Origin of the sequence: Pseudomonas sp. PMCC200344, from assembly GCF_030053095.1 — a bacterium.
GTDB lineage: Bacteria > Pseudomonadota > Gammaproteobacteria > Pseudomonadales > Pseudomonadaceae > Aquipseudomonas > Aquipseudomonas svalbardensis.
The window spans coordinates 6,296,020-6,411,362 of sequence record NZ_CP125618.1; the positions used below are offsets into that span (position 1 = coordinate 6,296,020).

Consider the following 115,343-nt stretch of genomic DNA (forward strand, 5'->3'; position numbering starts at 1 on the left):
GGGTTTTGCAGCTTAACTTTCCAAGTCCTAGCGTAGCTTTGAGATTGCGCAGATCCAACTCGACATGCCATCGACCCTTGTACAGCGATTTGAGAGCTGTTTTGGGTGTCTGCTTCGGGCAATGCAACGTGGTGACCAAAGTCTTTCCACCCGCCTTCAGCTCTCGCACTGTCAGTCTTTCAGGCGCCTGTTCGTAATGCGTTTGACTCATCCACGGCGGTCTTCTTGCAGGCTTTTTCAATTCGATCAGGTGATCTTCCGAACCCAGACTTTGCCCTAGGCGAAAGTCCGTGCTGCGCCGTCGAGCACCGTATTGTTCGAACACGCCATCGACACCTCTTCGTTGCAACTCACACAGCAAGAAGTAGGTAGCGTAGTAAGCGTCGCCCAATAAAATGTCGCCTGTTTTCAGCGTGTCGAGCATTGATCTGAGCAGCGTTTGCTCATCGCCGCCTTTGCCTCGGAAGCGCCCAAGGGCGGCATCCAAGACGGCGCCGCTGGAAAGGCAAACGATGCCAACCACGCGACACAGGGGAAAACCAAGACCGACTTTCTGGCCGCGTGACTGCGGATAGGCACCCTGATTGGCCGCAGTGTCGGGCATGCTGACCGTCGTGCCGTCCACCAACCGTACAGGCCGTCCCATCCAGCGCCACGACGAGGGTGCGTTATCACTTATCGAAGCACCGGTGTGCCTGACCAGCGTAGAAACCATTTCCACAGGTAGGCGTTTTCTGGCTTTGCAGTAGGCGCCCGTGCGAGTGCTACTGGGCTTCATGCCGCCACATGACCGTTTAATCGACAAGTCGTTGACGGCGTTCTGGCAGGAACGGTCGGCACTCATTGCTTGAGCCAGAAACATGGACAGCGTTTCAGTCGGCGGAAACAGACGCTCCCGATATTCCGGCAGTGCAGACTCGACGCGCTGTAAGAGCTCGGGAGACGTGAGGAGATTGAAAAACGCATAGGCATCACAGTCCGAAGCGTGTCGATGAAAACGTTGCTGTTGATGCTGGAGAATTTCACGTCTACGATTCATTTGGGGCTGTGTCCTTGGTTCGTCGGGGTGTGTTCGCAACTATCACCGTAGACCAAGACCAGCCCTTCTTCATTTTTTGCTTTCAGCTCAAGTGGTTAGCAGCTAAGTAAGTGCCATTCAAATCTGTCCCCTTTTCCCGCAGTTCCCTTTTCTCGGTCCTTGCTCTCTTTTGCTCCTGTTATTTCCCGTCCCCTTTGATACTCCTAATACAATTTATTTATCATCATAGTCAACATGATAAGTTTTTGAGCCTTTGAGCAACAACAGCATACGCTTTCTCAGCACTTTAATATCTTCTTCGTCGCCACATGTATCTATCATGAACACATGATCGCTACCAGCCTCAAGCACCGCAGTAAAACAGTATGCGTTGGAATAATATATTCCTTCCCAACCAGACCAATTGGCCCCAGAAACACGACTGGCCTTAGATAGCGGGTGCATTCCTGTACCAATTTTTAATCCGTCAGCTTCCTGCACAAAACCGCTAGCTACCGCGTCTGCAAAACTCATAGCTGCGCAGCTCATTTGTATATTTTGTGTTCTACCATCTTTATATTTGTACTTAACAAAGGAAATATCATCATCTGTCTTAAAAAATGATACGTCAGAAGAATTATTCACGTCCATTACACAGCCTTTGCTTTGGACAACTAGACTCTCACTAGCATGTACGAAAGAAAGCGAACTTAACAGATACAAAAAAGCCAACCTAGTCATTTTTTCTGCCTCTGTACAAATAATGGCATTGGCAATAGTTCTTCTCCAGCATTTGCATTCTCATACAATAGGCTCATAACAACAGCCTGAACATTACTAAAAACGTCTCGCCTTGCGGGAAGTCCGTTCATCTTTTTTGTTGATGTAGGACTTCCGGCATTTATATGAAGCCCAACCCTGTCTAACGTGGGATTGCTAAAGCGGCTTTCAGAGCTGAGCGCACCATTACACTTCTTTGCTTTCCAGTCATAATCATTGCAAACTTCCAATTGCAATTTCTTATTATCCGTAACTGGATCACTTGTTCTATTAGCACCATTATCCGCCCACCAAAAACCGGCGCTTTCGGCCCGATCATACGACTCCACCTCAACTTTATCTCTCCAAACGATATTCTGAGCCTCGTTGTTTATCTGCCGACCTCGATGTTTGAAATACTTGACGTAATTGTCTCGATGAGTGATCTGAATAATTCCCCTTCCATACCAATCACCATACGGTTTTCCTTTCCCCGCCCCACCCTCTGCAAATTTGGAAAAGTAACCGGACTCTGCTAACCCGTTCGCTACAAACTGACTTACACGCTGAGCAGTAACAATTAAATACTTCCGCATAACTCTATTTAGTGAAACCTTGATAAGTGACGCCCTTTCAAAAGCATTCGCATAAGCAATAGTTGATCGAGCCAAGACTTTAGTTTTATGATCCTCTTCAATGAAAGAGCGAGGGATACATTGCACCAACTCATTTTCACTTAACCACAGGCACTTACCGAAAGCTTCCACAAATTCCTTAGGCGGAAAATGCCAATGCTTTGATCCGATCCCAGTCAAGCCCGCTTCTTCCCAGAAAGCCATGGACTCTTGGTGAGCCTTAAGTTTCTCGTAATCACCTTTCGGCATCGGCGGACCCAATTCCGACTCTTGGAGCAACCACCCGTAACGAGTTTCGAAATCACTCTTGCCCCATTCGCTTGGAAACTTGAATATGCATCTCTTAAGCTTTTGCTTGGAACTATCCTTTTCAATAATCTCTTGATTATGCTTCTTTATACGGTAGCTCTTGCTTAAAACATGCTCCTCCTCAGGTTTAGCAGGCGCGTGTTTGAAATCAGGAGACTTTGATGCTTCGGCAATGCCTTTGGACGGAGGAAACAATGGATCCTCATCCAGCTTCAATAACGTGCGTAAATACGGCGACTGGCAATGACTGTCTTCATCAGCGTCATCGTCGATTAGTTTCCACCCTTGCCATTGAGGAAAATCGGCATCACTAAAACAAGTAACAGTACTGCTATTTAAATTAAACCAACCCGTCCCATCAGGAAATGCAACCTTACGCCAATGAGCCGCGTTCGCCGGCACTAGTTGATCAGGCCCAAGAACACGACCAAAACGAAGTAGTTCATAGCCTGCACTTGGGCAACCAGCAAAACGAGCCGTTGCTTTTTGATAGAGATCGTACTCAAAATCTTTTTCTTCTTTTTGCTCGCCGATACACTCACCATCGAGCGTGTAAGTTCTCAGCACGCATTGCCCTTGGCTATAACTCATGCGCACAAACAGATCTTCCGCCGGACGACGCACACAACTCGATGTATTATTCGTATCAACCCACGAGTTAGGTCGATCTGCATACCCTATGACCTCTGGAGGCAAATAAAAATACATGTCGCCCCAGCAGCTATCTTTCCTTCCAGGCTTGGTTTGATAGGACAGCTCCCGCTCAGCGCGGCCTATAAGGTTTTTGACTTGGCTATCATCCGCGATAATTTCAAAGTGAATTTTATTTCCAGCGCCGTAGATTTGCCCAGCCTCACCCATCGCCTCCTTGCGATATATCTGCATTCCTTTCTTCGGAGCTTTTATCGTTATTTTTGAAAGATGCATATAGATGGAGAAGAAGACCACTTTCGAATTTGCACCCTCACCAATCTCGGTTTCGTGCCGAAGAACAATGCAGCCATTGTCCGTCCAACCGCTGTAATTCAGAGGAGCATCTTCACTCGTGTCCACGGGTGCTGGCTCGCGGAAGTAGGCCAGCGTTCCATCCGCAATCGCGCGTACCGGAAGTGCACGCCCGGCCTCTTTAGGGGCCTTCAGGTGAGTACCACCATGCCAGTTCAAATCAAAGCTAATCGGGAAAAAGCCATCACCCGGCTCACCGCAAAGCATCGCTCGATTCAAATACGCTTCGTCACTCTCTCCAGCAGTCGGAGCAGGAAGAAATGGAGGGCTAATCAACATAGGTGTGATCCATATTTAATAAATTCTTCAAATCCATTGAGCGCTTGCGTCACAGCGATAACAGGTACTTTGTTTTTGGTTTCGGCTCTTCCGGCGCATTCATCAACGCCTGATCCATCAAACTCCCCGCCTTATCCTTATCCGCAGCCCCCGGCAGCACCGGCGGTTTAATCCCAATCCCCGTCCCACTCCCAGCAGACCCACCGGCATTAATCTTCACCACCGGCCCAACAACCGTAATCCCGCCAGCATCGAGTTTGATAAAGCTCCCACCCGCCTTCACGGTGAGCTCCATACCAGCCTCAATAACAATCTTGTCCCCAGCCTTCAGATGAATCTCTTTCCCAACGCTAGTCAGCTGCGCAGTCCCCAGCTTCACATGCTGGTTCTGCCCAATCGTCAGGTGATCATCCATCCGCGCTTCAGTCTTGCGATCCGCAATCGTGGTGCGATGCTCTTCCGCCTTCAGCTCGGTGTAGGTGTTCTTCTCCACGGTGTCGTGCCGCTCATTGCCGACCCGAATCTTCTGATCATGCTCAACGTTTTCATCCCAATCCCGCTGGGCATGAATGAATATCTGCTCCGCCCCTTTCTTGTCCTCAATCCGCAGTTCATTGAACCCACCGCCCCCCGGTGAGCTGAGGGTTTTGAATACGGTGCGGGTCTTGTTCGCCGGCAGGTCGTAGGGGACGAGGTTTTCCTTGTGGTACAGGCAACCGGTTACCAACGGCTGATCAGGATCGCCTTCGAGGAAGGTCACCAACACTTCCATGCCGATCCGCGGAATGGCGATGGCGCCATAGCGGTCGCCGGCCCAGCTGCTCGATACACGCATCCAGCAGCTGGTTTTATCATCAGCCAACCCTTCACGGTCCCAGTGGAATTGCACTTTGATTCGGCCGTACTGGTCGCAGTGGATTTCTTCGCCTTTGGGGCCGGTGACCATGGCGGTCTGACTGCCGAGGACGCGGGGCTTTGGGTGTTCCAGCGCGGGGCGGTAGAAGACGTCCCACGGGGTGGCGAGGAAGCGGTTGCGGTAGCCCTGGTGGAAGTCGTCCTTGTGGTCGGTGGTGTCGCTGGTCACGGACTCTTCGAGGACTTGCGGCTGTTTGCCTTCGTGGAAGATTTCGGTGAGCAGCCAGAGGTCGTTCCACTCGGTGCGCGGGTGGTCGGACATTTCCAGGAAGTGGCCGCTGACCAGGGTGGTCTGATCGCTTTTGCCTTCGGCCTGGCGGTAGTCGGCGCGGTGGCGTTCGAGGGCGCGTTGGCTGAGGAATTTACCGCGCGCACGGTCGATGAAGCGGCCGGGGTAGTCGTAGTCTTCGAGGTCCGGCGCGTCGCTTTGCGCCTCGGGTTTGTAGGCGGACTCGAGTTGCAGGCGTGGTTTTTCGAAGTCGTAGTCGCGGCGGGTGACGCGGCCGGTGCGGGTTTCCAGGCGCAGCTTGAAGCCTTTGATCACCGGCTCATCGGCGACCATGCCGCTGCCTTGCACGTACGCCGTTGGCTGGCCGAGTTTGGGGAACACGGTCTGGTCGTCGCCGAACACCAGCAGGTGGGCTTTTTCGCTGTGCTGGAAGTGGTAGTGAATGCCTTCTTCTTCGCACAGGCGCTGGACGAAATGCAGGTCGGTTTCGTCGTACTGCACGCAGTAGTCGCGGTCCGGGCAGGGTTGGCTTAACTGGAATTTGTAGGCGTTGCCCTTGATCCCGTGTTCATCGAGGATCAGCGCGATGATTTTCGGCGCGGACATCTGCTGGTAGATGCGCTGGTTGGTGCGGTGGTGCAGGTATTGCAGGTGCGGCACCAGCGAGATTTTGTAGCGGGTCAGGCGTTTGCCGGCATCGCCTTGGGCGACGCGGTAGATCTGGCCGTGGATGCCGGAACCCTGTGGATCGAACGCCAGGAACGCCTGTTTGTGCAGAAGCTTTTCCAGGTCCAGATCGGGGTTTTCGCTGACCAGTTCCAGGTCGAAGCGATACGGCTGGCTAATGCCTTCGGTGCCGGTGAACGACAGCACTTGCAGGTCGCCGACGTAGTCTTCAACGGTCAGGCTGAAGTGGGTTTCGTTAGCTGGGTTGAACATTGCTTGCTCCCTGTTCGGTAGTCATCCGTTACGCCCGCAGTCGCAGGCGCTGCAGCAAAGACGAAGTGGCGCCCAAGGCGTCACGCAGTTGTGCGGCGGTGATGGTGCGTTTGGCCGCATCGAAAGCCAGCGCCGTTCGCAGGGCTGGCCAGCAGTGTTTCGGTAAATTCCTGGGGGCGTGCAGCTCGCGTTCGAGGTGGCCGTCGCGGGCTTCGGTCGAGGGCAAGCGGCGGAACGGGTGTTTGCCGCCCGCCAATTCGTAGAGCACGCAGGCCACGCCGTAGACATCCGCACTGGCCGACAGCGGTTGGCCTTCGAGCAGTTCGGGGGCGGCGTAGCCGGGGGTCCAGGCGTTGAAGCGGTTGCGGCTCAGGTGTGGCAGGCCGGGCAAGATGCCCTCCTCGGCCTGGCCCAGACCGAAGTCGTACAGGCGCACGCCTTCTTCGCTGAGCATGACGTTGCTCGGTTTCATGTCACCGTGCAGCACGCCGCGAGCGTGGGCGAAGGCCAGCGCGTCGAGCAGCGGCAGCGCGATGTCGCGCAGTTCTTTCCACGGCAGGCCCAGTGGCCGCTCGCAGAGTAATTTGTCCAGGGTCAGCCCACGCATGAGTTCCATGGTGATGAAGGCGCGCTGGCAATCGGTGTCCACTTCAAAGCTGTGCAAACGCAGCACGTTGTCGTGGCGCAGGCGTCGGGTCAGGGCGAACTCGCTGTAGAGCAAGGCACTGGCGTCCGGCGATTCGGCAAATTCTTCGCTGAGGATTTTCAGCGCGATGTAAGGGTCGGGGTCGCCGAACTGCTCGCTCAGCAGATCCCGTGCGCGGTAAACCGCGCCCATGCCGCCGGCACCGAGCAGGCGCTCGATGCGGTAACGGCCTGCGAGTACGTCGGGCATTTCGCCGACGCTGGCCTTGGTCGGCGCCAGCGCGGGTTCAGCCTTGTGTGATTTGGCGAACGCGAAGTAAGTCAGGTTATTGGCTTCCTCGTCAGTCACCAGCAGGTCGTCGAGCGGCGGCATGAGTTCAGTCATTTTCGGATCACCACGGCAGTCAGATTGTCCCGGGCCGAGCCACGCAGAGCGCCGTCGAACAGACGCTCCAGCGCAACGTGCGGCGCGGTCAGGCTCAGGGCGTTGCCCAAGGCATCGGTGCTCAGCCCCTGGTACAAGCCATCGCTGCACAACAGAAACGTATCGCCGGGGTAAACCTCGAGTTCGAGCACGTCCAGCGTCAGCACATCGGCTGCCCCAACCGCACGGGTCAGGGCATGGGCCGAAGGATGCGCACGAGCGTCCTCGATGCTCATCTGTTGCTCGTCGATGAGTTGCTGTTGCAGCGAATGGTCCTTGGACAGCTGATACAAACGCTGGCCACGCCACAGGTAGCAACGGCTGTCGCCGGCCCAGATGCAGGCCGCGCGATTACCTTCTACGAGCAGCGCCACCACGGTGCTGCCCATGATGCTGTCGTGGCGCCCGGCCGTGACGGTCAACTCCTGACCCAAGCGGCGGTTGAGCCAGTGCAGGCACTGGCGTATGCCTTTGAGTCGCTCGTCGAAGTCGTCCTGCACCGGCAATTCCGCCAGGCTGGCGACGATCAACTGGCTGGCGATGTCGCCACCCTGATGACCGCCCATGCCATCCGCGACCACCCACAGCCCCTGCTGTGGGCAGTCGAGGAAAGCATCTTCGTTACGCGCCCGAACCTTGCCCGGATCGGTACGCGCAGCGCTGCGCCAGGGACTGGCAACCAGCATCAGAGCTGCACCGGCATACGGAAGGTACGCAGCACACCCATGTCGAACGGGTTCGGTGTGCGCTGGCTGCTAAGCAGGTAGTTGGCGCGCAGGCCTCCTACGTCAGCTTTGAGCACCAGCACATCGCGACCGCTCAGGTACTCGGTCTGCATCAGGTCGAACAGACGGAACAGCGACCATGGGCCGGTGTTTTTCTCGATGCCGATCGGGCGGCCGGCCATTTTGTCGAGGACCAGGCTGGTGCGACCGTCTTCAGCATCGGTCGGCCATTTGAACGACACCGGCACGATCGGGCCGTGGCGGTATTCGATGGTCTTGTCGCCAAACTTGAACTCGGAACGGCTGACGGCCGGGTCGAGGGTGTACGGCTCCAGTTTGAACTGCACTTGTGGCTCGGCCGGGTTGATCGAGAAGAAGCTCTGGCGAATCACTTGTGCCGCGGCCATCTGGTCGAGGTAGACCTTGGAGATCGGCATGCTGTGACCGTCGATACTGCGCAGACGGTAGTTGCCTGGATCGCCACTCACGAACGGACGCATGTAGGTTTCAAAGAAGCGATCGTTGATGCCCTGCGCCTTGAAGAACTCGCGGAAGTCGCTGATCGCAACGTCGCTGGTGCTGTGGGCGCTGAACGGGTAACGCTTGTTGATCGCCTTGCCGTAGAAGCTGTACAGCTCGGTCTGATAACGCTGGTTCAGGTACTGGTAGGAATCGTTCAGCACCAGACGCCAGGTGTCTTCAGCCAGTACGTTGAACCACACGCTGACCGGACGCGGCAGACGGTTCGAGGCATTGCGCAAGTTGCTCAGCGCATCACGCTGGCCGCTCATGCGGGTCTTGGCCATTTCGAACGCAGCCTGTTCCGGCGCACTGGCACGAGCGAGGCTCGCCAGTTGCAGTTGCAGGTCGTTGAGCGCCGTCAGGGCCGGGGTCAAATCAGCGGCCGGGCCGTTGTTGTCATCCAGCAAACGGTGCAGCGGTTCGAAGCGCCGTTGCAGGGATTTCTTCGCGGTGTCGGGCAGGTTCTTGGCCATGTCCGACGCCTTGTCCGCTGCAGCAGCGGCCAGTTTGCCGAGCTTGCCGCCCTTCTCGCCCAGTTTTTCAGCCGCCTCGGCAGCTTCATCCGCGGTGTCCGCGATCACCGGGAAACGGGTGTTTTCGCGCACTTCCACCAGCAATTGCAGCACAGGCGAATTAGCGGACGTCAGGCCTGCCAATTGCTCGGCGCCTTCACCAGCGTCGTTGATCGGTGGCAAGGCAACCTGGCCGACCGCTTCGCTCCAGAAGTTGGCGTAGTCGCGGAAGTACAGTTGCTCCAGTTCGACCATCAGGCGACGCAAGTCCATGCCGCTGATGCCCGAGCCTTCGCCCAGCACCCAGTTGTCGCGCAGGATATCGGTGACCAGCGCAGAGCCCTGAACCGAGAAGTACTGCTGATAACCCTGTTGGGTGTAGAAACCCGGGATCACGTATTCGGTGCCGACAAACAGCGCACCTTGTGGGCCCAAGTGTTGGCTGAGGCGATATTCGGGCAGGTTGCGGGCCTGCTCGCGCAGCATCCGGTAAACCACGTTGGCCAGCGACTCGCTGCGCAACACCTGACGTGCCTGGGCCACCAGTTGATCGTTCAGCGGGTAGTTAAACGGCTGCTTCAGCAAACGCTCGAAGTGCGTGTTCAAACCGTTCTGCACCGACGTGTTGCCGGCGTAACGCTGGGACCATTCGGTGGCAACCCAATCCTTGAGCCACGGGCCGTCGCGACGGTCTTTCATGTTCAGCATCAGGTACGCACGCAGGCTGTTGAGCAGGCGTTCGCGGTCCTTCATGTTGGCGCGGATCTGCCCTTCCAGCAGGGTCGCAACCTTCGGCAGCAGTTGCGCTTCAAGCTCCCGCTCGTAGGCCTCCTTGACCACCGGATTGACCTCTTCGCCTTGGTACAGGCCGCCACGTTCGTGGTACGACACGTCACCTTTTTTCGGGAAGACCTGAGTCGCCGCGTAGCGGGTGTCGAGGGTCTTGAGCACCGCCATGGAATCATCACGCGCGGTCAGGGCCGAGCGCTGCTGGGTCCAGTTGGTAGCCAGGTTACGCAGGTTTTCCAGACGCTCGTAGTTGGCCGAGAATCCGCCCGCCCACAGCATACCGAACAGTGCCAGCGCCGCCAAAGCGCCCACGTACAGGGCACGTTGGCCCCAATGGATGCGGCTGCGTTCGCGTTTGTCCAGACCGGCCAGATCGGCCTCGGGGAAAATAACCCGGCTGAGCAAGTGGTGAATGAAGCGCGAACGGCCGCTGCGCAAGGTTGGCAGCACGCCAGCGTTCAGACCCAGATTGGCGCCGATGCCGGCGGTGGTCTGGTCCATTTCTTGAGTCAGGTGCGGTGCGCTGGTCAGGTAGAAACCGCGCAACTGGCTGACACGCTGGTAGCGGTTGCCGGTGAACGCCATGTCGACGAACAGGCACAGGCGCTCGCCGATCTGCCCCAGTTGATGCGGGAAGTCGAGGATGCGGCCACGGCGCTGGGTGTCGCGCTCCTGGTGCATGCGCATGATCACTTGGCTGTTCAGGCGACGCAGCAGCTCTTCAAACTCGGCGCGCAGCACGGCGACGTCAGTACCGCTCTGCTCTTTGCGGAAGCTGGTACCGAGCACCTGATCGCTTTCTTCGCGGGTCAGTTGATCGAAGAACTCGTCGAAACCGAGCAGCTTGTCAGCCTTGCTCAACACCAGATAAATCGGCACGTCGACGTGCAGTTTCTGATGCACGTCTTGCAGACGCGCACGCACCTGGCGAGCCAGGGTGTCGAGCTCCTGCTCGCTGCCGCCCAGCAGTGTTTCTACTGGGATGGTCACCAGCACGCCGTTCAACGGACGGTTGCGGCGACGTTTGCGCAGCAGGTCGAGCAAGGTGCTCCAGGCGCTGCCATCGACTTCGGCATCCGGCTGGGTCAGGTAACGCCCGGCAGTGTCGATCAGCACACCGTGGTCGGCGAAATACCAGTCGCAATGACGGGTGCCGAGGGTGTCGCGGGTCAGTTTGCGGTCGATCTTGTTGATCGGAAACTCAAGGCCCGAGAAGTCCAGCAGACTCGTCTTGCCGCTGCCCTGCGGGCCGATCAGCAAGTACCACGGCAAATCGCTGCGCCAGCGTTCGCTGCGACCGCGATAGAGGCTCGAGGTCTTCAGAGTTTTCAACGCATCCTTGAAGCGTACGCGAAGCTCTTTCTGCTCTTCGTCGATCAACTCTTCACGGCGGATTCGATCCTGGCCGTCTTCGGTGTCTTCGATGGCTTTCTTGCGTACGCCAGCGCGCCAGCTGACGAAGACCATGGTCAGGCCCCAGATCAGGAACAGCACACTGATGGTCAGCAGGCGGGACGTCGAACCTTCCCAGAACTTGTAGTCATTGACCGCCAGCAGCGGCCCGACGAACCACACCAGCAGCGCGACGAACAGCACCAGCAGCAAGGTCCAGACCCAGGTCTGGCGCAAGAATGCGCCGACTTTCTTGAAAAACTTTTTCATCACACGTCCCTGTTTACGGCTGCGACTGCGGCTGGACCGCGGCCGGATCTAGCTGCTGATAAGGTTGCAGAACGGTTTCGCGTTGCTCGCCCAGTACCCAGGCGAAGCCCGAATACATCACCACCAGGCAAACCACGGTGAACAACACCACCATCCACGCTGGCACGATGCGCACCAGGCTGCGGCGCTGATCATTCAAGCCTTCCCAATGCGGCGACAGTTCGCGCGGCACGTCGCCGCGAAGTTGGCGAATCTGGCGATACAAGGCGTCGCGGATGCCTTCGAGCTCGAGCATGCCGCGGGCTTGCACCCGGTACTTGCCTTCGAAGCCCAGCGACAGGCACAGGTACATCAGCTCCAGCATCGGCAGGTGCTTGACCGGGTTTTTCGACAGGCGATCCAGCAGTTGGAAGAACTTCTCGCCGCCGAAGGTTTCGTTGTGGAAGCTGCTGAGCAGGCTCATCTGCGACCACTCGCTTTCGTTGCCCCACGGCGTGGTCACGACGGCTTCGTCGACCACGGTGCAGAGCACGTAACGCGCGGCCATCACCTGGCTGCTTTCGGCGCCGTTGTGCAGCGCACGCACTTCAAACAGTTTCAGCCCGGCGGTCAGTCGCTCGTTGAGCGCGTACATGTCTTCGCGGGTGTCGCTGTGCTTGAGTCGCACCACTTCCGACAACAGGTCGGAGGCGGCTGCGACCAGCGAATTGAGGCTGATGTTGAACGCTTCAGCCGGGCGCAAGCGTGCGGCGTAGATCATCCGTTCTTCGAGCTGTTCGAAACGCGGCGGTGCGGCGAAATCTGTCAGCGGGCTCGAAGCAGGGCCGTGGCCCTGGCGGTCGAGCAGGACGGTTTTATCGTCCTGGGTATGTTCCATGTCCTTGATCATGTCGGTCAGTTCCTGATGGCCCAGAATTTCAGTTCAAGCTCGGCGAATTCGCCGGACACGTGGAACGCGAAGCCGCCGGAGCGCTCGAGTTGTGCCAGGTCTTCGGAACTGAGTTCGAGAATGAAATAGGTTTTGTTGGAGTGGAACGCGATCTGCCGCGGGGCCACCGGCAACGGTTTGACCTTGATGCCAGGCAGATGCAGGTTGACCAGTTGGCGAATACGCTCCACCGGGCCGACCTTGAGGTGCGAGGGCAAGCGATGGCGCAGTTCTTCGGAGTCGCAGTTGGCACTGGCGGCGAGCACGAACGAGGCCGAGCCCAGCAGTTTGTGGTCGTGCAACGGCGAGACGATGATCCCGTACTGGCGCGCTTGCAGGACCAGTTCGATGGCGTGCTGTTCGAGCACCATCGACAGCACCTGACGAATCGCTTCCATCAATTTTCGGAAACTCGCGCCCTGGTCGCTGTGCTGGTAACGGCTGTCCAGGCGCGGGCGTTTGCTGTCGCTGGAGAAGGTCGCCAGATCGCCGAGCATGGTCAGTAGCGTGCGGTACAACTCTTCCGGGTGAACCTGCTCCAGGCCGAGGTAGTGGCGCAGCAGCAGTTCGGTGCGGTTGATCAGTTGCAGCATCATGAAGTCGCCGACTTCCGCACCGCCTACTTTGCCGTTGGAGCGGATCCGCTCGGCGATGGTGTCGCCCCGGTGGCCGAGCATGCTGATCACTTCTTTCAGGCACGACAGCAGGTAGCTGGACGAATGCGCCTGAATGTAGGTCGGCACGAAGTCCGGGTCGAGGCTGATCACGCCGTCGGGCGTGGTGTCGAGCACTTCGCAGATCTTCAGTTTCACGTAGGCCTGGTCGCTCTGCTGCTCGCCGAGCAACAGTTTGAAGTCCGGGCGGCCGCAGCTGACCTGGCTGGCGGAATCGTCGCCGGCGTTGGAGTCGGCGACTTCCGCTTCGTACGCGGTGTAGCGCGCCAGCACGTCGGATTGCTCCGGACGACGCGACTCGATGTGGTTACCGGTGACCAGCGGCAGCGCCAGGTAGATCGGCGTGTTACCGGTGTTCGGTGGCACGTCGAGGGCCAACGGTTCGGTGTTGCCGCCGAGTTCGAACAGGCTGCCGTCCGGCAGAATCCCCGAGGCCTGGCTGATCACCAGTTTGCCCATGTTGAGGAACTGCAAGTCGATGTCCAGGTTCAGGAAGCCCCAGGTGTAACTGCCCAGCAACTGCGTGCGGGTCTTCATCTGGTGGTCGTAGTAGCGATCGTTGTGCTGGAAGTGCTGCGGGCGCAGCAGCATGCCTTCCTGCCAAATCACTTTATGGGAATTCATGATCAGTCATCCGCCTTGGCGAGCGTTTCGTTGCTGTTGCGAATACCGGCCTGGTCGAGGGTCAGATCAGCGTCGGTGACTTCCACCGGGGTGACTTGCACCGTGTAGCGCCATTTGGTTTCCGGCAGATCGCGGTAGGCGGCGAGGATGCCGACGTAACGACTGCCCTCCTCCACGCTGAGTTTCATCTCCACGGTTTCACCTGGACGCAGTTCAATTTCTTCGCTTGCCACCAGGTCCGGGGCCAGGGATTCCTTGGCGCGCTCGTACAGGCTGAAGAAATCAGCGTTCTCGAACGTCACCGGATGCTTAAGCTCGAACAGACGGACAACGATCGGCGACGGACGCCCGTTGAGGTCCGGGTTCAGCTGATCGCTGGCGGTCAGCTTCAGGTTGAGTTTGGTGACGTGGGAATACGGCGACAGCGACGAGCAGCCGGCCAGCAGCACCAGGGCCGCGAACGCCGTCAGCGTCTTGAAAAAAGCGGTCGAGCAGCGAGACATGCGCATCATCCTTGGTGGTCGGTGTGAAGGGTGGAAATCAGGCGGATCTGTTCTTCGTAGGCCTGAGCGAAGTCGCGGGCCAGCAGGCGCTCGCTCCAGTCATCGTCCTGACGCAGGGCCTGGTGATAACGACCGTAAGCTCTCCAGCGACTGCCGGACGTGGCGAGCAACGGCTTGTTGTCGCGCTCGAAACGCAGGGTCAATTGCTGGGGCGAGAAGTGTTCCAGCGTGCTGCGAACGGCGGCGCGGCTGGCGGTCAGCAAGGCCACCTGATGCGCCTGCAAATCGCGGAACGCACGGGAGATCGCCTGCTCGGCCGGCAACTGACCCGGCTTGTTCGGCTGCAACAAAATGCCCAGCGCTTCGCCGGCATCGACGGCAAATTTCAGCGGGTTCTTTTGGGTGCCTTGCACGGTGGTCTGGGCCAGACGCAGTTCGTTTTTCAGTTCGCTGCGAGTGCGCAGGCTCTGCTGCAAACCGCCGACGCTTTGCTTGAGCAGGCGTGCAGCGTTCAGCGCCAGGGCTTCTCGGGCGTCGTGGTCGAGGCCTTTGAGGTCCACGCCCAACGCAGCACCGAAGTGCTCCCAGAAACCTTCGCTCTGACGCTCGACCGCTTTGGGCGGTGGTGCGGGGGCTGGCTCTGCCGGGGCGTTGATCAGCTCCGGCACCATCAGGCTTTCCATGTCGATACGCGCATAGTCGGCGCGCTGACGGGAGTCCTCGATAGTCGTGCTCGGCGAGATCAGTTCGTCGATTTCCGAATACACGCGCTCTTGCTGATCGAGGGCGTTGAGCGGGTCGAGATCGAGAAACGCATCGTCCGGAATGATGCTGCCTGCCGCTTGCGGACGGCCGACTTCAACGTCGAAGGTCGCCGGGTCGCGCACCAGCCGCGCACGGATCTCGAAGTCACCCAGCACGTAGACACTGCCGTGCTCGATGCGCATCGCTTCGCCCTTGCGCAGGCGCGCGCCGCTTTCGCTGTCCTGGATACCGTTGCTGCTGGTATCGGTCAGGAAAAACGTGCCTTCGCGGTAGCTGATCAACGCGTGGTGGTTGGACAGGTGACGCTTGCGGTCCGGGATGATCCAGTCGCAATCCTCGCCCCGACCGATCACGCCACCGGCCTGTTTGAAGGTCTTCTGGCACAAATCCGTGGGCACGAACTGCTTGGTGTTCAGCATTTCGAAAACCAGTTCCATGGTGATACTCCTTGCGGTCACTTGCCGCGATTGACCGCCTGCGGATCACCCAATGGGCGATAGGTGTTGTCGTTGTATTTGTAATTGCCGCTACAGCCGCCGAGGCCGCATAGAACGACGAGGGTCAGCAGGACGGCTTGCCAGTGACGAACAGACATCAGAGGGTCTCCAGGGGTAGACAAAGGACAAAGCGCCGACCCGTTTGGGCGGCGCTATTGGAAGCGGATGAGGTGAAGTCGACGGTTGTTTGCCTAGCCATCGAAATCACCCAGGTTGATATTCAGGCGCCCGAGGCGATACAGCAGCGTGCGGCGCGGCAGCCCAAGTTCGCGGGCCGCAAGGGTTTGGTTGCCGTCGTTTTTGCGCAGGCAATCGAGCAACAGACTGCGCTCGACCTGCTCCAGGCGTTCGCGCAGGTTCAGGCCACTGCTGTCTTCCGGCATGGCTTCCATGCGCAGGGAAAAATGTTCGGCCAGTAACTCACCGCCCTCGCACAACAGCACCGCGCGTTCGACCAGGCCTTTGAGTTCACGCACGTTGCCGGGGAAGGTGTAACCGGACAGGTGATCCAGCGCCGCATCGGACCAGCACACCGCATCACGCTGCAAGAACGAGCACGCCTTGTCGGCGAAGTGCCGGGCCAGGTCGAGGATGTCGCCTTCGCGCTGACGCAGGGCCGGCAACTCGATCGGGAACTGCGCGAGGCGGTAGTACAAGTCCTCGCGGAATTTGCCTTCGCTGACCAGCACCGACAAATCCCGGTGAGTCGCGGCGATGATGCGCACGTCGATCTTGTGGGTGTCGTTGGAACCCAATGGGCGAATCTCGCCCTCCTGCAGAACCCGCAACAGCTTGGCCTGCAGGGACAACGGCATGTCGCCGATTTCATCGAGCAGCAAGGTGCCGCCGTTGGCCGCATCGAACAGCCCGGCACGGTCGCGATCAGCACCGGTGAACGCACCTTTGCGGTAGCCGAACAGTTCGCTTTCCAGCAGGTTCTCGGGGAACGCCGCGCAGTTCTGCACGATGAACGCCTGAGAACGGCGCGGCCCGCAATCGTGAATCGCCCGCGCCACCACTTCCTTGCCGGTGCCGGTTTCACCGCGCAGCAGCACGGTATATGGGCTGTGCAGGACTTTGCTGATCAGCGAATAGGTCTGGCGCATGGCCGAACTCTTGCCGATCAAACCGTAGCCGCTGGCGCTCGGGACGCTGGCCTTCACTGGCCGCGCATCAACGGTTGGCTGACGCAGACGTTGCAGCAAATGCAATTGGCCGAGCACGAACGAACCGAGTTGACCAAGGGAATCGGCAAAGCCTTGCAGGTCGATGTGCCGGCGACTGGCGCACAGCAGCAAGCCTTCGACGGCTTTCTGCTGATTGACCAGCGGCACACACAACAGCGACTGCCAAGGCATGGCCTGAGGCGGCAGGAAACTGGTTTCGTGCAGGCTGCCGCTCAGCTCGCTGAGGCACACCACGCGGTTCTGGCACAGGGCGAATTGCAGCAGTTGTTCACCGTTGTAATCCGCCGGCAGGCTCGCCGATTCCCGGGGTTGCAGGATGCCGTTGAGGCATTCGGCGTTCATCCCCAGGCACGTGTGAGTCGCGTCCAGCAGGTACAGCTGCGTCAACTCACAACCGCTGAGCTCGGCCAAGCCGCGCACGAAGTCACCCAGCAGCGCAGCACCGTCCGCCGCGCGCGACAAGCTGGCGAACTGCGCCAGCAAGGCTTCGGCATAGACCAGCGGTTGCGGCACTTGGGTGAACATCACACCCACCTCAGGCGAACTCGCACATCACGCTGGCGTTGCCGTCGAGCGTCGCATGGACACGCTTGAGGCTTTCGCCGGTGGCCATCGCATCGAGCAAACGGTCGGCCACCAGCGGCAGCACGTGCAGGTCGAGCAAATGGTCGATCAGGCGCGCGCCGCTGTCGCTTTGGGTGCAGCGTTCGGCCAAGTGATCGACGAGGTCTTGCGAGTAAGTGAAATCCAGTTGACGACGGTTCAGGCGCTCGCCCAAACGACCGAGTTTGATTTCGATCAGTTCGCGCAGCACCGGGCCGCCCACCGGGTAGTAAGGCACCACGCGCATGCGCGCCAGCAGCGCCGGTTTGAAGTGTTTGCTCAGCACCGGGCGGATGGTTTCTTCGAGTACTTCGGCCGACGGCCGCGCGCCGTTTTCACAGAGCTCGGCGATGCGGTCGCTGCCCAGGTTTGAGGTCATCAGGATCAACGTGTTGCGGAAGTCGATCTCGCGCCCTTCGCCGTCGTTGGCCACGCCTTTGTCGAAGATTTGGTAGAACAGGTTGAGCACGTCCGGGTCGGCTTTCTCGACTTCATCGAGCAGCACCACCGAGTACGGTTTCTGGCGCACGGCTTCGGTGAGCATGCCGCCCTCGCCATAACCGACGTAGCCCGGCGGCGCACCGATCAGGCGCGAGACGGTGTGTTTCTCCTGGAACTCGGACATGTTGATGGTGGTGATGAAACGATCACCGCCGTACAGCAAGTCCGCCAGGGCCAGCGCAGTTTCGGTCTTGCCGACGCCGCTCGGGCCGACCAGCAGGAACACGCCGACCGGCGCATCAGGTTTGTTCAGGCCGGCAGCGGTGGCGCGCATCGAGCGGTCCAGTGCGTGAACGGCTTGTTCCTGACCACGGATGCGCGTGCGCAAGTCGGTGGCGAAGCTCGCGACCTTGGCGTTGTGCTCACGGGCCAGTTGCGCCAGCGGCACGCCGGTCCAGGCGCTGATGACTTCGGCGACCAGACGTGGGCAGACTTCGAAGCTCACCAGACGCTCTTTGACCTGAAGCTCGGTCAGGGCTTTGTGAGTTTCGTTGAGTGCGCTTTCCAGCGTTTCGACGCTTTGCGCTTCGTCCACCGGCAGCGTTTCGATCACGGTGCCTTCGGCATCTTCTTCAACCGTAACAGTAGGCTCGACGGCGGCGGCTTCGCGCGCCTTGGCCAATTGCTGACGCAGGTCCAGCAGGCGCTCTGCCAGTTCTTTCTGTTCGGTCCACAGCGCTTCGAGGGCGACCATTTCATCTTCGGCTTCGGCCAGACGACCTTCCAAAGCGTCCAGCGCTTCATGATCGATCAGCAGACCGGCCTCGGCATCACGGCGCAGGGCCTGGCGCTGACGGCCACCTTCAGCCAGTTCGCCACGCAGGCGCTCGAGGCTTTCCGGGGCAGCGGCGAGGCTGATGCGCACACGGGCGCACGCGGTATCGAGTACATCGACGGCTTTGTCCGGTAGCTGACGGCCCGCGAGATAGCGAGCGGACAACTCGGCCGCCGCAACCACCGCGTCATCGCGCAGGTAGATGCCGTGGCTCTTCTCGTAGACCTGAGCCAGGCCACGGAGGATGGTCACCGCTTCGTTGACGGTCGGTTCGTGCAGTTGCACCGGTTGGAAACGACGGGCCAGCGCCGGGTCTTTTTCGAAGTATTTTTTGTACTCCGCCCAGGTGGTCGCAGCGATGGTGCGTAACTCGCCACGGGCCAGGGCTGGCTTGAGCAGGTTGGCCGCGTCGGAACCGCCGGCATTACCGCCCGCGCCGATCAGTGTGTGAGCTTCGTCGATGAACAGGATGATCGGTTTCGGCGAGGCTTTGACTTCGTCGATCACGCCTTTGAGGCGGCGTTCGAACTCACCTTTGACGCTGGCGCCCGCCTGCAACAGGCCCATGTCCAGCGACAGCAGCTCGACGCCTTTCAAGACTTGCGGCACTTCACCAGCCGCGATGCGCGAGGCCAGGCCTTCGACGATGGCGGTTTTACCGACGCCGGCTTCACCGACCACAATCGGGTTGTTCTTGCGGCGACGGGCGAGGATGTCGACCATCTGACGGATCGCGCCATCGCGGCACAACACCGGGTCGAGTTTGCCGTCGCGGGCCTGTTGAGTCAGGTTGTGGGTGAAGCGCTGCAGCAGCGATTCGCCGGGTACAGCGGGTTTGCCCGTCGCCGGTTGTTCTTTCTGCGACAGGGCGAATTCTTTCAGGCGTTCGATGTTCAGCTTGGCCAGCAATGACTGGTAGCGGCTGCCGGCGTAGCGCATCGGGTTGCGCAACAGCGCGAGGATCAACGCGGCTTGTTCGACCTGGCTTTGGCCCAGTTCAAGGTTGGCCACCAGCAACGCGTCTTGCAGCCACTGCACCAGTTCCGGGGCGAATACCGGGTTGCGCGAAGCGCTGTGCTCGACCCGCGATTGCAACGCGGCGCTGAGCTCACCGGCATCCACTTCGGCGTCTTGCAGCGCGCGTGCGAGCAAGCCTTGCGGGCGCTCCAGCAAGCCCAGCAGCAAGTCTTCGACGAGGATCTTGCTGCCGCCACGGGCGACGCAGCGTTCGGCCGAACTTTCCAGGTCACGACGGGTTTCGGCGTCCAGCGCCTGGATAAGTTGTTGCAGGTCTACGTTGATCATAGGTCATCTGTCCTTAATGAATTTTGCTGCCCAGGGTCACCACGCCGTCCGCTTTTTCGCGGCCGAGCCAACTGGTCCATCCCAGGCGACAGGCGTTCTGCTCACCGATGCGCAGTTCGCGGATTTCTTCCTGGCGCAGCACCAGGCGAATGTCGTAATCGAGCGGGTCACGCAGGGTGAACCGCACCAACGCGCAGAGCGGTTGGTAGCCGAAACCGATCGGCAGGAATTCGTGGAAGCGTTGCCAGTCGAGTTCGCGGATGTGAATGCGAAATTTGCCGCTGCGGTCACGCACGTGTTCGCCCAGCACCAGGTCTTCGCCGAGCAGGCTGTTGGCGCGGCCCAAGCGATTGCGCTGCTCGTCGAGGATTTCGACGCGGCGCTCGATGCACTGCTCGATGGTCAGCTCGGCGTGCTTGAAGTAGTAACGCAGCACCGCTTCGATCAGCGCCGCCGAGTGCGCCCGCAAGCTGAGCAAACCGAGGTACGGCAGCAGGCGTTTCCAGTTCAGTTCCTGGGCCCGGCGGATCTCTTCGCCACCGAGGCCGATCAACGCAAACAACTGCGACGAAAACGGGTCGAGGGCGCCGCTCTGGAAGCTTGCGCGGTAGCGGTATTTTTTCCAGATAGGCAACATCAGCCGTTGCAGGCGATGGTGGAAAAGGTCGAGGAAGTTGCGGGTCGGGTTACCGTCTTCGCTATCGCCCAAGGCCTGTTCGCCGTAGAACGCCGGCAGCGGCGAACCGGAACCGACCAGGCCGATCAGGTTGAAACGCAGACGCGCACGCATCTGCCCGTGCTCTTCGAAAAACTCCACGCGATCGACGTCACTGCCGGGGAAACCCAGGCTCGGGTTGGCCTGGAATTCCAGCTGGTCATACAGATCGTCTTCGCTCAGGTACGGGTGCGCCTCGCGCAGCCGGTCAACCACCAGCAGCACGGCCTGAAACAGCGAGTACTCGCGTATTACCCGGGTCAGCCCGCTTAAAGCAGGGGTTGCAGACCCATACGTGGTGTCCATTGGTACACCTCTCCCTGTGTGCTTTTTACCCGCAGCTCGTGGTACGAATTGAGACTGGCGTAAAGCGCGAAAAACTCGTTAAGAACTGAAGCGAAAACGAACAGGTCGCCCTCACCGATATACCCTTCCGGGTCGATGGTCAGCTCGGTGCGCAACCCGCGTACCGGCAACCCTCGGTGCAAGCGGTCGACGTGTTGGTGTTTGATCGACTTGAGCCCACCCAGTAGGCGCTTGCTGACTTTTTCAGCGTGTTGGTCGTAGTAGCGCGGCAAGTCGTAGGTTTCGAGAATTACCTTCAACGCATTGACGTCCGCCAGCGACAGATAGTTAAGCGACATGTTGCTGATCAGCTTCCAGAGGAAGTCACGGTTCAGCGGCGGCGCATAACTGGGCGTAGCCGGGGTGATGTTGCGGAAACTGAGAAACTCCGGCGTCTCTTCGCAGGCCATGCAGATGTCGCCGAGCTTGAGCTTGCGCGGCAGGTTCTGGTTGGTGCACATCAGCTCGATCGACAGGGTTTCATGGGCTTCGGTGTGGCGAATGCCGAAGCTCAGGTAAGTGTCGAGACCGTCGTGCAACGAGGACGAACGCTGGCGGATGCTGTAGTGCGGACGGCTGTTGGGCACGTCGAAACTTGGATCGTGCTCGAACGATTCGAACGGCACGTACTCCTGATAACCGAGGCCGCCGGGCTTCCAGCCGGTGACGGTTTCCACCGAAAACACACCGCAGTTTTCCAGGTCGTATTCGGCTGGCAGCAGCAGGTATTCGTCCTGTTTTCCATCGAGGCGGATCGGCAACGCATCGTGCTTGAACAGGTTGACGATGGGCGTGCAGTAGAGCTTCACGTTGTCCAGCGTCGGACGCATCCGCATGATGCCGCTCTTGCGAATATCGAAGCGCAACTCGAGGCCGCGCATCTGCTTCAGCGTGTCTTCCGGCAGGGCTTTGAGCAGGTCCAGACCGTTGACATCGACGAACAGGAATTTGTCCTGGAAGGCGAAATATTCCTGCAAGTAGCGGTAGCCACGGAAGGTGTTCAGCGGATACGGGATCAACGCCTCTTCTTCGGCAAAACCCACCGGCTGCACGCGGTCGCCGGGCATCTTGAAGGCCATTGGCGTGCCGTTGACGCCGTTGATGGGCTTGCCGGCGCCGTCCAGCGGGATCAGCTCGATGCCTTCCAGGTTGCGCAACAGGCTCAGGTAAAGCATCTGGCTGATGTAGCGCTCACCGGCGAAGTGCAGACGCAGACGACTCAGCTCCAGTTCACCGAGGTGACCGTCAGCGCTCATCTCCAGACGCAGGCTCAACAGCGAACCGTCGCCTTTCACCGAATACGTCAGTGCAGCCAGATCCAGCGGCAAAACTTCGGTCGGGTAGCAGGTACGGAAACGGCAACGCACGTCATCGATCGGCACACTCTCAACCGGCGTGTCGCGCTCGACCATCAACGCAGGTCCCGAGCGCTTCAACGGATCGAACTGCAAAATACTGAACGCCGGCAGCGGGCGCATGTAGTTGGGCCACAGCAGGTGCATCAGCGAATGGCTGAGCTCGGGCAACTCGTCGTCGAGCTTCTGACGCAAGCGGCCGGTAAGGAACGCAAAGCCCTCCAACAACCGCTCCACGTCAGGATCTCGCCCGGCTTGCCCGAGGAAAGGCGCCAACGCCGGGCTACGCTCGGCGAATCGACGACCTAACTGGCGAAGTGCGGTGAGTTCGCTTTGGTAGTAGTGGTTAAAGGACATGGGTTACCTGCCTGGTGTTGAATCTCATTAAAAAACTGTCCTGTAAAGCGCGACGGTCAGACCTGACACTACGTAGCCCACGACGAGAAGAGTCGGAACATACGCCACCCACTCGAATATCATCGCCCCGCCGCTCGGGTGACCGCTGAACCACTTCGCCACGCGGAAAAGCATCCATGGCGCTGCATAAAACGGAATGAACACCAATGGTCCAAGCCAGATTCGATTGAGGATCTGCTGCTCGTTCTTGCCACGCATAAGCCGCATTTCCGACAGGGCAAAAATGATGTAAGCCGGAATGCCGAAAACCAGCCCAAATGTTTCGAACGACATGACAGTTGTGGAGTTTTCGCTCACCCGATCACCCAACACCATCAGCAGGAGAACGACCAGCGGAATCCACAACGCTGTGACGAGCAGTCGGCGGCGGCCTGCGCTGATCATGCAACCGCCCCTTGGATAGGCTTCACAGGCATCATTTGCCGAATCAGAGCGCGTCTTTCCCAACGCAACTCAATGACCTGCGTTACCAGAATCGCCAACAATGTCACGCCGCCCTGAGCCACGGTGTAGAAGAGCGCACGCAGCGGGTTGTCCGGCACCATGGTGAACAGAATCCAACTGACCATCGCCGCCAGGATGGCCAGCTTGCCCCAAAGGTTCGGGAACAGCGCGACCACCAGGTTCACCCCGAAAAAAATATAAATGAACATGTAATGAGCGATACCGATACCCACGCCACGTGTGGTAAATCCGCCGTTGAACGCTTTATAGGCAACGACAACAGCGTCGTTCAGGAACACGTAGGCGATGCATCCAGCGGCATGGAAGGCCAGGCACATGGCAAAGCGGACGTAGATATTCATGACTACCGACCTCTCGCTTTTTCAGGCGCAATCGTCGTGCTGGTGTGTAGATAAAGTTGTTCGCCATCAAACCCTGTAATACCGGCGGCACTCAGAGGAAAACCCTCTTTCGTGCCGTAGCGAATCCAACCCTCCGACCAAATCTCGCCATTCTCATGACGAACCTGCACGTAATAATTCGGCGCCTCGGACTTCGCTATTTCGACAAACACCCCACCATCCTCGCCACCCACCCAAAGCGCATTGGGATGAGCAATCAAGGTTGGGGCGACGGACCGTTCCATACGCAACAGCACTGCAAACAAAACCAAAATCGCCAGCAGCCCAATGGAGCTCAGAAATACGACGAGCAAAGTTAGGGACAGGCGTTTTCTATCTGTGCACATGCACAGAGCATCGCCGTTCCTTAGACCAAGCATTAGTTTTCCAATACATTGTATTGGGTATTACTGATGAATATATTCAGCCAGCTTTCTTCCCATTGCGGCATGGAAATGGTGAACGTCTTGTTTTTTCGATCGAAGTATATCCAAGTAATACCGACTTCTGCCTCATCTTCGAATGCGCGCATATCTAGCGACTGAGTATCATACAGTGGGGTTCGGTAGGTTTTTTCTGGCTCCTGTGTATCAATCACCCTTAAATACGCCATGCCACCCAACATAAAGATTTTCCCGACACGCACATTTTCCATTACATAGCGGCCAGAAGGACTAACTTGAGTTGTGCTTGCGGGATACCCTAGCATTGCGTTAACACAATAAATAAGCAACGCAAGTGACGCCAACAAAAAAAAGCCGATCCACCAAACCAACTTTCTCTTAAATATACGCATTTTTAGTACCAAAACAAATAAAAAGTCCAACGAAGCTATGGCTGCCCATCACTTATTCCAAACATTTATAATTGTGAGCGGAACAGACTCATACTGCACATCAGAAAGCACCTGAAAATCACCGCCCTTGCCAAACTCAGCCCGGTACTTCACAAAATGAGAGTTAGATATGTAAAAATATCGTGATTCATCTAATTCTTTGAACATTTTCTGAACATCTTGCGGATCTAAAAACGGATTCGATGCCATATCCGACGTCATCTGCGCCTTACCTGCATTCGCCGCCGTTGCGTAGGCAGGGTTGGCTATACCATCGAAATTCCAGTAACCCAGTGGCTGACTAAAATTGTCATCCGGTGCGTCATTGAAGTCGTAAGCATCTTCAACGTAAAACCCAATACGATCAGCGAAGAGCTGAATACTATCAACAGAAATGATTACCTTACCCTCCGGAAACACACGGACGTTAAAGTTTGCTAGCGCTGCTCTAAGCTCATCGGTTTTTTCTATCAGCCCAAACTTAACTGCCCGATTGTTGCTGTACCCGAACTCCTCTACCTTTCTCGCACTGCCATCAAACTTGAACGGATAAACTCCAGGAGCTTTCCCAAGGTATTTCGACTTAATTTTATCGCTTATGTTTTTCTGTGCAGCAGGATTATTCCAAACAGACTTCAACTCTTTAATAACGGCTTTAGCCGGCTCGAACTGATTCAGCCACGCCATCTTTACAATGGCGTCCTCTACATAAGGATCCTTAGGGAGAACGATATGATCTTTAACCTCTTTACTCATCGCGCCGTCAGCAGTTGGCCATGGCTTACCATTGAACCAATGCTGCATTAGTTTTGCAGCAATGGGCCACTTCATCTTGTCCATGGCATCAGGGATATCTGTGATTTTAAATTGACGAACAGCTGCAGACTTACCAGCTTGATTACTGGCCGGCGTCAGACTTGAAGCTATTTTTGTATCCGCCATCTCAAAACCCCTTACTTACATTATCCAATTACAACTTCAGATTGCTGCTCAATAATCAGTTCATAGGGCTCAGCTTCCGATGACGAGATTTTCTGCGTCTTGCCGTCGGCGCCTGTGACACCACTGATTATTTTTCCCGTGGCTGTTTTGAAACTGTATGCAACTCCAGCCAACGGCCTCCCGGTGTCCTGGCAATTGATCACGTAGTGCTCGTTAAACGGCCACTTGATGTCCACCGGCAACGGCGCCACAAACGGCACCGCCGAATGCGAATTCCCGATGATCACCGTCCCGGACCCGGCCGTAACCTTGTTCCCATGCGCCCCTACCGAGCCCACAGTCGCGGCCGGTTTTCCATTGATCAAAACCGTCGTCGCAAGGTCACCAACCATCGCACCACCACACGCCGAGGCATCGCCTTGGCGGGCGGCCGCGAGGCCGTCGAAGAACACGTCGCCGGAACCGGCGACAATCGGGTTGGTGCCGTGACCGGGGAGCGGGCAAGCGGTGGGGTCGGTGACGCGTGCTGCGGGTTTGCCGGACATCGGAGTCTCCTTAGTTGACCTTTACTTGACCGCTGCCATCCAGGCGCGCGGCGAAACTGACCTGACGCTTGAAACCATCAACTTCCAGCAAGCCTTCGATGCTGAAGGACAGGCGAAGCTGATCGTGGTCACGCGGCAGGGAAATGACACGCACATTGCTCAGGCGTGGCTCGTAGGCTTCGATGAAATTTTCGATGGCCAAACGGGCCTGACTCAGGGAGTCGTGCAGGCTCAGACGCATGTCATTGAGATCGGGTAGCCCGTAATCGGACAGCGTTTGCACGCTGCCCGCACGGGTGCTGAGCATCTTGGCCAGATGGGCAGCCACGGACGCCATGGCGGAGACCTCGCGGCTCCAGCCGACGCGTTTGTCCGCGTCGCCACCCAGGCGTTCGAAAAGGCTGCCGTATCCAGTCATGAGTTAGCTCCGTTTACTCTTTGTCCAGCTTGCCAACCAGCGACAGGGTGAAATCGGCACCCATGTACTTGAAGTGCGGGCGCACGTTCAGGCTGACGCGGTACCAGCCAGGCTCGCCTTCAACATCGCTGACGATGATCTGGGCAGCGCGCAGTGGACGACGGCCACGGACTTCGGCACTTGGGTTTTCCTGGTCGGCCACGTACTGGCGGATCCACTTGTTCAGTTCCAGCTCGAGGTCGGTGCGTTCTTTCCACGAACCGAGTTGCTCGCGCTGCAGCACTTTCAAGTAGTGAGCCAGGCGGTTGACGATCATCATGTACGGCAGTTGGGTGCCGAGCTTGTAGTTCAGCTCTGCTGCCTTGCCTTCTGCGCTGATGCCGAAGAACTTCGGCTTCTGCACCGAGCTTGCGGAGAAGAACGCCGCGTTGTCGGAGCCTTTGCGCATGGTCAGGGAGATGAAGCCTTCCTCGGCCAGTTCGTATTCACGACGGTCGCTAACCAGAACCTCGGTAGGAATCTTGGTTTCGATTTCGCCCATGCTTTCGAAGTGGTGCAACGGCAGGTCTTCAACCGCGCCACCGCTCTGCGGGCCGATGATGTTCGGGCACCAGCGGAATTTGGCGAAACTGTCGGTCAGCTTGGTGCCGAACGCGTAGGCAGTGTTGCCCCACAGGTAGTGCTCGTGGCTGTTGGCGACGGTTTCTTTGTACACGAACGATTTGACCGGGTTTTCTTCCGGGTCGTACGGGTTACGCAGCAGGAAACGCGGCACGGTCAGGCCAACGTAACGGGAGTCTTCCGACTGGCGGAAGCTCTGCCATTTGGCGAATTGCGGGCCTTCGAAGTGATCTTTCAGATCCTTCAGGTCCGGCAGACCGGTGAAGCTTTCCAGGCCGAAGAATTTCGGGCCGGCCGCGGCGATGAACGGCGCGTGGGACATGCAGGCAACGCTGGACACGTACTGCATCAGTTTCACGTCCGGCGAGCTTGGGGACATGAAGTAGTTGGCGATGATCGCGCCAACCGGCTGACCACCGAACTGACCGTATTCAGCGGTGTAGATGTGTTTGTACAGGCCAGCCTGCATCACTTCCGGCGAATCTTCGAAATCGTCCAGCAGGTCTTCTTTGGAGACGTTGAGGATTTCGATCTTGATGTTTTCGCGGAAGTTGGTGCGGTCGACCAGCAACTGCAGACCACGCCACGACGACTCCAGGGACTGGAAGTCAGGGTGGTGCAGGATTTCGTCCATCTGGCGGCTGAGCTTGGCATCGATCTCGGCGATCATGCGGTCAACCATGGCCTTCTTGACTGGCTCACCGTTGTTCTGCGGCTTGAGCAGCTCTTCGATGAAGGCCGACACACCGCGCTTGGCGATGTCGTAGGCTTCGTCGTCCGGCGTCAGGCGGGTTTCGGCGATGATGCTGTCGAGAATGCTGTATTCGCCGTTCTCTTTGCTCTTTTGCTGTGCTGCGCTAGTGCTCATGGTGTTGGCTTCCTTGGCTGATGGAGACTCAGGCGTCCTGGGCTGCGGCGTTCAAGCCCAGCTCACCCAGTACGCGACCGCGGGATTCGTCGTCGGCGAGAACGCCTTCGATGGCTTTGCGGAACGCAGGCGCGTTACCCAGCGGGCCTTTGAGGGCCACCAGCGCGTCGCGCAGTTCCATCAGTTTTTTCAGCTCAGGCACTTGCTCGACCAGGCTGGCCGGGTTGAAGTCCTTCATCGAGTTGACGCGCAGTTTCACGGCCAATTCTTCAGTGTCGCCTTCTTCCTGAAGACGGTTCGGTACGCTCAACGTCAGCTGCAGCTCTTGCTTGGCCAGCACTTCGTCGAAGGTCATCTTGTCGATGCTGATCGGCTTGCGATCTTCGACTTTACGTTCGTCCTTGCGGTGGGTGTAGTCACCGATTGCCAGTAGTTTCAACGGCAGTTCAATCTCTTCCTGAGCACCACCGGTGGCAGGTTTGAAAGTGACGTTGATGCGTTCCTTGGGGGCTACCGAGCCTTCTTTGGCCATGGCTATTCTCCTTGCGGTTGTGGCCCTGGGGCCTATTCGAGTACCACTTCGAGATCGAGGTGGCACAGCCTGCGATAAATCTCTTCCTTGCGTTCACGTACAGCATGGTTCTGCGGTAACAACTCGCAGCAGCTATGCAGTAAATGCAGCACTTCCAGCGCAAGATCGGGCTCCCAGGCGTTCAGGCCTGAGTCCTGTAATGTTTGGTCGAGTGTTTCGAGTTGGGTCCTGGCCAGTTCGTATTTCTTGGCCATGAAGCACAGCCGCGCGAGGGCGAACTGCCAGAAGAATCGGACGCGTCCACCGTGGGCGCTTTGCAGGCCTTGCTTGAGGATCTGCACGGCGGCCTTGAGGCCGTCTTTGCGCAGGATCGGCAAGACTTCTTCCAGGGCCACTTCCCAGGCCGGCTGGCTGTCGGCGACTTCGACCTTGCGCGGCGCACTGGCGCTTTGCAGGTGCGGCATGACGTAGGCGCTGACCCAGGCACGGGTGGCCGGATCGGCAAACGGGGCGCCGTCATGGAAACGCAATTCGATGATGCCGGGCAGGCGCTGAATCAAAAGCGCGAAGTGGATTTCCACTTCGCGCATTGCCATCTCGGCGTTGAGCCCCTGGAGGCACTCCCAAACCATTCGCTGGCCATCGAACCAGAACGGCGCCTTCGCCAGGCTCGCCTCCAGTTCCACCAGCAGATCGGCGTATTTGGCCTGGTCGTAACGGTCCTGGTAGGCCTTGAGCTTGTCGGCTGGCAACCCGCGCAGAACGGTGATCTGCTCGGCGTTGCGCTCGGGCACCGCGTCGATGGGCAACCACAACAGTGTGCGATTGAGGCGCAAGGCGCGCAGGTCGGTGGCTTTCTGCTTGAGCCACCAGGCACACAACGGCCGCGCGCTTTCCTGCTGGGCACGCAGGGCCTTGTGGGCTTCTTTCTCGTTATCGATCGGTGCGCCGGGGGTGAACAATTGCGTGGCGGCTTGTTTGACCTGAGCCACCGCCGCCCCGACGACGCCAGGTTCCGGCTGATTGTCGGCGGCACGCTGGACCATGTTCTTCAGGCGACGGGAGATCGGCAGCAGCAGCGGAGCGTCATCCCCCAAATGCTCGGTGCAAGCAGCATCGAGACCTTCAAGGTGCTCGACCAGCCGCCGGAACATCGGCAACTGCTCTTTGATCGCGACGTTTTCGGTCAGCACCTGCTCAAGACGCGGAACCAACCAACTGACGGCAGCGGAGCGGGTGCGGGCCTTGTTCGGGTGGACTTCGGCCCAGTGGCTTTCGCACAGGTAGTGCAGCAAACCGAGGCCGGCCAGCAGCCCTTGAAAGGATTCGCGCTGGTACAGGGCCCAGGTCAACCAGGCACCAACCCGCAAATCCTTGGACTGGGTGCGCAGCAGGTTTTCACTGTTTTCGCGGATTTTCAGCCAGTCGATCTGGCCGCTTTCGTGCATGGATTGGGCTTTGCCCAGCTCGCTTTCCAGCGCCTCATATTCGCTCGAAAAGCGAACGTCCTCGCCCGCGAAATTCTCTTGGGAAACAGAGGCTTTTGCGAGTTCGAGGTAATGAGCGGAAAGTTTGCTTGAGTAGGACATCCATGGCCTTTTTTAAGGATTACAGTCATACGCCTAATGGAATTACCGAGGCGTGGGGACAGTATCAAAGAGCTGCGATGAGTCTCATCCAATTGAGTTCGTGCTCTTTCAAGTGCGCGCATCGTACTCACGATGATGGCCACTAGCAAGCATCTGATTAAACAACAAGACGAAGTGTGTCTATTGCACGTAGGAGAATTCCTTATATATCGCAAGGGATTCCCTGATATCAGTTTAATGTTTCCTCGCCTGACGTATCGATCGGAAAGCACCGACTTAGAGACATCGCTGTCAATCACCCGCGGTCGCTGCCGATTGAATCGCTGGCACGCATCTGAATCATGACAAAAATAAAAATTATTAAATGTAGGAGGCTTCCGAAAGGCGCTGTCATCTTTCAACAAATTGGAGCGACAACAGCCCGTATGAAAAGTGCCACCACAATGATGGCACCTCATACACAAAACAAAGTCCCACATTGGAACTTTCGGTATCGCGGAAATTTCATATCGGGTTTTAAGGAGTGCCAACATTTAGGATGGTTAAACACCGCTCGACGGCGCTTGTTTAAAACGCCTCAAGGTTACTTCCTGCAAGCTACAACACCTTGCGCCGTTGCCTACGGCTACGCCAGAATCCGCCGGCTTGTGCGCCTTGGGGTCGGTCGGTAACTTGGTTCCTGTCACTGCCCATCAGTGATCGGGTTTAGTCGCTCGCTGGTAATTGAAGTTGCACAAGCTTCTGTCAGACAGGTATTTCCTACCTGCATTTGATGGTGGCTGTGCGTAGGGCACCTTCGGGTGCGCCGGCTTCTTCAATTCCCCGGTCCGACTAACCTGCGTACAGCTGCCACCCCTTCGTTTAGTCGGCGAAGTGTTGTCAGCATCATTCAAGGAATTGAAGATCATGTTCAAGGTCACACCCAACCCGCCAGACACCGATCCGGTCTCTCCCTACGAAAGCCCCGATTCAAACAAACTCAACGATGCCGCCGAGCGCGCCCTCGACCATCACTTCCCGCCAGCCGACCCCAAACCACCAAAACGCAACGGCCAGCTCTTCAGCGTCTGCTCGGGCATCCACCCTGAAACCCTTCTCGCCAATGCCTCGGAAGATCTGCTGTCCATCAGCGCCATCGCCGCCAACCTCGCCGACGATGTGGACGGTTCCCGCCGCTCCGTAGCCTTGGCGCTCAGCCGCATGGCTGACGGCGTGCATTTGTTGGTGGAGCGAACGCTGGATCATCTGGATGAACCCGAGATGGCGGCGATTTTCGCCAAGCAACAAAATCGAGTCAGCTGATTCGTCAGGCATAAAAAAATGGGCACCCAACCCAGTTGGCGTGCCCATTTTTTATCCCGCTCACCCGCTACGCGGGAAGTCGGTGCGTGTTACGGATTGACGCTGTCTTTCAACGATTTGCCTGGCTTGAACGCAACGGTGTTGCTGGCCTTGATTTTGACGGGCTCACCGGTTTGCGGGTTTTTGCCGGTGCGGGCACCGCGATGGCGTTGCAGGAAGGTACCGAAGCCCACCAGCGTAACGCTGTCCTTGCGGTGCAGAGCGCCGGTGATTTCTTCGAGAACGGCGTTGAGAACGCGGTTGGCCTGCTCTTTGGTGAGGTCTGCTTTTTCAGCAATTGCAGCGGCGAGTTCTGGTTTACGCATTAGTGAAGCCCCTTTGACGGTTTTTTGTTGTTATGTCCGTGCTGTTCTCGTTGGAACAGCGCCCAAAGCGCCGCAGGTGCTCTACTCTGCGGCAGACGGGAGTGAGGATGGCACGCAGCGAAGAGCCGCGCCAGTCTCGGCGCGACCTTTGTAAGGGCAAAAGAGGGGTGATTCCGACAGAACGACCAGTATTTACGCCAGCAGTGCCGGAAGCTCTTTGTTCAGGGCCAGTTTTTCCATCACCGCCGCGCCTGTCAGGGCATAACCCAGCAGTTTACCGCTGGCATCGCGGCACAATACCTTGATGTCTGCGCCCTGCCCTTCGACTGTCCAGACACCCTCCAAACCCCGTGGCGGCGGTGAAACCACCAATGGGCAGACTGGCGTTTTAACGGTGATGGGCATCGGGCCATAACTCACTGCCGTCGGGTTTCCGGCGAGGGTCTGGGCCAGCGCTCTCGCACAGCTCATGAGGGGCATGACGTACAACAGATTCAGCCCATCGACTTCGGCGCAGTCGCCCAAGGCATAGATGTTGGCGTGGGAGGTTTTCAGGTGGCGATCGACCACCACGCCGCGATTGACCTGCACACCGGCCGCAGCCGCCAGATCGATGCGCGGACGCAGACCAATGGCCGACACCACCACGTCGCAAGGGATCACCTGGCCATCGGACAGATGCGCTTCCAGTCCGTCAGCAACGCGCTGCAAGCGATTGAGCACCGGCCCGAGGTGGAAGCGTGCGCCCAGGCTTTCCAGCCCGGCCTGAACCGCAGCGGCCGCCGCCGGGTGCAACAGGGTCGGCATGACCTGCTCGCACGGTGCAACCAGTTGCACCTCGTAGCCGCCAAGGATCAGGTCGTTGGCGAACTCGCAGCCGATCAGGCCGGCGCCGAGCAGCAACACCCGACGTTTGCCGGCCGCCGCTGCGCGAAAGCGCGCGTAGTCTTCCAGATCGTTGATCGGGAAGACTGCGTCAGCCGCATCGCCTTCGACCGGCACCCGCACGGTTTCCGCGCCCCAGGCGAGGATCAGGTCACGGTAAAACACCGCTTCCTCACCGATCCACAAGCGCTTGTGGCCAGGGTCGATGCCGCTGATGCGCGTGTGCGTACGCACTTCGGCCTTCAACTGCTCGGCCATGGTGCCGGGTTCGGCCATGCTCAGGCCGTCGGCGTCTTTGTTTTTGCCGAAGCCGGTGGAGAGCATCGGCTTGGAGTAGGAGCGTCCGTCATCTGCGGTAATCAGCAGCAGCGGGGTTTCGCCATCGAGTTTGCGAAACTCCCGAGCCAGGTTGTAGCCAGCCAACCCGGTGCCGACGATCACGACAGGTGCGTTCATTCCCTACTCCTTCAAATGTCTTAGTTAATTTCGATCATTTCGAAATCCATCTTGCCCACGCCGCAGTCCGGGCACAGCCAGTCTTCCGGCACGTCCTGCCATAGGGTGCCCGGCGAAATGCCGTCATCCGGCCAGCCGTCGGCTTCGTTATAAATCAGGCCGCAGACCACACATTGCCACTTTTTCATTCACGTACATCCTCAAGATTCAGGCTTTTGCCGGCGCGAACGGTCGATGGTTGGAGCGCTGCCGTCCGGCTCAGCGCGTTTTGTACTGATCGGGCACGGCAGATGCAAGCCTGTTCGACGCAATGGCCGGCCGGATCAATCAAAATCGCAGGCTGACATGGTAAGCTCGCCGCCTCATTTGCTGCCAATAATGACTCACTGTGCCGCACTCAAAATTCCCCGCTGCGACCCCGCTTTGGCTCCCTCGAAGCCAACTGACGCCCCTCCCCGACATGTCTACGCTCGACTGGCTGTTCGACGAAGGCTCCTTGACCCGACGGCTGATCCGTTTGTCGAATGACGGCTTCAGCGTCACGCCACTCTTCGAAGGCTGGCAACCGCTTCGCCCCGACGAATGTGCGGCGCTGGACCTGGCCGAAGGCAGCGAGGGCTGGGTTCGCGAGGTGTATCTGCGCGGCCACGGCGAAGCCTGGGTATTTGCGCGCAGCGTGGCGGCGCGCAGTGCGTTGCAGGGCGACGGTCTGCACATGGACGAATTGGGCAGCCGCTCCCTGGGCGAATTGCTGTTTTGCGATCAAGCGTTCCAGCGCCGCGCTATCGAGGTTTGTCACTATCCTCAGGAGTGGCTGCCGATGGAGTCCCAGGCACCTGAACTGTGGGGTCGCCGTTCGCGTTTCGACCGCGGCGCCTTGAGCGTGCTGGTGGCCGAAATTTTCTTGCCGACCCTGTGGAACGCCACCCGCGCCCATCCGGAGAATTGCTGATGTACCAGAGCCTGCTCAAGTCCCTGAATCGCTTGAATCCAAGGGCCTGGGATTTCATTCAGCTGACCCGCATGGACAAACCGATCGGCATTTATCTGCTGCTGTGGCCGACGCTGTGGGCACTGTGGATTGCCGGCAAAGGGTCGCCCTCGTTGGCCAACATCGTGATTTTCGTCCTGGGCGTGGTACTGACCCGTGCCGGCGGCTGCGTGATCAACGATTGGGCAGACCGCAAGGTCGACGGCCACGTGAAACGCACCGAACAGCGGCCATTGGTGAGCGGCAAGATCAGCTCCAAAGAAGCGCTGGTGTTCTTCGCGCTGCTGATGGGCGTGAGTTTCCTGTTGGTGTTGTGCACCAATGCAGCAACGGTCTGGCTGTCGTTCGGCGGTTTGGCACTGGCCTTCACTTACCCGTTCATGAAGCGCTACACCTATTACCCGCAAGTGGTGCTGGGCGCGGCGTTCTCCTGGGGCATGCCGATGGCGTTCACCGCCGAGACCGGTGAACTCCCGGCGGCGGCGTGGTTGCTGTGGATCGCCAATCTGCTGTGGACCGTCGGCTACGACACTTATTACGCGATGACCGACCGCGACGACGATTTGAAGATCGGCGTGAAATCCACGGCGATTCTGTTTGGCGAGGCGGACCGGGTGATCATCCTGATCCTGCAAGGGCTGGCGCTGGGTTGCCTGCTGCTGGCCGGGTCGAAATTCGAGCTCGGCGGCTGGTTTCACTTGGGATTGCTGGCGGCGGCGGGCTGTTTTGCGTGGGAGTTCTGGTACACCCGCGGCAAGGATCGGATGCGTTGCTTCAAGGCTTTTTTGCACAACCACTGGGCCGGGTTGGCGATTTTTGTCGGGATTGTGCTGGATTACGGGTTGCGTTGAATCAAACCTGCTCCCGGCATGGGGGCAGGTTTGCGGTTTCTGGACTCGCTTACTTCTTCGGTCCGGTATTGGTGATGACGTGCCAGACGTCCTTCATTTTGTCGCCTACCATGTCACCGGGTTTTTTGTCATTCACGAACGTGTAAAGCGGTTTACCGTCGTAGGCATATTGACTCGTGCCGTCATCGCGCTTGATAACGCTCCACTTGCCTTCGGCCTTTGCACCCGCCGGAGCCATCATTGGCGGCCAGTTCTTGGCACAATCATCGTTACACATTGACTTGCCGCCAGCATCCTTGTCGAACGTGTACACCGTCATACCCTTATGATCGACCATCATCCCGTCTTTCATCATTGCTGGCTCAGCCGCGAAGGCCATCGATGGCAACGCCAGGGCCGCCGTCAGCATCAGAGCCTTGATGGATTGCGAGTATTGCTTCATGGAAACCTTCCTTTTGTGGTTGTCAGGATTCGGAATTAAAGCTTAGTTCAGGATCACAACAATCGCAGGGCGACTAAAATACTGTCACACGACTGCAATAATTCCGTTATCTAATGCGGCGCAAGACAGTTAAATGACAAGAGGATTAAAGGCATGGTTGGCAGGAGCATTCTGATCGTCGACGACGAAGCGCCCATTCGCGAAATGATCGCCGTTGCGTTGGAAATGGCCGGCTATGACTGCCTGGAGGCTGAGAACTCGCAGCAGGCCCACGCCATCATTGTCGACCGCAAGCCGGACCTGATCCTGCTCGACTGGATGCTGCCCGGCACCTCCGGCATCGAGCTGGCCCGACGCCTCAAGCGCGATGAGCTGACCGGGGACATCCCGATCATCATGCTCACCGCCAAGGGTGAAGAGGACAACAAGATCCAGGGCCTGGAAGTCGGCGCCGATGACTACATCACCAAGCCTTTTTCCCCACGTGAGCTGGTGGCGCGCCTGAAGGCCGTGCTGCGCCGCGCCGGCCCTACCGATGGCGAGACGCCGATCGAAGTCGGTGGTCTGCTGCTGGATCCGATCAGCCACCGCGTGACCATCGACGGCAAACCCGCCGAGATGGGCCCGACCGAATACCGCCTGCTGCAATTCTTCATGACCCACCAGGAACGTGCCTACACCCGCGGCCAGTTGCTGGATCAGGTCTGGGGCGGCAACGTTTATGTCGAAGAGCGCACCGTCGACGTGCACATCCGCCGCCTGCGCAAAGCCCTCGGCGATGCTTACGAAAATCTGGTACAAACCGTGCGCGGCACCGGCTACCGGTTCTCCACCAAGGCCTGATCCGGACCTTTCCCGCACGACAAGCTGACAAGGACGCGCGCTCAAGTGAACCAAAACTGGCATGGCACCCTGATCCGCCACATGCTTTTGCTGGTGACCGGTTGCCTGGTGATCGGCCTGATTACCGGCTACTACGGCTGGAGCCTCGCCGCGGGCCTGGGCCTTTACCTGGCCTGGACCCTCAAGCAATTGCTGCGACTGCACGAATGGCTGCGCCTGCACAAACCCGAGGAAGCACCGCCCGATGGCTATGGTCTGTGGGGCGAAGTGTTCGACAGCATCTACCACCTGCAACGTCGCGACCAACGTGTGCGTGGGCGCCTGCAAGCAGTAATCGACCGGGTCCAGGAGTCGACTGCCGCGCTGAAAGACGCAGTGATCATGCTCGACAGCGACGGCAACCTCGAATGGTGGAACCGCGCCGCCGAAACTCTGCTCGGCCTCAAAACCCCGCAAGACAGCGGCCAACCGGTGACCAATCTCGTACGCCATCCACGCTTCAAGGAATACTTCGAACAGGACAGCTACGCCGAGCCGCTGGAAATTCCGTCACCGATCAATGATCGTCTGCGCATTCAGCTGTACATCACCCGCTACGGCAACAACGAACACTTGATGCTGGTGCGCGACGTGACGCGCATCCATCAACTGGAACAGATGCGCAAAGACTTCATCGCCAACGTCTCCCATGAACTGCGTACGCCGTTGACGGTGATCTGCGGCTACCTGGAAACCCTGCTCGACAACGTCGAGGACGTGAACCCGCGCTGGTCCCGTGCCCTGCAACAGATGCAGCAGCAAGGCGGACGCATGCAAACGCTGCTCAACGACTTGCTGCTGTTAGCCAAACTGGAAGCCACCGATTACCCGTCGGACAACCAGCCGGTGGCCATCGACGGCTTACTGCAATCGATCAAGAGCGACGCTCAGCAGTTGTCTGCTCAGCGCAATCAGAAGATCACCCTGGAAGCCGACCCGACGATTCTGCTCAAGGGCAGCGAAGCCGAGTTGCGCAGCGCGTTTTCCAATCTGGTGTTCAACGCGGTGAAATACACCCCGGCCGAGGGCAATATCCGCATTCGCTGGTGGGGTGATGAGCAAGGCGCACACTTGAGTGTGCAGGACTCCGGCATCGGCATCGACAGCAAGCACTTGCCGCGCCTGACCGAACGCTTCTATCGCGTCGACTCCAGCCGCAATTCCAACACCGGCGGTACGGGGCTCGGCCTGGCAATCGTCAAACACGTGCTGCTGCGCCACCGCGCGCGGATGGAAATCAGCAGTATGCCGGGCCATGGCAGCACCTTTACCTGCCATTTTGCGCCGGCCCAGGTCACAAAATCCCGGGTCATCAGCGCCACCGACTGATACCGGCCGGCACGCGCCACTGGTCAATCACTTGGTCAGCCGCTACATTGGCTGACTTGTGCCTGCCCTTCAGGCGCACTTTTTTCTTTCCTTTCGAATATACGGAACCCGCAAAACTCCATCATGGACCCTTCCCCTGGCTTGACCCTCGCGACACTCTTCGCCGATTTCGGCATGATTCTTTTTGCTCTGATCCTGGTTTTGCTCAACGGCTTTTTCGTTGCGGCGGAATTTGCCATGGTCAAATTGCGCTCGACCCGGGTCGAAGCCATCGCTGAAAAAAACGGCTGGCGCGGACACATCCTGCGCACCGTTCACAGTCAGCTCGATGCTTACCTGTCAGCGTGCCAGCTGGGTATCACCCTCGCCTCCCTGGGCCTTGGCTGGGTCGGTGAACCGGCGTTCGCACACATTCTCGAACCGCTGCTTGAAGCCGTCGGCGTGCAGTCGCCTGAAGTGATCAAAGGCGTGTCGTTCTTCACGGCGTTCTTTATCATTTCGTACCTGCACATCGTGGTCGGCGAACTGGCCCCGAAATCCTGGGCCATCCGCAAACCCGAGTTGCTATCGCTCTGGACCGCCGTGCCGCTGTACCTGTTCTACTGGGCCATGTACCCGGCCATTTACCTGCTCAACGCCAGCGCCAACACAATCCTGCGGATCGCCGGCCAAGGTGAACCCGGCCCTCATCACGAGCACCATTACAGCCGTGAAGAACTGAAACTGATCCTGCACTCCAGCCGTGGCCAGGACCCGAGCGACCAAGGCATGCGCGTTTTGGCCTCGGCGGTGGAAATGGGCGAACTGGAAGTGGTCGACTGGGCCAACTCCCGGGAAGACCTGGTGACCCTGGAGTTCAATGCGCCGCTGAAGGAAATCCTGGCGATGTTCCGTCGCCACAAGTTCAGCCGTTATCCGGTATACGACAGCGATACCCAGGAGTTTGTCGGCCTGCTGCACATCAAGGATCTGCTGCTGGAACTGGCAGCCCTGGACCACATTCCCGAGTCGTTCAACCTCGCCGAACTGACCCGGCCGCTGGAGCGCGTTTCGCGCCATATGCCGCTGTCGCAATTGCTGGAGCAGTTCCGCAAGGGCGGCTCGCACTTCGCCCTGGTCGAAGAAGCCGACGGCAACATCATCGGCTACCTGACCATGGAAGACGTGTTGGAGGTACTGGTCGGCGACATTCAGGACGAACACCGCAAGGCTGAGCGCGGGATCCTCGCGTACCAGCCGGGCAAGCTGCTGGTGCGTGGTGATACGCCGCTGTTCAAGGTCGAACGCCTGCTGGGCATCGACCTGGACCACATCGAAGCCGAAACCCTCGCCGGGCTGGTCTACGAAACCCTGAAACGGGTGCCGGAAGAGGAAGAGGTGCTGGAAGTCGAAGGCTTGCGGATCATCATCAAGAAGATGAAAGGGCCGAAGATTATTCTGGCCAAGGTGTTGATGCTGGATTAACAGGCAGATCCAGAACTGCGTCGATCCCTTCGCGAGCAGGCTCGCTCCCACAGGTTTTGCACAGACCTTGTGGGAGCGGGCTTGCTCGCGAAGGCGTCAGAACAGGCAACACCTCACTGTTTACCGAGCGCAAAGTTCGGCAGGCTGCCCACCGGTTGATTGAACTGGTACGGGATCGACACCAGCCCCAACCCGGTATTGCGCTGCACCACGAAATGCAGGTGCGGCCCGCTGCTGTTGCCGGTATTGCCCGACAAGGCCAGCGGACTCCCCACCGACACTCGTTGCCCCTCTCGAACGCTCACCGAACCTTGCTTAAGGTGCAGGTACACGCCCATGGTCCCGTCATTGTGCAGCACCCGCACGAAATTACCCGACGGATCGGTGCCGCGCCCGGTCTGGGCATTCTCGGTTTTCACCACCACACCGCCACGCGCTGCGATGATCGGCGTGCCTTCGGGCATGGCGATGTCCATGGCGTAGCGGTTCTTTGGACCGAAGTGGCTGTATTGACCGTTGGCGCCCTGACTCAGCCGAAACGGTCCACCGCGCCAGGGCAACGGGTATCGATAGGCCATGGCGGCCCCTGAGGGGTCGCCCAGGGAGTATTCAAATTTTGGGGTATACGCGAGCGGTCTTTCGGGCCGCGTGGCTGTGAGCAGCGCCAGACGAATACTGCTGCGTGCCGGCATCACCCGGCGGATCGGTCGGCTCGGCGCACCACTGACGTTTTTCAGCCCGCCGAAGCTCAACTCGATTTCTACCGGCGCATACAGGTCATTGCGCACGTAAACGCTGTCTACGCCCTTCTTCTTCGTGATGACGACGTACACCTGGCGCTCAAGATTCTCGACCATGCGATCACGAAAAACGAACACCTTGGAGCCTGTCGTGGGGCGGTCGCTGTAGGAGACCACGCCATTGGTGTCGGTGGACTTGTAGATCGTCATGGCCATCGCCGAGGTGGAGGCCATGAAAAGACCGCAGAAAAACAGCAGGCGCGCGAGCATGGGAAAGATTCTGTCGAGTAAGGCCTGGGTAGGAGCCTAGCAGCTGCAATGGACCCGGGTAGTCGGCAGATGTTTCAAAATGGGCAGTTCAGCGGATGTGTGGTGAATCTGGTGGCTCCTTCGCGAGCAGGCTCGCTCCCACATTGGAATGCGTTTCCTTGTGGGAGCGAGCCTGCTCGCGAAGGCGGACTGTCAGACGACGAAAACTACGCGCCGGGTATGAAATGCTTCTGCGCCGTACCACGTGCTATCAAACGGGAAATGTAATCGAGCTTCTGCGCATCCTGGTCGACGAAGCGGAAGGTCAGTTGCAGCCAGTCGCTGTCGGGCTTCGGCTCGTGGGCGACGATGGCGTGCAGGTAGCCGTTCAGACGGGCGGTTTCGGCGTTATCGCCCTGCTCCAGGTCGAGCACGGCGCTGTCGAGCACTTGCGGCAGGGTGTCGGTGCGTTTCACCACCAGCAAGGCTTCCTTGAGACTCAAGGCCTTGATCACACATTGCTGAATGCCGTTCGGCAGGCGCAATTGGCCCTGGCCACGACCGCCCGTTGGCGCTGCGGAGGACGCTGGAGGCTTGATCGGCGGGCTGTTGAGCAGACCGCGAGACGGAGCAGCCGCCGGGGCCGGCGCGGCGGCGACAGGTTTGGCGAACGGGTTGACCGGCGCCGCGGCGGGTGCGACCACGGCAGCCTTGCCGCCGGTCAATGCGCTCAGGGAGTCGTTGCCGAACGCCGAGTTCATTTTGGTCGGAGCACTGTTCATCAAGGTGTCGAGCTTGCCCACCTTGTTCAGGGCCTGCTTGACCTTGGTCAGCAGTTGCTCGTTGGTGAACGGCTTGCTGACGTAACCCGAAACCCCGGCCTGGATCGCCTGAACGACGTTCTCTTTATCGCCTCGGCTGGTCACCATCACAAACGGCATGGTCTTGAGGTTGTCCTGCTCGCGGCACCAGGTCAGCAATTCCAGGCCGGACATTTCCGGCATTTCCCAGTCGCACAGGACCAGGTCGAACGCTTCCCGCGCCAGCAAGGCCTGAGCCTTCTTGCCGTTGACCGCATCTTCGATCCGGATACCCGGGAAGTAGTTGCGCAAGCACTTCTTCACCAGGTCACGAATGAACGACGCGTCGTCCACGACCAACACACTGACCTTACTCATCCATCACCCCTTTAAAAAATCCCGGCAAGCATACCGCTTTGCTGATGGCACATTGCCAAAAACCTTCAGTCACGCCGGGACTTTTCGTTCGCGGGTGCTGCTTTCGAATTCATAAACCACAAACAAAAACGCCCGGCCAAAAGGCCGGGCGCTTTTCTCAGGCAATCTTACTTATCGTCAGCTTTGCCCGGAACATTAGCGGTTTCGCCACTTGTGCCTTCAACTTCTTCTTTCATGCGCTTGAGGCCCAGGTGCCGCACGTCGGTGCCACGCACCAGGTAAATCACCAGCTCCGCGATGTTGCGCGCGTGGTCGCCGATCCGTTCCAGCGAACGCAGCACCCAGATAATGCTCAAGACCCGCGAGATAGAGCGCGGGTCTTCCATCATGTAGGTGGCGAGTTCGCGCAGCGCGGTTTTGTATTCGCGGTCGATGATCTTGTCGTACTGGGCCACCGACAACGCCAGGTCGGCGTCGAAGCGGGCAAAAGCGTCCAGTGCATCGCGAACCATGTTGCGCACCTGGTCGCCAATGTGGCGAACCTCGACGTAACCCCGTGGGGCTTCGCCTTCTTCACACAACTGGATGGCGCGACGGGCGATCTTGGTCGCTTCGTCACCGATGCGCTCCAGGTCGATTACCGACTTGGAGATGCTGATGATCAAACGCAAGTCCGACGCTGCCGGCTGACGGCGAGCCAGAATGCGCAGGCATTCTTCGTCGATGTTGCGTTCCATCTGGTTGATCTGGTCGTCGATCTCGCGAACCTGCTGGGCCAGGCCAGAGTCAGCCTCGATCAGCGCGGTCACCGCGTCGTTGACCTGCTTCTCGACCAGGCCGCCCATGGCCAGGAGGTGGCTGCGCACTTCCTCGAGCTCAGCGTTGAACTGCGCGGAGATGTGATGGGTAAGGCCTTCTTTACTAATCATGTTGGCGTCCTTGGAGCGTCCGGTAAGGTGCGGTGGACCGCAGCGTCAGTTCAGTGAGCAACAACAGCTTCCTAGCCGTAGCGACCAGTGATGTAGTCTTCGGTCTGCTTCTTCGCCGGATTGGTGAACAGGGTGTCGGTGTCGCCGAATTCCACCAGTTTGCCCATGTACATGAACGCCGTGTAGTCAGAAACCCGCGCGGCCTGTTGCATGTTGTGGGTCACGATGACGATGGTGAACTTCGATTTCAGTTCGTAGATCAGCTCTTCGACTTTCAGCGTGGAGATCGGGTCGAGTGCCGAGCACGGTTCGTCGAGCAGCAGCACCTCCGGCTCCACGGCGATGGTGCGAGCGATCACCAGACGTTGTTGCTGACCACCGGACAGGCCGAGTGCCGATTCGTGCAGACGGTCTTTGACTTCGTCCCACAGTGCCGCGCCTTTCAACGCCCACTCGACGGCTTCGTCGAGGATGCGCTTCTTGTTGATGCCCTGGATGCGCAAGCCGTAGACCACGTTCTCGTAGATGGTTTTCGGGAACGGGTTGGGCTTCTGGAACACCATGCCGACGCGACGACGCAACTCGGCCACGTCTTCGCCCTTGCGGTAGATGTTGTTGCCGTAGAGGTTGATCGCGCCTTCGACACGACAGCCATCCACCAGGTCGTTCATGCGGTTGAACGTACGCAGCAGTGTGGACTTGCCGCAGCCGGACGGGCCGATGAAGGCGGTCACGCGCTGTTTCGGGATGTTCAGGCTGACGTCGTACAGCGCTTGTTTGTCGCCGTAGAACAGGTTCAGGCCTGGTACTTCGATCGCGACGGTTTCCTGCTCGAGGCTCAAGCTCTGTTTATCGCGACCCAGCGCCGACATGTTGATGCCGTGGGTATGTGCTTCGTGCTGCATGGGAGGCTCCCTGTGCTAACAAATTCGGTTCGGTTTTTGTGGGAGCGAGCCTGCTCGCGATTCAGGCAATGCGGTTTAACTCTGAAACCGCGGTGATGCCATCGCGAGCAAGCTCGCTCCCACATAGAAATCAGTGCTGCATGAAATCAGCTATCCAGCGCTTTGTATTTTTCGCGCAGGTGGTTACGGATATAAACGGCCGACAGGTTCAACGTCGCGATCACCAGCACCAGCAACAGCGCCGTGGCGTACACCAGTGGGCGTGCCGCTTCGACGTTCGGGCTCTGGAAGCCGACGTCATAAATGTGGAAGCCAAGGTGCATGATCTTCTGGTCCAGGTGCAGGTATGGATAGTTGCCATCCACCGGCAGCGACGGCGCCAGTTTCACTACACCCACCAGCATCAGCGGCGCTACTTCACCGGCGGCACGGGCCACCGCGAGGATCATGCCGGTCATCATCGCCGGGCTGGCCATCGGGATGACGATCTTCCACAAGGTCTCAGCCTTGGTCGCGCCGAGGGCCAACGAGCCTTCACGTACGGTGCGAGGAATCCGTGCAAGACCTTCTTCGGTCGCCACGATCACCACCGGCACCGCCAGCAGCGCCAGGGTCAGCGAAGCCCAGAGCAAACCCGGCGTACCGAAGGTCGGTGCCGGTAGCGCTTCCGGGAAGAACAGGCGGTCAACCGAGCCACCTAACACGTAAACGAAGAAGCCCAAACCGAACACGCCGTAAACGATTGCCGGAACACCCGCGAGATTGTTCACCGCGATACGGATGATCCGGGTCAGGGTGTTCTGCTTGGCGTATTCACGCAGGTACACTGCCGCCAGCACGCCGAACGGAGTAACGATCATCGCCATGATCAGCGTCATCATCACGGTGCCGAAAATCGCCGGGAAGATCCCGCCCTCGGTGTTCGCTTCACGCGGGTCGTCCGACAGGAATTCCCAGATCTTGCTGAAGTAGAAGCCGACCTTGGTAACGATGCCCATCGCGTTCGGCTGGTAGGCGTGTACCACTTTACCGATGCTGATTTCGATTTCTTTGCCGTTCGCATCGCGGGCCGTCAGGCTGTCGCGGTTGAATTGGGCGTGCAGGTCATTCAGACGGGCTTCGATGTCTTGATAGCGCGCATTGAGCTCAGCGCGCTCGGATTCCATGTCCGCTTGTGCAGCAGCGTCGAGCTGGCCTGCCAACTCCAGTTTGCGACCGTGCAGACGCACACGCTCCAGCCCTGCGTTGATCGCGCCGATGTCGACCTTTTCAAGGGTCTTGAGCTGCGCGGCGAGCTTGTTGACGCGTTCCACACGCGCTTGCAACTCAGGCCACGCCGCTTCGCCTTCAGCGATGACCTTGCCGTCCTGTTTGACGTTGACCAGGTAGCCGTAGAAGTTGCCCCACTCACGACGCTCGATGGCCATCAGCTCTGGCGGCGTCTTCTGGTTAGTCAGCCACTCGCCGACGATCCAGGTGAAGTCGTTGCCGTTCAGGTCACGGTTGCCGACTTTGATCAGCTCGCGGGTCATGAACTCCGGGCCCTGGTCGGGCACCGGCAGGCCAGCGCTTTTCAGGCGCTCGCGCGGCACTTCTTCTTTCTGCACCACTTCGCCGATGACGAGGTGATTGGCCTGGCCCGGCACGTCGTAACTGGCGTGCACCAGGTCCGCCGGCCAGAAATGGCCCAGACCGCGCACGGCAATCACTGCCAACAAGCCAATGGTCATGATGACCGCGATGGACACCGCGCCACCGCTGATCCAGACGCCGGGGGCGCCGCTCTTGAACCATCCTTTCAGGGAGTTCTGTTTCACAGACTTCTACCTTTCTTAAAGCGACGAGTATTTCTTGCGCAGACGCTGACGAATCAGTTCCGCGAGGGTGTTCATGACGAAGGTGAACATCAGCAGCACCAGCGCCGAGAGGAACAGCACGCGGTAGTGGCTGCCGCCGACTTCCGATTCGGGCATTTCCACCGCGACGTTGGCGGCCAGTGTGCGCAGACCTTCGAACAGGTTCATTTCCATGACCGGCGTGTTACCGGTGGCCATCAGTACGATCATGGTTTCACCGACCGCACGGCCCATGCCGATCATCAGCGCCGAGAAAATGCCCGGGCTGGCGGTGAGAATCACCACGCGAGTCATGGTCTGCCACGGCGTGGCACCGAGGGCCAGGGAGCCAAGAGTCAGGCCACGTGGCACGCTGAACACGGCGTCTTCGGCGATGGAGTAGATGTTCGGGATCACCGCGAAGCCCATGGCCAGACCGACCACCAGTGCATTGCGCTGGTCGTAGGTGATGCCCAGGTCGTGGGAGATCCACATGCGCATGTCGCCGCCGAAGAACCAGGTTTCCATGTACGGGCTCATGTACAGCGAGAGCCAGCCTACAAACAGAATCACAGGGATCAGGATCGCGCTTTCCCAACCGTCCGGCACTTTCAGGCGGATCGATTCAGGCAGGCGACTGAAGACGAAACCAGCCACCAGAATGCCGATGGGCAGGAGCATCAGCAGACTGAAGATGCCCGGCAAATGCCCTTCAACATACGGTGCCAGGAACAAGCCGGCGAAGAAGCCGAGGATCACCGTCGGCATCGCTTCCATCAACTCGATCACCGGTTTGACCTTGCGGCGCAAGCTTGGGGCCATGAAGTATGCGGTGTAGATCGCCGCAGCGACGGCCAGCGGCGCGGCCAACAGCATGGCGTAGAACGCGGCCTTCAAGGTACCGAAGGTCAGCGGAGACAGGCTCATTTTCGGTTCGAAGTCGGTGTTGGCCGCGGTCGATTGCCAGACGTATTTAGGCTCGTCGTAGTTCTCGTACCAGACCTTGCTCCACAACGCGCTCCACGATACTTCCGGGTGCGGGTTCTCCAGCAACAGTGGCTGCACCTTACCGTTGGCCTCGACGATGATGCGGTTGGCACGCGGCGACAGACCGAAAATGCCTTGGCCTTCCACCACCTGATCGACCAGCAACGTGCGGTGAGCGGTACTGTGGAAGACGCCGAGCTTGCCGGACGCGTCGAGGGCAACGAAGCCTTTGCGACGTTCTTCGGCGGTGATTTCAACAATCGGCGCGGTGCCCATCTGGAAGGTACGAATCTGCTTCAGACGCAGCTCGCCGTCCGGGTCGCGCGCCATGAACCACTGGGCCAGACCACCTTTGGAGTCACCGAGGATCAGCGAGATGCCGCCCACCAGCTGGGTGCTGGCGGTAATCTCGGCATCGCCGTTTTCGAGCAGCTTGTAGCGACCATTGAGGCTCTTGTCGCGCAGGCTGAACACATCGGCCTGGGCCCGACCGTTAATCACGTACAGCCACTGCTGACGTGGGTCGACGAAGATGTTTTTCACCGGCTCAGTCATCTGCGGCAGATCGATGCGCTTCTGCTCGTTGGTGATTTCGCCGGTCATCATGTTTTCTTCGCTGGTCAGCGACAAAACATTGAGTTGTGAACCGGTGGAGCCGACCAGCATCAGGGTCGAATCGGTCGCGTTAAGGCTGACGTGCTCTAGCGCGCCGCCCGTCTCGTTCAGTGCGATCGGCGTTTCACCGTACGGATACTCGACGGCTGGCGTAATGGTCTTCTTGCCGTCCGGGTAGCTGACTTTATAGGTATGACGGAACACCAGTGCCTGACCGTTGGACAGGCCCACCGCTACCAGTGGATGACCTGGCTGGTCTTCACCGATAGAAGTCACGCTGACGCCGGCCGGAACCTTCAGATCGACGCGTTTGAGTTCGGCGCCACTGTCGATATCGAAGAACAGCGCCTGGCCCTTGTCGGAAACCCGCATGGCGACCTGGTTCTGTTCTTCCAGGGAGATCATCAACGGCTTGCCGGCGTCTTGCATCCAGGCCGGCGTGATGGCGTCCTTGGAGGTCAGGTCGGCCCCCTGAAACAGGGGCGCGACAATGTAAGCGAGGAAGAAAAAGATCAGCGTGATCGCGCCAAGAACGGCAAGGCCGCCCACGAGGACGTACCAGCGGGTCAGGCGATCTTTGAGCGCGCGGATGCGGCGCTTGCGTTGCAGCTCAGGCGTATTGAAATCAATTCGCTTGGGAGGATTAGTAGTCATGGTGGAATTGGCCAGATCATTCATGCGCACACCCTAGCGAACCTGTATGACAGAAAGATGACAATGCAGTGACGCAACAAATCCGCCGCCTGTGGGAACTGGCAGCGGACCGAAAATTTGGGGGTTGTAGGAGCTGTCGAGGGAAACGAGGCTGCGATCTTTTGATCTTGCGGTTAGAAGCCTGATCAAAAGATCGCAGCCTCGGTTCCCTCGACAGCTCCTACAGAGTCCAGGTTTACCCCGGACTCAAGGTTTTACTTTTTTGCGACGTTGCCGCCTTCTTGCAGACCCAGGTCAGCCAGTGCTTTTGCAGCAACCTTGGCCGGCAGTGGGATGTAGCCGTCTTTCACCACAACTTCTTGACCCTGTTTGGACAGGATCAGCTTCACGAACTCGGCTTCCAGCGGGGCCAGAGGCTTGTTCGGGGCTTTGTTGACGTAAACGTAGAGGAAGCGCGACAGCGGGTACTTGCCGTTCAGGGCGTTTTCTTCGGTGTCTTCGACGAACTCGGTGCTGCCTTTCTTGGCCAGAGCTACCGTTTTCACGCTAGCGGTTTTGTAGCCAATGCCCGAGTAACCAACGCCGTTCAGCGAGGAGCTGATCGATTGCACGACCGAAGCCGAGCCTGGTTGTTCGTTGACGTTTGGCTTGTAGTCGCCTTTGCACAGGGCTTCTTCTTTGAAGTAGCCATAAGTGCCGGATACCGAGTTACGACCGAACAGTTGCACTGGCTTGTTGGCCAGGTCGCCGGTCACACCCAGGTCACCCCAGGTTTTCACGTCAGCTTTGGCGCCGCACAGACGAGTCGAGGAGAAGATCGCGTCGACCTGTTCCATGGTCAGGTGCTGGATCGGGTTGTCCTTGTGCACGAACACAGCCAGGGCATCCACGGCAACCGGGATAGCGGTTGGCTTGTAGCCGTATTTGGTTTCGAAGGCTTGCAGCTCGTTATCCTTCATCTTGCGGCTCATCGGGCCCAGGTTAGCGGTGCCTTCAGTCAGCGCAGGTGGCGCGGTAGAAGAACCGGCGGCCTGAATCTGGATATTTACGTTCGGGTATTCTTTTTTGTAGTTCTCAGCCCACAGGGTCATGAGGTTAGCCAGGGTATCGGAGCCGACGCTGGACAGGTTGCCCGACACACCAGTGGTCTTGGTGTAGCTCGGGATAGCAGGGTCAACAGCGGCAACCGCGTTGGCAGTCGCAACGCCAGCAGCGACAAAAGTCATTGCCGCCATCAAACGCTTCAGTTTCATGCCTTACTCCTAGCAGATAGGTGTGTTAAGTCGGGGCCAAGTATCAGCAGGCCGTGTGAACACTCTATGGCTGAAATATGACAATTAGATGAAAGGCCAGCATTCGATTGTTTGCCGGGTGATTTGCGTTGCCCCCTTCGCGAGCAGGCTCGCTCCCACAGTGGTCCGCGTTCAACCTGTGGGAGCGAGCCTGCTCGCGAAAGGGCCAGTACAGTCGATGAAAGGCTCGGCTTAGCGACCCTTCTTCCAGAGGTACGCACCCACCAGAATCCCGACCCCGCAGATGATCGCCACGTAATAAGCCGGCCCCATCGGGCTTTCCTTCAGCAGCAGGGTGACAACCATCGGGGTCAGGCCGCCGAAGATGGCGTAGGCCAGGTTGTAGGAGAACGACAGCCCGCTGAAGCGCACCACCGCCGGGAAGGCTTTGACCATCACATACGGCACTGCACCGATAGTGCCGACCAGCAAGCCGGTCAAGGCGTACATCGGGAACAGCCAGTCCGGGTGGTTGAACAGGCTGTGGTAGAAGGTCCACGAACTGATCAGCAACGCGGCACTGCCGAACACGAAGACACGACCCGCGCCGAAGCGGTCAGCCAGTGCACCGGAGGCGACGCAGCCCAGGCTCAGAAACACGATCGCCAGGCTGTTGGCCTGCAATGCGGTGGTTGGCGAGAAGTGGTAGACGGTCTGCAGCACGGTCGGGGTCATCAGAATGATCACGATGATGCCGGCAGACAGCAGCCAGGTCAGCAGCATGGAAATCAGGATCGCCCCGCGATGGTCGCGCAACACGGCGCGCAGCGGCACTTCTTCTGCCAGGGCCTTGCGCAGTTGCAGCTCGGCGAATACAGGGGTTTCGTGCAACCAGCGACGCAGGTAAACCGAGAACAGGCCGAACACGCCACCCAGCAGGAACGGAATCCGCCAGGCGTAATCCGAGACTTCGACCGGGGTATAAATGCTGTTGATCGCGGTGGCGACCAGCGAGCCCAGCAGGATGCCAGCCGTCAGCCCGCTGGTCAGGGTGCCGCAGGCATAACCGATATGACGCTGCGGCACGTGTTCGGAAACGAATACCCACGCGCCCGGCACTTCACCGCCAATCGCCGCGCCCTGAATCACCCGCATCAGCAGCAGCAGGATCGGCGCCCACATGCCGATCTGCGCGTAAGTCGGCAACAGGCCCATGATCAGGGTCGGCACCGCCATCATGAAAATGCTCAGAGTGAACATCTTCTTGCGTCCCAGCAGGTCGCCGAAGTGCGCCATGACGATGCCGCCCAGTGGCCGCGCCAGGTAGCCGGCGGCAAAGATCCCGAAAGTCTGCATCAAGCGCAGCCACTCGGGCATGTCGGCCGGGAAGAACAGCTTGCCGACCACCGTGGCGAAGAACACGAAGATGATGAAATCGTAAAACTCCAGCGCACCGCCCAGGGCAGACAGCGACAAAGTCTTGTAATCGCTGCGGGTCAGCGGACGTGCGGATTGAGTGGACTGCGCGATGCTCGAGGGCGCTGTGGTCATGGCAAGGCTTCTCTTATAGTCGGATCTGCAACCTCAACAACGCTGGCCGAGGCTTGGGCAGGTCCGGCACGATAACAAATTGTTCGAAAAAGCACATAGAGGTGCGTATTTGACGGTCGAAATGAGAACCGGACGGTCGTCTCGGAGTCTACCGACCGATATACTCGCAATCCTGCACCTGCTTGTAAGGGGTTGCTGTGCGAAAACGTCGTTGGCAGCCGTCAGCCGATTTCGCAGAGTTTCCCTTTAGGCGCCTTACGAAAAACGTGACGAACGTAGTATGTTCGGGGCTGAATCGTTTTTCCTTGAGACGGCTATTCACCTGAAGTACCAATGAGAGTCACGGGTCAGAGGCACCCCCGGCATGATAGAGCTCGAACAAGAAGATCCAATCCCGCAAGGCGACCTTGCCCTGCAAATTACCGCGCTTCCTCGCGAAACCAACGGCTTTGGCGATATTTTCGGCGGTTGGCTGGTGTCGCAGATGGATTTGGCCGGCACCGCAATGGCCAGCAAAGTCGCGGGTGGTCGCGTGGCCACGGTTGCGATCGACCGCATGGCGTTTCTGGTTCCGGTAGCGGTGGGTGCTCAGCTCTCCTTCTATACCCAGGCGCTGGAAATCGGCCGCAGCTCGATTCAGATGATGGTCGAAGTCTGGAGTGACGATCCGCTGTCCAGCGAATGGCGTAAAGTGACGGAAGCCGTGTTTGTGTTCGTCGCCATCGACGGCAGCGGTCGCACCCGTTCGGTTCCGCCTAGAGCTCGTTAAACACTGCGACCTTTCTGCGGTCCATTGCAGTCATTGTTCCTGATCGAGAGTTGCCCCATGAGCACGCCCAACGTTGAAGCCGTGAAACTGGATGAACTGAACTGCTGGCGCATTCGCCACGGTCAGGCCGAATTGCTGGTCGCCCAGCAAGGCGCGCACATCCTCAGTTATCAAGTGGCCGGGCAACCGCCGCTGATCTGGCTCAACGACGAGGCCGTGTTCAAGACTGGCAAGAGCATCCGCGCCGGGGTTCCGGTGTGCTGGCCGTGGTTCGGCAATCTGCCGCGCAACCCGCAGAGCGTTCAGGCGATGCGCGTCAGTAACGAAGCGCCGACCGCCCACGGGCTGGTAAGGGCGATGGACTGGGAACTGGGCGGCATTGAAACCGAGGGCGAAAGCCTCAAGGTGGAGTTTGTTCTGCCCTACCCTGAGGGCGGTTTACCGGGCTGGCCGCATCAGGTGGATTTGAAGCTGAGCATTCGTCTGGATGAGCAACTGCACATCAGCCTGACCAGCCATAACCAGGGCGCTGACAAAGTCACCATCAGCCAGGCGCTGCACAGCTATTTCGCGGTCAGCGATGTACGCCAAGTGCATGTCGAAGGGCTGGATGGCTTGAGTTACATCGAAACCCTGGACGACTGGAAAACCGTCACTCAGACCGGCGATCTGCGTTTTGTCGGCGAGACCGATCGTATCTATCTCAATACCCCGACGAAGCTGAGCATTGTCGATCCGGCCTGGGAACGGCGCATCGAGCTGACCAGCAGCGGTTCACGCTCGGCGGTGATCTGGAATCCGTGGATTGATCGCGCTGCGGCGTTCAGTGACATGGCTGACGATGGCTGGCAGCGGATGCTGTGCATCGAAACGGCGAATGTGATGGATGATGTGGTGACATTGGCACCGGGTGCCAGTCACACGCTGGGCGTGAGCATCGGCAGCGCACCTTTATAAGCATCACCCAAACCCAATGTGGGGGGCTTGCTCGCGAATGAGGGCGTGTCAGGCAACATTAATGTCGACTGACACGCCCTCATTCGCGAGCAAGCCCGCACACATTTGGATCTCCTACAAATCCGACTCCTGCACCACCTGCACCTTCGACGCATCCAGCGCATACGCTGCATCAGCCAGGTCGTTGTTGACCTTCTCGACCTTCAGCGTGCCGGTCACCCACAGCGGTGTATAGATGTCATTCAGCTTCAAACCTTTCGGATAACGCACCAACACCAATTGATTAGGTGGCGGCGGCGGCACGTGGATGCAGGCGCCCGGATACGGCACGAGGAAGAACAGTGTGCTGCGGCCCTTGGCGTCGGACTCCAGCGGTACCGGATAACCACCGATGCGGATGTTCTTGTCGTTCATCGACGGCACGGTTTTGGTCGAATACATCACCGCCGGCAAGCCCTTGCTCTGCTTCATGCCACCCTTTTGGGTAAAGGTGCCATTGGCTTCGGGGGAATTGTGGTCGATTTCGGGCATGGCCTCGAGGGCTTTCTGGTCCGACTTGGGCATCAGTTCGAGCCAGTCGGTTTCCGGCAGTTCGCCGGCGTGGGCCAAACCACTGCCCAAGAATAGAATAGTCAATAGAAGACGGCGCATGAAAGTGCTCGGCAAAGGAAAGGACGGTGTAACGCCGAGCATTCTAGCCCTCTCCGGCGATGGCGCAGAGAGGGCTTTGTCACTTCAATCAGGTCCTTTTTTTGATCAGGCCGTAGATCACCAGCAATACCACCGCGCCCACCAGCGCACCGATGAAACCTGCGCCTTCGCCAGCGCGGTAGATGCCCAGGGCCTGGCCGCCGTATGTGGCCGCCAGCGAACCGCCGATACCGAGCAGGATGGTCATGATCCAGCCCATGCCGTCGTCGCCCGGTTTCAAGAACCGAGCCAGCAGGCCGACGATCAAGCCGATAAAGATGGTTCCGATAATTCCCATGGCATTTCCCTCTGATTGGTTTGGCTATGCGAAAGCCTAGTCAGACTTTGGCATCCTGCCATGAGAGAACGGCGGCCCCTGAATGGTTCCGCCGCTGCCACATGAAACTATTCGGCGATGAGCGCTTCGACCTTGAGGATCTGCGCAGCCAACGTATCACGGTCTGCACAGCGCAGATTGGCGTGACCGACCTTGCGGCCGACCTTGAACGCCTTGCCATAGTGATGCAGGTGGCAATCAGCAATCGCGATCACTTTCTCTACCGGTGGTACAACACCGATGAAGTTGAGCATCGCGCTCTCGCCGACCTTGGCCGTCGAACCCAGCGGCAGACCGGCAACGGCCCGCAGGTGGTTTTCGAATTGGCTGCACTCGGCACCTTCAGTGGTCCAGTGCCCCGAGTTATGCACACGCGGGGCGATCTCGTTGGCCTTGAGGCCACCGTCGACTTCAAAGAACTCGAACGCCATCACGCCAACGTAATTCAGTTGCTTGAGCACGCGGCTGGAATAGTCTTCCGCCAAGGCTTGCAGCGGGTGGTCGGTGCTGGCCACGGACAGTTTGAGGATGCCGCTGTCGTGGGTGTTGTGAACCAGCGGATAGAACCTGGTTTCGCCATCGCGAGCGCGCACGGCGATCAACGAGACTTCACCGGTGAACGGCACGAAACCTTCCAGCAGGCAGGCCACGCTGCCCAGTTCGGCGAACGTACCGACCACGTCTTCAGGCTTGCGCAGGACTTTCTGGCCCTTGCCGTCGTAACCCAGGGTGCGGGTTTTCAGCACGGCCGGCAGACCAATAGAAACCACGGCGGCGTCCAGATCAGCTTGTGACTGAATGTCAGCGAACGCCGGGGTAGGAATCCCCAGGTCCTTGAACATGCTCTTCTCGAACCAGCGATCACGGGCGATGCGCAGGGCTTCGGCGCTCGGGTAGACCGGGACGAACTGCGACAGGAAGGCCACGGTTTCGGCCGGGACGCTTTCGAACTCGAAAGTCACCAGATCGACTTCATCGGCCAGCTGACGCAGGTGATCCTGATCGCCGTAATCGGCCCGCAGGTGCTCGCCCAACGCGGCTGCGCAAGCATCCGGCGCGGGGTCCAGGAAAGCGAAGTTCATGCCCAGCGGAGTGCCCGCCAGCGCCAACATGCGACCCAACTGGCCGCCACCGATTACACCGATCTTCATCGTCAACAACCTCAGGCGATGCGTGGGTCTGGATTTTCCAGGACGCTGTCTGTCTGCTCAGCGCGGAATTTTTTCAGCACCGCGTGGAACTGCGGGTGCTTGGCGCCGAGGATGCTCGCCGACAGCAACGCTGCGTTGATCGCGCCGGCCTTGCCGATGGCCAGGGTGGCGACCGGAATGCCCGCGGGCATCTGCACGATAGACAGCAGCGAATCGACGCCCGAGAGCATCGACGACTGCACCGGCACGCCCAGCACCGGCAGGTGGGTCTTGGCCGCACACATGCCTGGCAAGTGGGCCGCGCCGCCGGCACCGGCGATGATCACCTCGATGCCACGCGCCTCAGCCTCTTCGGCGTACTGGAAGAGCAGGTCCGGGGTGCGGTGGGCAGAGACCACTTTCACCTCGTAAGGAATGCCGAGCTTTTCCAGCATATCGGCGGTGTGGCTAAGGGTGGACCAATCGGACTTGGAGCCCATGATCACGCCAACCAGTGCACTCATCGTCGTGCCTCTTCTCTCTGGGCGCCCGCAGGCGCGTCAAAAAACAACAAGCCACGCAAAATGCGTGGCTTGATTGTACGAATTATGGCCGGACGAACCGGCCGAAGGCCGCGCAGTATACCTCAATGAAGCAGATAAACAGCCCCCATAGCGACCATCTGTCAATTGATTCAATGCGGCAAGTTTATTGACTCAAAAGTCAGTCGATTCAGCCTGCCCCCATAGGCTTATTAAGATATCCCAACGCACAACCTCTACTCCACGAAATTACAACTAAGGTTATTGGTAGCGGCTAGTCATATCGCAATAAAGTGACATATAGATTAACTCGCCAAAGCGCCGCACCCTAGTTAGTTTAACTATCGCAACCACCAACCAACACAACTAACGAACACAACAAAAAATCTCTCGAACCTAATCAGAACCGAGATGTTTTTTAATAAGGATTCAAGGATGACTCCAACTACCAAGCCGTCACAGATAAAAGATCTTATGATTTTCGCTATGATTCACGAAGACGTACCCGCTTCAACGAAAGAGACGATTTATGCCGATCATTTCCAACCTTTTGTAAAAGAGCTGGAAAGCTTCACCGACCTGAGGGTCAACATTGTCTTTGGTGGCGGCTCGCCCTACAGCAACTTCAATTACAAGGGCGATGACGAAATGCAGACCCTGAGGCGCTGGGAGGCCCTGGGTATAAAATTTCTGGACGAGGCTAGAAAAGAAGGTTTCCAGACAAACTCATTGACCAAGGTTATTTTGGTCACTAAAGATCATTTGAATGACAAGACTGGAGGTGCCGCACTTCTCTGGCCCCCATTTGGCGCTGGAACCTTTGCAATTGCATCAACGACCAGTTTCATAACAGTGGGTCATGAGATCGGCCATTTATTAGGCGCCAAACATGAAGACTCGGAAGTTCAATACAACGGTTGGTGGTGCGAAACGTATATGACACCACAGCGAAATGTACTCCGATCCATTTGCTATAACTTCAGCCCGACTAACCGACAAAACATAAAAAATTATCTGAATCACAGAGCTTGATGCTCCAACTCTGATATGGGCAGAGGCACAAAAAAGCATGCCTCTGCCTTCACCAGCTTACTGATTGCCACTTGCTGCTCCGCCCTCGAGCTTGCGCCACAACAACCGCACATTCGCCTTGCGCACCAACGCGCAGCGGTACAGGCGAATCTCCAGCGGCACATGCCATTGCGGGCCGCCGCAAACCACCAGTTCACCCCGAGCCAGTTCGGCGCGCACGCTGAGCTTCGGCACCCAGGCAATGCCCAATCCTTCCAGCGCCATGCTTTTAAGACTGTCGGCCATGGCGGTTTCGTAGATGGTGGTGAAGCGCAACGCGCGCTGGCGCAGCAGCATGTTCACCGAACGCCCGAGAAATGCACCGGCGCTGTAGGCGAGCAGCGGCACACTGCCTTCGCCTTCCAGATCGAACAGTGGCTTACCGTCGGCATCAGCCGCGCAGACCGGGAGCATTTCGGTGTCGCCAAGGTGCAGCGACGGGAAGATTTCCGGGTCCATCTGCATCGCGGCATCCGGGTCGTAGAACGCCAACATCAGATCGCAACCGCCTTCACGCAGGGCATGCACGGCATCACCGACGTTGGTTGCCACCAGGCGCGTCGCGATGTTCAGGCCTTCATTACGCAGCTGCGCGATCCAGCGCGGGAAGAAACCCAGCGCCAGGGAGTGAGCAGCAGAAACCTGCATCACCTCGCCCTGCCCGCCTTCCAGGTGATGAAGGTGACGCAACACTTCACCGAGCTGCTCGACCACCGTCCGCGCGGTGACCAGAAACAGCTGCCCCGCCGCCGTCAGCTCGATCGGCGTGCGCGAGCGATTGACCAGGGTCAGCCCCAGCGCGGCTTCAAGGCTGCGGATCCGTCGACTGAACGCCGGCTGAGTCACGAAGCGTCGTTCGGCAGCCTGGGAGAAGCTGCGGGTGGCGGCCAGAGCACTAAAGTCCTCAAGCCATTTACTTTCAAGGTTCATCACGGTCTCCCGGACACGCACCAATTTAGGTCACACGCTCGCCGCAGACACGGCGTCACACGGGCATTATGCCGAATGTGCATAGGCTAGTGTTTAACAGCATTGGCCCAAAATTCTCCACAAGCCTAGCATTTGCAGTGTTCCGGCACAGACCGGGTCCCTATCGAGATGATTTCTATCATGTCTTCCGCTGCATCTTTCCGCACAGAAAAAGACCTGCTTGGCGTACTCGAAGTACCTGCTCAAGCGTATTACGGCATCCAGACCCTGCGAGCGGTGAACAACTTCCGTCTCTCCGGCGTTCCGATTTCGCATTACCCGAAACTGGTCGTTGGTCTGGCGATGGTCAAACAGGCCGCCGCTGACGCCAACCGCGAGCTGGGTCACCTGAGCGAAGCCAAGCACGCTGCCATCAGCGAAGCCTGTGCACGTTTGATCCGCGGCGATTTCCACGAAGAGTTCGTGGTGGACATGATTCAAGGCGGCGCTGGCACTTCAACCAACATGAATGCCAACGAAGTCATCGCCAACATCGCGCTGGAGGCCATGGGTCACCAGAAGGGCGAATACCAATACCTGCACCCGAACAACGACGTGAACATGGCGCAGTCGACCAACGACGCCTACCCGACCGCGATCCGTCTGGGTCTGCTGCTGGGTCACGACGCGCTGCTGGCCAGCCTCGACAGCCTGATCCAGGCGTTCGCCGCCAAGGGCCAGGAATTCAGCCACGTATTGAAGATGGGCCGTACCCAGCTGCAAGACGCCGTGCCGATGACCCTCGGCCAGGAATTCCGCGCCTTCGCCACCACATTGAGCGAAGACCTGGCGCGTCTGAAGACACTGGCCCCTGAGCTGCTGACCGAAGTGAACCTGGGCGGCACCGCGATTGGCACCGGCATCAACGCCGACCCGCGCTACCAACTCTTGGCCGTTCAGCGTCTGGCCCTGATCAGCGGTCAACCGCTGGTTCCGGCCGCCGACCTGATCGAAGCCACCTCCGACATGGGCGCCTTCGTGCTGTTCTCCGGCATGCTCAAGCGCACCGCGGTCAAGCTGTCGAAGATCTGCAACGACCTGCGCCTGCTGTCCAGCGGCCCACGCACCGGCATCAATGAAATCAACCTGCCGGCGCGTCAGCCAGGCAGCTCGATCATGCCAGGCAAGGTCAACCCGGTTATCCCGGAAGCGGTTAACCAGGTGGCGTTCCAGATCATCGGAAACGACCTGGCCCTGACCATCGCAGCCGAAGGCGGCCAACTGCAACTGAACGTGATGGAGCCGCTGATCGCATTCAAGATCTTCGACTCGATCCGCCTGCTGCAACGCGCCATGGACATGCTGCGCGAGCACTGCATCGTCGGCATCACCGCCAACGAAGAGCGCTGCCGCGAACTGGTCGAACACTCGATCGGTCTGGTCACCGCGCTGAACCCGTACATCGGCTATGAAAACGCCACCCGCATCGCCCGTATCGCCCTCGAAAGCGGCCGCGGCGTGCTGGAACTGGTGCGCGAAGAAGGCCTGCTCGACGACGAAATGCTCGCCGATATCCTGCGCCCGGAAAACATGATTGCTCCGCGTCTGGTGCCTCTGAAGGCTTAACCGAACGCAACGCCGGCGCTTGCTCTTTTAACGAAGAGCACGAAGCGCCACGCTCACCAGGTCGAGGGACTAGACACCTCTCACCTTTTGAGGGCTTGGGGATTCATTCCCCAAGCCCTTTTTTTTAATGATTTGCAGGCCCGACCGTATAGGTCGTGCCTGGCTCGACTTCTGTAGGAGCACGGCTTGCCGGCGATGGCGCCTTCAAGATCGCCATCGCTGGCAAGCCATGCTTCGACAAAAGAAAGGGACCTCGTTTCGTCGCTTGCACCACAACCGTGCAGACGGACGGCACGCTCATAGGTATAGTGCCGCCCCTCTTCGCGTGAGCGGTCGTCGGTAACGAGGCCCAAACCCATGCGAAACCCGAACTAATAACAACCTGCGATATGGAACCGGGACGAATCTTCGCCTCACCTGTTGTGCCACGCGCAAGCCGGTGTAACGCGATATTTCTGCCCCTCCAGCATTTGCCTAAACAAAAAACAGCGAGGAATAATCCATGCTCGAAGTCATTAACGACTTCCTCTCAGGGAAAGTACTGATCGTGCTCATTGTCGGGCTCGGTAGCTACTTCACGATCCGCTCGCGTTTCGTTCAATTGCGCCACTTTTTCCACATGTTCGCGGTGTTCCGCGACAGCCTGAAAAGCAGCGCCGGTCAACTCAGTTCGTTCCAGGCATTGATGCTCAGCCTCGCCGGCCGCGTCGGTGCGGGCAACATCGCCGGTGTCGGCATCGCGGTAACTCTGGGTGGTCCGGGTGCGGTGTTCTGGATGTGGGTGACCGCGTTGGTCGGTATGTCCAGCAGCTTCTTCGAATGCTCCCTCGGCCAGCTCTACAAGCGCTGCGATTCCGACGGCACGTACCGTGGCGGCCCGTCCTATTACATCCAGCACGGCCTGCAGAAACGCTGGCTGGGCATGATCATGGCGTTTCTGCTGCTGATCACCTTCGGCTTCGCCTTCAACGGTCTGCAATCCCACGCCGTGACCCACTCGCTGAAAAACGCTTTCGACCTCGACCCCACTTACACGGGCCTGGCCCTGGCGGTGTTGCTGGGTCTGGTGTTCATCGGTGGTATCAAGCGGATCGCCAAGGTCGCTGACCTGTTGGTGCCGGTGAAAACCCTGGTGTACATCGGCGTGACCATCTACGTGATCGTGCTGCAATTCGACCACGTTCCGGGCATGTTGATGACCATCGTCAAAAGCGCCTTTGGTCTCGACCAGGCCTTCGGCGGCCTGATCGGCAGTGCCATCGTCATGGGCGTGAAGCGTGGCGTGTTCGCCAACGAAGCGGGCCTGGGCAGTGCGCCAAACGTGGCCGCTGTGGCCTCGGTCGAGCACCCGGTTTCGCAAGGTGTGGTTCAGGCGTTCAGCGTGTTCCTCGACACCTTTGTGATCTGCACCTGCACCGCGTTGCTGATCCTGCTCTCGGGCTTTTACACACCAGGCTTCGAAGGCGACGGCATTGCCCTGACCCAGAATTCGCTCGCCGCCGTCGTCGGTGACTGGGGCCGGAGTTTCATTTCCGTGGCCCTGTCGTTGTTCGTGTTCACCTCGATTCTCTACAACTACTACCTGGGCGAGAACAACCTGCGGTTCCTGATCGGTGAAAACCGCAAGGCGCTGATCGGCTACCGCGCACTGGTACTGGTGTTGATCTACTGGGGTGCGATCGAGAACCTGGGTACGGTGTTCGCGTTCGCCGACATCACCATGACCCTGCTGGCGTTCGTGAACCTGATCGCGCTGTTCCTGCTGTTCAAAGTCGGCATGCGCATCCTGCGTGACTACGATGACCAGCGCGCGGCCGGCATCAAGACGCCCGTGTTCGATTCGAGCAAATTCCCGGATCTGGACCTGGACTTGAAAGCCTGGCCAGCCAATCCGCCAGCGGCCGCCACCAAGGCTGAAGCTGAGCCGCAAGGCGTACCCGCAGCGCAACGCTGATCGGTTAAAGTGCGCAATCCCATGTGGGAGCGAGCCTGCTCGCGAAGAGGGAATGTCAGACGGCATTGATGTCGGCTGAAATACCGCTTTCGCGAGCAGACTCGCTCCCACAGGGGAAGTCATTGTTCTCGGAGAGTCTCCATGAATTCCTCGACCTACCCTGCCGCCCAGCACGTCATGGTGCTCTACACCGGTGGCACCATCGGTATGCAAGCCAGCGCTCATGGCCTGGCCCCGGCGTCCGGTTTCGAAGCCCGGATGCGCGAATATCTGCACAACCAGCCTGACCTTGTCGTGCCGCAGTGGCGCTTTCGCGAGATGTCGCCGCTGATCGACAGCGCCAACATGAGCCCGGCTTACTGGCAGCAACTGCGTGAAGCGGTGGTTGACGCTGTCGATGTCCAGGGTTGCGACAGCGTGCTGATCCTGCATGGCACCGACACCCTCGCCTACAGCGCGGCGGCCATGAGTTTTCAATTGCTCGGCCTGCATGCCCGCGTGGTGTTCACCGGTTCCATGCTGCCGGCCGGCGTAGCCGACAGCGATGCCTGGGAAAACCTCAGCGGCGCGCTGGTTGCTTTGGGTCACGGCCTTGCGCCGGGCGTTCATCTGTACTTCCACGGCGAACTGCTGGACCCGACCCGTTGCGCGAAGGTGCGCAGTTTCGGTCGCCATCCGTTCAAGCGTCTTGAGCGTCAGGGTGGCGGTGAGAGGGCTACTTCAATACCGGCATCGCTGACCTACAACCAGCCCAAGCAATTGGCGAAAGTCGCTGTGCTGCCGCTGTTCCCCGGCATCGGCGCCGAGATACTGGACAGCCTGCTCGACAGCGGCATTCAAGGCCTGGTGCTGGAGTGCTACGGCAGCGGTACCGGGCCGAGCGACACTCCAGAGTTTCTCGCCAGCCTGGAACGGGCGCGGGACAAGGGTGTTGTGGTTGTAGCCGTCACCCAATGCCATGAAGGTGGCGTCGAGCTGGATGTTTACGAGGCTGGCAGTCGTCTGCGTGGTGTCGGTGTGTTGTCCGGTGGTGGGATGACGCGGGAAGCGGTGTTCGGCAAGTTTCACGCGTTGCTGGGTGCAAATCTGGATAACGCTGAAGTGCGTCGTCTTGTAGAGCTCGACCTGTGCGGCGAACTCAGCTGACACCCTGCAATACCCTGTGGGAGCGAGCCTGCTCGCGATAGCGGTCGTCCATCCAACAATGATGCTGACTGACACACCGCCATCGCGAGCAGGCTCGCTCCCACAGGATCTCCATCAGGCATACAACTTGCTGCGTTCCAGCATCCCAAGGCTGGAACACCCCATGTTGCACTCCCACCTCACCACCCTCAACGCTGTCTCCCTGGTGCTCAACACCTTCAAGGCCGAGGGCTTGTCCAGCGAAGCGCTGCTGGCCGGCAGCGGCATCAGCGCGGCGGATCTGAGCCGGGCGGACACGCGCATCACCACCAATCAGGAGATGCAGGTCTGCGCCAATGCCGTCGCGCTCAAGCGTGACATCGGCCTGGAATTGGGCCGGCGAATGCATGTTTCGTCCTACGGCATGCTCGGGTACGCCTTACTCACCAGCGCCACTTTAGGTGACGCCTTGCGGCTGGCACTGCACTATCCGGCGCTATTAGGAACACTGTTCGAGTTGAGCCTGGAAGAAGATAACGAGCGCATCTGGCTCACCGCTGGCGACTATCGGGAAAACCCTGCGCTGGCGCCATTCAATGTCGAGTTTTGCCTGGTTTCGATGAGGGTCACTTGCGAAGACCTGCTCGGCCAACCGTTGCCGCTGCTTGGCGCCCGCTTCGAATACCCGGCACCGGACTATCAGGCACGCTACACCGAACGTTTCGATTGCCCCTTGCAGTTCGACACTGCGTCCAACGCCTTTGCCTTCGACAAAGCCTGGCTGGAGCACCCCCTGCCTCTGGCCGACGCCATCACCCATCAAGCCATGGCCGAACGCTGCCGCAAACAGAACACCGAGTTCACGGGACGCCAGGTGTGGCTGGGACGAATCCGCCAGCTACTCAGCGCGCAGTTGAATGCGGCGCCCGGCCTCGAAGGTTTGGCCGAGCAGATGAATTGCTCGGCGCGCACCTTGCGTCGGCACCTGAATGACTTGGGTTGCAGCTATCAGGAGTTGCTTGATGAGCTGCGGTTCGAGCAGGCCAAACGCATGCTCTGCGAAGACCAACTGCCGATCTATCAAATCGCCGAGGCATTGGGTTTCAGCGAGACCGCGAGTTTTCGTCATGCGTTCGTGCGCTGGAGCGGTGTGGCGCCAAGTCAATTCAGGCCACACGGATAGCCCCTGTGGGAGCGAGCCGGCTCTGAGGTGGGGCAGTGACGCGCCAATAAGGGGCGAATTCCGGTCAATTCTTTTGGCCATATCGATCCCCTTTTGGCCTTTCCTGCCGTTCTCTCAAACGCTGCGCGCCGCAAGACTGTGTTCAACCGAATCAGCCTGCGGAGAACAAGAAATGCTGACGATCTACTCGGACGATCACCACCTGCACCACGGCCGTTGTGAATTGATGGACGGGCAACTGATGCCCTGCTTCGAAATGCCTTCGCGAGCCGACCATGTTCTGCAGCGCGTGCAGTACCGCGACCTCGGCCCGGTCGAAGCGCCGCAGGATTTCGGCCTCGACCCGATCGCGCGCGTCCACAGCCGCGACTACCTCGACTTCTTCAAAGGTGCCTGGGCGCGCTGGACCGAATTCGGTACCGACGGCGACTTGCTGCCCTACACCTGGCCGGCCCGCACCCTGCGCCGGATCATGCCCACCAGCCTGCACGGTCAGCTCGGCTATTACAGCTTCGACGGTGGCGCACCGATTACCGCCGGTACCTGGCAAGCGGCGTACAGCGCGGCGCAAGTCGCGTTGACCGCTCAAGCCGTCATTCAACGCGGCGCTCGCAGTGCCTTCGCCTTGTGCCGTCCACCGGGACACCACGCCGCCAGCGATTTGATGGGCGGTTATTGCTACCTCAACAACGCCGCCATCGCTGCGCAGGCGTTCCTCGATCAGGGCCATAAAAAGGTCGCGATCCTCGACGTTGACTACCACCACGGCAACGGCACCCAGTCGATTTTCTACGAGCGCAGTGATGTGCTGTTCACCTCGATCCACGGTCATCCGGAAGCCGAGTTCCCATTCTTCCTCGGCTATGAAGATGAGCTGGGTGAAGGGGCCGGCGAAGGCTTCAACTTCAACTACCCTTTGCCGGCTGGCAGCGGTTGGGACAGTTGGAGCGCCGCGCTGGAACAAGCCTGCAAAGAGATCGAAAAGTACGGCACCGATATCGTCGTCGTATCCCTGGGCGTCGATACGTTCAAGGACGATCCGATCTCCCAGTTCAAGCTCGACAGCCCGGATTACCTGGCCATGGGCGCACGCATCGCCAGACTCGGCAAGCCGACGCTGTTCGTGATGGAAGGCGGCTACGCGGTAGAAGAAATCGGCATCAATGCCGTGAACGTTCTCGAAGGTTTTGAAAGCGCCCAATGAGGAATTAGAACAATGATCAGTATCAAACGTTTTATCGCGCCCGCACTCTTCCCCACAGTGCTGTGCGCCACAGTGCTCAGTGGCACCGTTCACGCTGAAGAGCGAACGTTGCGCGTCTACAACTGGTTCGACTACATCACCCCCAAAGCGCTGGAAGACTTCAAGGCCCAGAACACCCAGACCAAACTGGTCTACGACATCTTCGACACCAACGAAGCACTGGAGGCCAAGTTGCTAACCGGCAACTCCGGTTATGACGTGGTGGTGCCGTCCAACGTGTTCCTCGCCAAGCAGATCGAGGCCGGCGTTTTCCAGCCACTGGATCGCAGCAAACTGCCGAACTGGAACCACCTCGATCCCAAGCTGATGAAGCTGATCGAAGCCAACGATCCGGGCAACAAATTTGCCGTGCCGTACATGTACGGCACCATCCTGATCGGCTTCAACCCGGACAAGATCAAGGCAGCATTGGGTGACAACGCACCGGTGGACAGCTGGGACCTGATCTTCAAGGAAGAGAACATCAGCAAGCTCAAGCAGTGCGGCGTGGCCCTGCTCGACTCACCGTCGGAGATCCTGCCACTGGCCTTGCATCACTTGGGTCTGGACCCCAACAGCAAGAAGCCGGCGGACTACGAAAAGGCTGAGGCGCTGTTGATGAAGATTCGTCCGTACGTCACCTACTTCCATTCTTCGAAGTACATGGCCGACATCGCCAACGGTGACATCTGCGTCGCGGTCGGTTATTCCGGCAGCTTCTCCCAGGCGGCCAACCGCGCCAAGGAAGCCAAGAACGGCGTGATCGTCGACATGCGCCTGCCGAAAGAAGGCGCGCCGATCTGGTTCGACATGCTTTCGATCCCGAAAGGCGCGAAGAACCCGGAAGACGCCTACACCTTTATCAACTACTTGTTGCAGCCGCAGGTGATTGCACCGGTCAGCGACTTCGTCGGCTACCCGAACCCGAACAAGGACGCCACAGAATTGGTCGACCCGGCGATCCGCAACAACCCGAATCTGTACCCGACCGAAACGGCGATGAGCACGCTTTACACCCTGCAACCGCTGCCCCGCGATGCCGAACGGGCGCGGACCCGGGCCTGGACCAAGATCAAGTCCGGGACCTGAACAACCCATCGTTTACGCACCATTGAAGACCCGCCCCGTGCGGGTCTTTTTTTACCTGACGATAATTAAGTACCGCCCGACCGATCCCACACCCCGCTACTTTCCGAACCTGACCGGCGCGTTTGCGCGCAGTCCCAGTCCCTCAGAAAGGAATGCACATGTCCTCTACCGAAACGAATGCTGTCGAAGCCGATCCGGCATCCAGCAATCTAAGTGATCTGCTCACCCAACTGATCACCGGCCCCTCGATCAGGGAAGTCGCCACCCGTATTCTTCAACACGACCTGAAAGCGCTTTATCCACAATTGAAAATCGATCCCGGGATGGCGATGGTCGTCACACCGAGCTGGGAAATCATCGCCGGGACGGTCCAGCCCGGGTCATTGAGATTCGAGTCATTGACGGACGCGCTATTGCGACACTCCGGCTCAGGCGAGCCAGTGACCTACCTCGACGGTGAACACTTCCTGAGCCTGAATCCCAGTGCGATCACGCCCATCCACCTTCCGGTCAAGATCGATGCGATCGGGCGCCTGATCAATAAGCTGTCCCCCCTCCTGTTGGTGGCTTGCCAGGAACAACAACTTGAATACTGGGACCAACCCACCCATGGCACAACCTTGCGTTGGCAGAAGTTGTCGCAGTCATTGCGCCAGATCTGGAATGTAGAAAAAGTTGAGGGCTGGGATGTGCACCAGCTGGCCATTGCGCGCAGTGTCTTCAATTATCCCGATGCGACGTTGCGAGGCCCCCACGACACCTACAAGACCCGGGTCTGCCTGATCGACTTCGACCGGCTCGATGGCACAGTGTCCAGCCACCTCAATCGTACGGATTTGACGGTCGTGATCGGCTCCGTCGGGACACGCACGATCATTCTGACCCACGCCATCGCTACGGGCTTCCTGACCTATGAGTCGCTGGAGAAACTGGGCGAGATCCTGCCCAGTTACGTTGAAAAACTGCCCCCCGAGGCCACGCTTCAATGGCGCCTGTTCGAACCCTCCGGGAATTTCTTTGATCATCAGGCCACCGCACTGATTGCACTCCAGGCTGATGCCATTGCCAGCCTGGAATTTGCAAAACGGGCCAGCAGGCCGGCGATCACCACCCACTCCCGTCCCGTAGCAGAGGTGACCGGAACGACTCAGGCCGAGCAGGATTCGCACTTCGAAAAGGTGCAGCGTCTGATCCCCGAATGGCTGAACAACGCTTCGTCATTCGATCTGGGTTGCTACAGCCGACACCTGTTTGATCTGGCGCTGCTACAACTGCGAAACAGCGGCAAATCCTTCGACGACGATATTGCTCCGATCAAGACGTTCGCGCTGGATGCGCTTCGAGCCCACATGCTCAAAAGCCACAGTGACGTTGCCCTCATAAAGCTTGAGAACGTCGAGATCGTTATTGTCAGTCAGGTGGTGTGGGGAGCATTCACGGCCCCCGGCATGAGCGAGACCAAACGCCTGGACCTTGCCGAACTTGCGCTCGAAAACCTCATCGCCCTCCCGCTGGGTGACCAGTCGGTTCAGTACAAAGACGGCACAGCGGTGCCGGCCTGGATGACACCCGACTATCTTAAGACGGCCATCAGCGCCGTCGATATCGGTGCGACCTACTCAGCGTGGGTCAAGGGCAAGCTACTGGATGACCCGCTGGAATCGCTGCGGCGTCAACGACTCTACGCCAGTAACCTGCGCATCCAGCTGGCGCTGCAAGCATTGCAAAGCAAGATCCTTGGCAAACACGGTATCGACGAACGGGGCTATCGCTACATTGTGGCGGTGATGAATGTGCTGAATGCCAAACGGTGGGTGGACGGGCAAGAGATCGTCATTCGCCCGCTGGCGTTCATCCCCAGCCAAAGGGGTGATAAAACCCCTGACGAAGTTACCAACATATATGTGATCGGGCCACGGGACATGGACAAGGGCCCCTGTATTCTCTACCGTCCCCTACTTGAGCAACCGTTGGCGCAGTACCCCGCGGCCGCCAACCTGCTGTACGCGATCAAACACTCCAAAGAGCTACGGGCATCAACCCTGGCGTGGTTGCCGGACAACGTTCGGTTCAACTATTCGCAGTATGTCTTCCCGGGGGAATTGCCTTCGGTCTGGACGTTGTCACAACTGCTGGTCGACCCAACCATTTCCTTGCAGATGAGCGGACCGGTGTTGTTCGGGCAGAGAGTGATCGAACACGACCGCCTGGCGACTCTGTTCAAGGCCAACGCCAACGCGATGGTCATCAAAGGTGAGCGAGACTCGGTGTCCAATGCCGAAAGCCGCTGGGCCAGCTTCAAACAACACGCCTGGATGATGTTCAGCGCCGTGTTGCCGTTTCTCGGTCGCACCGCGGGTACAGCTGCGTGGATCTGGCAGATTCTGGACGACCTGCAAGAAGGCATCGACGCCCGGGAAAACCAGGATACGACGGCACAATGGTCCGCCCTGACCGACTTGTTCCTGACCCTGGGCATGGTGCTGGCTCACCACGCGATCGCCCGACGCCAACCCGCGCGAGACCGCGTATCGCAGACCGAAACACCCCTCATTGTCAGCGCGGGGAAAGGCCCTCCGGCCCAGACCCCGGCCAGCATACAGCTGCCTGATATTGCTGCCGATTATCTGCCAGCCGAACACCAGACCGCACTTCATCCCACAACCGTACTCAATAGCAGCAGGCAAGGGCTGGGGCCAACCCTGGACCGGTACAAAATCCCCAAACCGCAAGGACTCGGGGCGGCCAGTACCGAAGGCTTGCACAAACACCTCTATGAACATCAGTCCAAATACTATGCCCCGGTTGGCGAACGATGGTTCGAGGTCTTCATGAACGACGATGGAGTCGTTCAGATCATTGATACCCGCCAGGAACCGTCCATCACCGGACCGTTGTTGATCAACAATTCCAAAGGCGAATGGTTCATTGATATCAGGCTGCGGCTGCGTGGCGGCGGCAAGAACAGCAGGCTCAAGGCATTACAACAAGCGAACGCAACCAGAATCGCCGACATCAATACTCATCTGGCCGTCTTCGATGCGCAGATGGCGTCCAAACGAAAAAGTATTACCGACGCCTACAACGCCATGAAAAATGCCCCCGCAGACGCAATCGATGCCACTCGACAAACATTTCTCGAAAAACTGGAGGCACGCACTGACGAATATGAAACCACGATCGAGAAAGTCAAATCGCTCAATCTGGTCGAGGAAGTGCCTAACTATCGTCACGCAATGATCGAAATGCTGGGAACTCAACTGTTTTTCAACCAAACCTGGATCGACCAGAAATACCCGACATTTGTCGAGGCCCTGCGTCTGAACATGGAACATCTCGATGCCGAAGAAAACAGCGGCCCCCCTCCTCCCGCCGGCACGTTTGAAACCATGTCAGACCTGACTCAGGGCATTATTCAGAAGGTTGAGTTCGCTCAGTCCCGCTTCCAGGAATTGACGCGTCTGGGCAAAAACGCCGAGCAGTTGTCCCTTGAGTATCGAGAAAAACTACCAAAGTTCGACCTCCAGGACCTCAGAGCCCTTCAGGTTACTCTCGCCCGCGAGCTGTGCCTCAAACCTGGCGAAACGCCCGAACTGTCCGCAGCCAAAGCTTCCATCGAGCAGATTGTCGAAGATGCCGATCTGACGGTGAATAGTGCGATGGAGTTGATACGTGATGAGCAGGTGCTGAGCACGGGTGACCGGATCGAGGCCTTGAACAACCTGGTCGACCAGTTCGCCGCTATTGAACAGCGCCTGCGGAGCTTCGCCGGTACGTACCCGGAGCAGATTGTCAAAAAACAACTTGAGCGACTGCAGGGCCGCGTTGACGAGTTCAATCAGCAGACCGTCGGGCATCTGGCGGACCTGCTGCGCGAGCAGCGACTCCAGGAGCCCACACCCGGACCGTCACGCACCTCATCGGCGTCAAACAAGAGAGTCATCAAGACGCGCTTCAAAGGCACCGTGATCGGCCAAACCCGCAAAACCGCGCCCGGCCACCCGGTCCTCGTGGATGTCACCGCGCCGATGACCGGCAAGGTGATCGCCACCTTCCACGAAAAAACACCTGGGGTCTGGGTCGAACGGTTGACGAAGAAACCGGAGACTCCCAAAGAGCGCCGGCCTGACCCGGGAGCACGCATAACGGCTGGGCAAGCCCTGCTAGATGCTCTGCCCGCTTTTACTCAACGCACCGAGGCCGACGCAAAACAGTCCAGGCAGATCCCGGTAGAGATAGAAGAAGCGTTCCACCATCAGGCCACCCGTCTTGAAGACGCCATCAAAGCGATCAACGCAGCGCTCATCCAGAGCAATGTCACTCAGAACCATGCGAACGACGCACGTCCGGTGTTGGCACAACTGGCCAAACAAACCACCCGGCTCTATGCCGAAGGCCATCGCCTGCGGCTTGAGATGACCAAACGACAACCGCCTACCGCCGCACGCGTCGAGTGGTTACACAGTAAAGGTGAAGTCGACATCGTGCGCGTGGGAGACCGACGTCGACTCAAAGGGCCGCGCCGGGATTATCTGCAGGAATACGAAGTGCGTGAGGCCACCACCGCCCGTGTGCTGTGGTACGCCCACTTTCACTACGCCCAGCTCAAGGATGGCGTCCAGTCCTATACCGCCGCTCACCTGAAAACCCGCGAGCAACGGCTGCTTGGCCGTGTCGATATAGGGGCGAGCACCAGCAACCAGGAAGCGATCGAGATCTATCGCAGCGCGATCAGCCCTCAGCTGGCCCGATCGCTGTTCTTCTCTCAGGCACCCGCGCCCACCTGACCGTTATCACAGACCCACCTGCCGGTGGGTCTTTTTAACCGCGGTCATCGACCGCCGCCTCACCGGCTGTTACGCCCATTATCGGGTGCTGGCGGCCGCCCTTTACTCCGGTCAAAAAGGAAAATGACCATGACACAAGTATCCACAACAACACCCCCAAGCAACGCAACACTGCTGCTGGACAGAAGTAATCTGGTCAGCCTGACCAGTCAGGGCCCCACCCTCAACGACGTCAGCTCGCAGGTGCTACGCGAAGCACTGAAACAACTTTATCCGCAGCTCGACATCGACCCCAACCAAACACTGATCGTCACTCCAGGATGGCGCATGGAGGATGGAACCTTGAGTGCCGACTCGCCATACGTGGAGACATTGACCCAAGCGCTGGTGTATCTGAGCTGGAGCGCAGGTGTCGCGAACTTCATCGAAGGTGAGCACTTCCTGACGCACAATCCCCTTACCAGGTCTCCCGTTCATCTCGCTGTCAGTGTCGAAGACATTGCCCAACTGCTGAACGATCACGCCTCCCTGCTATCCGTGGAGTTTCAACAGCGCGAACTGGCTTTCTGGAATGAGGCGGTCAACGGTCAACCCCGCTGGCATGGGCTCTGCGAGACGCTGAGAAACGCGTTTAATGTCCAACAGACAAAGGGCTGGAACGCCGATCAATGCGCCCTGGCCCGTGCGGTGTACGACTATCCGGACAAAACCGAACGGGCGTTGAAAAACACTGAAATCCCCGGCATCAAAGCCTGCCTGATCGACGTGGACAACAGCGAAACCACCAACACCGCCCATCTCATGCTGGGAGGTGCAATTGCCCTGAAGGCAACTTATAAACAGCGCGAACAGATCATGCTGTACACGATAGAAGGCGGCTACGAGGCCTTCGATTCTCTGGAGCAACTGGGCGCGTCGCTGCCCGCCCGGATCGACATGGACCTGGCAGGTCGCACGCTCAAGTGGCATCTGGTCGAGCCAGCAGGCAACATTTTCGATCACATGGCCTGGGCGCTGATCGCCTCTCAAATGGACGCCATCAACGCACTCATCCCCTCGGTCTCGACCGCCGGGACCGGAACAACCCCTGGCTTGCGCACGGCAGTCACCCCGGCAGGACATTTCAGCTCCGCCGACAAGAGCCGCATCGAGCAGCTTGAGGCGGCCATACCCGATTGGTTATCAAACGCCTCGGCCAGCCACCTGCAAGACTACAGCCACGGCCTCTCCCGCCTGGGAAAACTGCGAAACGCCTCAGGCCTGAACGATATCCCGCTGATCGGTGCGTACGCGCAAACCAAAATGCGTGAAGCCATCGTCACGGACAAAGCCAGCGAAGGGGCCGCGCAGCTGCCGCTTGATGACCTGCAAATCACTGTCACCAACAGCTTCATCGTCGGCGGGTTCACCTTGCCCAACCCGTATGACCGGCATATCGAAAGCCTGGGTGATTTCGCCCTGCAAAATACCGCGCCCTACCTGGCAGAACTGCATTTCAAAAACAACGATCCCGTCCCCCAATGGTTGACTGTTGATTATCTGATTGCCATGGCCGCCCAGGTCAACATCGGCAGGATCTACCCGCAGTTGCTCAGGAACAAACTGATTGATGATTCGGCGCAAGCCGCGCTCCAGAAACAGCGCTACATCAATCAACTGCCCGACTTGCTGCGGCTCAATGCGCTGGAGTGCATGCTTCAACAGGAAGGCGGGGTCGATGAAACTGGCTATCGCTACATCTGCGAGTTAATGGACGTCGCACTCGGAAAACCGCGACAAGGCAATCTCGATATCGTGATTCGCCCCCTCACGTTCACTCCTCGGCATCGCCTGCTGTTTGGCGGTGACACCGTTACAAACATGTTCATAGTCGGCCCGCGGCAAAAAACAGACGCTCCCTGCCTGCTCTACCGGCCACTGCTTGAGCAACCTATATTGCAGTTTGCCTCGCAGGCAAACCTGGTTTACGCCCTGCACCAACCGGGTGAGCTGCGCGATTGCGTACTGGCCTGGCTCCCGACCCCGGCGCTTAGCTTCGAATATGCGCAATACGTCTTTCCCGTGGGGCTGCCTTCACCATGGCTGGTGACTGAGTCCGGTATCGATACGTTACTCACTCTGGACCTGGTCGGGCCTATTGACCTGGGAACCGAAGAAATCACCGGCGACATACTGTCTGCACTGTTTAACAGCAACGCCAGCACGATGGTCGAGGAGGCGGATCGGCAGTCACTGTCCAATGGCGAAAGACGCTGGGCGCTCTTGAAGGACAGTGCCTGGGCGATATTCAACGTTGCCTCAACCTTCTTGAGCGGGCCTGTGGGGACCGCCGTCTGGGTGTGGCAAAGCATCAGCGAGATCCAGCAAGCGCTCGATGCTCATGAACAAGGCGACACGCTGGTCGAGTGGAGTTCATTGGGTGATGTGCTGGTGACACTTGCTATTGTGCTGACGCACCGCGCTTACGAGCAGCGTCATAGCACGTGGACTGGGTATTTGCGCAAGAAGCCAGCACGCAAACGGCTACCACTGCCAGCACCACGTCCATTACCCGAGCCTGTACCTGCGACGATTTCCATGGATCCCCTAGTATTTGAACTGTCCGCACGCCATGCCTCTTCACTGGAAATCGGCGTATCGGTCCCTCGTCGCTCAGGCCCGACACTGGACGCCTTTCTGGACACGCTCAAAGTCAGCGCGCCGGGCTTGAACAGCACCGAGCTGAACACACTGAATGAGAAACCGCCCCATCTGTATCAGCTCAACAATATGCACTACGCGCAGGTCGGCGAGCGCTGGTTCCAGGTCAGCATCGACGACGACGAGGAAGTACAGCTCTTCAATCCAAAAGAACCCATGCGCCCCGGTCCGTTGCTGACTCATGATCAGCACGGCAAGTGGTCTGTGGATACACGCTTGCGGCTGCGCGGAGGTGGTCCAAAAAGCCGTTTGAAAGCTTTGAAACAAGCAAAGGAGAACCGCAAACACGAACTGAACACTCAGTTAGAGACATTCAAGGGCCAGGAGAAAACCCATCAGGAAGCACTCGATCGCCTCCAGAACGCTATGCTCAAGGCTACCGACAAGAACCTCGAAACAACATCCAGGCTTTACACCGACAAGCTCGATGAGCGGATCAAAAGCTATGGAGAGGCCCTCGAACAGCTACGCGAATGGCGCTCGCTGGGCGGTGAAACCGGTTACGCCTACGACCTGTTGCGCCTCACCACCGAGCAGGAAAAGTTCCTGTCACTCTGGTTCACGGTGAAGAAAAACCAATACGCTCAGTTCACGCAAAAACTGGTGGCGCAAGCTCCTTACAACAGTGCTGAACCCGTGCGCGGGAACCTGACCGACATCCAGCAGGCAACCGCACTGGGCAACGCCCTCATCGAACGGCTTGAGCTGTCAAAAGCCACCCTGACTGGCCTCAAGGTATTGGGCCGCGCAGGGCTCACCGAGACCCAGAGCATCGCCAGGCTCCTGCCAAAACTCACCCGACTGGACTTCAAGGCCAACGAAATCGGTATGGCCTACGAACTATGCATTCAAGAGACATCTGACGAGACCATGTCCCAGGCTCGAGCAGCAACCGCCAGCATTGTGGTCGATGCCGCCGACGCCAGCCATGAAGTCGCTGAGATGATGAAACAGCCGAGCGTGGCCGAGCCGCCCGAGGAGCGCATCAAAAAACTGTCCAGACTGGCCGACATCTATGCCGATACCCATCAGCGCATCCAGGACCTGCCAACCCTATATCCCGGGATGGTCCGCCAATCGCCTCTCGACCACCTTCAAGCATTGATCTCGGAATTTCAGGCACTCACGCTGACCCAGCTCGACGACCTGCTTCCCGAGGCCGAAGAATCTTTTCTCCAGAAACCTCCCCAACCTGTTGTTGCAGGGCCGTCGCAGCCCAAGGTCAAAGTCACCAAGACCCGTCCACGCGTCGTGGAAAACGAAACACCCCAAACACCCAAGCAGGCGAAAGAAGAGGAGGCGTTCCAGAGGCTCGCCCCCAAAAGCGCTCCGCCAGCCAGACCCGCCCTGGATGATATCGATACCATCGCTGCCGCCCTGGGCCTCAACCTGGACGTAAGCGATTTCATCAGACGCACCAACCGGGATGCCGAACGTGCGAACCGAATCCCTGCCGATGTGCAGGATCTGTTCGATCAACAGGCGCTCAAACTGGAAGAGTCTGCGACAAACCTCGACAGGGCGATGAGCAACATCAGAAGCGCCGGTAAACAACCTCCTCCCATATCAGGCCAAAGCCAGGAAATGCGTGAAGCGGCCATCAGGCTTCGCAAGGAGGGCATCCGCACCCGCACAAAAATGCTCAAGAAGCGCAAGCCCAGGCAGGCGTACTTTCAATGGTTAAACGAAAACCAACAGATCAAAATCGTCCGCAACGAGCAAGGCAGGATCAGAACCAAGGGGCGCAAGGATTACTTTCAGGAGTACCGGATTCTCGACATCACCGACAATGACCAGGAACTGTGGGTTGCGCATTTCCACTACGAAACAGTCGGGAGCAACGCCACTCAACCCACCGCAGCTCACCTGAAAGTATCTGAAAAATACCTGGCGACGCTGGAGACCGAGCTTCGACAACAGCTGGCCACTCTTCAACCGATTGATTACGTACTGCGTCGAATCACCAGTGCGTCCACCCAGTCACTGTTCCTGATACTCGAGCCCCGGTGACCCGTAGAAGGGCTGTTCTGCCGACCAGCCTTTTACCGACGCCAGGCACTGCGCAAACGCGCAAGCGCTGATTCGATGGCCGCTCCCGGCACCGCCGCAAAACCCAGCACCAACCCCGCTCGCTGATCCGCCGGAGTGCTCGAATCCGGCAACCAGTAACTGCTCAGGCCATTGATCTCGACATCGACGCTGGCGGCGGCTTCAATCAGTTCGCGTTCGCGGGCTTGAGTGTCGACCGCCACCGTCAGGTGCAGCCCTGCCGCCACACTCGGCAGGCTGCCAACCCCGGGAATATCCGAGGGCCAGTTGGCCAGAAGTGTATTGCGGCGACTCAACGCGGCGCGGCGCATGCGGCGGATATGCCGCTGGAAATGCCCGGCCGCCATGAACTCGGCCATGACGGCCTGGGTACTCACCTCGGAATGCCGAACATCGACCGCGCGACGCTGGGCGAAAGCGTCCACCAATGCCGGTGGCAGCACCAGATAGCCCAGGCGCAATGCCGGGAAAGCCACTTTGCCGAAAGTGCCGACGTAGAGCACCCGCCCGTGACGATCAAGCGCAGCCAGCGGTGCCAGTGGCGCGCCGCTGTAACGATATTCGCCGTCGTAATCATCCTCGACGATCCAACCCTCGGTTCGCTCGGCCCAGGCTAACAACTCCAGCCGCCGCGCCAGACTCATCACCACCCCGGTCGGGTATTGATGCGACGGCGTGACATAGGCCAATCGACAATCGTTGAGCCCGTTCAATTCGGTGCAGTCGATACCGTCGCTGTCCACCGCCACCCCGTGCAATCGCGCACCGGCCACGGCGAACGCATGACCCGCCGCCCGATACCCCGGATTCTCGATCGCCACACCATCGCCCGGCTCTACCAGCAGCTGTGCACAAAGGCTAATCCCCTGCTGTGCGCCACTGGTGATCACTATTTGCTCAGCCGTGCACTGCATCCCCCGGGAGCTGCGCAAATACGCGGCAATCAGACCGCGCAAGCGCGCATCGCCTGCTGGATCGCCGTAACACAGTTGCTGGAGATCCGGTTTGCGCCAGAAAGCCGCATTCAGCTTGGCCCAGACCTCGAAAGGGAACAGGTCGAAAGCCGGAACACCCACGCGAAATGCGCGGGGTGGACCAACGGGAGGCAGGGCCAAATGGTTCCTTTCAACCCGCCCCAATGCGCCGCTGTGGATAACTTTGCTGGATGAAACCACAGGTAAATCCAGCCAATTTGTGGATAAGGCTGTGGGTAACCCTGTTGACAACCCTGTGGATACTTTTGTGGATAGTTTTTTCACCGGCAACACTGATTGAGGCAATTGCGCGACATACGTCCCGTCACCCACACGCCCTTCAATAAAGCCCTCGGCGTAGAGCTGATCGTAGGCCCGGACCACGCTGTTTCGGGAAATCGACAACGCCGCCGCCAGATCGCGACTGGCCGGTAATCGCGTACCGCTGGCCAGACGACCGTCGAGCACTCGCACTGTCAAGGCTTGATAGAGCTGACGACTCAAACCCTGCCGGCGATCGAGTTCGATACCCGCCGGGTTGAATGACAAGGACAGTGGCTCGCTGGTCATGGCAATGGACCTATGAAATTGGTCGTTAATGGCTCTTACAACAGACCAATAGCCTGCCTAGGATGCAGGCATTCGCCAAGGAAAATCTCCATGTACACGCCAAGCAGCTTTGCCATAGATGATTTGCATGAACTGCACCAGCAGATACTCGGCACCCGCCTCGCTGTGTTGGTCACACACGGGGAACAAGGTCTGCAAGCCAGCCATTTGCCGCTGCTGTTGAGTTCAGACCAGGGCCCGAATGGCACCCTTTATGGACACTTCGCCAAGGCCAATCCGCAATGGAAGGAACTGCAGAACGGTGCCGAAGCGCTGGTGATTTTTGCCGGTGCCGACGCTTACGTCAGCCCGGGGTTTTACCCGAGCAAAGCCGAGCACGGCAAAGTGGTGCCGACCTGGAACTACGTTGCCGTGCACGCGTACGGCACGGCCGAAGTGTTCACCGACGCCGATCGCCTGCGCACGCTGGTCAGCGCGCTGACTGATCGTCATGAAGCGGGTCGCGCCAGTCCATGGAAAGTCGCCGATGCCCCCGCCGACTACATTGACGGGATGCTCAAGGCCATCGTCGGTTTTGCCTTGCCGATCCAGCGCCTGCATGGCAAGCGCAAGCTCAGCCAGAACCGCAACGCTGCAGACATCGCCGGTGTGCGCGAGGGGCTTGCCGCCAGCCCTGATGTGCACGACCAGGCCCTCGCCCACTTGATGCGTTAAGGAACGAACATGAGTCAGATCGACATCCGCCAGGTCACCGCCGACGACCACGCCGCCTGGTTACCCTTGTGGCAAGCGTACCTGCGTTTCTACAACACCGAACTGCCTGAGGCCGTCACCCAAAGCACGTGGCAGCGCCTGCTCGACCCGAGCGAACCGACCCATGCCGCGTTGGCCTGGGCCGATGGCAAAGCGGTGGGCATGGTGCACTTCATCTACCATCGTTCGAACTGGAGCATCGAAAACTCCTGCTACCTGCAAGACCTGTTGGTAACGCCTGAAATCCGCGGCACTGGCGTCGGCCGGCAGTTGATCGAATTCGTTTACGCCACAGCCAAAGAGGACGGTTGCTGCAAGGTCCACTGGCTGACCCACGAAACCAACGCCACCGCGATTCAGCTTTATGAGCGCATCGCCGAACGCCCCGGTTTCATCCAGTTTCGCAAAGCCATTTAAGGTTCAAGGAGAGCAGCATGTCGACTTCACTCGCCGACTGGAAAGGCGTCCCGGCACCGTCGGTTCAAACCATCGAAGGGCGTTTCATCCGCCTGGAAAAACTCGACCCGGCGCGTCACGCCGACGGTTTGTGGAAAGCCCTGCAAGGACCGGGTGCCGACCCGAAACTCTGGGACTATTTGCCATACGGTCCTTTCCCGGAGCGCAGCGCGTTCAACGATTGGCTGAACAATCATGCGGCTAACAGCGACCCGTATTTCTTTAGCGTGATCGACCGTGCCAGCGGCGATGTGCAGGGCATCCTCAGTTTGATGTCGATTGTTCCTTCACAAGGTCGGATCGAGATCGGCCATGTCACTTTCGGTGCGCCGATGCAGCGTTCGCCGAAAAGTACCGAGGCGGTTTATCTGCTCGCCAAAGAGTCGTTTTCCTTGGGTTACCGGCGCCTGGAGTGGAAGTGCAACAACGGCAACGCCCGCTCCAAATACGCGGCCGAACGGCTGGGGTTCAGTTTTGAAGGCGTGTTTCGCCAGCACATGGTGGTCAAGGGTCAGAACCGGGATACGGCGTGGTATTCGATTCTGGACTCGGAATGGCCGGCAATCGGGGCGGGGTTTGAGCGCTGGCTGTCCGATGAGAACCAGACGGATTCGGGGCAGGTGAAAACGTTAGCGGAGTGCCGCGGGTAGTTCGGTAGCGCCTGGACTGACGCCATCGCGAGCAAGCTTTGCTCCTACAAGATTTGGGTCGGACACACTATCTGTGGACGCCACCAAACCTGTAGGAGCATGGCTTGCCCGCGATGCTTTTAGGCGAGTTTCTGGGCCAACACTGCGATGTGCTCCGGCCCGATCCCGCAACACCCCCCCAAATGACTGGCTCCGCGCTTCTGCCAATCAGCCGCCCACTGCAAATAACCCGGCGGATCAAGGTCTTCACGCAACGGGTCCAGGCCGTCGTTGGCCGTGGCCTCTTTCGGTTGCGGCGGGAAGGCATTGGCGTAGGCGCCGATGTAAATCTTCACACCCAAACGCTCGAAGGTTTCCCACGCGGCATCAATCGCAGCACCGATCACTTCCGGCTGGCTGCAGTTGAACAGCAACGTCTCGACGCCCAGCTCAGCCGCCACTGCTGCGGCTTCAGCCACCGGCTCACCCGAACGCAAGCGCGGCACTTCGTCCGTGTCCTCATCCTTCAAGGTAAACGACAGCCAAAACGGCTTGCCGTCCGTTGGCAGACCTCCATGGATCGCTCGCGCTTCAATGATCGAGCTCTGGGTTTCCGCCAGCCACAGATCGACATGAGGTGCCAGACCCTTCACCAGCGGCGCCAACAATTCGGCCGCCCGAGCAGCGTCGAAAAGGTCCGGACGATAGGAACCGAACAGCGGCGGCAATGAACCGGCTACACGCACGGGTTTGCCCGAAGCCTCTACAGCGCGCCGAGCCAGCTCACCGGCCAACGCCGCGAGCGCCTGCCCTTCTGCTGCAAAACGCTCTTCGCCAATGTGAAACGGCACCACCGCGTAACTGTTGCTGGTGATCACGTTCGCACCGCTTTCGATATAAGCCGTGTGCACCGCCTCTACCGCTTGCGGCGCTTCGCTCAAGGCCAGCGCCGACCACTCGGGCTGTCTGAACGGCGCGCCTCGACGCTGCAACTCACGACCCATGCCGCCATCCAGAATTACTGTGCTTGCTGCGCCCATATGCTTTTCACTCATAAGCTTATGAAAATAACTCACTATCAGAGTCGTTCTTATAACTATTTAATACGCACCATCCGGTTAATAACAACCTCTTTTTTATCAGGGATCAACTGTGAAATTCCAACCACTCCTGGCCCTGGGCCTGACGATTCTGGCTGCCTCTACCCAAGCCTTTGGCGGCGCCACGCTGGATCGCGTCGAAAAAAAGAAAGAACTGGTGGGCGTGTTGATGGAAAGCTATCCACCCTTCTCGTTCCTCAATGATCAGAACCAGCTCGATGGATTCGATGTCGACGTGGCCAAGGCCGTGGCAGACAAACTGGGCGTCAAACTGCGTCTTGAAACCCCGTCCTGGGACGTGATCGCCGCTGGCCGCTGGAGCGGACGCTATGACATCTGCATCTGCTCCATGACCCCGAGCAAGGCCCGCGCCGAAGTCTTCGACTTCCCGGTCGAGTACTACGCCTCACCAGCGGTGATCGTGGTCAACGCCAAGGACGACAGCATCCATAGCGCCAAAGACCTGAGCGGCAAAAAAGTCGGCCTCACCAGCGCTTCCAGTTACGAAAGCTACCTGAACAAGAACCTGGTGATCGAAGGCGCTGAAGACACTCAATTGCAGTACCCGTTCGAGGACGTGCAGATCGCGCCGTATGACACTGACAACGTGGCATTCCAGGACCTTGGCCTGGGCGCTGGCGTGCGGCTGGATGCGATCCTCACCAACCTTGTCACCGCCCAACCGCGCCTGACCGAAGACAAACGCTTCAAGCTCGCCGGCGAGCCGCTGTACTCGGAGCCAAACTCGGTGGCCATTGAAAAAGGCGACGCACAGTGGGACGCCAAAGTGCGCGACGTCTTCGCTCAGTTGAAACAGGACGGCACCCTGAGCAAGCTTTCGCAAAAATGGATCGGTGCCGACATCAGCAAATGACTTCTTTCCCCAACCCCCCTCAGCCACCACAACCGGTGGCTGAGTCGCTGCTACAACGGATCTTCGGTTTCCGCACGCGGCTGTACCTGACCTGGGCAGCGATGCTCGGGTTGTTCGCCAGTTTCTTCCTGAGCTTCGACCTGAAGTTCTCGATCATCCTCGACAAACTGCCGAACCTGATCGGCCTGCACCTGGCGCCCAACGGCTTTTTGCAGGGTGCGGCGCTGACGCTGTTTCTGTGCCTGTGTTCAATCGTGACCTCCTCGCTGCTGGGCTTCATCACCGCCCTGGCGCGGCTGTCGAAAAGCGCGGTGGCGTTCGGCATCGCGAGCTTCTATGCCTCGTTCTTTCGCGGCACACCGCTATTGATCCAGATCCTGCTGATCTACCTCGGCCTACCACAACTCGGCATCGTCCCGGGCGCCATCGCCGCCGGCATCATCGCCCTGTCGCTGAACTACGGCGCGTACCTCAGCGAAATCTTCCGCGCCGGCATCCTCGGCGTCCCCCACGGCCAACGCGAAGCATCCCTAGCGCTGGGCATGCGCGAAACCGTGATCTTCTGGCGCGTCACCCTGCCCCAGGCCATGCGCACCATCATCCCGCCGACCACTAACCAATTCATCTCGATGCTCAAAGACTCGTCGCTGATCTCGGTGATGGGGGTTTGGGAGGTGATGTTTCTGGCGCAATCATATGGGCGCTCGAGCTATCGCTACATCGAGATGCTGACGACGGCTGCGGTGATTTATTGGGTGATGTCGATTGGGTTGGAGCTGATTCAGGCGCGGATGGAGCGGCATTATGGGAAGGCGTATTTGAGCCGTAGTTAGCGAAAGGAAGATGAGTTTCCGAGCGATAGCCGGCCATGTCTCGATTTGTTGTAAGAAAAAGCGTCAGTCCGAACGGGTAAAAACAGCCTTCCTCAGGAGGCCGGTAATTTTCTACACAACCTTCTGACAACCCCCGCAAGCCCGTCGGAAGCAGCTGACATCGGCGCCTATAGCCTCCCTCTTAGAGTTGGCCTCCTTTCAAAAGAGGCCGTACTCGATGCCCGTTCAACACAAATACCGACCAAAACATCTGGCGCTGGCCGTTGCGCTTGCAGTGGGTTGCATAGAAGTCTCCATGGCGCAGCAACCGGAGCCTCAAGTCAATTCCGAGGCGCCGACCACCAAACCTCGTAAAAAAACCCCCAAGCCCAATGAGCGCTTCGATGATCTTTTCGCGATCAAGGAGTTCATCGGTCCACGTGAAAATGCTGCCCAGGCCACAAACGGGTCGGATGAAGGGCAGACAGTTCGGCCAGTGACAGCTGAACCGCTTGCCACCGTTGCAGTCGACTTCGATGACGCCTTCTATGAGTCTCTTAACTTTCCCGAGCCCACCGCTTCCGAAGTAGCATCCGCTCCTGCGGAGGTAGACCCGTTCGCTCATTTCCAGAACGACTACACCACTCAACACACCCTCATCTCAGAGCCACTCCAAAACATCGACGGCGTCTCGCTGGTATTGGGCAACGCGGATGACCTCCTGGTCATCAACAGAGGCGCCCGATGGGATGGAGAACTTGATGGCGGCAACGGAGTCAACGGGCTACTCCTTAATTCCGTAGACGGCGGCACAGTAGGAGACACAACCAATTTTGCTGCCCTGCGCGTCGCGAAAGGTGCATGGACATTAAATGGCAGCAACGACTTCCATGAAGGTGCCGATGTAAGGAAAGACGCTACGCTATTTAACCTAGGCGCTATAAAAGGCACTGTGTACGTTGATAGCGGAGGCACCTACGGCGGCTACGGTAAAGTAGGCGGCTTGCACGTGGACGGTCAGTTGCTGGTCAGTAAAAATTTGGGGGCTCCTTCCATTAGAGGAGATCTTACGCTTAGCGAAAGCGCCACACTCGCCTACGAAGTAACGGATAAGGCTGATACTTCAGAGATTATTTACGTCGAGGGAATCGCCAAGCTTGGTGGCGCGTCTTTACTGGTTACCGCTCTGCCCGGTGACTACGCACAAACCACTAATTACACGGTAATTTCCGCAGATCAGGTCGAAGGAACATTCAGTCGAGTCAGCAGCAACCTGGCGTTCATGACGGCTACCCCGGACTACAGCGACAAAAAGGCCGTTCGCCTGACCTACGCTCGCAACGAAGTGCTTTTCGAGAATCTCGCGACCAACGAAAACGGTCGGGAACTCGCCCGCAGTATTGAAGAGCCCAAAGCCAGTCCGACGGCGCAGACACCTCCCAATACCGCGAACACCGCTGTCACGGCCCTGCTCGCCTCCACCACCGAAACAGCCTCCCAGGCCATCGACCAACTGGACGGCAGCCAGAATGCCAACCTTGCGAAAGCGACCCTGAACAGTGACAGCCCAATCAGCGCGACCATGCTCTCAGCCATGCGTCAGCTGGACAGCGCCAGTAGCTACGCCAATTCCACCAAGCGCAATGCACCACGCCTGGCCGCCGGCAGCGAGGACAATGGCCGAGTCTGGCTTCAAGCATTGGGTCACGGTGGGACGCTGGATCGCGATTACGACGCTCTGAAACACACAACCCACGGCCTGGTACTGGGAGCGGACTGGGGCATCGATGAGGAATGGCGCATCGGGGTGATGGGCGGCAAATCCGAAACGCGCCTGGACAGCCGCGGACTCGACGGCGATCTCGACAGCTGGCATTTGGGAGCTTATGCCCTACGTCAAAACGGACCAATGTCCCTGCGCCTGGGCGCGACCTATAGCAACCACGACGGCAGCACTAAACGCCGGGTTGCCTTCAAAGGTTTCAGCGACCGCCCCGAAGGCCGTTACGATGCCAACACCCAGCAGGCCTTTGCGGAATTGGGTTACAACCTGGGCCGGGCGAACGTCAGCATCGAACCGTTTGCCAGCCTGGGCTACCAACGCTATCAGCGCGACACTTACACAGAAAAAGGTGGCGCAGCGGCACTGAAGGTACACGGTCAAACCCAGAACAATTTGAACAGCACATTCGGCCTGCGGCTGGCGAAGCTCAACACGCTGGATAACGGCATGCAACTGACGCCGCGGTTCAGTGCCGGCTGGAAACACACTTACGGGGACGTCTACAGCGATACCCGCCAACGATTGGTTGCGGGCGGAAAAAACTTCACCGTTTCCGGCGCGCCGCTGGATCGTGACAGTCTGCTGGTCGATGCAGGGCTGGACTTTGGATTGTCAGCAAAACACACCCTGGGCGTCGGCCTTACTGGCGAGATCGGCACCGACAGCCGAAACCACGGTGTCACGGGTCAGTGGCGAATGAGTTTCTAACAGCCACAAACCCGGGGCGAAAAAAAGGGGAGCACGTGCCCCCCCGAGGTTTAAAGCGGTATATCGAGGCTGTTAACTCAGCCTTCGATCTCGATCAGGATTTCGCCCGGGTTCACCCGGTCGCCCTTGGCCACGTGGATGGCGGTGACTTTGCCGGCGATGGCCGCCTGCACTTCGGTTTCCATCTTCATCGCTTCGGTGATCAGCACGGCCTGGCCGGCTTTCACGGTGTCGCCTTCCTTGACCAGCACGTCGACGATGTTGCCCGGCATGGTGGTGCTGACGTGGCCCGGTGCAGTGGCTTGCTTGCGCTTGCTGCTGCCGCCGCTGACGAATTCGTTGAGCGGTTCGAACACCACTTCTTCCGGCATGCCGTCGATGGACAGGTAGAAGTGACGCTTGCCTTCAGCCTTGACGCCGACACCGGTGATGTCGACGCGGTAGGTTTCGCCGTGGACGTCGATGACGAACTCGGTCGGCACGCCTTCGCCACCGGCAGAGGTCACACCGCCGGCTTCAGGAATCGGTAGCAGCACTTCAGGCGTCAGGGTGCCGGCGGCGCGTTCTTCGAGGAACTTGCGACCGATGTCCGGGAACATGGCGTAGGTCAGCACGTCTTCTTCAGACTTGGCCACGGTGCCGATTTCGGCACGCAGTTTGGTCATCTCCGGCTTGAGCAGGTCGGCCGGGCGCACGTCGATCACTTCTTCGCTGCCGATGGCCTGGCGACGCAGTTTTTCGTTCACGGTGCCTGGCGCCTTGCCGTAGCCGCCCTGCAGGTAAAGCTTCACTTCGTTGGTGATGGTCTTGTAGCGCTCGCCGGCCAGCACGTTGAAGAACGCCTGGGTGCCGACGATCTGCGAGGTCGGGGTCACCAGCGGCGGGAAGCCGAGGTCTTCACGAACGCGCGGGATTTCGGCCAGCACTTCGGCCATGCGGTTCAGGGCGCCCTGCTCTTTCAACTGGTTGGCCAGGTTGGAAATCATCCCGCCCGGGACCTGGTTGACTTGAACGCGGGTATCGACGGCGGTGAACTCGCTTTCGAACTGGTGGTACTTCTTGCGCACGGCGTAGAAGTACAAGCCAATCTCTTGCAGCAGTTCCAGGTTCAGGCCGGTGTCGAACTCGCTGCCTTTAAGGGCGGCGACCATCGATTCGGTGCCCGGATGGCTGGTGCCCGAGGCGAAGCTGGAGATCGCGGTGTCGATGTGATCGGCGCCGTTCTCGATGGCCTTCAGTTGGCACATCGTTGCCATGCCCGCGGTATCGTGCGAGTGAATGAACACGGGCAGCGATTGCTCGGACTTCAACGCTTTAACCAGTTCGCCGGTGGCGTACGGCGTCAGCAGGCCGGCCATGTCCTTGATCGCCACCGAGTCGCAACCCATGGCTTCCATCTGCTTGGCTTGCGCCACGAATGCCTCGATGGTGTGCACCGGGCTGGTGGTGTATGCGATGGTGCCTTGAGCGTGTTTGCCAGCCGCTTTCACCGCTTCGATGGCGACTCGCAGGTTACGCACGTCGTTCATGGCGTCGAAGATGCGGAACACATCGATGCCGTTGACCGCGGCTTTGGCGACGAAGGCTTTGACCACGTCGTCGCTGTAGTGGCGGTAGCCCAGCAGGTTCTGGCCACGCAGGAGCATTTGCAGGCGAGTGTTAGGTAGCGCGGCGCGCAGTTGGCGCAGACGCTCCCACGGGTCTTCTTTCAGGAAGCGAACGCAGGCGTCGAAGGTCGCGCCGCCCCAGACTTCCAGCGACCAGTAGCCGACTTTGTCGAGCTTGTCGCAGATCGGCAGCATGTCTTCGGTGCGCATGCGGGTCGCGAGCAGCGATTGGTGGGCGTCGCGCAGGATTGTGTCGGTAACGTGGATTTGCTTGCTCATTGTTCTATTCCTCACAGGCCTGCGTGGGCGGCGATGGCGGCGGCGATGGCCAGGGCCAGCTCTTCGGGTTTGCGCTTGATCGAGTAGTTGGTCAGTTCAGGGTGGCTTTCAACGAAGCTGGTATTGAACTGGCCGCTACGGAATTCCGGGTTACGCAGGATTTCCTGGTAGTACGCGGCGGTGGTCTTGACCCCTTGCAGACGCATGTCGTCGAGGGCGCGCAAGCCACGGTCCATCGCCTCTTCCCAGGTCAGCGCCCAGACCACCAGTTTCAGGCACATGGAGTCGTAGAACGGCGGAATGGTGTAGCCGGTGTAGATCGCGGTGTCGGTACGTACGCCGGGACCGCCGGGTGCGTAGTAACGGGTGATCTTGCCGAAGCTCGGCAGGAAGTTGTTTTTCGGGTCTTCGGCGTTGATTCGGAATTGCAGCGCGAAACCGCGGTGCTGGATGTCTTCCTGTTTCACCGAAAGCGGCAGACCGGAGGCGATGCGGATCTGCTCGCGAACGATGTCGATGCCGGTGATTTCTTCGGTGATCGTGTGTTCCACTTGCACCCGGGTGTTCATCTCCATGAAGTACACCTCGCCTTCGGCGAGCAGGAACTCCACGGTGCCGGCGTTCTCGTAACCTACGGCCTTGGCTGCGCGCACCGACAGGTCGCCGATGTAGGCGCGCTGTTCCGGAGTCAGCTGCGGGCTTGGGGCGATCTCGATGAGCTTCTGGTTACGGCGCTGGATCGAGCAGTCACGCTCGAACAGATGCACCACGTTGCCAAAGCTGTCGCCGAGGATCTGCGCTTCGATGTGTTTCGGATTGACGATGCATTTTTCCAGGAACACTTCCGCCGAACCAAAGGCCTTGGTCGCTTCGGAAATGACCCGAGGGAATGCTTGTTCAAGTTCTTCCCGGCTGTCGCAGCGACGGATACCACGGCCACCACCACCGGAAGTCGCCTTGAGCATCACCGGATAACCGATGCGGTCGCCTTCGATCAAAGCTTCCGCGATATCCGCGACGTTGCCTTCGGTCCCCGGGGTGACGGGTACGCCAGCCTTGATCATGCTGCGACGGGCTTCAGTCTTGTCGCCCATGCGGCGAATCACTTCAGCCGATGGACCGATGAATTTGATACCGCGTTCAGCGCAGATGTCTGCCAGTTCGGCGTTTTCCGAGAGGAAACCGTAGCCGGGGTGCAGCGCATCGCAACCGGTTTCTACCGCCAGATTCACCAGCTTGCGCGCATTCAGGTAGCCGGCCAGTGGCTCGGCACCGATGCTGTGGGCCTCGTCCGCACGCTTCACATGCAGCGCATGGCGGTCGGCGTCGGAATAGATCGCGACCGAGCGAATGCCCATCTCGGCGCAGGCACGTACGATTCGTACGGCAATCTCACCACGGTTGGCGATCAGGATCTTTTTTATCACTTGGAGGTTCCCTTGAGCCGGTGGTACCCACGACCTGCTAGACCAGGTCGACGCGTGACCAAATGTTTCGATTCAGTCGCAGCCCCACACTAGCCCCCACAAGGGATTAACAAAAATGATTAATTATTGGGTCAGCCATAAGTAAAGACTTATAGTTGACGCATCAGCCTGCGGTGAGAGCGTCTATAAAATGCGTAAGTCCTTGATGCGTATGACATTACGTCAATTACAGATCTTCAATGAGGTCTGTGATTTGCGGTCCTACAGCCGCGCAGCCGATGAAATGTCTCTCACACAACCTGCCGTGAGCCTACAGATTCGTCAACTTGAGGAGCTGATTGGTCAACCTTTGTTCGATTACGTCGGCAAAAAGCTCTACATGACCGAGGCAGCCGAAGCCCTTCAACGCGCCAGCCGGGACATTTTCGGGCGCCTGGAAAACCTCGACATGCAGCTTTCTGACATGCAGGGATCGCTGCAAGGACAGCTGAAACTGGCGGTGGAATCCAGCGCCAAGTATTTCGTGCCGCACCTGTTTGCCGCGTTCAAGCGCCAGCATCCGGAAGTGAACCTGCACCTGACGGTGGTTAACCGCGGACAAGTGATTCGACGCCTTTCGGACAATCGCGATGATTTGGTGATTATGTCGATGGTGCCGCAAGACATGGGGTTGGAGTTTCTGCCGTTTCTCAACAACCCAATCGTGGCCGTGGCGCCGCCGGATCATCCGCTGTCCCATATGGGACCGCTGCGCTTGCAGGATCTGGAGCCTTATACGCTGCTGTTGCGCGAACCGGGCTCCGGTACGCGACTGGCTTGCGAGGAGTATTTCAAGGAGAAGCGCGTGCACTTCACGCAGACCCAAGAGGTGGCGTCGGCCGAAGCCCAGCGTGAATGCGTACGGGCGGGTCTGGGCCTGGCGCTGTTGACGCGCCACGCCCTGAACCTTGAGTTGGCGACCGGCGCACTCATAGAGCTGCCAGTCGAAGAGCTGCCGTTGTACCGCAGCTGGTGCCTGGTGCAAGCCAAGGCGAAACGGCTGTCACCGGTGGCGCACGCGTTCCTTGCGTTTATTCGCAGCGAGCGGGTGCAGATCAGCGCGCTGGTTGAGCGTTTCGACGGGAAGTTGCCGGTGCCGCCTGCCAGTAGTTGAGCTCCAGCTCAGGGCAATCACCGATCTCGGCCAGCAGTTGGCGACGATCGCAGCGATCTTCGATAGCGCGACGAAACTCCATGCGGCGCTGGTCTTCCTGCTGACGACGGGTTCTGGTGGCGCTGTTGCGTTCTTCGTAGGGCTGGGCCATTTCGAGTCTCCCAAGGCGATTACGGGAGTTTCAAGATAGGCGCGAGGGATGACGGTTTGGCGGCGGGAGGGTTACAGGGATGTGAATTTTCGGCGCTTTCTAGGACGGTTTCGCGAGCAGGCTCGCTCCCACAGGAGAACGCGATCAAATAATGTGGGAGCGAGCCTGCTCGCGATAAGGTCGGAACGACCTTCCAGCCATTTCAGATCAAGCTCAATCGTCCAGCGCTTTTACCGACTTGGGCGACAGTCGCAAGCTGCGCAGGCTGCGCTTTACGCTCTTGAGGTGATTGACCAGGCTCGGCCCGCGCGCCATGGCCACGCCCATCGCCAACACGTCGATCACCACCAGGTGGGCGATGCGCGAGGTCAGCGGTGTATAGATCTCAGTGTCTTCGTGCACATCGATCGCCAGGTTGACGGTCGACAGTTCGGCCAGCGGTGTCTGGCTCGGGCACAAGGTAATCAGCGAAGCGCCGCTTTCGCGCACCAGGTTGGCGGTGATCAACAAATCTTTGGAACGCCCGGACTGGGAAATACAGATCGCCACGTCGGTCGGTTTCAACGTGACCGCCGACATCGCCTGCATGTGCGGGTCGGAATACGCCGCCGCCGTCAGCAACAAACGGAAGAACTTGTGCTGGGCATCGGCCGCCACTGCACCCGACGCGCCAAAGCCATAGAACTCGACCCGCTGGGCCTGCGACATGAGCGACACAGCACGCTGCAACTCCACCGGATCGAGCTTCTCGCGAACCTCCATCAGGGTGTGCAGCGTGGTGTCGAAGATTTTCAGGCTGTAGTCAGCGACCGAATCATCTTCATGGATCGCGAACTGCCCGAAGCTCGCGCCGGCAGCAAGACTCTGCGCCAGCTTCAGCTTCAAATCCTGGAAACCGGAACAACCGATGGCGCGGCAAAAGCGCACGATGGTCGGTTCGCTGATGCCCACGTTGTGGGCCAGGTCGGCCATGGAGCTGTGCATCACCGCCGCAGGATCAAGCAGCACGTGGTCTGCGACCTTGAGCTCCGACTTGCGTAAGAGGTGGCGTGACTGGGCGATGTGTTGCAGCAGATTCAAAGGGCTGGACTCTTTGTTATTGGCAGTGCCGGGGATGTAGCGCGCTTGTAGTTATACTACAAGAATCGGCTTTTTGCCTGCTCAATGCGTAACTCGATGTCCCCATTTCACGCCACATGCGCTCCATGTAGCCCCTACAAGGGTTTCGCGTCCGCACGCAACAGCTCGGCCAGGCCATCGGCCTCGACCGGGCGGCTGATCAAATACCCCTGCACTTCATCGCAGTGCTCGGTTTTCAAAAACTCAAGCTGCTCCTGCCGCTCCACCCCTTCAGCCACTACTTTCAACGACAAGCCGTGCGCCATGGCAATGATCGCCCGGGTGATCGCCGCGTCCTCGCTGCCCTCCCCCAGACCGCGGATAAACGCCTGATCGATCTTCACGTAATCCACCGGGATGCGCTTGAGGTAGCTCAGGGACGAATACCCGGTGCCAAAGTCATCTATCGCCAACTTGACCCCCAAATCCCGCAGTTGCTGGAAGGTCGCGATGATGTGCTCGACGCTGTCCAGCAGCTGACTTTCGGTGAGTTCCAGTTCGAGGTAGTGCGGCGCCAGGCCGGTTTCTTCCAGCACCTGGCGGACAAGGCTGACCAGCTTGCCCTGACGCAGTTGATGCACCGACAGATTGACCGACACCCGAATCGGCGCAAGCCCCTGGCGCTGCCACTCACAGGCTTGCCAGCAGGCCTGACGCAACACGAACTCGCCAATAGGGCCGATCAACCCGGTCTCCTCGGCCAGGCCGATGAAGTCCCCCGGCGGCACACGGCCCATGGTCGGATGATCCCAGCGCACCAGTGCCTCGGCGGCATTCAACCGGCCCGTAGCGAGGCACAGCTTCGGTTGGTAAAACACCTTCAGCTGCTTCTCTTCGATGGCTTTACGCAGCTGATTTTCCAGCTGCAAGCGCTCCAGCGTGCTGGCTTGCAGGCTGTCCGTGTAGAACTGGAAGTTATTTCCGCCCAGATGCTTGGCGTGCTGCATGGCCATATTTGACTGATGGACCAGCGCGGAAATTTCTCGCGCGTTGTCCGGCAACATGCTGATGCCCATGGATGCGCTGACCACCAACTCATGGCCATCGACAGTGATTGGCAAACGCAGTTTGGTCGACAGTCGGGTCGCCACCCGCGCCAGACTCGACAGGTTGCCGTAGGCATTGAACAACACGGCAAATTCATCGCCGGATAAGCGAGCGATGGTGTCCGCCTCAGGCAACGCGTTGACCAGCCGCCGGGCCATTTTCTGCAAGAGCTGGTCGGCGATTTCATGGCCAAGGCTGTCGTTGAGCAGCTTGAAGCGATCCAGATTGATGTGCAGCAACGCCAGACTGCGGTAGCCGCCCTGGCGCACCCGCTGATGGGCCTCGCTTAGCCGTTCGCGGAACAGTGAACGGTTGGCCAGCCCAGTCAATTCATCGTAATGGGTCAGGTAACGCATGCGTTCTTCGGATTCGCGGCGAGCCGATAGATCGGCGAAGAAGCCCACGATATGGCTCACATTTCCCCGAGCATCGCGCACAGCATTGAGTTGCAACCATTGCGGATACACCTCGCCGTTCTTGCGGGTTTCTACCAGCTCGCCCTGCCAACTGCCGTGCTGCTCCAGTGCCTGATGAATCGCCGCGTAGTGCCGGCGGGCGTCGCGACTGCACGGCAACTCGACCACGTTGCGTCCGATCATGTCTTCAATGTCGTAGCCGGTGACTCGGCTGAAGGCCTGATTGACCGCGATCAGCGCGTAATTCGGATCGAAAATCACGATACCTTCGCTGGCGGCCTCGAACACCGTCGCGGCCAATTGCCGCTGCTCTTCCAAGCCTTTGCTGACGCTGATGTCGCGACGGGTGCCGACCATGCGGATCACTCGGCCATTTTCCCCACGCTCAACGGCCCGGCCACGGTCCTCGATCCAGACCCAATGGCCATCGCCGTGGCGCACGCGGTACTCGATTTGGTAGTCCTCGCTGCGGCCCTTCAAATGCTCGACCAGCGCGCGCTTGAGCGACGGCAAGTCATCGGGGTGCAAGCGCGGCTTGAGGTGGCGGAGCATCGCCGTTACGAGTTCCGGTTCCAGGCCGAACAGCTCCTGAAGGTGGGTGTGATGGACTTCGTCGGTTTGCAGGTTCCAGTCCCACAACCCGAGCTCACTGGCCTTCAACGCCAGCGCCAGACGCGCTTCACTCTTGCTCAGGGCCTGATTGGCGGCGTCCAGCTCCAGGCTGCGCTGGGCAACTCGGCTTTCCAGCTCGATCTGAATTTGCCGCAGCTCGTCTTCGGCACGACGGCGCTGGTCGATTTCCTTGGCCAGCTTTTGATTGAGCTGGTCGCTGCAGCTTTGCGCCTGCTGCAAGTGCTCGATCAGTGCCTGATTCTGGAAGCGCCGCAACAGTCCGCTATCGATGAGCCGATTGACCTGCCAGGCAACCACACTCAACGCACCCAGTAAAATCAGCCCGAACCAGCCCCATCCCTGATCTTGCTCATCGCCGCCCAAGAACAGATAGCCGATGGCCGGCAACAGACAGGGCAAGGTAAAGGACAGGAACGCCGGCAGGCTGACCGCGTAGGCAACACTGGCCGAAAGCGCTGCGGCGCCGATCAGGCCAAACACCCAGGCTTGCTGCATGAAGTTATCGGCCGGTACCAGCGCAATGCCGGCGCCGGCCAGGGTCAGGCCGGTCATGGCCGAACCCAGCAAAAACATGCGGCGCCAGATCGGATGGGCCTGACGATTGGGTATCGCCGAATCGAAGGCCGCGACTTGAATTACCCGCAACGCCACCAGCGACAACAGCCACACCAGCCAGACGCTGACCAGAAAGTAACGTTGCGGACTCCAAAGCAAGCCAGCGCAGACCAGACCGTTGATCAACATGAATAACGTGGGCAGCAACGAGCCCTGATAAAGCAGACGCGTGCGTTCGACCGCCATTTCCATGGCGTACTGTTTGCGGATAACCCGGGGCTCCACAACGGGGCCCGACAGGTCGGTGCTGAGGGTCATAGGCAATGTTCTTGTTCTTATAATGGTGAGCATGAGCCCGAAACGTCGACGGAGCATACACAAGCAAATGCCCGGACCAAACTGCCCCAGGTCATAAAATCGACAAAAACTGCAGCCCCCTTTACCCCCTGAAAAGCCTTGGAGCGAGCCCCGCCAACGCCTGCAAGCCAGTGACCGACCGGTCGTCATCCGTGCTTCTTTCATCGGCTAATGCAAAGCTCGGTTTGCCCGGTGTGACGGCGCACCCTAGAATGCCCCGATGCGCGATGATCTCTCCCTTCTGCTGAACTCCCTCAACGATGCCCAACGCCAGGCCGTAGCTGCCTCCGTGGGTCGTCAGTTGGTCCTGGCCGGTGCTGGTTCCGGTAAAACCCGAGTGCTGGTGCACCGTATCGCCTGGTTGATCCAGGTCGAAAACGCCTCGCCCCACTCCATCCTGTCGGTGACCTTCACCAATAAGGCCGCTGCCGAGATGCGTCATCGCATCGAGCAGCTGATGGGTATCAGCCCGGCCGGCATGTGGGTCGGCACCTTCCACGGCCTGGCGCACCGCTTGCTGCGGGCGCACTGGCAGGAAGCCGGCCTGAGCCAGACTTTCCAGATTCTCGACAGCGACGACCAGCAACGACTGGTCAAGCGAGTGATCCGCGAGCTGGGTCTGGACGAGCAACGCTGGCCGGCCCGTCAGGCCCAATGGTTCATCAACGGGCAGAAAGACGAAGGTCTGCGTCCGCAACACATTCAAGCCAGCGGCGATCTGTTCCTGGCGACCATGCGCAGCATTTATGAAGCCTATGAGGCTGCGTGCCTGCGCGCTGGCGTGATCGATTTCTCCGAACTGCTGCTGCGTGCCCTCGATCTGTGGCGCGATCATCCGGGCCTGCTGGCGCACTACCAGAAGCGCTTCCGGCACATTTTGGTGGACGAGTTCCAGGACACCAACGCCGTGCAGTACGCCTGGTTGCGACTGCTGGCCAAGGGCGGTGACAGCCTGATGGTGGTCGGCGACGACGATCAGTCGATCTACGGCTGGCGCGGCGCGAAAATCGAAAACATTTATCAGTATTCCGACGATTTTCCGGATGCTGAAACCATTCGTCTGGAGCAAAACTACCGCTCCACCGCCGGTATCCTTAAAGCAGCCAACGCCCTGATCGCCAACAACACGGGACGCATGGGCAAAGAGCTGTGGACCGACGGTGGCGAAGGCGAAGCGATCAACCTGTACGCCGCGTTCAACGAACACGATGAAGCACGCTACGTGGTGGAAACCATCGAAAGCGCGCTGAAAACCGGCTTGGCTCGCAGTGATATCGCGATTTTGTACCGCTCCAACGCCCAATCACGCGTTTTGGAAGAAGCCTTGCTGCGTGAGCGCATTCCGTACCGCATCTATGGCGGTCAGCGCTTCTTCGAGCGGGCAGAAATCAAAAACGCCATGGCCTACCTGCGCTTGCTGGAAGGTCGCGGCAACGATGCAGCACTGGAGCGGGTGATCAACGTCCCGGCCCGTGGTATCGGTGAGAAAACCGTCGAAGCGATTCGCGACCATGCCCGTCACAGCGATGTGTCGATGTGGGAAGCCATGCGCCTGCTGGTCGCCAATAAAGGCCTGACCGGTCGCGCGGCCGGTGCTCTTGGCGCATTTATCGAGCTGATCGAGAACCTCGCCGCCAAGTGCATGGACATGCCACTGCACCTGATGACCCAGACTGTCATCGAGCAGTCCGGGCTGATTGCCTACCACGAAGCGGAAAAAGGCGAAAAAGGCCAGGCTCGGGTAGAAAACCTTGAGGAACTGGTCAGCGCCGCACGCAACTTCGAAAACGCTGAAGAAGACGAAGATCTGACGCCATTGGCGGCGTTCCTCGGTCACGCGTCACTGGAGGCCGGAGATACTCAGGCCGACGAGCACGAAGACAGCATTCAGTTGATGACTTTGCACAGCGCCAAGGGTCTGGAATTCCCTTACGTGTTCCTGGTGGGCATGGAAGAAGGCCTGTTCCCGCACAAGATGAGCCTTGAAGAACCGGGTCGTCTTGAAGAGGAGCGCCGTTTGGCCTACGTCGGTATCACCCGGGCCATGCAGAACCTGGTGATGACCTATGCTGAAACCCGACGCCTGTACGGCAGCGAGACTTACAACAAGGTGTCGCGTTTCGTACGTGAAGTGCCGAAAGGCCTGATCCAGGAAGTGCGGCTGTCCAACAGCGTCAGCCGTCCGTTCGGCGGTGGCCAGCAGCAGAGCTCCAGCAGCCTGTTTGGCGGTAGCGAGATCCCGGACACCGGGTTCAGCCTTGGCCAGGCCGTGCGGCATTCGGTGTTCGGCGACGGCGTGATCCTGAACTTCGAAGGTGCCGGGGCTCAGGCTCGGGTGCAGGTGAACTTTAGCGAAGGCAGCAAGTGGCTGATGTTGGGTTATGCGAAGCTGGAAGCTATTTAGGTTCCGATGATCGTTCCCACGCTCTGCGTGGGAACGATCTATCTGCGCTGCACTCGCTGCGGGCATTCCTACAGAACTTATCCACTCGTCTTACAGACCAAAGTTAACAGGCCTTATTGCGCTGACTGAAGCTGAATACAACCTGTCAGGCAAAAGCCCGAAACACTCTGCCGCTAGCCAGTAACACTTCAGCTGTGCAACATGGCGCGCGTGCCTTCCACAAATGGGAATTCCCTTTATGAAACGTTTTCTTAGCATCGCCATGGCGTTGTGCATTGGCCTGACGATGAGCCTCGACGCCAATGCCGCCAAGCGCTTTGGTGGTGGCAAGAGCTCCGGCGCTGCGCCGACTCACCAGACCAGCCAAATGGCTCCTTCTTCTGCTGCAGGCGGCGCTGCTGCCACTGCGGGCGCGGCCGGTGCTGCTGGCGCCGCTGCCAAGGCCGGCGGTGCTTCGCGCTGGCTCGGCCCTCTGGCCGGTATCGCGGCCGGTGGCCTGCTGGCCTCCATGTTCATGGGCGGCGGCTTCCAGGGCATGCAGATCTTCGACATCCTGATCATGGCGGTCATCGCCTTCCTGGTCTTCCGTTTCATCGCCGCTCGTCGTCGCAAGCAACAGGAGCACATGGCTCCAGCTGGCGCTCCGATGCAGCGTGAAGTGTTCGAGCAGAAGCCAACGGCCATGGGTTCGATCTTCGGCGGCTCGGCAGCACCGGTTGCCGCTCGTCCGGTAATCAATGCTCCGGCCTGGTTCAATGAAAATAATTTCATTGAAGCGGCCCGCAACCACTTCCAGTCCCTGCAGCAACACTGGGACGCCAACGAAATGGACAAGATCGCCGAGTTCGTGACCCCGCAACTGCTGGAGTTCCTCAAGCGCGAACGTGCCGATCTGGGCGACGATTTCCAGTCCACCTACATTGATAACCTCAATGTTCAACTGGACGGCGTGGATGACCGTGCCGACAAGACCATCGCCACCCTGACCTTCACCGGTGTGTCGAAGAGCTCGCGTTTCGACCAGGGCGAAGTGTTCAGCGAAAGCTGGAACATGGAACGTCCGCAGGGCGAGAACCAGCCTTGGCTGGTCGCCGGTATCCGCCAGAACGGCTGATCCCTCCCGCGTTAAGCATGCTGTAATAAAAACCCCAGCCTCGGCTGGGGTTTTCTATTTCGCGGTTGCATCTATAGCGAGCTACTGTATAAACCGCCCCAACTAAACCGCGCCATCAAGCAAGAGGATCCCGGACGTGGAAGAAATCATCGAACAACTGCGTGAAGCCAACGAACCGGTACCGGTCCCCTTGGAGTTACCCGACGAAGATCAACTGGTAGAAATCGAAGAACAGCTGTTCATCGACATTCCATTTGTCTTCAGAGAATTTTTGCTGACCGTCAGCGACGTCGTCTACGGCAGCCTGGAGCCGGTAACCGTTACCGACCCGCAATCCCACACCTACCTGCCGGACGTTGCCGCCAACGCCTGGGATGCGGGTGTTGATCGCAGCATGATTCCGATCTGCCAGGACGGTGACAACTACTACCTGGTCGAAGAAGACGGCACCGTGGTGCTGTGGTTGGCCGAAGAAGAGCTGATCGCCGAAGAAACCTGGGAATCGGTGTGGCACTGGGCGCGGGACGTCTGGCTGGAAAGCTGATTGAGCTCGACTTGTAGCCATAGCAGCTGGCGCAGCCTGCGCTCGGTTCGGGCCGCATTCGGACGAAGCAGTCGTAGACCCTGCGACTCGGTTACCCCCTCATTGCCTGACTTGCGACTGCTACGCAGTCGAACGCAGCCTTCGGCAGCTGCTACAGAGGTCTCAGTGGCTTGAGGAGTCCTTGTGGTTGTCCAGTGTTTCGAGCAACGCCACCTGCATCCGCGTGTGTACGCGGATGAACCAGCGCCAGAGCAGCGCCGCTACAGCGGCCGCGACGACGACGATCAGCACCAGCAACTTGTTGGTCGGCAGAATACTGGCCGACAAGGCTGCCAGCAGCAGAAAAATCACCAGCAGCGAGAGGATCGGGATCACTTCGGCGATCACCCGACGCACTCGCTGCGTCTGGCGGCCGGCCTTCTCCGGCTTCACGCCCATCTCCGCCAACAGCATCGAGAGCGCCTTGAGCTTGCGATAGGCGGCGATCAGGAACGGTAGCGACAACAGCAACGCCCCGCCCCAAATCAACGCTTTCTGCCAGCTCGGGTCGCTGATCCAGTCTTGCAGGTAAGCGGACATGCGCTCGGCGAAAAAAGCACCCGAGAAGAAGATCGCAATCACCAGCGCCAGATTGACTCCCACCTGCAACAGAATCCGCCGAATCATCGACGCCAACAGCGCGCCCTCGCCCTGAGGCTGGATGCTGCGCAGCCATTCGCCGTACATCCCCAATACCCTGCCCAGTCGCTTCGGCATCACCGCGGCAAGCTTGATCGACAGCGGATCAGCCGCGCGGATCAGGTAAGGCGTCAGCAACGTGGTGATCACCGAGACGGCAACGGCGACCGGATAAAGGAAGTTGCTGGTGACCTGCAACGTCATGCCAAGCGCGGCGATGATGAAAGAAAATTCGCCAATCTGCGAAAGCCCCATCCCGACGCGAAGTGAGGTGCGTCCATCATTGCCAGCGATAAAGGCGCCAAGACCGCAAGAAAACATCTTGCCCAGCACCACAGCCACGGTGATCACCGCAATCGGCCACGCGTATTGCAGCAGGATCATCGGATCGAGCATCAGCCCGATGGCGACAAAGAAGATCGCACTGAACAGATCGCGAACCGGTTCGATCAAGCGCTCGATTTTCAGCAATTGCCGGGACTCAGCCATGATCGCGCCAATCAGGAAGGCACCGAGCACCATGCTGTACTCAAGTTTGACCACCAGCAAACAGAAGCCGAAACACAGGCCTAACACCGTGATCAGCAGCATTTCATTGCTTTCGAACTTCGCCACGTAAGCCAGCAATCGCGGCACCAGCAGGATGCCGATCACCAGTGCGACAATCATGAACAGCGAGAGCTTGCCGACCGTGGAAAACACTTCGCCAGAACTGACCGTGCCGCTGACCGCGATGCTCGACAACAAGGCGATGATGCCGATGCCAAGGATGTCTTCAACGATCAGCACGCCGAAAATCAGCTGCGCGAAGCGCTCATTCTTCATCTTCAGGTCGTTGAGCGCCTTGACGATGATGGTGGTGGACGAAATCGCCAGGATCGCGCCAAGGAACAGCGAGTCCATGGTGTTCCAGTCAAACCAGCGACCAATTTCGTAGCCGATCCAGATCATCAGCACGATTTCCAAAAACGCCGCAATGAACGCCGTGGCGCCGACCTTGAACAGCTTGCGCAGGCTGAACTCCAGGCCCAGGCAGAACATCAGGAAAATCACCCCGAGTTCGGCGAGGGTTTTGATGGTTTCTTCATCGTGGATCAGGCTGAACGGCGGGGTGTGCGGGCCGATGATGAAGCCGGCGACGATGTAGCCGAGTACCACCGGTTGTTTGAAGCGATGAAACAGCACGGTCACCACACCCGCGATCAACATGATCACTGCCAGGTCCTGAATAAAACTGATGGCGTGCATGGTGTGGGGCTCCTTGGGTGACATTGCTCAAGCGACAGACGTGGGAAAGGTCTGTTCGAGCAAGGTAAAAATCCACTTTCCGCGTGGGAATTACCCTTGAGACGGGGCTTTTGAAGGGTAACACCGCGACTTCTGGCAGAAAGGCGGTGCAATATATGGAAACAGATCGATCCAGGCGTGACGGCAGCCACCTGCCCGGCGTCCCGATAACTGTTGGTTTGAAAAAGCTGACGAGGCGCCCGCAGAGGTGCCGCCCTCCCGAAATTCTGCCTTGAACCGTGAGAACGCTATGGAACCCGGAAACGCACAACTGTCGATGACGGTATTGATGACCCCCGACATGGCCAACTTCTCTGGCAATGTCCACGGCGGTACCTTGCTCAAATACCTCGACGAAGTGGCTTACGCGTGCGCCAGCCGTTATGCCGGCCGCTACGTGGTGACCCTGTCGGTGGACCAGGTGATTTTTCGTGAACCGATCCATGTCGGCGAACTGGTGACCTTTCTGGCCTCGGTCAATTACACCGGCAACACCTCCATGGAGGTGGGCATCAAGGTAGTGACCGAAAACATCCGCGAGCGCTCGGTGCGCCACACCAACAGCTGCTTCTTCACCATGGTCGCAGTGGATGACGACCGCAAACCGGCTGTTGTCCCGCCACTGCAACCGCAGAACAGCGAAGACAAACGCCGCTTCATGCAGGCCCAGCAACGTCGGCAGATTCGTCAGGAGCTGGAAAAGCGTTATCAGGACATCAAGGGCGACGCCTGATATCGACAAAGTCGCAGCCAGCGCAAAGGCTGCGATTTTTTTCCGCGAATGTTGTTACAAACTGATCGGTGTCGCTTCAAACCGCACTCGCGGGTGGGCAATCCGGTCCTGAGCCCGCACCAGTTCCAGCTCATAGCTGGAGCAAGCCTGGGTTTCCAGCAGCACTTCATGCACCGCCGACGCTGCGAATTCGAAAGCCGCCACCAGGCTATCGCCCAACAGCACGCGAGCCAGAAACAGTCCGGAGGTCAGGTCGCCGACGCCCACCGGCTGACGCGGGAACGCCAGCAGCGGACGGCGCAAATGCCAGCTGCCTTCGGCCGTCACCAACAACATCTCGAAAACATCCGCCAGTTTACCGGGATAGTCCAGATGCTTGACCAGCACAGCCTTCGGACCGCGCGCCAGCAGCGCTCGCGCCATGGCCAGGCAATCGAACAACGATTGCGGCTTGCGCCCCGAAAAGCTGTCCAGCTCCAGCTGGTTGGGGCACATGAAGTCCGCCACGGCAGCCGCCTCCTCCAGCAGGAAATCGCTGACTTCCGCGGGCACGCTGCAACCCTTCTCCGGATGGCCCATCACCGGGTCACACAGATACAGTGCCTTGGGATTCATCGACTTGATCCGCGCCACCCCCGTCAGGATCGCCCGGCCCTGAGCAGCACTGCCGAGATAGCCGGACAGCACGGCGTCGCAGTTGCCCAGCTCGCCAATCGCCGCGATGCCTTCGACCAGGTCGGGAATCTGATGCGGCGCCAGCACTTCACCGGCCCACTGGCCGTACTGGGTGTGGTTGGAGAACTGCACCGTATTGAGCGGCCAGACATTCACCCCGACCCGCTGCATCGGGAAAACCGCGGCGCTGTTGCCAGCGTGGCCGAACACCACGTGGGACTGGATGGCGAGCAGATGGGGCGTACGTTTCATGCGGTGGGTTTTCCGTCAAACGATTGAAATTCAAGCCGCGCAGTATGCGACTAAACGCAGCCTGTACGACAGACCGGCGACGCAGTTAAGCTGACACTATCTTGTTGGAGCAACGTGTTGATGCTGACCCTTGGAAATATCTTCGTCCTGATGCTGCTTGCCACCGGTGGCGCGTGGTTATGGCACAACCATGGCTTGCGCGAGCGCGCGCTGGAGCGGGTCAAGCTGCATTGCGCAAAGCTCGGAATCGAGCTGCTGGACGGCAACGTGGCCTTGAAGAAGATCGCATTCATTAAAGACGCCAACGGCCGGCGGCGCCTCGCCCGTGTGTATAACTTCGAATTCACCGTGACCGGTGAAAGCCGTCACAACGGCACCATCACCCAGTTCGGCGCCCACAGTGCACAGATTGAGCTGGCGCCCTACCCGATGCCGTTCGACGACACACCTGCGGTGACCGATGTAGTGAAACCGCGCGCTGAGGTGATCGAGATGAGCCAGTGGCGGCAAGAACACACTAAATGGCGTCCTTGATTCAAGTCTGGCTCGACCGGCAGTCGGCTAGAGCTCTTTGCAATGAATCAACATCCTGCGGCTCGCTGAAAATCAGCTCGATACGCGAATCACGCCGCCATTCGCTGGGCAGCCAGTGCAGCACTGAGTTTTCCAGCGCATTCGCCGAAACCCAACCGTCGACGCTGTGGATAACCAGTTTCGCCCGCCGCCAGGCAAGGCTTTCAAGCCAACGGCCAACGAGCGTCGCATCGAAAGCCTGACTGGGATGCCAACGCCACCCAACGCTCCAGCCGCCCTCCTGCTCCTGGCTCAAGCAAATTGGCAGCGCAGGATCGGTCCAGATGGCTGGCAGCTGTGCCAATCCTTTGGGCGCAACGAAGTTATCCACACCCGCTACAGCCTGAACCCCAAGCCCTGGTAACTCACTCAATGGCAACGCGGCTTGCTGCGTCCAGTACAACGGACGCGCCGGCAACTGTGCGGTGATTCGCTGACGATCAGCATCGTCGATATTTTCGGCTTTATTCATCAGCAACAACCCGGCGCTCTTGAGCGCTTCCTGTTGCGCCACCGGCAGCGGTTTGCCGGCAGCAAGTGCCTGGGCGTCCAGCACCAGCACGCAGGGTTGAACAGCCAACACGCCTTGCCACGGCGCCTCACTCAACTGCCTGAGCAATTGCGCCGGATGTCCCAGCCCGGAGGGTTCGATAAACAGTCGATCCGGCCGCGCCTTGCGCAGCAAACGCCCGAGGCCGATCTGAAACGGCGCGCCATTCACGCAACACAAACAGCCCCCGGCCACTTCACCCAGTGCGATACCATCGGCGTCCTGAGTCAGCAATGCAGCGTCGAGGCCGATCTGACCGAACTCGTTGATCAGCACTGCCCAACGCTCATTCGCCGGCCGCTGCGCCAGCAAGTGCTTGATCAGGCTGGTCTTGCCGGCACCCAAGGGGCCAGCAATGACATGAGTGGGAATGTTCTGCAACATGGTCGAAAGTTTCTGAGGAGGTAAGGATGCGGTTGATGGGATTGTCGTTGCTCCTGGCGCTCACTTCAGGTGAGGCGCTGGCTCAAGCCTGCGTGGTACATAGCACGGCTGCGCGACTCGACGTGAAAGTCTGCCAGCAGAACCGCAACATTCCGGAAAAACTGTTCGCCGATGGTTTCTGCCAGCCGAACCTTCCTGACCAGAAAGTTGAGGTGCAGTACGTCGACCAATGCCCCTCTGGCGCGTTCGGCGTGTGCAACAACGCCCAAGTCGCCAATATGCCTTACCGGCAGGATATTCACTATTACGGCGTAGCCACGGATGCGGCGTATTTGAAGCCGTTTTGCGAAGCCCAAAGCCAGGGAACCTGGCTCAAGCCGTGAGCCGCTAGCTCAGCCAGTCGAGCGTCAGGATCAGCCGCCGCTCACCGGACGCAAGCTGTGGCGACCGGTGAATAAGGCCGAAACCTTCGTTGCCATGCCATTTCTCGCCTTTGAGCAACGCGACTTCACCGCTGGCGATCTGCTCGATCAGCGGACCGTCCTGGGTTTCGGCTTCGGCGTTGCCCAGTTGTCGGCGATCCATCGCACCTTCCTTCAACCACTGGCTGCCGATCCCGCAATACGTGGTGATCAGCCGCACCGGCACATGATCGACGTGGAAACGCGGGCACATGGCCTTGTCCAGGACCCGCAAGCGCAGGCCGATACGCTTGGCGCCCATCAAACAGGCGAAAGCACTGACCAGCCAGGAGACGTCGGCGATGAAACCTTCGTAACCTTCGAGATCGCTGAAACCTGAGGCTAATCCGTGAAGATTGGGTTCGGTGTCATCGCTGGGCAGTTCCAGAACCAGCGACTCGGCCAGCGGCTCGTTCAGGGACAGCAGCAAACTGCCGAAATCAGCGATGTGCGCCGGCAATTGGCGCTGCCAAACGGCGAGGTTTACGCCGTCATCCAGTATTCGGGTGAGCGCTTGCGGCGTCTCACCTTGAACCTGATAAATGATCGGCCGCAGTGTCAGACTGGGTGCCAACATCAGGCTGCCGCCTCTTCATGCCACGGGCCAAATGGATCTGGCAGTAGTCGCCAGCCCTCGATGCCTAACGCCATTTCATCGTCGGTCAGCAGGCAATTGTCGAGTTCGCTGGTGAGTTGCGCGAAGTCGATGTTCTGGCCGATGAACACCAGTTCCTGGCGGCAATCGCCAGTGGTTGCGGTCCAGTTTTCCATGATCCCGGCGGTGCTTTCTTCGTCCTGCGGCCACTGGGTTTTCGGCACGAAACGCCACCAGCGTCCGGCGAAACCATGGCGCATCAATCCGCCGGCCTGGGACCAGCTACCGGCGTCCATGTGCTTGCTGGCCAGCCAGAAGAAGCCCTTGGAGCGCAGCAGTTTGCCATTCACCCACGGGCGGTCGATGAAGCTGTAAAAGCGCTGCGGATGAAACGGTCGGCGTGCTCGGTAGGCTGTCGAGGCGATGCCGTATTCCTCGGTTTCCGGCACGTGTTCGCCACGCAGCTCCTGTAACCAGCCCGGCGCCTGAGCGGCCTTTTCGAAGTCGAAACGACCGGTATTGAGGATCTTCGCCAAGGGAATTTCGCCCATGACCATCGGGATAATTTCCGCCTGGGCGTTAAGCCGCTCAAGGATCGCGATCAGCTCCTGGCGTTCGCTGCTACTGATCAAGTCGATTTTGCTGATCAGAATCACATCGGCGAATTCAATCTGCTCGATCAACAGGTCGGTGATCGAGCGTTCGTCCTCTTCACCCAAGGTTTCACCACGGGAGGCGAGGCTTTCGGCGGCCTGATAGTCGAGCAGGAAGTTCATGCCGTCGACCACGGTGACCATGGTGTCGAGCCGGGCGATGTCGGCCAGGCTCTGCCCTTCTTCATCGCGGAAGGTGAAGGTTTCCGCCACGGGCAGTGGCTCGGAAATGCCGGTGGATTCGATCAATAAATAATCAAAGCGACCCTCCTTGGCGAGTTTGCTCACCTCTTCCAACAAGTCTTCGCGCAAGGTGCAGCAAATGCAGCCATTGCTCATCTCCACCAGTTTTTCTTCCGCACGATTCAGGGTGACATCGCGCTGAACTTCACCGCCATCAATGTTGATTTCGCTCATATCATTGACGATCACGGCGACGCGCAGGTTGTCGCGATTGCGCAGCACGTAGTTGAGCAGCGTGCTTTTGCCAGCGCCGAGAAAGCCCGACAGGACGGTGACGGGGAGACGATTGGGCATCAGGTATTCCTCATAGAGATGCCCGGTCGCAGTGTCGGGCTTAACTTGATGTTATAGTATAACAACACAATCAAGCCACTCCCCTCTTGCCCATGATGGCAAAGGGCACGATGCTCAAGCCCGTTCGGTCCGTGAGAAATCCTATGCGTGTAGCCCTGAAAATAACGCTGATGAGCGTTTCGTTGCTGATTGCTGTCGACGCCTGGGCGCAAATCCCGAGCCTGGCCAAATGCACCCGAAGCGCCAATCTGCTGTCCTGCGTGGATGGCGACGGCAATGCCTACAGCGTCAATACCGTCGGTAGCACGATCTATTTGCGCGGCTTCGAAGTGGCCGGCAAACGCTATTGGGCGCAAACCAACAGCCGCTACGGGCAACTGACGTTCTTTACCGGTCTCGCATCCGATGGCGAAGCCTGGGTCGGCTACAACCGCCGGGTTGGCTGGACAACCATCAACCGGTTTTCCAGTTCCGGCGACAGCAGCGCCAAGTTCACGTGTAGCCGGATTACAGGCTGCTGAGCCTACAACAAGTCATTGCGTGACTTCGCGCACTTACTCAACAGGTCTCAACAACTCGTCCGCTCTTACTGCCAAGTTACTCTTCTTGTTCGATGATGAAACGGTCAACCGCCATATATTGTCCGTCAGAGCCGAAGTCAATCTCGAGTCGTGATATGGAACCTGCTTCCCCACGGCCATACTTAACTACTTGGGCTACATCGCTTTGCAGTTTTAGTTCCTCGATAAGCGATCCGCCTTGATCAAAACAACGACAAACACGATCATTGGCGTTAGTTCCGTGATACAAAAACTCGAAACGTTTAATCCTTGGATGTTTGAACGTAACTATCAAGTTTCCGTGTCCAAAATGACCACTAGCGTCTGAATGTAGACCTTTACCGCTAAAGCCTCCCTCGGAACGGACGTCTCCGATACTCATCCCTAACTCATGACTCCATGAGGTTGTAATGAATGTCATGTGTGGGGTAACCAGCATTTCTCCGGTCTCATACCTGCGTGCTTCGAGAGAATCAAAATCCTCAACATACTTTTCAACTTGCATCACCAGCCCCTCCAGAATGTAACTTAGGATAAATATTCTCGATCTATTAACACCTATAATTAAGCATCGTCGCTCAAGCACCGTCTACTGTCAGATATGACAGGTCACGAGCAGCTTTTAGACCATTTTAATATCAGAGTCGATTTTTTATTCCTCTTTAGTTTCTACAACAAGTGTTCACATTAATGCGAAAGTTCAACCAACTTTTTTCTGACCCTTTAGCCAGGCGATGTAGCTATCGATCGGCGGATTTTTTTTTGGCTCCGACCGCTCCCGGATCTTTGCCGCCATGACTAGGGTCGAACACGACGATGATGTCGCGCTTGGGGTGTGCCTTGTCGACGGTCGCCTCGGGCGCCGCCGCCATTTGTAACGACGCAGCCGTCCTCAGATCGAGTACCAGTCGATGGCCCTGACCGTCCTGTGGCGGCAGTAAAAAACTGGCGAGCTGCACCGGGCCGCTGAGGTCGAGGACGATTCGCGTATCGCCCTGGCCGAAGGGCCCGGAGCGTATCGAGCGAATCACGGTGTTGCTGAGCGCCAACTGACGGAAGTCGCCACTGAGGTTGGCGCCACTCAGATCGATGATCAGCCGTTCGGGAGCGCTCAGGGAAAACGTCTTGTATTGCACCGGCCCGCTCAGATCGAACACCAATCGCAACTTGTCATCCGAACGCCAGAGCCGCGCATTGCGAATCTGTGTGGCCGAGACGCCAAACGGTAAAGCGAAGGCCGCGCTGGCCAGGATCAGGTTGAGCAAGTGACGTCTGTGCATGATGAAAGCCTGTTCATAAAAAAGGCATGGTTGATTTTAATGTAATAACATAACATACGGAATCGACTCCCACGATGGACCTGCTCATGAATGCGCTGACTCTGCCGGATATCGCCGCGCAGGCCTCACGCCAAGCCCTGCCACTTGAATGGGTGGGCATGTGCGGCATTGCTCTTCCTGTTTTGTTCGATGGCCAACGGCTGAGTGCGAAAGCCGACGCCGGCGTTAGCCTCGATGATGGAGAGGCGCGCGGGATTCATATGTCGCGGCTGTACTTGGCGCTTGAAATGCTCGAGCAAGAAAACCTGACGCCAGCCTTGTTGCGGAAAGTTTTGCAAAGTTTCCTCAAGACTCATGAAGGACTGTCCAACAGCGCGTACTTAAAAATCCACACCGATTTACTGCTCAAAAGACCGGCGCTGATCAGTCCGTTGGCCGGCTGGAAAACCTATCCAGTGAGCATCGAAGCACGTTTGAAAAACGCGATGTTCCACGTGGAACTAAAAATCGACGTGCCTTATTCCTCGACCTGTCCGTGTTCGGCCGCGCTTTCCCGACAACTGATTCAGCAGCAATTCGTCGATGACTTCGCCAACAAGCCGTTACAATATGCCGATGTTTTGGCTTGGCTCGGCTCCACAAAAGGCATCGTCGCAACGCCTCACAGCCAACGGAGCAATGCGAAATTGCGGCTTCGAGTGGACGACTATCTGGATGACTTGCCGCTGATCGCGATCATCAACAACGCCGAAGCAGCCCTCGGCACCGCCGTACAAACCGCCGTAAAACGCGCCGACGAACAAGCCTTCGCGTTGGCCAACGGTCAGAACCTGATGTTCTGCGAAGACGCCGCACGACGTTTGAACCTGGCGCTGAAACGCTCCCCCGGCATCAACGCCTTCCACATACGAGTCGTCCATGCGGAAAGCCTTCACGCCCACGATGCCGTCGCCGAAAGCCGTTGGAATTGGGAGGCCGCATGATCCGTTGCCAAGCCTTGCGTTGGGGCGCACCCGGCCAGCCCCTGACTCCATCCGCGGATTTCGAACTGAGCAAAGGAAGTCTCACCGCCGTAATCGGTGCGAACGGTTCGGGTAAAAGCAGCCTGCTGAAAGTCATCGCTGGCTTGCAAAAACCGCTGACCGGCAGAGTCATCTTGGATGTTCCACGCAAGGGCAAACTCTCGTTCCTTCCGCAGCAACAACACCTGGATCGCCAATTCCCCATCAGCTTGCAAGAGTTAGTAGCCGCTGGTTTCTGGGGTAGCACGCAGTCTCCCGAGATACGCAGACAACGCCTCAAAGCCGTGCTGGAAAACTGGTGTCTGAGCGGACTGGAACAGCGCCCGTTGATGGCCTTGTCCGGCGGCGAATTACAGCGTGCCCTGCTCGCCCGTTTGAGCCTCGCCGACGCACCATTGCTATTGCTCGACGAACCCCACGCCGCCCTCGACGAGTTCGGTCAGGCACTGCTCTGGAAACACATTCACGCCTGGCATGCCGAAGGCCGAACCCAGCTGATCGTGTGCCATGACCTGGCCGCCGTTCGCCAACACATTCCTCAAACGATGCTGATCAAAAGCACCGGCTGCGTCCTCGGATCGAGCGTTGATCTGATCCGCCAACAACCACAAGCGCGGGTGGCCTGATGCTCGCGGCCACTCATCTTTGGCAACCGTTCCACGAGTTCGTGTTCATGCGCCGAGCGCTGCTTGGTGGATTGGTCCTGGCGTGCAGCACCGCACCGTTGGGCGTGTTTCTGATCCTGCGACGGATGAGCCTCATCGGCGACGCGGTGGCTCACGGCATTCTGCCGGGGGCCGCATTGGGCTTCTGGTTCGCCGGATTGAGTCTGACGGCACTGACCGTCGGCGGCCTCGGTGCCGGTCTCGGCATGGCCGGACTCGCTGCCTGGATCACCCGTCGCACCGGCCTGCGAGAAGACGCCAGCCTCGCTGCGATCTACCCGATCTCCCTTGCCTGCGGTGTGCTGATCCTCGGCATCGGCGGCAAACGCCTGGACCTGTTGCACCTGTTGTTTGGCTCGGCGCTGGCGGTCGATGGCCCGACGTTGACGGGCATGCTCTGGGTCTCCGGCTTCAGCCTGATCGCCATGGCGTTCATCTACAAACCACTGTTGCTGGACACCCTCGACCCACTCTTTCTGCAAACCGTCAGCCGACTCGGCCCCCTGGCTCATGGCGTATTTCTAACCTTGGTGGTGCTGAATCTGGTGATCGGTTTTCAAGCCATCGGCGCGTTGATGGTCGTCGGTTTGATGATGTTGCCCGCCGCCGCGTCGCGCTTCTGGAGTCGTCGCTTGCCGACGTTGATGGCCATCGCCGCCCTGCTCGGCTGCCTCTCGGTGTGGCTCGGACTGTTGCTGTCGTTCTACTACTCGCTCCCCAGTGGGCCGGCGATCGTGCTGGTGGCTGGCGGTTTTTATCTGCTGTCCGTGGTGTTCGGACCGGTGCACGGTTTGCTGCGCCGCCCGCCTTTGCTCACATCCCAATGAGGTGTTACCCGATGCGCGCTTTACTCGTGCTGTTCAGTTTGCTGCTGTCGATGTCGCTGTCTGCTGCGGAAAAACTTCAGGTAGTCACCAGTTTCAGCATCCTCGCCGACATGACCCACCAAGTCGGCGGCGACCATATCCAGATCACCAACATGGTCGGCGCGGACGCAGATGCTCACACGTACGAGCCGACACCTGACGACGCCAAGGCGTTGCTCAAAGCCAAACTCATCATCAAAAACGGCTTGGGTTTCGAGCCATGGCTGGACCGCCTGGTGACCAGCACCGAGACCAAAGCGCCAGTGATCAGCGCGAACCACGGCATCATCCCGCGCTCCCTGGATGAAGATGACGAGACGATTCCCGACCCGCACGCTTGGCACAACCTGGCGAACGCTGAGCTGTATATCAGCAACATCACCAAGGCACTGATCGCCGCCGACCCGACGAACAAAGCCGACTACGAACGCAACAGTCAGGCCTACCTGAAAAAGATCTACGCGCTGCTCGCCGAAGCCAAGGCCAAACTCGGCTCGCTGCCACCGGGCAATCGCAAAATCGTGACGTCCCATGACGCCTTCGGTTATCTCGGTCAGGCTTACGGCATCGACTTCATGGCCCCTCAAGGCCTGTCCACTGAGCGCGAACCGTCAGCCGCTGAAGTCGCTGCATTGATCACTCAGATCCGCCAGGCCAAGGTCAAAGCGGTGTTTATGGAAAACATCAAGGATGCACGCCTGCTCAAGCAGATTGCCGATGAAAGCGGCGCGCACATCGGTGGCACGTTGTACTCCGATGCGCTCGCGGCGACCGGGCCGGCCAGCACCTTTGTCGGGTTGTTCGAGTACAACCTCAACACCCTGTACAACGCGTTGAGCAAGCCATGATCCGCAAGAATCCTTCCGGTGATTTGCCGGTGATAGCCGAATCTGCCTACGTGGATAAAACCGCCATCATCTGCGGCAAAGTGGTGATCGGCGAGAACGTCTTCGTCGGTCCTTACGCGGTGATACGCGCTGACGAAGTGGATGCCTCAGGCGAGATGGAGCCGATCACCATCGGCGCCAACTCGAACATCCAGGATGGCGTGGTGATCCACTCCAAGTCCGGCGCGGCAGTGACCATCGGCGAGTTCAGTTCCATCGCCCACCGCTCGATCGTTCATGGTCCGTGCAAGGTTGGCGACCGGGTGTTTATCGGTTTCAACAGCGTGCTGTTCAACTGCGTAGTCGGTGACGGATGCGTAGTGCGGCACAACTCGGTGGTCGATGGTCGCGACTTGCCCGAAGACTTCTACGTGCCCTCCACCACCCGCATTGGCCCGAAGACAGATCTGTCGCAGTTCCCACCGGTGAGCGTCAGCGCCTCGGAGTTTTCCGAGGACGTGGCGCGTACCAACGTCGATCTGGTGCGCGGCTACAAAGCCCTGCAGAACGAGTTCTGACCATGAGCAGCGTGCTGATTCGCAATGCCCGGTTGGTGAACGAAGATCGCGAGTTTGAGGGTGATTTGCTGGTGAGCAACGGCCGAATCGTGAAGATCGCCAGCAGCATCCACGGTGAAAATGCTGACGTGGAAATCGATGCACAAGGGCAATGGCTGCTGCCGGGAATGATCGACGACCAAGTGCACTTCCGCGATCCAGGCTCGCCAGACAAGGGTAGCCTTTACACCGAATCCCGGGCGGCGGTGGCCGGTGGCATCACCAGCTTCATGGACATGCCCAACACTAATCCGGCGACCCTGAACCTCAGCGCACTGGCCAACAAAAAGCGCCGAGCGGCGATCAACTCTGTCGCCAATTACGGCTTTCATTTCGGCGTGAGCAACGACAATCTCGATACCGTCGCCAGGCTCAACCCCTGTGAAGTAGCCGGCGTCAAAGTGTTCATGGGCGCTTCGACCGGCAACATGCTGGTCGATGACCCACAGATTCTGGAACGGCTATTCGCCGAGGTGCCGACCATTCTGTTGGCCCACTGCGAACACACGCCCAGTATCGACGCCAACGCCGCGAACCTGCGCGACTTGTTCGGCGAACACATTCCAGCGGCGGCCCACCCGCTGATCCGCAACGCCGAGGCCTGCTTTCGCTCCTCCTCAATGGCCGTGGACCTCGCCAGACGTCACGGCACCCGACTGCATGTTCTGCACCTGACCACCGCCCGCGAACTGGCGTTGTTCGAAGACAAGCCGCTCGCCCAGAAACGCATCACAGCCGAAGTCTGCCTGCACCACTTGCTGTTCGATGACCGGGATTACCCGAGCCTCGGCAACCTGATCAAGTGCAACCCGGCGATCAAAACCCAGGCCGACCGCGATGCCTTGCGCGAAGCGTTGCTGAGCCATCGACTCGACGTGATCGGCAGCGATCACGCGCCACACACCTGGGCTGAAAAACAGCGGCCGTACAGTCAGGCGCCTTCCGGATTGCCATTGGTGCAACACGCCCTGCCCGCGTTGCTGGAACTGGTTGCGGATGAAGTGTTGCCGATCACTACGCTCGTCGCAAAAACCAGTCACCGGGTCGCCGATCTGTTCGCCATTCCCGATCGCGGTTATCTGCGCGAAGGCTATTGGGCCGACCTCGTTCTGATCAAACCCGAACCCGGCGGCGTCACCGTTTCTCAGCAGCCGATCCTGTCTCAATGCGGCTGGACACCTTTTGCCCGACAGCGTTTTCGCCACAGCGTCAGCACGACAATCGTGTCGGGGCAAATTGCCTGGCACGACAAACGTCTTAATGACAACTGTCAGGGTTTACCACTACGGTTTATGCGCTAGCACTCGAGAGCACCGACATGATTCACATCACCCTGAGCGATGGTTCATTGCGTGAATACGACCAGCCACTGTCGGTGTACGAGCTCGCCGCGAGTATCGGACCCGGACTGGCAAAAGCGGCGGTGGCCGGCCGAGTGAATGGCATCTTGGTGGACTGTGAGTTCATGATCGAAGCCGATGCCAGGGTCAGCATCGTCACGCCTCAAGAGCCCGATGGACTGGAGATCCTGCGACGCTCCTGTGCACTGATGCTGGCCATGGCCGTCAAACAACTCCATCCACAGGTGCAACTGCACGCAGGAACGGCGCTGGGCGACGGGTTCTTTCATGAGTTTTCTGTCGAGCGATCCTTAACGCCCGCAGACCTGCCACTGATCGAAGCCCGCATGCAGGCTTTGGCGGCGACTAATCATTCGATTCGCCGTCAAGGAAAGACATCGCTGTACCGCCTGGGGAGTTTCGAATCTACGATCGCTGGCCCGCATGTCCCCGCGACCAGAGTGCTGCAAGCGTTCACCCTCGACCACATCAGCGGTACGTTGCAGCAACGGATTTACGGCACGTGCTGGTCCTGCCAACAGGAGCTTGATAACTGGCGGACTCCGTCGCACGTCATGATCGTCAGCATGGACGAACGTCAGGCAGATTACGCGCAGTCGGTGACCGAGGCATTGCGCAGAAGTGGCGTGCGCGCCCGCGCAGATCTGCGTCACGAGAAAGTCCGCCAAAAAATTCGCGAGCACAGTCAGCACGTGCCGTATCTGGTGGTGATCGGGGAGAAAGAAAAAGAAGGGGGGTTTGTCAGTGTGCGCAGCCGCACAGGTGAAGACTTCGGGAGGATGGGTGTTGAGACGGTGTGTGAGTGGTTGAGTCAGGCCCGCCCCCACACAGTCATGTAGGGCGCGGGCCTGCTGGCGGGCTTTTAAGCTCTTGGCTTAACGGTCCCGCAATCCTGCCCCAACCACACGGCGCGGCTATCGAGGCTGCCCTTCTGCTGAATGCCGGTAGCATTGAAGGTGCCGTTAACCTTAGTGGTGAACTCACGATCACTGAGGAAAGTGGCGACACCGGTGCCCTGCGCTTTCGGACAGCTGAAGCGGAATTTCCACTGATTACCGGTGCGGTCGGTGATTTCCTGCTTGCAGCCCGACTGTGGATCGGTCAGCGGAATGTCGTTGGTCTTCACTTGTTCCGGTGTCAAGCAAGCCCGAATCCCTTTGCCGCCCATAGTGATGCCCTGCTTTTCGAGCTGCGCGCGTTGTTGAGGGGTCATCTGGCTCTGTATCTGGCCAAGGATCAGCTGCAAATCCGGGAGATTCTGGTCATCGACCTTCATGTTGCTTGTGGTCATTTCCCACAAACCGGGCTGCAACATCTGCGCCTGAGCGGCCACAGGAAGTGACAAACCAACAGCCATGGCCAAACCCAGCAGACGAACGTTCATCGAGTAACTCCTGATCAGTAGTGGCCGTTAGACGTCAGCGAGTGGCTTCGGTTCATGGGCCAATTAAATAGCGACATTCTGCACGGAACATGGTCTGTTAAGCATTGAATCTTCAGGAGCAAGGCTGCCCCCATGGATTACTTTGGACCGCATATTTTCGGCTACATGATTGCACTGCTTCACACGCTGGGCCTGATCGCTGCCATCCACGCCGTGCTCACCGTCCGGACCGCCCAGGGATCGATCGCCTGGGCCCTGTCGTTGCTGTTTATTCCCTACCTCACGCTCATCCCCTATCTGGTCTTCGGCCGCAGTACCTTCGATGGCTACATCAAGGCTCGGCGCCAGGCCAACGAAGAAATGCGCACGGCGATCTCCGAGCTCAACTGGCGCCCTTGGGTAGAAGAGGCGCTGACCGCTCGTGCCTCAAATGCTTACGCGTCCTTGAGGGCCATGCCAAAACTGGGGCGCATGCCGTGCCTGGCGAACAATGAAGTGCGTTTGCTGATCGACGGCCAAGCCACCTTCAACGCCATTTTTGACGCCATCGGCAATGCGAAAGAAGCAGTGCTGATTCAGTTTTTCATCATCCATGACGATCGCCTTGGCCAACAGCTGCAAACCTTGCTGTTGAAGAAAGCCGCTGAAGGTGTGGCGGTTTATTTATTGTACGACCGCATCGGCAGCCACTCCCTGCCTCACAGTTACGTGCAGCCGCTGCGCGATGCCGGCGTCGAGGTCAAAGCCTTTGCCTCCCGCAGCGGCTGGCTCAACCGCTTCCAGGTCAACTTCCGCAACCACCGCAAGATTGTGGTGGTCGATGGAGTGCTGGGTTTCGTCGGTGGGCACAACGTCGGCGACGAGTATATGGGCGAGAAACCACCCCTCGCCCCGTGGCGCGATACCCATGTGCAAGTACGCGGGCCGGTGGTGGCCTGCATGCAGGAATCTTTCGCTGAAGACTGGTTTTGGGCCGCCCGTTCGTTGCCTCCACTAATCCTGCCGGACGTTTACCCGGACGACGGAGTGCTCTGCCAATTGCTGGCGAGCGGCCCGGCAGATTCCTACGAAACCTGTTCGTTATTCTTCGTCGAAGCCATCCATGCGGCAACCGAGCGGGTGTGGATCACCAGCCCTTATTTCATCCCTGACGAAGCTGTGTTCGCGGCGTTAAGGCTGGCGGTTCTGCGAGGAGTGGATGTGCGGCTGCTGCTGCCCTCACGACCGGACCACCGAATCGTCTACGCCGCCTCCAGCCTGTACGCCTTCGAAGCGGTACGCGCCGGCGTGCGGGTGTTCCGCTATGAGCCTGGCTTTCTGCATCAGAAAGTGGTGTTGATCGACAGCGAAATCAGCGCCATTGGCAGTGCCAATCTGGACAACCGCTCGTTCCGGCTGAATTTTGAAGTGATGTTGTTGACGGTCGACAGCGCGTTTGCCGCCGAAGTAGAACAGATGCTCAACGATGACTTCGCCCAGGCCCACGAGATCGCCAAAGAAGAAAGCCGGGAGACCCGCCGCCTGCAACAGGTCGGCATGCGGGTCGCCCGGCTTATTTCACCGATACTTTAAGGGTTGTAGATATCGTCTCGCGTCCATGGCAGTTCATGGCTGCCGTCGGGGTGAGCTTTCACCGCGAGAATCTGGTGCAGATTGATCCAGCCCTTGGCGAACGCGTAAGCGCATCCCGCCAAGTACAACCGCCAGATCCGTAAGGCCTGCTCTGGCACCAGCCTGGAAGCCGCTTCCAGATTGTCTTCCAGGCGTTCGCTCCAATGGTCCAGCGTACGCGCGTAATGCAGGCGCAGACTCTCGACGTCGACGATCTCCAGCCCTGCTTCGCTGATCTCGGCAGCGATCATCGACAGATGCGGCAGCTCGCCATTGGGGAACACATACTTCTCGATGAATTCGCCGACACCGCGCCCCACCGGACGGCCGTCGGTGTGCTTGGCGGTGATCCCGTGGTTCATCACCAGGCCACCCTCTTTCACCGCACCGAACAAGGTCTTGCAGTACTCGGCCAGATTGGCGTGGCCAACGTGTTCGAACATGCCGACACTGACCACTTTGTCGAAGCGACCGTCCTGAGGCAGGTCGCGGTAGTCGAGCAGTTGCAGTTCGACCAGATCGTCCAGGCCTTCGGCAGTCACCCGTTCACGGGCAAGTGCCAGTTGCTCTTTACTGAGTGTGATCCCGAACACCTTTGCGCCAAACTCCCGAGCCGCATACCGTGCCAGTCCGCCCCAACCGCAGCCGACATCCAGCAGATACTCCCCTGGTTGCAGCCGCAGCTTGCGGCACAGGTGGCGGAATTTGGCTTGCTGGGCTTGCTCCAGCGTTTCACTGCCGGTCTCGAAATAAGCGCAGGAATACGCCATGTCACTGTCGAGCCACAGCTGATAAAACGCGTTGGAAAGGTCGTAGTGGTAGGAAATAGCCTTCGCGTCGGTCTCCTTGTCGTGAGCGGTGCGCACTGGCTGACTATCCTGGTCTCCGAGCAACGCCTGGCTCCATTCATCACAGACGCGAATCACCTCGCTGATGGAACCTTCCAGCTCAAGTTTACCTTCGACAAACGCCGCTCCGAGCGTGTCCAGGCTTGGGTGAGTGAACTGGGTAACCATTTGTGGGTCCTTGACCACAATTGTGACGCTGGGCGTCGGCCCCAGATTGAATTCATGGCCGTCCCAGAGTCGCAGGCGTAACGGTAACTGCAGATTCTGTAAGGCCGGAGGAAGGTGCGCGAGCATGGATAGACCCTCTTGTTTCAGACGTCTGATGTGAGGGTAGTCCATCCTTGAAAAATAGCTGGCTATCGAATTAATAACCCTTTTCTATGATTCGTAACGCTCGAACCCACCGTCGCGAATTCACAAAAGTGATTGCCCTCACCTAGATGACTGCGAATTCGTCATACAGTTCTGCAAACTTGAAATCGTCCGTGATCGCGCTGTTTAGAGCATTCACTCGGTGTACTCAATCCTCATCCTTAAGCTTGAGCAATGGTTCCTGAAAACGCAGTAAACGTCCGGCGTTACCCAACACCAGCAACGTGCTGAAGTTGTGCAACAGCGCAGCAATCATCGCGCCCGCAGCACCAAGCCAGCCGAAGGCGGCGAAAGCTACAATCGCCAGCGTCCAGCCCAGACCGATGATCACGTTAACCTGCAACGTGTGCCGGCATTGGCGACTCAAACGCACACATGTACCGAGTCGACGCAGGTCGCTGCCGATCAGGACGATGTCGGCCGAGGCTAGCGCGATGTCCGCCCCGCCCGCGCCCATCGCCACGCCGACCACACCGGCCTTGAGCGCCAGTGAATCGTTGATCCCATCTCCCACGACCATCGGCCGGAAGCCGCTGCCGATTTCCTTCAGCACGCGATTGAGTTTGTCCTCGGGCAACGCTTGAGCTTCAACGTCGCTGATCCCGACATCTCGCGCCAATGTGTGCGCGACGCTTTGCCGATCACCTGTCAGCAGCAACTGCCGACCCAACCCCAACTCACGTAGCTCGCTCAAGGCAAATCGAGCTTCAGGTTTGACGCTGTCGGCCAGCAACAGCCAGGCGAGAAATTCACCGTTGAGCGCCAACCCGGCAATCGGGCCATCGTGGTCGGGGACACTTGAAGTGGCGATGCCCAACTGCGCGAACAGCTCCGGACGACCGAGCGCCGCCTCGCCCTGCTCCGTCATCGCCACCACGCCCAACCCCTGACGCTCGTGAATGTCGGAGAGCAGCAGAAAATGTTCCTGAGTGACCAACCCGGCGAGCGCGCGGCTGACCGGATGACTGCTGGCAGAACCGAGGCTGGCCGCGAGTTTAAGGACGTGACTACGATCCTCGATTGGGCTGTCGATGGATTGCAAACGCAAGGTGCCGAAGGTCAGGGTTCCGGTCTTGTCGACCACCAGCGAAGTCAGGTCTGCCAACTCTTCGAGGAACGCGGAGCTGCGAATCAGAATCCCGTGACGAGCCGCCACCGCCACGCCGGCAATCGCCGTGGCCGGTGCCGACAACACCAGCGCGCAAGGACAGGCCGCCACCAACACCGCGAGCATGGCCTGAGCATCGTTAGTGACGAACCAGGTCACGGCGGCCAGCAGCAACACCAGCACCATGTAGCTGCCAGCGTAGCGTTCCAGCAGACGCGTG

Annotated in this window: 98 protein-coding genes and 1 pseudogene (2 of these 99 only partly in view); 39 read left to right on the forward strand and 60 right to left on the reverse strand. The window is 58.8% G+C overall.

All coding sequences use genetic code 11. The features are described 5' to 3' along the window. The 26 genes from QFW87_RS28990 to tssA all read right to left on the reverse strand — a co-directional run. On the reverse strand, positions 1-1,039 hold the 5' portion of the coding sequence (locus QFW87_RS28990; protein ID WP_283181230.1) for an IS4 family transposase. Its footprint begins 347 nt before the window's first position; the window shows 1,039 of its 1,386 coding nt (coding positions 1-1,039); the start codon lies at positions 1,037-1,039; its stop codon lies off the left edge, out of view. A gap of 213 nt (positions 1,040-1,252) precedes the next feature. After that, positions 1,253-1,669 carry a hypothetical protein gene (locus QFW87_RS28995; RefSeq protein ID WP_283189444.1) on the reverse strand — a complete coding sequence of 139 codons (417 nt, stop codon included), beginning with the start codon at positions 1,667-1,669 and terminating at the stop codon, positions 1,253-1,255. Between the two features lie 86 nt (positions 1,670-1,755). Beyond that, on the reverse strand, positions 1,756-4,005 hold the full coding sequence (locus QFW87_RS29000) for a M23 family metallopeptidase (RefSeq protein WP_283189445.1): 2,250 nt from the start codon (positions 4,003-4,005) through the stop codon (positions 1,756-1,758). Positions 4,006-4,054: 49 nt separating this feature from the next. After that, complete coding sequence (tssI, locus tag QFW87_RS29005; RefSeq protein ID WP_283189446.1) at positions 4,055-6,088, reverse strand: type VI secretion system tip protein TssI/VgrG; 2,034 nt, start codon at positions 6,086-6,088, stop codon at positions 4,055-4,057. A 28-nt stretch (positions 6,089-6,116) separates the two neighbouring features. Then, positions 6,117-7,118 (reverse strand): serine/threonine-protein kinase, encoded by a 1,002-nt coding sequence (locus tag QFW87_RS29010; RefSeq protein WP_283189447.1) that lies wholly within the window; start codon positions 7,116-7,118, stop codon positions 6,117-6,119. After that, a complete protein-coding gene (locus QFW87_RS29015) occupies positions 7,115-7,843 on the reverse strand; it encodes a PP2C family serine/threonine-protein phosphatase (RefSeq protein WP_046045025.1) in 729 nt (242 codons plus the stop codon). The genes QFW87_RS29010 and QFW87_RS29015 overlap by 4 nt, the downstream gene beginning before the upstream one ends. Continuing rightward, a complete protein-coding gene (tssM, locus tag QFW87_RS29020; RefSeq protein ID WP_283189448.1) occupies positions 7,843-11,367 on the reverse strand; it encodes a type VI secretion system membrane subunit TssM in 3,525 nt (1,174 codons plus the stop codon). Before tssM ends, QFW87_RS29015 begins: the two co-directional genes overlap by 1 nt. Positions 11,368-11,380: 13 nt before the next feature. After that, positions 11,381-12,256 (reverse strand): type IVB secretion system protein IcmH/DotU, encoded by an 876-nt coding sequence (gene icmH, locus QFW87_RS29025; RefSeq protein ID WP_046045023.1) that lies wholly within the window; start codon positions 12,254-12,256, stop codon positions 11,381-11,383. A gap of 5 nt (positions 12,257-12,261) precedes the next feature. Continuing rightward, complete coding sequence (tssK, locus tag QFW87_RS29030; RefSeq protein WP_283189449.1) at positions 12,262-13,593, reverse strand: type VI secretion system baseplate subunit TssK; 1,332 nt, start codon at positions 13,591-13,593, stop codon at positions 12,262-12,264. 2 nt (positions 13,594-13,595) lie between these two features. Then, on the reverse strand, positions 13,596-14,096 hold the full coding sequence (gene tssJ, locus QFW87_RS29035) for a type VI secretion system lipoprotein TssJ (protein WP_008150089.1): 501 nt from the start codon (positions 14,094-14,096) through the stop codon (positions 13,596-13,598). 5 nt (positions 14,097-14,101) lie between these two features. After that, positions 14,102-15,298 (reverse strand): type VI secretion system-associated FHA domain protein TagH, encoded by a 1,197-nt coding sequence (tagH, locus tag QFW87_RS29040; protein ID WP_283189450.1) that lies wholly within the window; start codon positions 15,296-15,298, stop codon positions 14,102-14,104. A 17-nt stretch (positions 15,299-15,315) separates the two neighbouring features. Further along, on the reverse strand, positions 15,316-15,456 hold the full coding sequence (locus QFW87_RS29045) for a hypothetical protein (protein ID WP_008150087.1): 141 nt from the start codon (positions 15,454-15,456) through the stop codon (positions 15,316-15,318). Positions 15,457-15,549: 93 nt separating this feature from the next. After that, positions 15,550-17,070 carry a sigma 54-interacting transcriptional regulator gene (locus QFW87_RS29050; RefSeq protein ID WP_283182215.1) on the reverse strand — a complete coding sequence of 507 codons (1,521 nt, stop codon included), beginning with the start codon at positions 17,068-17,070 and terminating at the stop codon, positions 15,550-15,552. Positions 17,071-17,080: 10 nt separating this feature from the next. Further along, on the reverse strand, positions 17,081-19,729 hold the full coding sequence (gene tssH / locus QFW87_RS29055; protein ID WP_283189451.1) for a type VI secretion system ATPase TssH: 2,649 nt from the start codon (positions 19,727-19,729) through the stop codon (positions 17,081-17,083). 13 nt (positions 19,730-19,742) lie between these two features. Beyond that, a complete protein-coding gene (gene tssG, locus QFW87_RS29060; protein WP_033059313.1) occupies positions 19,743-20,750 on the reverse strand; it encodes a type VI secretion system baseplate subunit TssG in 1,008 nt (335 codons plus the stop codon). Beyond that, on the reverse strand, positions 20,714-22,501 hold the full coding sequence (tssF, locus tag QFW87_RS29065) for a type VI secretion system baseplate subunit TssF (protein WP_283189452.1): 1,788 nt from the start codon (positions 22,499-22,501) through the stop codon (positions 20,714-20,716). The genes tssG and tssF overlap by 37 nt, the downstream gene beginning before the upstream one ends. A 27-nt stretch (positions 22,502-22,528) precedes the next feature. Further along, a complete protein-coding gene (locus QFW87_RS29070; protein WP_283189453.1) occupies positions 22,529-22,945 on the reverse strand; it encodes a hypothetical protein in 417 nt (138 codons plus the stop codon). Next, entirely contained in the window at positions 22,942-23,367 is a 426-nt protein-coding gene (locus tag QFW87_RS29075) for a hypothetical protein (protein WP_283189454.1), read from the reverse strand. The genes QFW87_RS29070 and QFW87_RS29075 overlap by 4 nt, the downstream gene beginning before the upstream one ends. A 2-nt stretch (positions 23,368-23,369) precedes the next feature. Then, on the reverse strand, positions 23,370-23,786 hold the full coding sequence (locus QFW87_RS29080; RefSeq protein ID WP_283189455.1) for a hypothetical protein: 417 nt from the start codon (positions 23,784-23,786) through the stop codon (positions 23,370-23,372). Next, positions 23,786-24,202 carry a hypothetical protein gene (locus QFW87_RS29085; RefSeq protein ID WP_283189456.1) on the reverse strand — a complete coding sequence of 139 codons (417 nt, stop codon included), beginning with the start codon at positions 24,200-24,202 and terminating at the stop codon, positions 23,786-23,788. Before QFW87_RS29085 ends, QFW87_RS29080 begins: the two co-directional genes overlap by 1 nt. A 48-nt stretch (positions 24,203-24,250) precedes the next feature. After that, positions 24,251-25,183 (reverse strand): DUF6402 family protein, encoded by a 933-nt coding sequence (locus QFW87_RS29090; RefSeq protein ID WP_283189457.1) that lies wholly within the window; start codon positions 25,181-25,183, stop codon positions 24,251-24,253. A 20-nt stretch (positions 25,184-25,203) separates the two neighbouring features. Further along, positions 25,204-25,728, reverse strand: a complete 525-nt coding sequence (locus QFW87_RS29095) for a PAAR domain-containing protein (protein WP_283189458.1) — start codon at positions 25,726-25,728, stop codon at positions 25,204-25,206. Between the two features lie 10 nt (positions 25,729-25,738). Continuing rightward, positions 25,739-26,146 carry a type VI secretion system baseplate subunit TssE gene (gene tssE / locus QFW87_RS29100; RefSeq protein WP_008150080.1) on the reverse strand — a complete coding sequence of 136 codons (408 nt, stop codon included), beginning with the start codon at positions 26,144-26,146 and terminating at the stop codon, positions 25,739-25,741. A gap of 13 nt (positions 26,147-26,159) precedes the next feature. Beyond that, positions 26,160-27,635, reverse strand: coding sequence for a type VI secretion system contractile sheath large subunit (gene tssC / locus QFW87_RS29105; RefSeq protein WP_283182227.1), 1,476 nt, complete (start codon positions 27,633-27,635; stop codon positions 26,160-26,162). A 28-nt stretch (positions 27,636-27,663) separates the two neighbouring features. Beyond that, complete coding sequence (gene tssB / locus QFW87_RS29110) at positions 27,664-28,167, reverse strand: type VI secretion system contractile sheath small subunit (RefSeq protein ID WP_046045012.1); 504 nt, start codon at positions 28,165-28,167, stop codon at positions 27,664-27,666. 32 nt (positions 28,168-28,199) lie between these two features. Then, entirely contained in the window at positions 28,200-29,756 is a 1,557-nt protein-coding gene (gene tssA / locus QFW87_RS29115; protein WP_283189459.1) for a type VI secretion system protein TssA, read from the reverse strand. Positions 29,757-30,662: 906 nt separating this feature from the next. Here tssA and QFW87_RS29120 point away from each other — a divergent pair. Further along, on the forward strand, positions 30,663-31,058 hold the full coding sequence (locus tag QFW87_RS29120; protein ID WP_283189460.1) for a DUF6124 family protein: 396 nt from the start codon (positions 30,663-30,665) through the stop codon (positions 31,056-31,058). 89 nt (positions 31,059-31,147) lie between these two features. Here QFW87_RS29120 and QFW87_RS29125 read toward each other — a convergent pair whose 3' ends face one another. From QFW87_RS29125 to QFW87_RS29135, 3 genes are all read right to left on the reverse strand, one after another. Continuing rightward, complete coding sequence (locus QFW87_RS29125) at positions 31,148-31,423, reverse strand: HU family DNA-binding protein (RefSeq protein WP_003213368.1); 276 nt, start codon at positions 31,421-31,423, stop codon at positions 31,148-31,150. 192 nt (positions 31,424-31,615) lie between these two features. Next, on the reverse strand, positions 31,616-32,764 hold the full coding sequence (locus QFW87_RS29130; protein WP_283182230.1) for an FAD-dependent oxidoreductase: 1,149 nt from the start codon (positions 32,762-32,764) through the stop codon (positions 31,616-31,618). Between the two features lie 20 nt (positions 32,765-32,784). Next, on the reverse strand, positions 32,785-32,952 hold the full coding sequence (locus QFW87_RS29135) for a rubredoxin (protein WP_282376312.1): 168 nt from the start codon (positions 32,950-32,952) through the stop codon (positions 32,785-32,787). A 200-nt stretch (positions 32,953-33,152) separates the two neighbouring features. Here QFW87_RS29135 and QFW87_RS29140 point away from each other — a divergent pair, with 200 nt between their 5' ends. Together QFW87_RS29140 and ubiA are read left to right on the forward strand one after the other, a co-directional pair. Beyond that, complete coding sequence (locus tag QFW87_RS29140) at positions 33,153-33,716, forward strand: chorismate lyase (protein ID WP_283189461.1); 564 nt, start codon at positions 33,153-33,155, stop codon at positions 33,714-33,716. Then, entirely contained in the window at positions 33,716-34,606 is an 891-nt protein-coding gene (gene ubiA / locus QFW87_RS29145; protein ID WP_283189462.1) for a 4-hydroxybenzoate octaprenyltransferase, read from the forward strand. The genes QFW87_RS29140 and ubiA overlap by 1 nt, the downstream gene beginning before the upstream one ends. A gap of 49 nt (positions 34,607-34,655) precedes the next feature. Here the strand turns inward: ubiA and QFW87_RS29150 are convergent, their stop codons facing one another. After that, complete coding sequence (locus QFW87_RS29150; protein ID WP_283189463.1) at positions 34,656-35,048, reverse strand: hypothetical protein; 393 nt, start codon at positions 35,046-35,048, stop codon at positions 34,656-34,658. A gap of 153 nt (positions 35,049-35,201) precedes the next feature. Here QFW87_RS29150 and phoB point away from each other — a divergent pair, with 153 nt between their 5' ends. From phoB to QFW87_RS29165, 3 genes are all read left to right on the forward strand, one after another. Then, the gene (gene phoB / locus QFW87_RS29155; RefSeq protein ID WP_008150066.1) at positions 35,202-35,891 is read left to right on the forward strand and encodes a phosphate regulon transcriptional regulator PhoB; all 690 of its coding nucleotides are present in this window, start codon (positions 35,202-35,204) and stop codon (positions 35,889-35,891) included. An 81-nt stretch (positions 35,892-35,972) separates the two neighbouring features. Next, positions 35,973-37,259 (forward strand): phosphate regulon sensor histidine kinase PhoR, encoded by a 1,287-nt coding sequence (gene phoR, locus QFW87_RS29160; RefSeq protein WP_283184655.1) that lies wholly within the window; start codon positions 35,973-35,975, stop codon positions 37,257-37,259. A gap of 123 nt (positions 37,260-37,382) precedes the next feature. After that, positions 37,383-38,723, forward strand: a complete 1,341-nt coding sequence (locus QFW87_RS29165; RefSeq protein WP_283189464.1) for a hemolysin family protein — start codon at positions 37,383-37,385, stop codon at positions 38,721-38,723. Positions 38,724-38,836: 113 nt separating this feature from the next. Here the strand turns inward: QFW87_RS29165 and QFW87_RS29170 are convergent, their stop codons facing one another. The 8 genes from QFW87_RS29170 to QFW87_RS29205 all read right to left on the reverse strand — a co-directional run bounded on the left by QFW87_RS29170 (position 38,837) and on the right by QFW87_RS29205 (position 49,598). Next, entirely contained in the window at positions 38,837-39,733 is an 897-nt protein-coding gene (locus tag QFW87_RS29170; protein ID WP_283189465.1) for a peptidoglycan DD-metalloendopeptidase family protein, read from the reverse strand. Positions 39,734-39,939: 206 nt separating this feature from the next. Continuing rightward, positions 39,940-40,890: a response regulator gene (locus tag QFW87_RS29175; RefSeq protein WP_283182236.1), complete on the reverse strand. Its 951-nt coding sequence runs from the start codon at positions 40,888-40,890 to the stop codon at positions 39,940-39,942. A gap of 167 nt (positions 40,891-41,057) precedes the next feature. Further along, complete coding sequence (gene phoU / locus QFW87_RS29180) at positions 41,058-41,819, reverse strand: phosphate signaling complex protein PhoU (protein ID WP_283182237.1); 762 nt, start codon at positions 41,817-41,819, stop codon at positions 41,058-41,060. 71 nt (positions 41,820-41,890) lie between these two features. Next, a complete protein-coding gene (gene pstB, locus QFW87_RS29185) occupies positions 41,891-42,724 on the reverse strand; it encodes a phosphate ABC transporter ATP-binding protein PstB (RefSeq protein WP_283182238.1) in 834 nt (277 codons plus the stop codon). Between the two features lie 146 nt (positions 42,725-42,870). Further along, on the reverse strand, positions 42,871-44,541 hold the full coding sequence (gene pstA, locus QFW87_RS29190; protein WP_283189466.1) for a phosphate ABC transporter permease PstA: 1,671 nt from the start codon (positions 44,539-44,541) through the stop codon (positions 42,871-42,873). A gap of 15 nt (positions 44,542-44,556) precedes the next feature. After that, positions 44,557-46,839: an ABC transporter permease subunit gene (locus tag QFW87_RS29195; RefSeq protein WP_283182240.1), complete on the reverse strand. Its 2,283-nt coding sequence runs from the start codon at positions 46,837-46,839 to the stop codon at positions 44,557-44,559. A 230-nt stretch (positions 46,840-47,069) separates the two neighbouring features. Next, positions 47,070-48,068: a phosphate ABC transporter substrate-binding protein PstS gene (locus QFW87_RS29200; protein WP_283182241.1), complete on the reverse strand. Its 999-nt coding sequence runs from the start codon at positions 48,066-48,068 to the stop codon at positions 47,070-47,072. Between the two features lie 231 nt (positions 48,069-48,299). Further along, positions 48,300-49,598 carry an MFS transporter gene (locus QFW87_RS29205; protein WP_283182242.1) on the reverse strand — a complete coding sequence of 433 codons (1,299 nt, stop codon included), beginning with the start codon at positions 49,596-49,598 and terminating at the stop codon, positions 48,300-48,302. 364 nt (positions 49,599-49,962) lie between these two features. On the opposite strand from QFW87_RS29205, the gene QFW87_RS29210 reads away from it, so the two are divergent. Beyond that, positions 49,963-50,367 (forward strand): acyl-CoA thioesterase, encoded by a 405-nt coding sequence (locus QFW87_RS29210; protein ID WP_003177184.1) that lies wholly within the window; start codon positions 49,963-49,965, stop codon positions 50,365-50,367. A 57-nt stretch (positions 50,368-50,424) separates the two neighbouring features. Then, positions 50,425-51,324 carry a D-hexose-6-phosphate mutarotase gene (locus tag QFW87_RS29215; protein WP_283182243.1) on the forward strand — a complete coding sequence of 300 codons (900 nt, stop codon included), beginning with the start codon at positions 50,425-50,427 and terminating at the stop codon, positions 51,322-51,324. Between the two features lie 114 nt (positions 51,325-51,438). Here QFW87_RS29215 and QFW87_RS29220 read toward each other — a convergent pair whose 3' ends face one another. From QFW87_RS29220 to purE, 4 genes are all read right to left on the reverse strand, one after another. After that, positions 51,439-51,975: a DUF3299 domain-containing protein gene (locus QFW87_RS29220; RefSeq protein ID WP_283189467.1), complete on the reverse strand. Its 537-nt coding sequence runs from the start codon at positions 51,973-51,975 to the stop codon at positions 51,439-51,441. Positions 51,976-52,063: 88 nt separating this feature from the next. Next, the gene (locus QFW87_RS29225) at positions 52,064-52,312 is read right to left on the reverse strand and encodes a GlsB/YeaQ/YmgE family stress response membrane protein (protein ID WP_283182245.1); all 249 of its coding nucleotides are present in this window, start codon (positions 52,310-52,312) and stop codon (positions 52,064-52,066) included. Between the two features lie 107 nt (positions 52,313-52,419). Next, the gene (locus tag QFW87_RS29230) at positions 52,420-53,502 is read right to left on the reverse strand and encodes a 5-(carboxyamino)imidazole ribonucleotide synthase (protein WP_283189468.1); all 1,083 of its coding nucleotides are present in this window, start codon (positions 53,500-53,502) and stop codon (positions 52,420-52,422) included. 11 nt (positions 53,503-53,513) lie between these two features. Further along, positions 53,514-54,005 (reverse strand): 5-(carboxyamino)imidazole ribonucleotide mutase, encoded by a 492-nt coding sequence (gene purE / locus QFW87_RS29235; RefSeq protein WP_008150032.1) that lies wholly within the window; start codon positions 54,003-54,005, stop codon positions 53,514-53,516. Positions 54,006-54,458: 453 nt separating this feature from the next. On the opposite strand from purE, the gene QFW87_RS29240 reads away from it, so the two are divergent. After that, positions 54,459-55,055, forward strand: coding sequence for a hypothetical protein (locus QFW87_RS29240; RefSeq protein ID WP_283189469.1), 597 nt, complete (start codon positions 54,459-54,461; stop codon positions 55,053-55,055). 57 nt (positions 55,056-55,112) lie between these two features. On the opposite strand, the gene QFW87_RS29245 is transcribed toward QFW87_RS29240, so the two are convergent. Next, positions 55,113-56,024, reverse strand: a complete 912-nt coding sequence (locus QFW87_RS29245) for a LysR substrate-binding domain-containing protein (protein WP_283182248.1) — start codon at positions 56,022-56,024, stop codon at positions 55,113-55,115. Positions 56,025-56,204: 180 nt separating this feature from the next. Here QFW87_RS29245 and aspA point away from each other — a divergent pair, with 180 nt between their 5' ends. The 8 genes from aspA to QFW87_RS29285 all read left to right on the forward strand — a co-directional run bounded on the left by aspA (position 56,205) and on the right by QFW87_RS29285 (position 73,720). Continuing rightward, entirely contained in the window at positions 56,205-57,629 is a 1,425-nt protein-coding gene (gene aspA, locus QFW87_RS29250; protein WP_283182249.1) for an aspartate ammonia-lyase, read from the forward strand. Between the two features lie 502 nt (positions 57,630-58,131). Continuing rightward, positions 58,132-59,583: an alanine/glycine:cation symporter family protein gene (locus QFW87_RS29255; RefSeq protein WP_283182250.1), complete on the forward strand. Its 1,452-nt coding sequence runs from the start codon at positions 58,132-58,134 to the stop codon at positions 59,581-59,583. Positions 59,584-59,724: 141 nt separating this feature from the next. After that, a complete protein-coding gene (locus QFW87_RS29260) occupies positions 59,725-60,729 on the forward strand; it encodes an asparaginase (protein ID WP_283189470.1) in 1,005 nt (334 codons plus the stop codon). A gap of 163 nt (positions 60,730-60,892) precedes the next feature. Continuing rightward, positions 60,893-61,891, forward strand: a complete 999-nt coding sequence (locus tag QFW87_RS29265) for an AraC family transcriptional regulator (protein ID WP_283189471.1) — start codon at positions 60,893-60,895, stop codon at positions 61,889-61,891. Positions 61,892-62,063: 172 nt separating this feature from the next. Further along, on the forward strand, positions 62,064-63,095 hold the full coding sequence (locus tag QFW87_RS29270) for a histone deacetylase family protein (RefSeq protein ID WP_283189472.1): 1,032 nt from the start codon (positions 62,064-62,066) through the stop codon (positions 63,093-63,095). 12 nt (positions 63,096-63,107) lie between these two features. Continuing rightward, entirely contained in the window at positions 63,108-64,223 is a 1,116-nt protein-coding gene (locus tag QFW87_RS29275) for a polyamine ABC transporter substrate-binding protein (RefSeq protein WP_283189473.1), read from the forward strand. A gap of 158 nt (positions 64,224-64,381) precedes the next feature. Then, the gene (locus QFW87_RS29280; protein WP_283189474.1) at positions 64,382-69,010 is read left to right on the forward strand and encodes a DUF6543 domain-containing protein; all 4,629 of its coding nucleotides are present in this window, start codon (positions 64,382-64,384) and stop codon (positions 69,008-69,010) included. A 129-nt stretch (positions 69,011-69,139) separates the two neighbouring features. Next, complete coding sequence (locus QFW87_RS29285; protein WP_283189475.1) at positions 69,140-73,720, forward strand: hypothetical protein; 4,581 nt, start codon at positions 69,140-69,142, stop codon at positions 73,718-73,720. Positions 73,721-73,752: 32 nt separating this feature from the next. Here QFW87_RS29285 and QFW87_RS29290 read toward each other — a convergent pair whose 3' ends face one another. Beyond that, entirely contained in the window at positions 73,753-75,303 is a 1,551-nt protein-coding gene (locus tag QFW87_RS29290; RefSeq protein ID WP_283182264.1) for a PLP-dependent aminotransferase family protein, read from the reverse strand. 90 nt (positions 75,304-75,393) lie between these two features. On the opposite strand from QFW87_RS29290, the gene QFW87_RS29295 reads away from it, so the two are divergent. From QFW87_RS29295 to QFW87_RS29305, 3 genes are read left to right on the forward strand one after another with little or no spacing between them, the layout of a single operon-like run. Continuing rightward, a complete protein-coding gene (locus QFW87_RS29295; protein WP_283182265.1) occupies positions 75,394-76,017 on the forward strand; it encodes an FMN-binding negative transcriptional regulator in 624 nt (207 codons plus the stop codon). 9 nt (positions 76,018-76,026) lie between these two features. Then, entirely contained in the window at positions 76,027-76,473 is a 447-nt protein-coding gene (locus QFW87_RS29300) for a GNAT family N-acetyltransferase (RefSeq protein ID WP_283182266.1), read from the forward strand. 17 nt (positions 76,474-76,490) lie between these two features. Then, the gene (locus tag QFW87_RS29305; protein ID WP_283182267.1) at positions 76,491-77,162 is read left to right on the forward strand and encodes a GNAT family protein; all 672 of its coding nucleotides are present in this window, start codon (positions 76,491-76,493) and stop codon (positions 77,160-77,162) included. Between the two features lie 119 nt (positions 77,163-77,281). Here QFW87_RS29305 and QFW87_RS29310 read toward each other — a convergent pair whose 3' ends face one another. Beyond that, positions 77,282-78,181: a homocysteine S-methyltransferase family protein gene (locus tag QFW87_RS29310; RefSeq protein WP_283189476.1), complete on the reverse strand. Its 900-nt coding sequence runs from the start codon at positions 78,179-78,181 to the stop codon at positions 77,282-77,284. A gap of 112 nt (positions 78,182-78,293) precedes the next feature. Here QFW87_RS29310 and QFW87_RS29315 point away from each other — a divergent pair, with 112 nt between their 5' ends. From QFW87_RS29315 to QFW87_RS29325, 3 genes are all read left to right on the forward strand, one after another. Continuing rightward, a complete protein-coding gene (locus QFW87_RS29315) occupies positions 78,294-79,115 on the forward strand; it encodes an ABC transporter substrate-binding protein (protein WP_033059249.1) in 822 nt (273 codons plus the stop codon). Then, positions 79,112-79,948: an amino acid ABC transporter permease gene (locus tag QFW87_RS29320; protein ID WP_283189477.1), complete on the forward strand. Its 837-nt coding sequence runs from the start codon at positions 79,112-79,114 to the stop codon at positions 79,946-79,948. The genes QFW87_RS29315 and QFW87_RS29320 overlap by 4 nt, the downstream gene beginning before the upstream one ends. Before the next feature lie 217 nt (positions 79,949-80,165). After that, on the forward strand, positions 80,166-82,418 hold the full coding sequence (locus QFW87_RS29325; RefSeq protein WP_283189478.1) for an autotransporter outer membrane beta-barrel domain-containing protein: 2,253 nt from the start codon (positions 80,166-80,168) through the stop codon (positions 82,416-82,418). A gap of 77 nt (positions 82,419-82,495) precedes the next feature. On the opposite strand, the gene oadA is transcribed toward QFW87_RS29325, so the two are convergent. Then, positions 82,496-84,304, reverse strand: a complete 1,809-nt coding sequence (gene oadA, locus QFW87_RS29330; protein ID WP_283189479.1) for a sodium-extruding oxaloacetate decarboxylase subunit alpha — start codon at positions 84,302-84,304, stop codon at positions 82,496-82,498. Between the two features lie 11 nt (positions 84,305-84,315). Beyond that, the gene (locus QFW87_RS29335) at positions 84,316-85,731 is read right to left on the reverse strand and encodes an acetyl-CoA carboxylase biotin carboxylase subunit (protein WP_008156643.1); all 1,416 of its coding nucleotides are present in this window, start codon (positions 85,729-85,731) and stop codon (positions 84,316-84,318) included. A gap of 190 nt (positions 85,732-85,921) precedes the next feature. On the opposite strand from QFW87_RS29335, the gene QFW87_RS29340 reads away from it, so the two are divergent. Then, positions 85,922-86,884, forward strand: coding sequence for a LysR family transcriptional regulator (locus QFW87_RS29340; RefSeq protein ID WP_149628534.1), 963 nt, complete (start codon positions 85,922-85,924; stop codon positions 86,882-86,884). Here the strand turns inward: QFW87_RS29340 and QFW87_RS29345 are convergent. The 3 genes from QFW87_RS29345 to QFW87_RS29355 form a co-directional block, all read right to left on the reverse strand. After that, the gene (locus tag QFW87_RS29345) at positions 86,826-87,035 is read right to left on the reverse strand and encodes a hypothetical protein (protein ID WP_283189480.1); all 210 of its coding nucleotides are present in this window, start codon (positions 87,033-87,035) and stop codon (positions 86,826-86,828) included. The two genes, QFW87_RS29340 and QFW87_RS29345, sit on opposite strands and share 59 nt — an antisense overlap. Before the next feature lie 213 nt (positions 87,036-87,248). Then, positions 87,249-88,115 (reverse strand): transcriptional regulator HexR, encoded by an 867-nt coding sequence (gene hexR, locus QFW87_RS29350; RefSeq protein ID WP_008156648.1) that lies wholly within the window; start codon positions 88,113-88,115, stop codon positions 87,249-87,251. 134 nt (positions 88,116-88,249) lie between these two features. Continuing rightward, a complete protein-coding gene (locus tag QFW87_RS29355) occupies positions 88,250-91,123 on the reverse strand; it encodes an EAL domain-containing protein (protein ID WP_283182273.1) in 2,874 nt (957 codons plus the stop codon). A 259-nt stretch (positions 91,124-91,382) separates the two neighbouring features. Between QFW87_RS29355 and uvrD the strand changes: the two genes are divergently transcribed. The 3 genes from uvrD to QFW87_RS29370 all read left to right on the forward strand — a co-directional run bounded on the left by uvrD (position 91,383) and on the right by QFW87_RS29370 (position 95,224). Next, positions 91,383-93,566, forward strand: coding sequence for a DNA helicase II (gene uvrD, locus QFW87_RS29360; RefSeq protein WP_283182274.1), 2,184 nt, complete (start codon positions 91,383-91,385; stop codon positions 93,564-93,566). Between the two features lie 238 nt (positions 93,567-93,804). Next, complete coding sequence (locus tag QFW87_RS29365; protein WP_283182275.1) at positions 93,805-94,680, forward strand: Tim44 domain-containing protein; 876 nt, start codon at positions 93,805-93,807, stop codon at positions 94,678-94,680. 136 nt (positions 94,681-94,816) lie between these two features. Further along, positions 94,817-95,224, forward strand: coding sequence for an SMI1/KNR4 family protein (locus QFW87_RS29370; protein ID WP_008156656.1), 408 nt, complete (start codon positions 94,817-94,819; stop codon positions 95,222-95,224). A gap of 162 nt (positions 95,225-95,386) precedes the next feature. On the opposite strand, the gene QFW87_RS29375 is transcribed toward QFW87_RS29370, so the two are convergent. Then, on the reverse strand, positions 95,387-97,150 hold the full coding sequence (locus QFW87_RS29375; protein ID WP_283189481.1) for a cation:proton antiporter: 1,764 nt from the start codon (positions 97,148-97,150) through the stop codon (positions 95,387-95,389). Positions 97,151-97,439: 289 nt separating this feature from the next. On the opposite strand from QFW87_RS29375, the gene QFW87_RS29380 reads away from it, so the two are divergent. After that, the gene (locus QFW87_RS29380) at positions 97,440-97,922 is read left to right on the forward strand and encodes an acyl-CoA thioesterase (protein WP_008156660.1); all 483 of its coding nucleotides are present in this window, start codon (positions 97,440-97,442) and stop codon (positions 97,920-97,922) included. 54 nt (positions 97,923-97,976) lie between these two features. Here QFW87_RS29380 and pdxY read toward each other — a convergent pair whose 3' ends face one another. Next, on the reverse strand, positions 97,977-98,849 hold the full coding sequence (gene pdxY, locus QFW87_RS29385) for a pyridoxal kinase PdxY (RefSeq protein WP_283189482.1): 873 nt from the start codon (positions 98,847-98,849) through the stop codon (positions 97,977-97,979). A 120-nt stretch (positions 98,850-98,969) separates the two neighbouring features. Here pdxY and QFW87_RS29390 point away from each other — a divergent pair, with 120 nt between their 5' ends. Continuing rightward, positions 98,970-99,383, forward strand: coding sequence for a DUF3301 domain-containing protein (locus tag QFW87_RS29390; RefSeq protein WP_129439855.1), 414 nt, complete (start codon positions 98,970-98,972; stop codon positions 99,381-99,383). 1 nt (position 99,384) lies between these two features. On the opposite strand, the gene QFW87_RS29395 is transcribed toward QFW87_RS29390, so the two are convergent. Next, positions 99,385-100,356, reverse strand: a complete 972-nt coding sequence (locus QFW87_RS29395) for a CobW-like GTP-binding protein (protein ID WP_283189483.1) — start codon at positions 100,354-100,356, stop codon at positions 99,385-99,387. 26 nt (positions 100,357-100,382) lie between these two features. On the opposite strand from QFW87_RS29395, the gene QFW87_RS29400 reads away from it, so the two are divergent. Next, a complete protein-coding gene (locus tag QFW87_RS29400; protein WP_283189484.1) occupies positions 100,383-100,739 on the forward strand; it encodes an NADH:ubiquinone oxidoreductase in 357 nt (118 codons plus the stop codon). A 4-nt stretch (positions 100,740-100,743) separates the two neighbouring features. Here QFW87_RS29400 and QFW87_RS29405 read toward each other — a convergent pair whose 3' ends face one another. Further along, entirely contained in the window at positions 100,744-101,394 is a 651-nt protein-coding gene (locus QFW87_RS29405; protein WP_283182280.1) for a DUF1826 domain-containing protein, read from the reverse strand. Beyond that, on the reverse strand, positions 101,394-102,602 hold the full coding sequence (gene zigA / locus QFW87_RS29410) for a zinc metallochaperone GTPase ZigA (protein ID WP_283189485.1): 1,209 nt from the start codon (positions 102,600-102,602) through the stop codon (positions 101,394-101,396). Before zigA ends, QFW87_RS29405 begins: the two co-directional genes overlap by 1 nt. Positions 102,603-102,745: 143 nt before the next feature. Here zigA and QFW87_RS29415 point away from each other — a divergent pair, with 143 nt between their 5' ends. Continuing rightward, positions 102,746-103,123 carry a glutamine synthetase gene (locus QFW87_RS29415; RefSeq protein ID WP_283189486.1) on the forward strand — a complete coding sequence of 126 codons (378 nt, stop codon included), beginning with the start codon at positions 102,746-102,748 and terminating at the stop codon, positions 103,121-103,123. 76 nt (positions 103,124-103,199) lie between these two features. On the opposite strand, the gene QFW87_RS29420 is transcribed toward QFW87_RS29415, so the two are convergent. Next, the gene (locus QFW87_RS29420; RefSeq protein WP_283182283.1) at positions 103,200-103,670 is read right to left on the reverse strand and encodes a hypothetical protein; all 471 of its coding nucleotides are present in this window, start codon (positions 103,668-103,670) and stop codon (positions 103,200-103,202) included. A 253-nt stretch (positions 103,671-103,923) separates the two neighbouring features. Beyond that, positions 103,924-104,442 (reverse strand): annotated as a pseudogene (locus tag QFW87_RS29425) (AMIN domain-containing protein); the annotation flags it as partial. Positions 104,443-104,528: 86 nt separating this feature from the next. On the opposite strand from QFW87_RS29425, the gene folE2 reads away from it, so the two are divergent. From folE2 to QFW87_RS29460, 7 genes are read left to right on the forward strand one after another with little or no spacing between them, the layout of a single operon-like run. Further along, complete coding sequence (gene folE2 / locus QFW87_RS29430) at positions 104,529-105,425, forward strand: GTP cyclohydrolase FolE2 (RefSeq protein ID WP_283189487.1); 897 nt, start codon at positions 104,529-104,531, stop codon at positions 105,423-105,425. Then, positions 105,422-106,090 (forward strand): ATP-binding cassette domain-containing protein, encoded by a 669-nt coding sequence (locus tag QFW87_RS29435; RefSeq protein ID WP_283189488.1) that lies wholly within the window; start codon positions 105,422-105,424, stop codon positions 106,088-106,090. Before folE2 ends, QFW87_RS29435 begins: the two co-directional genes overlap by 4 nt. Continuing rightward, complete coding sequence (locus QFW87_RS29440; RefSeq protein WP_283189489.1) at positions 106,090-106,956, forward strand: metal ABC transporter permease; 867 nt, start codon at positions 106,090-106,092, stop codon at positions 106,954-106,956. Before QFW87_RS29435 ends, QFW87_RS29440 begins: the two co-directional genes overlap by 1 nt. A gap of 11 nt (positions 106,957-106,967) precedes the next feature. Next, positions 106,968-107,843, forward strand: coding sequence for a metal ABC transporter substrate-binding protein (locus QFW87_RS29445; RefSeq protein WP_283189490.1), 876 nt, complete (start codon positions 106,968-106,970; stop codon positions 107,841-107,843). Further along, positions 107,840-108,400 (forward strand): DapH/DapD/GlmU-related protein, encoded by a 561-nt coding sequence (locus QFW87_RS29450; RefSeq protein WP_046044954.1) that lies wholly within the window; start codon positions 107,840-107,842, stop codon positions 108,398-108,400. The genes QFW87_RS29445 and QFW87_RS29450 overlap by 4 nt, the downstream gene beginning before the upstream one ends. Before the next feature lie 2 nt (positions 108,401-108,402). Next, entirely contained in the window at positions 108,403-109,740 is a 1,338-nt protein-coding gene (locus QFW87_RS29455; protein WP_283182288.1) for a dihydroorotase, read from the forward strand. A 17-nt stretch (positions 109,741-109,757) separates the two neighbouring features. After that, a complete protein-coding gene (locus QFW87_RS29460; RefSeq protein WP_283189491.1) occupies positions 109,758-110,639 on the forward strand; it encodes a His/Gly/Thr/Pro-type tRNA ligase C-terminal domain-containing protein in 882 nt (293 codons plus the stop codon). A 23-nt stretch (positions 110,640-110,662) separates the two neighbouring features. Here the strand turns inward: QFW87_RS29460 and QFW87_RS29465 are convergent, their stop codons facing one another. Further along, complete coding sequence (locus tag QFW87_RS29465) at positions 110,663-111,184, reverse strand: DUF3617 domain-containing protein (RefSeq protein ID WP_150657752.1); 522 nt, start codon at positions 111,182-111,184, stop codon at positions 110,663-110,665. Positions 111,185-111,316: 132 nt separating this feature from the next. Here QFW87_RS29465 and cls point away from each other — a divergent pair, with 132 nt between their 5' ends. Continuing rightward, on the forward strand, positions 111,317-112,756 hold the full coding sequence (gene cls, locus QFW87_RS29470; RefSeq protein ID WP_283189492.1) for a cardiolipin synthase: 1,440 nt from the start codon (positions 111,317-111,319) through the stop codon (positions 112,754-112,756). Here cls and cfaB read toward each other — a convergent pair. Continuing rightward, positions 112,753-113,937: a C17 cyclopropane fatty acid synthase CfaB gene (cfaB, locus tag QFW87_RS29475; protein WP_283189493.1), complete on the reverse strand. Its 1,185-nt coding sequence runs from the start codon at positions 113,935-113,937 to the stop codon at positions 112,753-112,755. The genes cls and cfaB overlap by 4 nt on opposite strands. A gap of 226 nt (positions 113,938-114,163) precedes the next feature. Next, on the reverse strand, positions 114,164-115,343 hold the 3' portion of the coding sequence (locus QFW87_RS29480; RefSeq protein WP_283189494.1) for a cation-translocating P-type ATPase. 731 nt of this gene lie beyond the right edge of the window; 1,180 of the gene's 1,911 nt are visible here — the last part of the coding sequence; its start codon lies beyond the right edge, outside the window; its stop codon occupies positions 114,164-114,166.

Bases quoted from the DNA above. Each gene is read 5' to 3' on its own strand.
- QFW87_RS28995 (WP_283189444.1), bottom strand. From the start codon at position 1,669: ATGGACGTGAATAATTCTTCTGACGTATCATTTTTTAAGACAGATGAT.
- QFW87_RS29000 (WP_283189445.1), bottom strand. From the start codon at position 4,005: ATGTTGATTAGCCCTCCATTTCTTCCTGCTCCGACTGCTGGAGAGAGT.
- tssI (WP_283189446.1), bottom strand. From the start codon at position 6,088: ATGTTCAACCCAGCTAACGAAACCCACTTCAGCCTGACCGTTGAAGAC.
- QFW87_RS29010 (WP_283189447.1), bottom strand. From the start codon at position 7,118: ATGACTGAACTCATGCCGCCGCTCGACGACCTGCTGGTGACTGACGAG.
- QFW87_RS29015 (WP_046045025.1), bottom strand. From the start codon at position 7,843: ATGCTGGTTGCCAGTCCCTGGCGCAGCGCTGCGCGTACCGATCCGGGC.
- tssM (WP_283189448.1), bottom strand. From the start codon at position 11,367: ATGAAAAAGTTTTTCAAGAAAGTCGGCGCATTCTTGCGCCAGACCTGG.
- icmH (WP_046045023.1), bottom strand. From the start codon at position 12,256: ATGATCAAGGACATGGAACATACCCAGGACGATAAAACCGTCCTGCTC.
- tssK (WP_283189449.1), bottom strand. From the start codon at position 13,593: ATGAATTCCCATAAAGTGATTTGGCAGGAAGGCATGCTGCTGCGCCCG.
- tssJ (WP_008150089.1), bottom strand. From the start codon at position 14,096: ATGTCTCGCTGCTCGACCGCTTTTTTCAAGACGCTGACGGCGTTCGCG.
- tagH (WP_283189450.1), bottom strand. From the start codon at position 15,298: ATGGAACTGGTTTTCGAAATGCTGAACACCAAGCAGTTCGTGCCCACG.
- QFW87_RS29045 (WP_008150087.1), bottom strand. From the start codon at position 15,456: ATGTCTGTTCGTCACTGGCAAGCCGTCCTGCTGACCCTCGTCGTTCTA.
- QFW87_RS29050 (WP_283182215.1), bottom strand. From the start codon at position 17,070: ATGTTCACCCAAGTGCCGCAACCGCTGGTCTATGCCGAAGCCTTGCTG.
- tssH (WP_283189451.1), bottom strand. From the start codon at position 19,729: ATGATCAACGTAGACCTGCAACAACTTATCCAGGCGCTGGACGCCGAA.
- tssG (WP_033059313.1), bottom strand. From the start codon at position 20,750: ATGGACACCACGTATGGGTCTGCAACCCCTGCTTTAAGCGGGCTGACC.
- tssF (WP_283189452.1), bottom strand. From the start codon at position 22,501: ATGTCCTTTAACCACTACTACCAAAGCGAACTCACCGCACTTCGCCAG.
- QFW87_RS29070 (WP_283189453.1), bottom strand. From the start codon at position 22,945: ATGATCAGCGCAGGCCGCCGCCGACTGCTCGTCACAGCGTTGTGGATT.
- QFW87_RS29075 (WP_283189454.1), bottom strand. From the start codon at position 23,367: ATGAATATCTACGTCCGCTTTGCCATGTGCCTGGCCTTCCATGCCGCT.
- QFW87_RS29080 (WP_283189455.1), bottom strand. From the start codon at position 23,786: ATGCTTGGTCTAAGGAACGGCGATGCTCTGTGCATGTGCACAGATAGA.
- QFW87_RS29085 (WP_283189456.1), bottom strand. From the start codon at position 24,202: ATGCGTATATTTAAGAGAAAGTTGGTTTGGTGGATCGGCTTTTTTTTG.
- QFW87_RS29090 (WP_283189457.1), bottom strand. From the start codon at position 25,183: ATGGCGGATACAAAAATAGCTTCAAGTCTGACGCCGGCCAGTAATCAA.
- QFW87_RS29095 (WP_283189458.1), bottom strand. From the start codon at position 25,728: ATGTCCGGCAAACCCGCAGCACGCGTCACCGACCCCACCGCTTGCCCG.
- tssE (WP_008150080.1), bottom strand. From the start codon at position 26,146: ATGACTGGATACGGCAGCCTTTTCGAACGCCTGGGTGGCGACGCGGAC.
- tssC (WP_283182227.1), bottom strand. From the start codon at position 27,635: ATGAGCACTAGCGCAGCACAGCAAAAGAGCAAAGAGAACGGCGAATAC.
- tssB (WP_046045012.1), bottom strand. From the start codon at position 28,167: ATGGCCAAAGAAGGCTCGGTAGCCCCCAAGGAACGCATCAACGTCACT.
- tssA (WP_283189459.1), bottom strand. From the start codon at position 29,756: ATGTCCTACTCAAGCAAACTTTCCGCTCATTACCTCGAACTCGCAAAA.
- QFW87_RS29120 (WP_283189460.1), top strand. From the start codon at position 30,663: ATGTTCAAGGTCACACCCAACCCGCCAGACACCGATCCGGTCTCTCCC.
- QFW87_RS29125 (WP_003213368.1), bottom strand. From the start codon at position 31,423: ATGCGTAAACCAGAACTCGCCGCTGCAATTGCTGAAAAAGCAGACCTC.
- QFW87_RS29130 (WP_283182230.1), bottom strand. From the start codon at position 32,764: ATGAACGCACCTGTCGTGATCGTCGGCACCGGGTTGGCTGGCTACAAC.
- QFW87_RS29135 (WP_282376312.1), bottom strand. From the start codon at position 32,952: ATGAAAAAGTGGCAATGTGTGGTCTGCGGCCTGATTTATAACGAAGCC.
- ubiA (WP_283189462.1), top strand. From the start codon at position 33,716: ATGTACCAGAGCCTGCTCAAGTCCCTGAATCGCTTGAATCCAAGGGCC.
- QFW87_RS29150 (WP_283189463.1), bottom strand. From the start codon at position 35,048: ATGAAGCAATACTCGCAATCCATCAAGGCTCTGATGCTGACGGCGGCC.
- phoB (WP_008150066.1), top strand. From the start codon at position 35,202: ATGGTTGGCAGGAGCATTCTGATCGTCGACGACGAAGCGCCCATTCGC.
- phoR (WP_283184655.1), top strand. From the start codon at position 35,973: ATGCTTTTGCTGGTGACCGGTTGCCTGGTGATCGGCCTGATTACCGGC.
- QFW87_RS29165 (WP_283189464.1), top strand. From the start codon at position 37,383: ATGGACCCTTCCCCTGGCTTGACCCTCGCGACACTCTTCGCCGATTTC.
- QFW87_RS29170 (WP_283189465.1), bottom strand. From the start codon at position 39,733: ATGCTCGCGCGCCTGCTGTTTTTCTGCGGTCTTTTCATGGCCTCCACC.
- QFW87_RS29175 (WP_283182236.1), bottom strand. From the start codon at position 40,890: ATGAGTAAGGTCAGTGTGTTGGTCGTGGACGACGCGTCGTTCATTCGT.
- phoU (WP_283182237.1), bottom strand. From the start codon at position 41,819: ATGATTAGTAAAGAAGGCCTTACCCATCACATCTCCGCGCAGTTCAAC.
- pstB (WP_283182238.1), bottom strand. From the start codon at position 42,724: ATGCAGCACGAAGCACATACCCACGGCATCAACATGTCGGCGCTGGGT.
- QFW87_RS29195 (WP_283182240.1), bottom strand. From the start codon at position 46,839: ATGAATGATCTGGCCAATTCCACCATGACTACTAATCCTCCCAAGCGA.
- QFW87_RS29200 (WP_283182241.1), bottom strand. From the start codon at position 48,068: ATGAAACTGAAGCGTTTGATGGCGGCAATGACTTTTGTCGCTGCTGGC.
- QFW87_RS29205 (WP_283182242.1), bottom strand. From the start codon at position 49,598: ATGACCACAGCGCCCTCGAGCATCGCGCAGTCCACTCAATCCGCACGT.
- QFW87_RS29210 (WP_003177184.1), top strand. From the start codon at position 49,963: ATGATAGAGCTCGAACAAGAAGATCCAATCCCGCAAGGCGACCTTGCC.
- QFW87_RS29215 (WP_283182243.1), top strand. From the start codon at position 50,425: ATGAGCACGCCCAACGTTGAAGCCGTGAAACTGGATGAACTGAACTGC.
- QFW87_RS29220 (WP_283189467.1), bottom strand. From the start codon at position 51,975: ATGCGCCGTCTTCTATTGACTATTCTATTCTTGGGCAGTGGTTTGGCC.
- QFW87_RS29225 (WP_283182245.1), bottom strand. From the start codon at position 52,312: ATGGGAATTATCGGAACCATCTTTATCGGCTTGATCGTCGGCCTGCTG.
- QFW87_RS29230 (WP_283189468.1), bottom strand. From the start codon at position 53,502: ATGAAGATCGGTGTAATCGGTGGCGGCCAGTTGGGTCGCATGTTGGCG.
- purE (WP_008150032.1), bottom strand. From the start codon at position 54,005: ATGAGTGCACTGGTTGGCGTGATCATGGGCTCCAAGTCCGATTGGTCC.
- QFW87_RS29240 (WP_283189469.1), top strand. From the start codon at position 54,459: ATGACTCCAACTACCAAGCCGTCACAGATAAAAGATCTTATGATTTTC.
- QFW87_RS29245 (WP_283182248.1), bottom strand. From the start codon at position 56,024: ATGAACCTTGAAAGTAAATGGCTTGAGGACTTTAGTGCTCTGGCCGCC.
- aspA (WP_283182249.1), top strand. From the start codon at position 56,205: ATGTCTTCCGCTGCATCTTTCCGCACAGAAAAAGACCTGCTTGGCGTA.
- QFW87_RS29255 (WP_283182250.1), top strand. From the start codon at position 58,132: ATGCTCGAAGTCATTAACGACTTCCTCTCAGGGAAAGTACTGATCGTG.
- QFW87_RS29260 (WP_283189470.1), top strand. From the start codon at position 59,725: ATGAATTCCTCGACCTACCCTGCCGCCCAGCACGTCATGGTGCTCTAC.
- QFW87_RS29265 (WP_283189471.1), top strand. From the start codon at position 60,893: ATGTTGCACTCCCACCTCACCACCCTCAACGCTGTCTCCCTGGTGCTC.
- QFW87_RS29270 (WP_283189472.1), top strand. From the start codon at position 62,064: ATGCTGACGATCTACTCGGACGATCACCACCTGCACCACGGCCGTTGT.
- QFW87_RS29275 (WP_283189473.1), top strand. From the start codon at position 63,108: ATGATCAGTATCAAACGTTTTATCGCGCCCGCACTCTTCCCCACAGTG.
- QFW87_RS29280 (WP_283189474.1), top strand. From the start codon at position 64,382: ATGTCCTCTACCGAAACGAATGCTGTCGAAGCCGATCCGGCATCCAGC.
- QFW87_RS29285 (WP_283189475.1), top strand. From the start codon at position 69,140: ATGACACAAGTATCCACAACAACACCCCCAAGCAACGCAACACTGCTG.
- QFW87_RS29290 (WP_283182264.1), bottom strand. From the start codon at position 75,303: ATGACCAGCGAGCCACTGTCCTTGTCATTCAACCCGGCGGGTATCGAA.
- QFW87_RS29295 (WP_283182265.1), top strand. From the start codon at position 75,394: ATGTACACGCCAAGCAGCTTTGCCATAGATGATTTGCATGAACTGCAC.
- QFW87_RS29300 (WP_283182266.1), top strand. From the start codon at position 76,027: ATGAGTCAGATCGACATCCGCCAGGTCACCGCCGACGACCACGCCGCC.
- QFW87_RS29305 (WP_283182267.1), top strand. From the start codon at position 76,491: ATGTCGACTTCACTCGCCGACTGGAAAGGCGTCCCGGCACCGTCGGTT.
- QFW87_RS29310 (WP_283189476.1), bottom strand. From the start codon at position 78,181: ATGGGCGCAGCAAGCACAGTAATTCTGGATGGCGGCATGGGTCGTGAG.
- QFW87_RS29320 (WP_283189477.1), top strand. From the start codon at position 79,112: ATGACTTCTTTCCCCAACCCCCCTCAGCCACCACAACCGGTGGCTGAG.
- QFW87_RS29325 (WP_283189478.1), top strand. From the start codon at position 80,166: ATGCCCGTTCAACACAAATACCGACCAAAACATCTGGCGCTGGCCGTT.
- oadA (WP_283189479.1), bottom strand. From the start codon at position 84,304: ATGAGCAAGCAAATCCACGTTACCGACACAATCCTGCGCGACGCCCAC.
- QFW87_RS29340 (WP_149628534.1), top strand. From the start codon at position 85,922: ATGCGTAAGTCCTTGATGCGTATGACATTACGTCAATTACAGATCTTC.
- QFW87_RS29345 (WP_283189480.1), bottom strand. From the start codon at position 87,035: ATGGCCCAGCCCTACGAAGAACGCAACAGCGCCACCAGAACCCGTCGT.
- QFW87_RS29355 (WP_283182273.1), bottom strand. From the start codon at position 91,123: ATGACCCTCAGCACCGACCTGTCGGGCCCCGTTGTGGAGCCCCGGGTT.
- uvrD (WP_283182274.1), top strand. From the start codon at position 91,383: ATGCGCGATGATCTCTCCCTTCTGCTGAACTCCCTCAACGATGCCCAA.
- QFW87_RS29365 (WP_283182275.1), top strand. From the start codon at position 93,805: ATGAAACGTTTTCTTAGCATCGCCATGGCGTTGTGCATTGGCCTGACG.
- QFW87_RS29375 (WP_283189481.1), bottom strand. From the start codon at position 97,150: ATGCACGCCATCAGTTTTATTCAGGACCTGGCAGTGATCATGTTGATC.
- QFW87_RS29380 (WP_008156660.1), top strand. From the start codon at position 97,440: ATGGAACCCGGAAACGCACAACTGTCGATGACGGTATTGATGACCCCC.
- pdxY (WP_283189482.1), bottom strand. From the start codon at position 98,849: ATGAAACGTACGCCCCATCTGCTCGCCATCCAGTCCCACGTGGTGTTC.
- QFW87_RS29390 (WP_129439855.1), top strand. From the start codon at position 98,970: ATGCTGACCCTTGGAAATATCTTCGTCCTGATGCTGCTTGCCACCGGT.
- QFW87_RS29395 (WP_283189483.1), bottom strand. From the start codon at position 100,356: ATGTTGCAGAACATTCCCACTCATGTCATTGCTGGCCCCTTGGGTGCC.
- QFW87_RS29400 (WP_283189484.1), top strand. From the start codon at position 100,383: ATGCGGTTGATGGGATTGTCGTTGCTCCTGGCGCTCACTTCAGGTGAG.
- QFW87_RS29405 (WP_283182280.1), bottom strand. From the start codon at position 101,394: ATGTTGGCACCCAGTCTGACACTGCGGCCGATCATTTATCAGGTTCAA.
- zigA (WP_283189485.1), bottom strand. From the start codon at position 102,602: ATGCCCAATCGTCTCCCCGTCACCGTCCTGTCGGGCTTTCTCGGCGCT.
- QFW87_RS29415 (WP_283189486.1), top strand. From the start codon at position 102,746: ATGCGTGTAGCCCTGAAAATAACGCTGATGAGCGTTTCGTTGCTGATT.
- folE2 (WP_283189487.1), top strand. From the start codon at position 104,529: ATGAATGCGCTGACTCTGCCGGATATCGCCGCGCAGGCCTCACGCCAA.
- QFW87_RS29435 (WP_283189488.1), top strand. From the start codon at position 105,422: ATGATCCGTTGCCAAGCCTTGCGTTGGGGCGCACCCGGCCAGCCCCTG.
- QFW87_RS29440 (WP_283189489.1), top strand. From the start codon at position 106,090: ATGCTCGCGGCCACTCATCTTTGGCAACCGTTCCACGAGTTCGTGTTC.
- QFW87_RS29445 (WP_283189490.1), top strand. From the start codon at position 106,968: ATGCGCGCTTTACTCGTGCTGTTCAGTTTGCTGCTGTCGATGTCGCTG.
- QFW87_RS29450 (WP_046044954.1), top strand. From the start codon at position 107,840: ATGATCCGCAAGAATCCTTCCGGTGATTTGCCGGTGATAGCCGAATCT.
- QFW87_RS29455 (WP_283182288.1), top strand. From the start codon at position 108,403: ATGAGCAGCGTGCTGATTCGCAATGCCCGGTTGGTGAACGAAGATCGC.
- QFW87_RS29460 (WP_283189491.1), top strand. From the start codon at position 109,758: ATGATTCACATCACCCTGAGCGATGGTTCATTGCGTGAATACGACCAG.
- QFW87_RS29465 (WP_150657752.1), bottom strand. From the start codon at position 111,184: ATGAACGTTCGTCTGCTGGGTTTGGCCATGGCTGTTGGTTTGTCACTT.
- cls (WP_283189492.1), top strand. From the start codon at position 111,317: ATGGATTACTTTGGACCGCATATTTTCGGCTACATGATTGCACTGCTT.
- cfaB (WP_283189493.1), bottom strand. From the start codon at position 113,937: ATGCTCGCGCACCTTCCTCCGGCCTTACAGAATCTGCAGTTACCGTTA.